Source organism: Arthrobacter sp. fls2-241-R2A-200, assembly GCF_030209745.1.
Classification (GTDB): Bacteria; Actinomycetota; Actinomycetes; order Actinomycetales; family Micrococcaceae; genus Arthrobacter.
In genome coordinates this window covers 56,857-172,199 of record NZ_JARVRJ010000011.1, presented here as the reverse complement: position 1 = coordinate 172,199, position 115,343 = coordinate 56,857, and the positions used below count along the sequence as shown (strand labels likewise).

At 61.1% G+C, this 115,343-nt stretch carries 99 protein-coding genes, 1 tRNA gene, 1 other RNA gene and 1 riboswitch (1 of these 102 running past the window's edge); of the genes, 69 read left to right on the top strand and 32 right to left on the bottom strand.

From position 1 onward, the window contains the following. Positions 1-11 precede the first annotated feature (11 nt). Positions 12-233 (bottom strand): helix-turn-helix domain-containing protein, encoded by a 222-nt coding sequence (locus tag QRN42_RS14005; RefSeq protein ID WP_284977147.1) that lies wholly within the window; start codon positions 231-233, stop codon positions 12-14. A gap of 153 nt (positions 234-386) precedes the next feature. Between QRN42_RS14005 and QRN42_RS14000 the strand changes: the two genes are divergently transcribed. The 4 genes from QRN42_RS14000 to QRN42_RS13985 are packed head-to-tail and all read left to right on the top strand — an operon-like array spanning position 387 to position 8,763. Further along, positions 387-1,031, top strand: a complete 645-nt coding sequence (locus QRN42_RS14000; protein WP_284979750.1) for an SAF domain-containing protein — start codon at positions 387-389, stop codon at positions 1,029-1,031. Continuing rightward, positions 1,028-2,347 (top strand): CpaE/TadZ family protein, encoded by a 1,320-nt coding sequence (locus QRN42_RS13995; RefSeq protein WP_284979749.1) that lies wholly within the window; start codon positions 1,028-1,030, stop codon positions 2,345-2,347. The genes QRN42_RS14000 and QRN42_RS13995 overlap by 4 nt, the downstream gene beginning before the upstream one ends. Before the next feature lie 57 nt (positions 2,348-2,404). Then, positions 2,405-7,261: an NAD-glutamate dehydrogenase gene (locus tag QRN42_RS13990; RefSeq protein WP_284979747.1), complete on the top strand. Its 4,857-nt coding sequence runs from the start codon at positions 2,405-2,407 to the stop codon at positions 7,259-7,261. Between the two features lie 32 nt (positions 7,262-7,293). Further along, positions 7,294-8,763, top strand: a complete 1,470-nt coding sequence (locus QRN42_RS13985; protein WP_284979746.1) for a sensor histidine kinase — start codon at positions 7,294-7,296, stop codon at positions 8,761-8,763. 133 nt (positions 8,764-8,896) lie between these two features. Here QRN42_RS13985 and QRN42_RS13980 read toward each other — a convergent pair whose 3' ends face one another. After that, on the bottom strand, positions 8,897-9,145 hold the full coding sequence (locus QRN42_RS13980) for a WhiB family transcriptional regulator (protein WP_003804966.1): 249 nt from the start codon (positions 9,143-9,145) through the stop codon (positions 8,897-8,899). Between the two features lie 238 nt (positions 9,146-9,383). Between QRN42_RS13980 and QRN42_RS13975 the strand changes: the two genes are divergently transcribed. Further along, positions 9,384-9,884, top strand: coding sequence for a hypothetical protein (locus tag QRN42_RS13975; RefSeq protein WP_284979745.1), 501 nt, complete (start codon positions 9,384-9,386; stop codon positions 9,882-9,884). A 22-nt stretch (positions 9,885-9,906) separates the two neighbouring features. Here QRN42_RS13975 and QRN42_RS13970 read toward each other — a convergent pair whose 3' ends face one another. Beyond that, positions 9,907-13,986: an FtsK/SpoIIIE domain-containing protein gene (locus tag QRN42_RS13970; protein ID WP_284979744.1), complete on the bottom strand. Its 4,080-nt coding sequence runs from the start codon at positions 13,984-13,986 to the stop codon at positions 9,907-9,909. A gap of 222 nt (positions 13,987-14,208) precedes the next feature. Between QRN42_RS13970 and QRN42_RS13965 the strand changes: the two genes are divergently transcribed. The 10 genes from QRN42_RS13965 to QRN42_RS13920 all read left to right on the top strand — a co-directional run bounded on the left by QRN42_RS13965 (position 14,209) and on the right by QRN42_RS13920 (position 25,505). Beyond that, on the top strand, positions 14,209-14,826 hold the full coding sequence (locus QRN42_RS13965; protein WP_410549288.1) for an acyltransferase: 618 nt from the start codon (positions 14,209-14,211) through the stop codon (positions 14,824-14,826). After that, positions 14,823-15,914 carry a DegT/DnrJ/EryC1/StrS family aminotransferase gene (locus QRN42_RS13960; protein WP_284979742.1) on the top strand — a complete coding sequence of 364 codons (1,092 nt, stop codon included), beginning with the start codon at positions 14,823-14,825 and terminating at the stop codon, positions 15,912-15,914. Before QRN42_RS13965 ends, QRN42_RS13960 begins: the two co-directional genes overlap by 4 nt. Next, positions 15,914-16,900 carry a Gfo/Idh/MocA family protein gene (locus tag QRN42_RS13955; RefSeq protein WP_284979741.1) on the top strand — a complete coding sequence of 329 codons (987 nt, stop codon included), beginning with the start codon at positions 15,914-15,916 and terminating at the stop codon, positions 16,898-16,900. Before QRN42_RS13960 ends, QRN42_RS13955 begins: the two co-directional genes overlap by 1 nt. A gap of 187 nt (positions 16,901-17,087) precedes the next feature. Then, positions 17,088-18,272, top strand: a complete 1,185-nt coding sequence (gene glf / locus QRN42_RS13950; protein ID WP_284979740.1) for a UDP-galactopyranose mutase — start codon at positions 17,088-17,090, stop codon at positions 18,270-18,272. Continuing rightward, complete coding sequence (locus QRN42_RS13945; protein ID WP_284979739.1) at positions 18,269-20,278, top strand: glycosyltransferase; 2,010 nt, start codon at positions 18,269-18,271, stop codon at positions 20,276-20,278. Before glf ends, QRN42_RS13945 begins: the two co-directional genes overlap by 4 nt. A gap of 2 nt (positions 20,279-20,280) precedes the next feature. After that, a complete protein-coding gene (locus QRN42_RS13940) occupies positions 20,281-21,138 on the top strand; it encodes an ABC transporter permease (RefSeq protein WP_284979738.1) in 858 nt (285 codons plus the stop codon). After that, on the top strand, positions 21,139-21,870 hold the full coding sequence (locus tag QRN42_RS13935) for an ABC transporter ATP-binding protein (RefSeq protein WP_284979737.1): 732 nt from the start codon (positions 21,139-21,141) through the stop codon (positions 21,868-21,870). A 72-nt stretch (positions 21,871-21,942) separates the two neighbouring features. After that, positions 21,943-24,057 (top strand): DUF6541 family protein, encoded by a 2,115-nt coding sequence (locus QRN42_RS13930; protein ID WP_284979736.1) that lies wholly within the window; start codon positions 21,943-21,945, stop codon positions 24,055-24,057. A gap of 2 nt (positions 24,058-24,059) precedes the next feature. Further along, positions 24,060-24,545 carry a GtrA family protein gene (locus QRN42_RS13925; protein ID WP_284979735.1) on the top strand — a complete coding sequence of 162 codons (486 nt, stop codon included), beginning with the start codon at positions 24,060-24,062 and terminating at the stop codon, positions 24,543-24,545. 3 nt (positions 24,546-24,548) lie between these two features. After that, a complete protein-coding gene (locus tag QRN42_RS13920) occupies positions 24,549-25,505 on the top strand; it encodes a glycosyltransferase family 2 protein (protein WP_284979734.1) in 957 nt (318 codons plus the stop codon). Between the two features lie 54 nt (positions 25,506-25,559). Here QRN42_RS13920 and QRN42_RS13915 read toward each other — a convergent pair whose 3' ends face one another. Next, positions 25,560-28,862 (bottom strand): chitobiase/beta-hexosaminidase C-terminal domain-containing protein, encoded by a 3,303-nt coding sequence (locus QRN42_RS13915; RefSeq protein ID WP_284979733.1) that lies wholly within the window; start codon positions 28,860-28,862, stop codon positions 25,560-25,562. A 224-nt stretch (positions 28,863-29,086) separates the two neighbouring features. Next, positions 29,087-29,332 carry a hypothetical protein gene (locus tag QRN42_RS13910; protein WP_284979732.1) on the bottom strand — a complete coding sequence of 82 codons (246 nt, stop codon included), beginning with the start codon at positions 29,330-29,332 and terminating at the stop codon, positions 29,087-29,089. Here QRN42_RS13910 and QRN42_RS18090 point away from each other — a divergent pair. Together QRN42_RS18090 and QRN42_RS13905 are read left to right on the top strand one after the other, a co-directional pair. After that, on the top strand, positions 29,223-30,062 hold the full coding sequence (locus QRN42_RS18090) for an Rv1352/Rv1906c domain-containing protein (RefSeq protein WP_502869507.1): 840 nt from the start codon (positions 29,223-29,225) through the stop codon (positions 30,060-30,062). The two genes, QRN42_RS13910 and QRN42_RS18090, sit on opposite strands and share 110 nt — an antisense overlap. 188 nt (positions 30,063-30,250) lie before the next feature. After that, entirely contained in the window at positions 30,251-30,682 is a 432-nt protein-coding gene (locus tag QRN42_RS13905) for a hypothetical protein (protein ID WP_284979793.1), read from the top strand. A 103-nt stretch (positions 30,683-30,785) separates the two neighbouring features. On the opposite strand, the gene QRN42_RS13900 is transcribed toward QRN42_RS13905, so the two are convergent. Both QRN42_RS13900 and QRN42_RS13895 read right to left on the bottom strand, forming a co-directional pair. Then, complete coding sequence (locus QRN42_RS13900; protein ID WP_284977165.1) at positions 30,786-32,132, bottom strand: neutral/alkaline non-lysosomal ceramidase N-terminal domain-containing protein; 1,347 nt, start codon at positions 32,130-32,132, stop codon at positions 30,786-30,788. 262 nt (positions 32,133-32,394) lie between these two features. Beyond that, positions 32,395-35,112, bottom strand: a complete 2,718-nt coding sequence (locus tag QRN42_RS13895) for a GH25 family lysozyme (RefSeq protein ID WP_284979731.1) — start codon at positions 35,110-35,112, stop codon at positions 32,395-32,397. Between the two features lie 300 nt (positions 35,113-35,412). Between QRN42_RS13895 and QRN42_RS13890 the strand changes: the two genes are divergently transcribed. The 14 genes from QRN42_RS13890 (at position 35,413) to QRN42_RS13825 (ending at position 47,154) form a co-directional block, all read left to right on the top strand. Next, positions 35,413-36,636 (top strand): TadA family conjugal transfer-associated ATPase, encoded by a 1,224-nt coding sequence (locus tag QRN42_RS13890; protein ID WP_284979792.1) that lies wholly within the window; start codon positions 35,413-35,415, stop codon positions 36,634-36,636. Next, the gene (locus QRN42_RS13885; RefSeq protein WP_284979730.1) at positions 36,636-37,490 is read left to right on the top strand and encodes a type II secretion system F family protein; all 855 of its coding nucleotides are present in this window, start codon (positions 36,636-36,638) and stop codon (positions 37,488-37,490) included. Before QRN42_RS13890 ends, QRN42_RS13885 begins: the two co-directional genes overlap by 1 nt. Further along, positions 37,487-38,428: a type II secretion system F family protein gene (locus QRN42_RS13880; protein WP_284979729.1), complete on the top strand. Its 942-nt coding sequence runs from the start codon at positions 37,487-37,489 to the stop codon at positions 38,426-38,428. The genes QRN42_RS13885 and QRN42_RS13880 overlap by 4 nt, the downstream gene beginning before the upstream one ends. Positions 38,429-38,593: 165 nt before the next feature. After that, positions 38,594-38,776: a hypothetical protein gene (locus tag QRN42_RS13875; protein ID WP_410549405.1), complete on the top strand. Its 183-nt coding sequence runs from the start codon at positions 38,594-38,596 to the stop codon at positions 38,774-38,776. Positions 38,777-38,826: 50 nt separating this feature from the next. Next, positions 38,827-39,204, top strand: coding sequence for a TadE/TadG family type IV pilus assembly protein (locus QRN42_RS13870; protein WP_410549294.1), 378 nt, complete (start codon positions 38,827-38,829; stop codon positions 39,202-39,204). Positions 39,205-39,217: 13 nt separating this feature from the next. Next, positions 39,218-39,733 carry a hypothetical protein gene (locus QRN42_RS13865; RefSeq protein WP_284979727.1) on the top strand — a complete coding sequence of 172 codons (516 nt, stop codon included), beginning with the start codon at positions 39,218-39,220 and terminating at the stop codon, positions 39,731-39,733. A 74-nt stretch (positions 39,734-39,807) separates the two neighbouring features. Next, positions 39,808-40,218 (top strand): pilus assembly protein TadG-related protein, encoded by a 411-nt coding sequence (locus QRN42_RS13860; RefSeq protein ID WP_284979726.1) that lies wholly within the window; start codon positions 39,808-39,810, stop codon positions 40,216-40,218. A 31-nt stretch (positions 40,219-40,249) separates the two neighbouring features. Continuing rightward, positions 40,250-41,374, top strand: coding sequence for a peptide chain release factor 2 (gene prfB / locus QRN42_RS13855; RefSeq protein ID WP_284979725.1), 1,125 nt, complete (start codon positions 40,250-40,252; stop codon positions 41,372-41,374). A gap of 178 nt (positions 41,375-41,552) precedes the next feature. Continuing rightward, positions 41,553-42,317 carry a cell division ATP-binding protein FtsE gene (gene ftsE, locus QRN42_RS13850; RefSeq protein ID WP_284979724.1) on the top strand — a complete coding sequence of 255 codons (765 nt, stop codon included), beginning with the start codon at positions 41,553-41,555 and terminating at the stop codon, positions 42,315-42,317. Further along, complete coding sequence (gene ftsX, locus QRN42_RS13845) at positions 42,314-43,228, top strand: permease-like cell division protein FtsX (RefSeq protein WP_284977171.1); 915 nt, start codon at positions 42,314-42,316, stop codon at positions 43,226-43,228. The genes ftsE and ftsX overlap by 4 nt, the downstream gene beginning before the upstream one ends. Before the next feature lie 55 nt (positions 43,229-43,283). Then, complete coding sequence (locus QRN42_RS13840; RefSeq protein ID WP_284979723.1) at positions 43,284-44,696, top strand: M23 family metallopeptidase; 1,413 nt, start codon at positions 43,284-43,286, stop codon at positions 44,694-44,696. Between the two features lie 78 nt (positions 44,697-44,774). Beyond that, positions 44,775-45,245 (top strand): SsrA-binding protein SmpB, encoded by a 471-nt coding sequence (gene smpB / locus QRN42_RS13835; protein WP_284979722.1) that lies wholly within the window; start codon positions 44,775-44,777, stop codon positions 45,243-45,245. 170 nt (positions 45,246-45,415) lie between these two features. Beyond that, positions 45,416-45,784, top strand: a transfer-messenger RNA (tmRNA) gene (gene ssrA / locus QRN42_RS13830). 242 nt (positions 45,785-46,026) lie between these two features. Then, positions 46,027-47,154 carry a tyrosine-type recombinase/integrase gene (locus QRN42_RS13825; RefSeq protein ID WP_284979721.1) on the top strand — a complete coding sequence of 376 codons (1,128 nt, stop codon included), beginning with the start codon at positions 46,027-46,029 and terminating at the stop codon, positions 47,152-47,154. Positions 47,155-47,509: 355 nt separating this feature from the next. On the opposite strand, the gene QRN42_RS13820 is transcribed toward QRN42_RS13825, so the two are convergent. After that, positions 47,510-48,271 carry a DUF6270 domain-containing protein gene (locus QRN42_RS13820; protein ID WP_284979720.1) on the bottom strand — a complete coding sequence of 254 codons (762 nt, stop codon included), beginning with the start codon at positions 48,269-48,271 and terminating at the stop codon, positions 47,510-47,512. A 98-nt stretch (positions 48,272-48,369) separates the two neighbouring features. On the opposite strand from QRN42_RS13820, the gene QRN42_RS13815 reads away from it, so the two are divergent. Next, positions 48,370-49,359, top strand: a complete 990-nt coding sequence (locus QRN42_RS13815; protein WP_284979719.1) for a hypothetical protein — start codon at positions 48,370-48,372, stop codon at positions 49,357-49,359. Positions 49,360-49,410: 51 nt separating this feature from the next. On the opposite strand, the gene QRN42_RS13810 is transcribed toward QRN42_RS13815, so the two are convergent. Then, the gene (locus QRN42_RS13810; protein WP_350224883.1) at positions 49,411-50,517 is read right to left on the bottom strand and encodes a polysaccharide deacetylase family protein; all 1,107 of its coding nucleotides are present in this window, start codon (positions 50,515-50,517) and stop codon (positions 49,411-49,413) included. Positions 50,518-51,141: 624 nt separating this feature from the next. Between QRN42_RS13810 and QRN42_RS13805 the strand changes: the two genes are divergently transcribed. Then, positions 51,142-52,125 carry a S1C family serine protease gene (locus tag QRN42_RS13805; protein WP_284979718.1) on the top strand — a complete coding sequence of 328 codons (984 nt, stop codon included), beginning with the start codon at positions 51,142-51,144 and terminating at the stop codon, positions 52,123-52,125. On the opposite strand, the gene QRN42_RS13800 is transcribed toward QRN42_RS13805, so the two are convergent. Beyond that, positions 52,122-52,496, bottom strand: coding sequence for a hypothetical protein (locus QRN42_RS13800; RefSeq protein WP_284979717.1), 375 nt, complete (start codon positions 52,494-52,496; stop codon positions 52,122-52,124). The two genes, QRN42_RS13805 and QRN42_RS13800, sit on opposite strands and share 4 nt — an antisense overlap. 31 nt (positions 52,497-52,527) lie before the next feature. Between QRN42_RS13800 and QRN42_RS13795 the strand changes: the two genes are divergently transcribed. Then, positions 52,528-53,949 (top strand): MFS transporter, encoded by a 1,422-nt coding sequence (locus tag QRN42_RS13795; RefSeq protein WP_284979716.1) that lies wholly within the window; start codon positions 52,528-52,530, stop codon positions 53,947-53,949. A gap of 27 nt (positions 53,950-53,976) precedes the next feature. Here the strand turns inward: QRN42_RS13795 and QRN42_RS13790 are convergent, their stop codons facing one another. The 7 genes from QRN42_RS13790 to QRN42_RS13760 form a co-directional block, all read right to left on the bottom strand. Then, positions 53,977-54,690 (bottom strand): metal-dependent transcriptional regulator, encoded by a 714-nt coding sequence (locus QRN42_RS13790; RefSeq protein WP_284979715.1) that lies wholly within the window; start codon positions 54,688-54,690, stop codon positions 53,977-53,979. Between the two features lie 9 nt (positions 54,691-54,699). Next, complete coding sequence (locus QRN42_RS13785) at positions 54,700-55,431, bottom strand: class I SAM-dependent methyltransferase (RefSeq protein WP_284979789.1); 732 nt, start codon at positions 55,429-55,431, stop codon at positions 54,700-54,702. A 198-nt stretch (positions 55,432-55,629) separates the two neighbouring features. Then, a complete protein-coding gene (locus QRN42_RS13780) occupies positions 55,630-57,027 on the bottom strand; it encodes an aminotransferase class V-fold PLP-dependent enzyme (RefSeq protein WP_284979714.1) in 1,398 nt (465 codons plus the stop codon). Positions 57,028-57,056: 29 nt separating this feature from the next. Next, a riboswitch (SAM riboswitch) is annotated at positions 57,057-57,170 on the bottom strand. A 198-nt stretch (positions 57,171-57,368) separates the two neighbouring features. Further along, a complete protein-coding gene (gene hisN, locus QRN42_RS13775) occupies positions 57,369-58,181 on the bottom strand; it encodes a histidinol-phosphatase (RefSeq protein WP_284975314.1) in 813 nt (270 codons plus the stop codon). A 61-nt stretch (positions 58,182-58,242) separates the two neighbouring features. After that, entirely contained in the window at positions 58,243-59,358 is a 1,116-nt protein-coding gene (gene rsgA / locus QRN42_RS13770; protein ID WP_284979713.1) for a ribosome small subunit-dependent GTPase A, read from the bottom strand. 2 nt (positions 59,359-59,360) lie between these two features. Then, on the bottom strand, positions 59,361-60,776 hold the full coding sequence (gene aroA / locus QRN42_RS13765; protein ID WP_284979712.1) for a 3-phosphoshikimate 1-carboxyvinyltransferase: 1,416 nt from the start codon (positions 60,774-60,776) through the stop codon (positions 59,361-59,363). A 6-nt stretch (positions 60,777-60,782) separates the two neighbouring features. Further along, entirely contained in the window at positions 60,783-61,298 is a 516-nt protein-coding gene (locus QRN42_RS13760; RefSeq protein WP_284975317.1) for a DoxX family membrane protein, read from the bottom strand. 180 nt (positions 61,299-61,478) lie between these two features. On the opposite strand from QRN42_RS13760, the gene QRN42_RS13755 reads away from it, so the two are divergent. Continuing rightward, positions 61,479-62,300 (top strand): sigma-70 family RNA polymerase sigma factor, encoded by an 822-nt coding sequence (locus QRN42_RS13755; RefSeq protein WP_284979711.1) that lies wholly within the window; start codon positions 61,479-61,481, stop codon positions 62,298-62,300. Continuing rightward, on the top strand, positions 62,297-62,557 hold the full coding sequence (gene rsrA / locus QRN42_RS13750; RefSeq protein WP_284975319.1) for a mycothiol system anti-sigma-R factor: 261 nt from the start codon (positions 62,297-62,299) through the stop codon (positions 62,555-62,557). Before QRN42_RS13755 ends, rsrA begins: the two co-directional genes overlap by 4 nt. An 88-nt stretch (positions 62,558-62,645) precedes the next feature. Here rsrA and QRN42_RS18085 read toward each other — a convergent pair whose 3' ends face one another. The 3 genes from QRN42_RS18085 to QRN42_RS13740 form a co-directional block, all read right to left on the bottom strand. After that, entirely contained in the window at positions 62,646-62,720 is a 75-nt protein-coding gene (locus QRN42_RS18085; RefSeq protein WP_369299106.1) for a 50S ribosomal protein bL37, read from the bottom strand. Between the two features lie 135 nt (positions 62,721-62,855). Beyond that, entirely contained in the window at positions 62,856-63,455 is a 600-nt protein-coding gene (locus tag QRN42_RS13745; RefSeq protein ID WP_284975409.1) for a GDSL-type esterase/lipase family protein, read from the bottom strand. Between the two features lie 139 nt (positions 63,456-63,594). Continuing rightward, positions 63,595-67,422, bottom strand: a complete 3,828-nt coding sequence (locus QRN42_RS13740; protein WP_284979710.1) for a multifunctional oxoglutarate decarboxylase/oxoglutarate dehydrogenase thiamine pyrophosphate-binding subunit/dihydrolipoyllysine-residue succinyltransferase subunit — start codon at positions 67,420-67,422, stop codon at positions 63,595-63,597. Positions 67,423-67,855: 433 nt separating this feature from the next. Here QRN42_RS13740 and QRN42_RS13735 point away from each other — a divergent pair, with 433 nt between their 5' ends. The 5 genes from QRN42_RS13735 (at position 67,856) to QRN42_RS13715 (ending at position 73,052) form a co-directional block, all read left to right on the top strand. After that, complete coding sequence (locus QRN42_RS13735; protein WP_284979709.1) at positions 67,856-69,208, top strand: hemolysin family protein; 1,353 nt, start codon at positions 67,856-67,858, stop codon at positions 69,206-69,208. Continuing rightward, the gene (locus QRN42_RS13730) at positions 69,205-70,272 is read left to right on the top strand and encodes a hemolysin family protein (RefSeq protein WP_284979708.1); all 1,068 of its coding nucleotides are present in this window, start codon (positions 69,205-69,207) and stop codon (positions 70,270-70,272) included. The genes QRN42_RS13735 and QRN42_RS13730 overlap by 4 nt, the downstream gene beginning before the upstream one ends. Positions 70,273-70,369: 97 nt before the next feature. Then, complete coding sequence (locus QRN42_RS13725; RefSeq protein WP_284979707.1) at positions 70,370-71,329, top strand: metal ABC transporter solute-binding protein, Zn/Mn family; 960 nt, start codon at positions 70,370-70,372, stop codon at positions 71,327-71,329. 7 nt (positions 71,330-71,336) lie between these two features. After that, positions 71,337-72,161: a metal ABC transporter ATP-binding protein gene (locus QRN42_RS13720; protein WP_284979706.1), complete on the top strand. Its 825-nt coding sequence runs from the start codon at positions 71,337-71,339 to the stop codon at positions 72,159-72,161. Then, positions 72,162-73,052 (top strand): metal ABC transporter permease, encoded by an 891-nt coding sequence (locus QRN42_RS13715; RefSeq protein WP_284979705.1) that lies wholly within the window; start codon positions 72,162-72,164, stop codon positions 73,050-73,052. Here the strand turns inward: QRN42_RS13715 and QRN42_RS13710 are convergent. Next, positions 73,049-73,516 (bottom strand): Fur family transcriptional regulator, encoded by a 468-nt coding sequence (locus tag QRN42_RS13710; protein ID WP_284975326.1) that lies wholly within the window; start codon positions 73,514-73,516, stop codon positions 73,049-73,051. The two genes, QRN42_RS13715 and QRN42_RS13710, sit on opposite strands and share 4 nt — an antisense overlap. A 122-nt stretch (positions 73,517-73,638) precedes the next feature. Between QRN42_RS13710 and QRN42_RS13705 the strand changes: the two genes are divergently transcribed. Then, entirely contained in the window at positions 73,639-74,304 is a 666-nt protein-coding gene (locus QRN42_RS13705; RefSeq protein WP_284979704.1) for an MBL fold metallo-hydrolase, read from the top strand. Here QRN42_RS13705 and QRN42_RS13700 read toward each other — a convergent pair. Continuing rightward, positions 74,301-75,383 carry a PLP-dependent cysteine synthase family protein gene (locus tag QRN42_RS13700; protein WP_284979703.1) on the bottom strand — a complete coding sequence of 361 codons (1,083 nt, stop codon included), beginning with the start codon at positions 75,381-75,383 and terminating at the stop codon, positions 74,301-74,303. The two genes, QRN42_RS13705 and QRN42_RS13700, sit on opposite strands and share 4 nt — an antisense overlap. A gap of 88 nt (positions 75,384-75,471) precedes the next feature. Between QRN42_RS13700 and QRN42_RS13695 the strand changes: the two genes are divergently transcribed. From QRN42_RS13695 to QRN42_RS13685, 3 genes are read left to right on the top strand one after another with little or no spacing between them, the layout of a single operon-like run. Beyond that, positions 75,472-76,395: a sulfurtransferase gene (locus QRN42_RS13695; RefSeq protein ID WP_284979702.1), complete on the top strand. Its 924-nt coding sequence runs from the start codon at positions 75,472-75,474 to the stop codon at positions 76,393-76,395. Further along, positions 76,392-77,546: an NAD(P)-dependent alcohol dehydrogenase gene (locus QRN42_RS13690; protein WP_284979701.1), complete on the top strand. Its 1,155-nt coding sequence runs from the start codon at positions 76,392-76,394 to the stop codon at positions 77,544-77,546. The genes QRN42_RS13695 and QRN42_RS13690 overlap by 4 nt, the downstream gene beginning before the upstream one ends. Then, positions 77,543-77,971: an HIT family protein gene (locus tag QRN42_RS13685; RefSeq protein WP_284979700.1), complete on the top strand. Its 429-nt coding sequence runs from the start codon at positions 77,543-77,545 to the stop codon at positions 77,969-77,971. The genes QRN42_RS13690 and QRN42_RS13685 overlap by 4 nt, the downstream gene beginning before the upstream one ends. A gap of 130 nt (positions 77,972-78,101) precedes the next feature. Here the strand turns inward: QRN42_RS13685 and hrpA are convergent, their stop codons facing one another. The 7 genes from hrpA to QRN42_RS13650 form a co-directional block, all read right to left on the bottom strand. Next, the gene (gene hrpA / locus QRN42_RS13680) at positions 78,102-82,115 is read right to left on the bottom strand and encodes an ATP-dependent RNA helicase HrpA (RefSeq protein WP_284979698.1); all 4,014 of its coding nucleotides are present in this window, start codon (positions 82,113-82,115) and stop codon (positions 78,102-78,104) included. Positions 82,116-82,231: 116 nt separating this feature from the next. Further along, complete coding sequence (locus tag QRN42_RS13675; protein ID WP_284979697.1) at positions 82,232-82,543, bottom strand: protealysin inhibitor emfourin; 312 nt, start codon at positions 82,541-82,543, stop codon at positions 82,232-82,234. 75 nt (positions 82,544-82,618) lie between these two features. Beyond that, on the bottom strand, positions 82,619-83,659 hold the full coding sequence (locus QRN42_RS13670) for a M4 family metallopeptidase (protein ID WP_284979788.1): 1,041 nt from the start codon (positions 83,657-83,659) through the stop codon (positions 82,619-82,621). A 154-nt stretch (positions 83,660-83,813) separates the two neighbouring features. Then, positions 83,814-83,886, bottom strand: a tRNA-Arg gene (locus QRN42_RS13665). 122 nt (positions 83,887-84,008) lie between these two features. Beyond that, positions 84,009-85,511 (bottom strand): oxidoreductase, encoded by a 1,503-nt coding sequence (locus tag QRN42_RS13660; protein ID WP_284979696.1) that lies wholly within the window; start codon positions 85,509-85,511, stop codon positions 84,009-84,011. After that, positions 85,508-86,380 carry an FAD:protein FMN transferase gene (locus tag QRN42_RS13655; RefSeq protein WP_284979695.1) on the bottom strand — a complete coding sequence of 291 codons (873 nt, stop codon included), beginning with the start codon at positions 86,378-86,380 and terminating at the stop codon, positions 85,508-85,510. Before QRN42_RS13655 ends, QRN42_RS13660 begins: the two co-directional genes overlap by 4 nt. Positions 86,381-86,385: 5 nt before the next feature. After that, positions 86,386-86,850 (bottom strand): FMN-binding protein, encoded by a 465-nt coding sequence (locus QRN42_RS13650; RefSeq protein ID WP_284979694.1) that lies wholly within the window; start codon positions 86,848-86,850, stop codon positions 86,386-86,388. Between the two features lie 186 nt (positions 86,851-87,036). On the opposite strand from QRN42_RS13650, the gene argS reads away from it, so the two are divergent. From argS to QRN42_RS13530, 24 genes are all read left to right on the top strand, one after another. Beyond that, positions 87,037-88,701 (top strand): arginine--tRNA ligase, encoded by a 1,665-nt coding sequence (argS, locus tag QRN42_RS13645; RefSeq protein WP_284979693.1) that lies wholly within the window; start codon positions 87,037-87,039, stop codon positions 88,699-88,701. Between the two features lie 3 nt (positions 88,702-88,704). Then, positions 88,705-90,177, top strand: coding sequence for a diaminopimelate decarboxylase (lysA, locus tag QRN42_RS13640; RefSeq protein WP_284979692.1), 1,473 nt, complete (start codon positions 88,705-88,707; stop codon positions 90,175-90,177). Next, on the top strand, positions 90,170-91,486 hold the full coding sequence (locus QRN42_RS13635) for a homoserine dehydrogenase (RefSeq protein ID WP_284979691.1): 1,317 nt from the start codon (positions 90,170-90,172) through the stop codon (positions 91,484-91,486). The genes lysA and QRN42_RS13635 overlap by 8 nt, the downstream gene beginning before the upstream one ends. Then, positions 91,487-92,590, top strand: coding sequence for a threonine synthase (thrC, locus tag QRN42_RS13630; RefSeq protein ID WP_284979690.1), 1,104 nt, complete (start codon positions 91,487-91,489; stop codon positions 92,588-92,590). It abuts the gene before it with no gap. Between the two features lie 2 nt (positions 92,591-92,592). Beyond that, entirely contained in the window at positions 92,593-93,567 is a 975-nt protein-coding gene (thrB, locus tag QRN42_RS13625) for a homoserine kinase (RefSeq protein WP_284979689.1), read from the top strand. A 305-nt stretch (positions 93,568-93,872) separates the two neighbouring features. After that, complete coding sequence (gene rho / locus QRN42_RS13620) at positions 93,873-96,077, top strand: transcription termination factor Rho (RefSeq protein WP_284979688.1); 2,205 nt, start codon at positions 93,873-93,875, stop codon at positions 96,075-96,077. 196 nt (positions 96,078-96,273) lie between these two features. Then, entirely contained in the window at positions 96,274-97,347 is a 1,074-nt protein-coding gene (prfA, locus tag QRN42_RS13615) for a peptide chain release factor 1 (RefSeq protein WP_284979687.1), read from the top strand. 1 nt (position 97,348) lies between these two features. Beyond that, positions 97,349-98,221, top strand: coding sequence for a peptide chain release factor N(5)-glutamine methyltransferase (prmC, locus tag QRN42_RS13610; protein ID WP_284979686.1), 873 nt, complete (start codon positions 97,349-97,351; stop codon positions 98,219-98,221). Positions 98,222-98,233: 12 nt separating this feature from the next. Then, on the top strand, positions 98,234-99,052 hold the full coding sequence (locus tag QRN42_RS13605) for an L-threonylcarbamoyladenylate synthase (protein WP_284979685.1): 819 nt from the start codon (positions 98,234-98,236) through the stop codon (positions 99,050-99,052). Next, on the top strand, positions 99,042-99,821 hold the full coding sequence (locus tag QRN42_RS13600; RefSeq protein ID WP_284979684.1) for a WecB/TagA/CpsF family glycosyltransferase: 780 nt from the start codon (positions 99,042-99,044) through the stop codon (positions 99,819-99,821). Before QRN42_RS13605 ends, QRN42_RS13600 begins: the two co-directional genes overlap by 11 nt. Further along, complete coding sequence (locus QRN42_RS13595; RefSeq protein ID WP_284979683.1) at positions 99,822-100,778, top strand: glycosyltransferase; 957 nt, start codon at positions 99,822-99,824, stop codon at positions 100,776-100,778. 303 nt (positions 100,779-101,081) lie between these two features. Beyond that, positions 101,082-102,197: an MraY family glycosyltransferase gene (locus tag QRN42_RS13590; protein ID WP_284979682.1), complete on the top strand. Its 1,116-nt coding sequence runs from the start codon at positions 101,082-101,084 to the stop codon at positions 102,195-102,197. A 123-nt stretch (positions 102,198-102,320) separates the two neighbouring features. Further along, complete coding sequence (locus tag QRN42_RS13585; RefSeq protein WP_284979681.1) at positions 102,321-102,812, top strand: Cg1360 family ATP-synthase-associated protein; 492 nt, start codon at positions 102,321-102,323, stop codon at positions 102,810-102,812. After that, positions 102,799-103,134, top strand: a complete 336-nt coding sequence (locus tag QRN42_RS13580) for a hypothetical protein (protein ID WP_284979680.1) — start codon at positions 102,799-102,801, stop codon at positions 103,132-103,134. The genes QRN42_RS13585 and QRN42_RS13580 overlap by 14 nt, the downstream gene beginning before the upstream one ends. A gap of 81 nt (positions 103,135-103,215) precedes the next feature. After that, entirely contained in the window at positions 103,216-104,016 is an 801-nt protein-coding gene (atpB, locus tag QRN42_RS13575; protein WP_284979679.1) for a F0F1 ATP synthase subunit A, read from the top strand. Positions 104,017-104,095: 79 nt separating this feature from the next. Continuing rightward, complete coding sequence (gene atpE / locus QRN42_RS13570; RefSeq protein WP_003804776.1) at positions 104,096-104,314, top strand: ATP synthase F0 subunit C; 219 nt, start codon at positions 104,096-104,098, stop codon at positions 104,312-104,314. 50 nt (positions 104,315-104,364) lie between these two features. Next, on the top strand, positions 104,365-104,922 hold the full coding sequence (locus tag QRN42_RS13565; protein ID WP_284975352.1) for a F0F1 ATP synthase subunit B: 558 nt from the start codon (positions 104,365-104,367) through the stop codon (positions 104,920-104,922). Further along, complete coding sequence (locus QRN42_RS13560) at positions 104,922-105,749, top strand: F0F1 ATP synthase subunit delta (protein WP_284979678.1); 828 nt, start codon at positions 104,922-104,924, stop codon at positions 105,747-105,749. The genes QRN42_RS13565 and QRN42_RS13560 overlap by 1 nt, the downstream gene beginning before the upstream one ends. A gap of 84 nt (positions 105,750-105,833) precedes the next feature. Further along, entirely contained in the window at positions 105,834-107,471 is a 1,638-nt protein-coding gene (gene atpA / locus QRN42_RS13555; RefSeq protein ID WP_284975411.1) for a F0F1 ATP synthase subunit alpha, read from the top strand. Positions 107,472-107,547: 76 nt separating this feature from the next. Beyond that, entirely contained in the window at positions 107,548-108,438 is an 891-nt protein-coding gene (locus QRN42_RS13550; protein WP_284975354.1) for a F0F1 ATP synthase subunit gamma, read from the top strand. Between the two features lie 84 nt (positions 108,439-108,522). Then, complete coding sequence (gene atpD, locus QRN42_RS13545; protein WP_284975355.1) at positions 108,523-109,974, top strand: F0F1 ATP synthase subunit beta; 1,452 nt, start codon at positions 108,523-108,525, stop codon at positions 109,972-109,974. A 1-nt stretch (position 109,975) separates the two neighbouring features. Continuing rightward, positions 109,976-110,260, top strand: coding sequence for a F0F1 ATP synthase subunit epsilon (locus tag QRN42_RS13540; protein ID WP_284979677.1), 285 nt, complete (start codon positions 109,976-109,978; stop codon positions 110,258-110,260). A 10-nt stretch (positions 110,261-110,270) separates the two neighbouring features. Then, a complete protein-coding gene (locus QRN42_RS13535) occupies positions 110,271-110,702 on the top strand; it encodes a DUF2550 domain-containing protein (RefSeq protein ID WP_284975357.1) in 432 nt (143 codons plus the stop codon). 191 nt (positions 110,703-110,893) lie between these two features. Next, the gene (locus tag QRN42_RS13530; RefSeq protein WP_284979676.1) at positions 110,894-113,347 is read left to right on the top strand and encodes a bifunctional lysylphosphatidylglycerol flippase/synthetase MprF; all 2,454 of its coding nucleotides are present in this window, start codon (positions 110,894-110,896) and stop codon (positions 113,345-113,347) included. Between the two features lie 153 nt (positions 113,348-113,500). On the opposite strand, the gene QRN42_RS13525 is transcribed toward QRN42_RS13530, so the two are convergent. From QRN42_RS13525 to nucS, 3 genes are all read right to left on the bottom strand, one after another. Continuing rightward, positions 113,501-113,704, bottom strand: a complete 204-nt coding sequence (locus QRN42_RS13525; RefSeq protein WP_017199737.1) for a cold-shock protein — start codon at positions 113,702-113,704, stop codon at positions 113,501-113,503. Between the two features lie 294 nt (positions 113,705-113,998). Next, on the bottom strand, positions 113,999-115,246 hold the full coding sequence (nagA, locus tag QRN42_RS13520; protein ID WP_284979675.1) for an N-acetylglucosamine-6-phosphate deacetylase: 1,248 nt from the start codon (positions 115,244-115,246) through the stop codon (positions 113,999-114,001). 43 nt (positions 115,247-115,289) lie between these two features. Continuing rightward, positions 115,290-115,343, bottom strand: the end of a protein-coding gene (gene nucS, locus QRN42_RS13515) for an endonuclease NucS (RefSeq protein ID WP_284979674.1). It continues 642 nt past the right edge of the window; only the last 54 of its 696 coding nucleotides appear in the window; its start codon lies beyond the right edge, outside the window; it ends in the stop codon at positions 115,290-115,292.

Below are 115,343 nucleotides of genomic sequence, written 5' to 3'. Positions count from 1 at the left end.
CCGATCGCGGCTTAGCCCTTGGCGGTCTTGGTCTTGGCCTCCTGAATTGCGCGGTTGGCTTCTGCATACCGGTCTTCGATGTACTGCTCGAGCATCTTTTCCTCAATGCGCCATTGGCCGCGCCCTCCTACCTGAATGGCTTTCAGTTCGCCGCTTCGAACGAGGGCGTATGCCTGGGGTGAGTTAATTTGGAGTTGTTCGGCGACGTCCGCCAGAGTCAAAAATCGGGGCATGGCTCTATTTTGCCACCCAAAAAGGCCGTTTGATGCACTTATCCACAGTTTTACCGCTTTTGTAGTCGTTCGGTTTGAAGAGACCGGGACCCTCAATGAAACTGATGGGGCAGGTCCACTGGACGAGTCGTCATTCTTTGGGGGAAGAAATAAATGGTTTCAAACTCACCCGTCGTAGCCAGCAGGCTGAAGAGGCCATCGTGGAAGGACCCACGCCTTCTGATGGGCATCCTTCTTGTCCTATTGGCCTTGGCTGGTGTGATTGCCCTAGTGGGGGCCGCTGACCAAACCGCGCAGGTGTACATCGCGCGGGAAGACATTTCCGTCGGCCAAGTCATCACCGAGGCTGACCTGAGCGTAGCCAAGGTTCGCCTCAACGATGTCGCATCCAGCTACGTCAGCGTTGAGGATGGGTTGGCTTCCGGGAAGGTCGCCCTGCAAAGGATCGCCAAGAATCAGCTTCTCCCCAGGGCGAGCCTTGGGCAACCCGACGCATTGGACCGTAAGCCAGTCGCTATCACCATAGAGGAAACGCTTCCTTCACAGGCAGTGCCCGGGGCTCGGGTGGACGTCTGGGTCGCGATGCCGGGTGTGAAGAGCGCGTTCGACGAGCCTGAATTGTTGCTTCCGGGGGCTGAGATAGCGCAGGTGACCTCCGCTTCTGCCTCCCTTGGTGGGTCGAAGTCGACGGTGGTCCTGGTCCTGGTGACTGACGAACAGATGCCAAAGCTCCTCGGGGCGCAGGCGAACAAGGCCAAGGTGTCGGTGGTCTGGAATCCGTCAGGTTCCGTCCGATGAGTATTCCGGTCATAACGGTGGGCCCGCCCCACATCGATGTTGTCGGGGCACTTGAACGGTTACATGGCCCGGTGACCGTGGTTCGTCGCTGCTCAGAGCTTGCCGAGCTCATGGCTGCATGCCAAAGCGGACTCGCGTTGGCGGCGGTCGTAGCGGAGGGGTCGGAGGAGCTGACCGTCACGCTTGTTGACAGGCTAGGCGCTGTAGGTGTTTGCGTGGTTGCCCTCACAGACGATCCCCAGGAGGCCGGCCGCCTCCAGTCGATTGGCGCCGTGCCGGCTACCCCGGGTATCGAGCCCGAGGCGTTGGCGGAAAAGATCGCCGACGCCGTAGATCGGGTCGACGGGTCGGGGCGAGGGGCGGCGCATCGGGACGTCGGATTCGCGGACCCTGCTGCGGCCTTGCCGTTGCGGTCCGCCATCGAATCTACAGGTGCTGCCGAGGACCGGCCGGACGAATCAGGCCGAATCATTGCCGTGTGGGGACCGGCAGGCGCACCGGGAAGGACTACGGTCGCGGTTAATATTGCAGCGGAATTGGCGGCGGAGGGTAAGTCGGTAGTCCTCATTGACGCTGACAGCTACAGTGCCAGTGTGTCGTCAGTACTGGGGCTATTGGATGAATCTGCCGGCATCGCCCAGGCCTGCCGGCTGGCAGACCAGGGCCTCCTTGACGTAGATGCCCTGAAGGCCACCGCATCGGAGGTCCATATGCGCGCCGGCAATCTCAGGGTACTAACAGGGACCACGCGCGCTGACCGGTGGACTGAACTGCGGGCCGGGGCCCTCTCGGTCGTCCTACAGCGAGCTCGTCAGTTGGCGGAGATCGTCGTAGTGGATACGGGGTTTTGCTTGGAATCCGACGAAGAACTGAGCTTCGACACCATGGCGCCACGGCGGAACGCCGCAACTCTTCGAAGCCTGGAGCTTGCCGACGTCGTTTTCGCCGTGGGTGCAGCCGATTCCATTGGCATTCCCAGACTCGTCAGAGGGCTCGCCGAGCTCCGGACAGCCGTTCCGCAGGCCTCCCCGAGAGTCGTCCTGAATAAAACCAGCGCGCACTCCGTCGGGCGTGCGCCCAAGGAGCAGTTGCGGGATGCCTGGTCGCGGTACGGCCCCGATGTCGCAATAGATGCGTTCCTTCCCTTTGACATCGCAGTTTGCCAGGAAGCTCTGCTCCGAGGTTCTGTGCTTCTGGAGACGGCGCCGGACTCAGCCCTGCGTCACAGCATCGCTCAACTCGTATGTGCGTCCGACCAGCGAAAAGCCAAATCCTTTGGCCGGTACACCAGAGCTCGGAGGTCCCTAAAGCGCTAGGCTCGGATTGTGGGCTGCAGAGTCGCAGCAATCAACTTGTGATGGAGGCGTTTGTCGATGTCGTCAGGATCCAGCGTGGAGGATCGGTCCGATGCAGCAGTTGTCCGTGAAGGGTTCTTCGGTGACTATTATGAGCATCTCGCAGAGGAGGACTCCCGCGGATACTCGCCCGAGCAGCTGATATCACGGGCGACACATCACCGGCAGGTTGCGCAGTCCCGCCGTCCCGGTCACGCGCTTGTGCAGATCGACAGCGAAGCGGACCGTAGCGTGGTGTACATCGTCACCGACGACATGCCGTTCTTGGTGGATTCCGTCAACGCCGAGCTAGTCCGTCAAGGCTGTGCCATCCGATTAGTGATGCACCCCTTGTTCGTAGTCAGCCGGGACCAGGCTTCCGGGGAACTCGGCACTATCTCCAGGGTCCCGTCAAACGTGGGAATTTCCAGTGGTGATACTGCGGCACTTCCCAGCATCGCGCATCTTCTCGGCGACTCGACGAACGCTCCGCACATGGAGTCATGGATTTCGGTCGAGATTGATCGGGTGAGCGATGAGGCCCGTGCGGAATTGATCGACGGTCTCCAGCGCGTCCTGGGCGATGTGCGTACCGCCGTCGAGGATTGGCCCAAGATGCGCAGCAAGGCGCTTGAGCTCGCTGAAGCACTGGACAAGGTATCCCACCCAGAGCAGATTGCCGAGCTCCGCCAGGCGCAGGATCTTCTGCGCTGGCTGGACAAAGGCAACTTCACCTTTCTGGGATACCGGGAATACGACCTCGTTGATGTCGACGGCGAGGACGTCTTGGAGCTCCGTGAGGACAGCGGCCTTGGGTTGCTTCGAACCGGCGACGACACCCGCCAGATCCAGCACCTCACGGACGCGGGTCGCAAACGTGCTCGTGAAAAGCGCGCTTTGGTCATCACAAAAGCGAACTCTCGATCCACCGTTCACCGGCCGGCCTATTTGGACTACATAGGTGTCAAGAGCTTCGACGCCTTGGGCAACGTGAACGGGGAACGCCGTTTCATTGGCTTGTTCGCCACGAGCGCCTATACCGGTTCAGTCCGAAGCATACCGATCGTCCGGGACAAAGTAGATGCTGTCCTCCGCAACGCCGGATTCCCTATCGATTCGCATTCAGGAAAGGACCTGCTCGGCATTCTGGAGACGTATCCGCGCGACGAGCTGTTCCAAATCGAGATTCCGGATCTGGCAGCAACCGCGACTGGAATTCAGCGCTTGCAGGAGCGTCGCCGCACCAAACTGTTCCTCCGGCCGGATATCTACGGACGCTTTATGTCCGCCGTCGTCTACCTGCCGCGTGACCGCTACACCACAAGCGTCCGCCTCCGGATTGAACAGGAGCTCCGCGAAACGTTCCAGGCGGAGAGCATCGACTATGAAGCTCGTATAACCGAGTCAGCATTGGCCCGCGTGTTCTTCCGAATCAGGTTGCCCCGTGCAGCGGAACTGGCAGAAGTGAACGTGCAGGAGCTTGAACATCGGTTGATGCGTGCTTCGCGGTCCTGGAGCGAAGGCATCGCGGAGGTTTTGCGGGAAAACCTTCCGAGTGAAACGGCGGAGGCTTTGTCCGGTCTTTGGGCCGAAGCGTTCCCCGCCGGGTATCGGGTTGACTACGAAGTTGAAGATGCCCTGCAAGATATAGAACGCTTTGAAAAGTATGGTGCGCAGGCAGTCCAGGAAGGTGTGAACCCGAGGGAACTGAAACCCGGTGTTCACGTCTACCTGCCCTCGGGTGCCGGTGAGGCGCTGGAAGAAGACGCCCGCGTCAAGCTGTACCTGATGGAACCTAAAAGCCTCAGCCAAATCCTGCCCTACTTCCACAATCTCGGTTTGGAAGTGTTGGATGAGCGACCCTTCGAAATTGAAACCGCAGACCATCGGGACTTCTTCCTGTACGACCTGGGCCTGAAGTACCCGGCCGACGTCGACCCGCTCACCACAGGCGACCTGCTGGCCGATTCCTTTGGTGCTGCCGTTACGGGGATGGTGGAGTCGGATAAGTTTGATCAGCTGGTGCTTCGGGAAGCTATGCACTGGCGTCAGGTAGTGGTGCTCAGGGCGTACGCCAAATACATGCGCCAGATGGGCAACACGAACTCCTTTGGGTTCATCGCAGATACCCTTCTGGCTAACCCGGACGTTGCGCGCGGGCTCAACGCCCTCTTCGCTGCGCGCTTTGATCCCTCAATCGCGGAGGACCAGCGCCAAGAGAAGCAGGCGTCGGCACGGGCAGGGCTCTCGGAGTCAATCGAGCAAGTGGCCACCCTCGACGCGGACCGTGTCCTCAGGACCTTCGTCAACCTCATTGAATCGACGCTTCGCACCAACTACTACCAGGGCAAGGACTACGTCAGCTTCAAACTTGACCCGACCTCCATTGACGGGTTGCCCTTCCCGAGGCCGATGTACGAGATCTGGGTCTACTCCCCACGGGTCGAAGGCGTCCATCTCCGTTTCGGCAAGGTGGCTCGGGGCGGTCTCCGCTGGTCGGACCGGCGTGAAGATTTCCGGACCGAAATCCTCGGCTTGGTCAAAGCGCAGACTGTAAAGAACGCCGTCATTGTTCCCACGGGTGCCAAGGGTGGATTCTTTGCCAAGAAGTTGCCCAACCCGTCGGTCGACAGGGCGGCATGGATGGCTGAAGGTATCGAGAGTTACAAGACCTTCATCCGTGGTCTTCTGGATATAACGGATAACTTGGTTGCGTCGCCGGACGGCGAACGGCTCGTACCGCCGTCGAACGTGGTCCGCCACGACGGCGATGATTCCTACCTCGTGGTGGCAGCAGACAAGGGCACCGCTACGTTCTCAGACACAGCTAACGGGCTGGCGGCAGAATATGGGTTCTGGCTAGGCGATGCTTTTGCTTCGGGTGGATCGGTCGGATACGACCACAAGGCCATGGGAATCACGGCTCGTGGTGCCTGGGAATCGGTCAAGCGCCACTTCAGTGAATTGGACCTCGATACCCAGACTGAAGAGTTCACGGTTGTAGGCGTCGGCGACATGTCAGGCGACGTCTTTGGCAATGGCATGCTCCTTTCCAAGCACATCCGGCTTTTGGCAGCTTTCGACCACCGCCATATCTTCCTGGATCCGGCTCCGGATGCGGCGACGTCCTTCACTGAAAGGCAGAGGCTCTTTGAGCTGCCGCGATCCTCATGGGACGACTATGACCGATCGCTTATCAGCGAAGGGGGCGGGGTCTACCCTCGTCAGGCGAAAGCCATTCCAGTCTCGGACCAAGTACGGAAAGCGCTCGGACTGCCGGACGGGACCACCCAGCTCAGCCCTCCGGAGCTGCTCCGGGCGATCCTGCTTGCCCCCGCAGATTTGCTCTACAACGGCGGTATTGGCACTTACGTGAAGGCCAGTACCGAAACGCATGCGGTTGTCGGCGACAAAGCGAACGATGCGATCCGTGTCGATGGTCGCGACCTTCGCGTGAAAGTGGTTGGCGAAGGTGGCAACCTTGGACTCACCCAGCGCGGACGCATTGAGGCGGCATTGCAGGGGGTCATCCTCAACACCGACGCTATTGACAACTCGGCCGGTGTGGATTGCTCGGACCACGAGGTCAATATCAAGATCTTCATTGACCGCATGGTGGCTGCGGGCAAGCTTGAGCCGTCGGAGCGGGCTTCCTTCCTGGCCGATATGACCGACGAGGTTGGACGCCTTGTCCTGCAGGACAACATCGATCAAAACATCCTGCTTCTCAACGATCGCACGCGTGTTGCGGAATGGAGCCCGAGCTACGAACGGCTCATGGACTGGCTCGAAAAATCGGCTGACCTCAAACGTGAGCTTGAAGCGCTGCCCACTACTGCGACGCTTCGCGCGCGGCTGGAACAGGGGCAGGGCCTGACCTCCCCGGAGCTTTCGGTGCTTGCCGCTTACGCCAAGATCGAACTGGGATCTGCCCTCCGTGACAGCAATCTCGCCGACGATCCGTGGTTTGCGGAAACTATCCGGAACTACTTCCCGAAGCAACTGCGGGAACGGTTCGACGCCGAGCTGGACACCCACCCCTTGAGGCGGGAAATCATCGCCACCGTGGTAGCCAACGACATCATCAACCTCGGCGGAATCACGTTCGCGTTCAGGGCCATCGAAGAAACCTCAGCCAATGAAGTAGCTGTGGCCAAGGCGTTCATAGCACTGCGGGAAATCTACGAGCTCGACTCCATGGTGGCTGAGCTGAATGCACTACCGGCGTCGTTCCCAACCGAACACTGGAGCGAAATCCACCTTGATATCAGGCGGCTTCTAGACCGGGCCGTCCGCTGGGTGCTGGGCCAAGGCGTCACCTCCCAGCCGATTGCCGAGGTGGTAAACGCCTTCAAACCCATGATGACGCCCCTCCGGGCAAAGCTTCTCGAGTACCTGCGGGGCGAGGACAAGGTCAGGATCAGCGCGTGGCTGGAGCAGGCACGCAGTTGGGAACTGCCCGAACACCTGGCGCACAGGTGGGCGGAACTCTTCGAGAGCTACGCACTCCTGGACATTGCGCGGATTGCCCAAGGCGGGACCGGTGGCGTGGAAGACATCGCACACGTGTACTACACGGTCTTCAACCGTTTCCACGCAGACTCCTTACTGGAGCGGATCAGCTCCTTGCCGCGCGATGATCGGTGGCAGGCACTGGCCCGTGCTGCACTCCGGGACGACCTCTACTCAACGGTCGCAGACATGACGACGTCGGTGCTGGAGTCGACAGAGCCGGGGAGTAACGCAGAGGACCGGCTGACGGCCTGGGAGGCACAGAACGCGGAGCAGCTCGGCCGCGCCAAGACAATGTTTGACGAGGTGAATGCCCTCGAGGCCGATGATATGGCATCACTGTCGGTAGCATTAAGGCTCTTGAGGTCAATCGTTCGACGCTAGGGACACTTCCCGGCGCCGCAAATGGAGGTGCAGTGGCAATCTTTACAGACCCCATCAGGGAACACGCTGATTTCGGGCCTGGCGATGCCGAATGGCTGCACCTCCTTGTGGGCGATTGGCAGATGGTGTCCGATCTGGCTTTTGCGGACCTGGCGCTATGGTTTCCCCATCCGGAGCTGGGCTACATTGCCCTCGCCCACGTTCGTCCGTCGACCTCTCATACGGTCTTCCATGCGGACTTCGTGGGCGAGGGCATTCGTTCCGATCTGCGGCCGCTCGTGGAAAAAGCGTGGAACAGCCGCTCCATCGAGCGTTCCAGCGAAACCAACTGGAGCAGCGAGATGGCGCTCCGGGTGGAGGCGGTGCCCATGGTCCGCAACGGACGGACCCTGGCAGTCGTCACATCCCATATGGATCTGTCCAGTTCCCGCATGCCCTCCCGGCTCGAACTGACGTACCGCCAGTGCGCCTATGATCTGTTGCGCATGGGGACCTTGGGGCTGTGGCCGGACTTTGCCTCCCCGACGGGGTCGCGCCGGGGAGCGCCCCGTGTTGGTGATGGCCTGATCAGGCTCGATGCTGAGGGCGTCGTGCAGTATGCGAGCCCGAACGGCGTTTCAGCGTTCCGCCGGCTGGGCGAAGTCGAGTCGCTGGAAGGGCGCTCGCTCGCGGAAGTTACGGCGGGCCTACTCAAAGACCGGCGAATGGTGGACGAGACCCTGCCCTTGGTGGTGACTGGTCGAATGCCTTGGCGAAGTGAGATTGAGTCCAGGGGCGTCAGCCTTTCGCTGCGAGCCATTCCATTGCGGGACGAGCAGCATCGTTTCGGCGCCCTCGTCCTGTGCCGGGATGTCTCGGAACTACGGCGCAGGGAAATGGAGCTGGTTACCAAGGACGCCACCATCAGGGAGATCCATCACCGCGTTAAGAACAATCTCCAAACCGTGGCTGCACTCTTGCGGATGCAGTCACGCAGGATGGTCAGCGACGAAGCCAAGCAAGGACTGGAGCAGGCAATGCGCCGGGTGGCTACCATAGCGCTCGTCCATGAAACCTTGTCCCAAGGACTGACCCAAAGCGTCGATTTCGATGAGTTGATCGGGCGGCAGTTCCGCTTGTCGGCCGAAGTCGCCTCGCCCTCCCAGCATGTGCGAACAGAACGAGCAGGCAAATTCGGTGAGTTGCCCAGCGACTTCGCCACACCCCTTGCCCTCGTGATCAACGAACTGGTGACCAACGCCGTCGAGCATGGGTTGGAGGGGCGGACGGGAACAGTCTGGTTGCTGGCCGACCGCAGCGACGGTGAGGGCAATGACGAGTTGCTGACAGTGACCATCGCTGACGACGGCGTGGGACTTCCTGACGGGCCGTACAACGAGGGCTTGGGGTTGCAAATCGTCCGCACCCTTGTGACAAGTGAGCTCGGTGGGTCCATTAAATGGTCGCACCGCGAGGGAGGCGGAACGGCCGTGGAGATCGTCCTCAACCTGGCGCGGCCGTAGCGCCGCGAGCGAGGTATGGAGCCCCGGCGAAGGCTCGACCGCATGGGCAAATATAAGGGCCGCGAACCGAATCGGTCCGCGGCCCTTATATTTGATATTTTGCTGAGCGTTTATGCCGAGGTGTGAGCTGGCCTCAAGAGGCCCGACGTGCTCGGGCGGCGCGACGCTTCAGGGCGCGGCGTTCGTCTTCGCTCATACCACCCCAGACGCCGGCGTCTTGTCCGGATTCCAGCGCCCATTGCAGGCACGTGTCAACTACGGGGCAGCGACGGCATACGCTTTTCGCTTCCTCGATCTGAAGAAGTGCTGGTCCGGTATTGCCGACTGGGAAGAAGAGCTCCGGGTCCTTGTCGAGGCAGGCTGCGCGATTACGCCAATCCATGCTGATCAGTCACTCCATTCGTGAGAACTAGGAAAGCCTTTTGTGAAAAACTTCACGAGAGGCTACAAAGGAAAGGGGCCCGCATGGGCCCCCTTGGTCGTCTGAGTCAAGCGTTTCATGTTAACGCCTTGTAAACAAGGGGTGTTGGTGGTTGAAATGCCCGAAATCCGTGAGCGATGCATCACATCAGTTGCCCAGGCCCTCACTGCTAGACGACTATGTCCGGTAGTGTGCCAGTGTGTCAAGACCTCCTGCAAACCCCGACCAACCGTCGTCGGATCCCGATAAAAGCGATTCGACCGGCTCCCGCGTGCCCGCCGCCGCTCGTCCTGCGGACCGAAGCCGTCGACCCCCTGGCGTGGTTTTTGCCGCCGTCGTGGTCGCCCTTGAAGCTACAGCGCTTCTTGCAGCTGCTGTTTGGTACGCGTTCGAATTGTTCAGTGGAGCGCCTGTACTGACATTTTGGGGAGCGGTTTTTACTTTAGCGTTGCTGCTGGCGTTCTCCGCCTGGTTGTTTGCCGTGGGCCACTTCCTGTTCCGAGGCTACCGTTGGACGCGCGCTGCCGCACTTGTGGCACAGCTATTCGTGCTCATCATCGGAGTGCCGACAATGACCGGCGGCCTGGTGCTGCAAGGCGCGGCTATGGCCATTCCCGCGTTGGCAGTTGTCGTGATTCTTTTCAGGAGGGACGTCATAGCTTATGCCTCTCAGACTGCCGGAGCGTCGGCCGCACTCTAGCCGGTGACAACGGATTACCGGATCAACGGGAAAGCCGGGAACCGTCCGGGGAACTGGCCGCGAGTGCAGCTTGAAATGGCGTGGCTGCAGCCGCCTCGATCAAGAAACCGCGGCCACGCGGCGCTGGATCGTCAACGATCAGCCTGACCCCTAACGGGTCTCCATCAAAGGCTGACTTCGGTGTCAGGACAATACCGGTGCCGCTGCCTTGCACCTCTCTTGCCAAGGGAAGCTGTCGCAACACTGTGGGTCCTGAGCTTGCCGCCATGACGATACCGCGGACATTCCCTGCCAGGGCAGTGATGGCACGTTGTCCACCAAGGTCCAAGAGGTCGGCGTCGTCTACAAGCAGCACGCCTTGTGGGTCTAAGAGCCCAGCCTCAGAAGCCTCCGCTGCCTGTATCCAAAATGCACTCAAGGGTGTTCCATGACCCGGGAACACCCATGTTTGGCGGGGATTAAGAACACGGAGCGTCTCCAGGATCGAAGTCTTTCCTGAACCCCGGGGCCCAAGTATGACACTCACTCCGGACTCGGGGAGGGGGAGCGCAACGGGCAAGCACTCATCTCCACCGACTCCAATCCACAAGGGCGGAATTGCTCCCTCCTGCTGGGTAGTTTCTTTGAAGCGCTCCCTAAAGTCCTCCACGGTGAGGAACTCGGGGATCGGTCTGACACGAAAAGGCGGATTCGTCGAGGTGGTTGAACCGTACGGCCACGGTCCTTCCTCGGGAGACGCACGGAACTGAGCGACCGCCCCTTGCTCGGGCGCAAGGCCGCCAAAGACGACGGCGCGTCCCGGTATGGACTCAACGCTTGGCAGCCGCGGCCAGTGGTACCTCGACTCCTCGCTCGAACCCAACGGAAAGTACGCACGGTTGCTGATCAGGCCCATGAATCTCGCGCTGACCAGTTCACGTTCACCCGAAATCAGAACCGTAATACCCAAGGAGATGCCGTCCCGGATGATGTCGTGCACAGTGCTCTCCGCCGACGCAAAGGGTCCGCCACGCAGTGCCGATACCCATGAGCACCATCCGGCAATGATCAGTACGAGCGGGGCCGTGTTTTGCGACGCGTGGGCCACCGTGCGTCGGCGGTCCATCTCCGCCGAGAGGAGCGTCAGAATACGCGCAGCCAACGGCATTTGGTGCAGACCTGCGACGGATCTGTTCGCCGGGAGGTCAGAACCGGCAGCCATACCCGTCGCGTCCAAGATATAGAGGTGTGGTTTTGGTTCCTGGGTAGCAACCATTGCCGCGGCTGCCATGAAGCAGGCCTGCATCCCGCTGGAAGCGCCTCCGATCATTGCGAGGTGACCGTGTCCACGTGGGGACCATAGCAGAGGCTCAACTCGCTGCCGCTTAGGCAAATCGAGCAGACCTAGCGGTCCGACGACCCAGCTGCCATTTGGTTCTACTACATTACCGAGCCGGCGCGGTTGGCCGTCCAAAACGCCGCCCCATTCCACGGTGTCGTCCCATTTCACCGTCTCGTGCCATTCCACGGATGCGGGCAGCGGGGGCGGAACGGGTCGTCTCGCGTCAGCACGACCGAGTCGGCCCCAAGCCTCCTTGATAGCCGAAACGGCCGCATAGGTGCCGGAATCCGGCAGCATCTCTTCTTCGGCAGGCCCTCTCGACTGCTGCCGAGGTTGTTCCAGTGACTCGACGGCACTCTTGACTGCAGGTTCGCCCGATGTCAGCGGATTCAGCGGTGTTTCGTCTCCGATTTGAGCGGCCAACGACGCTGTTTGAAATTCCACGGGGCTGCTTGACGCTCTGGCCAGATAGGCCCGACCGGGGGTTTCTACACTAATGAATGCGGCCGACTTGGCATTGATAATGTCTACTGATTCCATTTCTGTTTGTACGCGAAGAGCGATGCTTGATGTCACGTTTGCTCGGATATCGGCAGTCAAGGCACCTTGCGGTCTTTGGGTGGCCATCACTAAATGGATGCCGAGCGACCGGCCAACGGTTGCGACTCGCATGAGCTCGCGGAGAGCGCCGGGGGCCTCGTCCACAAGCATGCGAAATTCGTCAATGACAACAAAGAGGTGGGGGATTGATTCGTTGGAAGGGACCCTTGCCTGCTGATAGGCAGACAGATCGGATGCGCCGACCGCTTGGAACCTCTCCTCCCGATACCGGATCTCGGCCCGGAGGGAAACCAGCGCCCGATCCAGTTGATGTTCAGACAGATCGGTGAGCAAGCCAAGGCAATGGGGCAGCCCGGTCAGCGGACGCAAACCTGACCCGCCCTTAAAATCGAAAAACAAGAACGTAACGTGTTCTGGTGGATGGTTCAGAGCCAGCGATACCACCAAGGATCGAAGTAGCTCGGATTTTCCCGACCCCGTGGTCCCTGCTACCAAGAGATGAGGACCGTCCAAGCCGAAATCGAAATCCATGTGCCCTTCGATGCCCCATCCCAGAACTGCTTGGAGCCTTTTCTGCAGGCCCACGGCATCCCATCGTCGAAGAATGCTCCGCTGCCCATAGGAACGAAGCTCTACCAACGAACAGCGTCGGGGGATGCCGTCTTCGGCGGGGGACGGTACTTGGCTAGTTAAGCCCGATATCCGGCAGAATCCATCGAACACTTCGCCGGGGAGCAGATCCGGAATGAAAGCTTGGTGATGGCCACCGGCATCCAACGTGGCCGAGATACCTGACGTTGAGATTTCTATGACGGCCGGTCCTTCGGCGGATTGGACGTCGGAACTGCTTGGACTGCCGCCACGAATGACCCTCCACTTTGCTAAGTGTGCGCTGTCCAGAAGCGTTGCAAGCCCCTGGTTGTCCTCCAGGGAGGCGTCATCGAAAAGGATAAGATGCCCGCTTTCCCCGTTGCGCAGTCGGTGGAGGGTGGCCAGCGCCGCCGACGGGGAGGCGGCAAGGTACGTGCCGGGCAGGAATCGGGCGGGCAGCGGTAGCCGGTCCACGGGCCCAAGGAGAATGATCGGTGACAAGGCAGATGCCTGAAAACTAACAAGCTGCATCACGATGAACCGAATCATGGCGTCAACATGTTCCGAACGCCCTCGAAGGATGACTAACGGAAGCCGCGGGTCAAGGGTAAGTGCTGCGGATCCGATAGTTGGAGCTTGGAAGTGCCGAACACCCGGGACCAAGCAGACATTGGCCTGCGCATGCCGCACACCCAGCCGTACCCACACCGCGGATTCCTGAGCCACGCTTCCACGCAGAGCGCGACTCTGGTTGGCCGTTGTTCCCCTTCCACGCTGCGCGGGCATCGCACTCCCGGCTTTCCAACGGCCCCGCTCGGAGTGCAGTGCGACCAATATGTCCGCTGCAGATGGCGCCGTCCGCCGTCGTCGCTGGGTGTCATCCTTTACTCCCTCAGCCAACGCTGCCTTGAACTCCCGTCGGCTCTTTAGACCGGAGAACATAGGGATCAAAAGACTGGCAGCGGACATGGCAGAGAGCCCTAAGTACAGCCACATCCCCGACACGACTGCCAGCCCAATGCCCATGACCAGCGGCATTCCCGCAGCCAAGGTCACGGCGAGCACGTTGCGTGATGCCGGGGCATGGGCAACCTCGATTGGCGTTTCTACCGACTGGCCGGCCTCCTTGGGAAGTCCGGGGGTTGGCCCGTTGTCCGTGATGACACTAAAAAGGGTGCTACCGCACTGGAACGTAGTCTCAGGGGTAAGCCGTGCTTGCCCGGCAGGCTGTCCATTTACCAGCAACGGCGTCGACTTGTCGCGTCGAGTGATGGTTACCGAGGTGCTGGAGACGTCAATGACGGCATGCTCACGGGACATTCTTGGATCAGGTACGGTGATGTTGCCAATGCCCCTGCCCACCCGATACCTGCCCCGGTAAAGAGGAAAGACCATGCCGGCAGCGGGACCTGAGTGAACCAATAAAAGCAGGGGAGAAGACTTCGGGCTGTTCTCGTGCCCTGGCACAAATCCGTCCACCAGTACGGCACCTGCCACCAAGGGGGGACGCCCGACCGTGAGCAGGGAGATGTCTTCACCTGCAACGTAGATCCGCCCGCTACCTCGGGCTTCTTTCAACAGCGACTGGACGTCAGTTCCGGGCGTTCCGTCGGGGACGGATATAGACAATTCCTCAGGCTCATGAGCAGCTGAAGCTCCTGGTCCAACTACCAGCGTGCATTCCAAAGTCATCTGCCATTCCCTCCGTGCCCGTCGGCGTCCTGTCCTGACGCTATTGGTGCGATGAACGGATTTGTTTACCGTGCACGCTCTATGTGGACAACTTTCGTGATCACGCTTCCGTCGCCCCGGGGTGACTGGTCTCAGCTAAGATGAATCTCGTTGTCGCGTGTGCTCAATGAGGAAGGACCTTCACCGGTGATAGTGGTTGCAGAGAGTGCCGATGTTTCAGACCAGGCTGTAATTGGCGATGGGTCGAAGATTTGGCACCTGGCCCAGGTGCGCGAGCAGGCCGAATTGGGCGTCAACTGCATCGTGGGACGAGGCGCTTACGTTGGTACCGGGGTCAAGATGGGGGATAACTGCAAAGTTCAGAACTATGCCCTTGTCTATGAGCCAGCGGAACTGGAGGCTGGAGTCTTCATAGGCCCGGCTGTTGTCCTGACGAACGATACTTATCCCAGGGCCGTCGCTCCGGACGGCACCTTGAAAAGCGCGCACGATTGGGAACCCGTGGGGGTCACCATTCGGGAGGGTGCCTCGATAGGTGCCCGGGCCGTTTGCGTTGCACCCGTGACGATTGGACGGTGGGCCACAGTGGCCGCCGGAGCCGTCGTCGCGAAGGACGTTCCCGATTTTGCCCTGATGGTCGGCGTCCCGGCCAAACGTGTCGGTTGGGTCGGCAGGGCCGGTTTTCCTCTGAAGCGAGACGGCGACAACTGGGTCTGCCCCGAAACAGGCGCTACATATGTTGAACAGAACGAGACTCTCCGAGAGGTACAGGCATGAGCCCAGAATTCATACCCCCCGCTAAGCCCATTATCGGCGAGGAGGAACGCCAAGCCGTCGACGCCGTTTTGGCATCAGGCCAGCTCGCCCAAGGCACGGAAGTAGCATCCTTCGAACAGGAATTCTCGCAGGTTCTCCTTGACGGCCGCGGTGCCGTGGCCGTCAACTCCGGCACTTCGGGACTGCACCTTGGCCTGCTGGCAGCCGGGATCGGCCCCGGAGATGAAGTTATTGTTCCCTCGTTCACGTTTGCCGCGACAGCCAACTCCGTCGCACTGACCGGGGCGACCCCGGTATTCGCCGACGTCGATGCCGACTACTACACTCTCGATCCGGCTTCGGTCGAGTCGAAAATCACTGACCGTACCGCGGCAATCATGCCCGTTCACCTCTACGGCCATCCGTTCGACGTCGATGCCATTGGGGCGGTCGCTGCCAAGCACAACGTCAAGGTTTTTGAGGACGCTGCGCAGGCGCACGGTGCTGCCGTCAACGGCCGCAAGGTGGGTACGTTCGGTGACTTTGCCATGTTCAGCCTCTACCCCACGAAGAACATGACTTCGGGCGAGGGCGGCATGGTCAGCACTGGCTTGGCCGACGTCGAGCGTCGCTTGCGCCTGCTCCGCAACCAAGGCATGGAGCGCCAGTATGAAAACGAACTTGTTGGATTCAACTGCCGCATGACCAACATCCATGCAGCTATCGGTCGGGTGCAGTTGACCAAGGTCGAGGCGTGGACGAAGACCCGCCAGGAGAACGCGGCCTTTTTCGACGCCAACCTTGAAGGTGTCATCACTCCGAAGGTCGCCGAGGGCTACGAGCACGTCTACCACCAGTACACCATTCGCATTGGTGACGATCGCGACGGGTTCGCCAAGGCCCTGCGCGAGGAGTACATGGTCGGCTGCGGCGTTTATTACCCGATCCCCAATCACCGCCTCGCCCCATTCCAAACCTCGGACGATCTGCCCGTCACGGAGGACGCCGCCGCCAGTGTCCTCTCGATTCCAGTCCATCCGTCACTGAGCCAAGATGATCTAGAACGAATCGTTTCAGCGGTCAACGCAGTCGCGAAGGCAGGCAGCTAGTGGCGAATTTGCGTGCCGGACTCATCGGTCTGGGCATGATGGGCCGCCACCATGCCCGCGTTATCCGGGAGCTTGATGGGGTCGACCTGGTTGCCGTGGCGGATTCCTTCGGCGATCCACACAACGTCGCTGACGGGCTGGAGGTTTGCAGTTCCGTCGAACAGTTGATCGCGCAGGGCATCGACATGGCCGTGGCAGCCGTGCCGACGATCCTTCACGAAGAGGTTGCTTTGCAGTTGGCCGAAGCGGGCATCCATTGCCTCGTGGAAAAGCCGATCGCCAACGACTCGGAATCCGGTCGTCGTATCGCCGAAGCCTTCGACTCACGAGGCCTGATTGGAGCGGTGGGGCACATTGAGCGGTTCAACCCGTCTCTGCAGAGCCTCCGCGAACGGCTTGGTAATGGCGATCTGGGAGAGGTCTACCAAATCTCGACCCGTCGTCAAGGCCCTTTCCCCGCCCGGATCGCCGACGTCGGGGTCGTTAAGGATTTGGCGACGCACGACATTGATCTCACAGCGTGGTTGGCACAGAGCAACTTCGTCAACGTCGTTGCGCATACCACATGCAGGAGCGGCCGCGAACATGAGGACATGGTCACCGCTATCGGCCATCTCCGCAGTGGCGTGGTGACCAACCACATCGTGAACTGGTTGTCGCCTATGAAAGAGCGGACCACCGTGGTGCTTGGCGAGCGTGGGGCGTACATCGCGGACACCATTTCAGCGGATTTGACGTTCGTCGAGAACGGAACGTTCCAGACTGACTGGGACTCTGTCGCAGCGTTCAGGGGTGTGTCCGAAGGTTCTTCGACGAGGTTCGCGCTGGCCAAACGCGAACCCCTGAAGATGGAACACGAAGCCTTCCGGGACGCAGTCCTCGGAAAGTCCATGAACATCGTCACAATGGCAGAGGGCTTGGAGACACTTCGCGTCGCCGAGGCTGTTCTTCAGTCGGCGAGCACTGGGGCTGTCGTCACGCTCTAGTTGCAAAGTTTTGCACAAAACCGGGAGCGGGAGGCTTGGCCACGGGCCAGGCCTCCCGTTCCCTTTTCGGTTCCAAGTCACGCCGAGTCCGGGCCCCTCGAATCGGGGAACCGCTGGAACGTCGGGTAGCCTTGAGCAGTAGACGTGGGCATTTTGTGTGCCCGCACGCCAATACACAGGAGAGTTTGTGAACGCTGATCTCGTCGTCGTCGGCTCGGGTTTCTTCGGCCTGACCATCGCAGAACGCGCCGCTACCGAGTTGGGGCTGAAGGTCGCGGTGCTTGACCGCCGCCACCACATTGGAGGAAACGCCTACAGCGAAAACGAAGAGAAGACGGGAATTGAGGTCCACCGCTATGGTGCGCACCTCTTCCACACCTCGAACGAACGGGTTTGGGAATACGTCAACCGATTTACCCAGTTCACGAGCTACCAGCACAAGGTTTACACCAGCCACAAGGGCGAGGTGTACCCGATGCCCATCAACCTGGGCACCATCAACCAGTTCTTCCGCTCTGCCATGAGCCCGACCGAAGCCAAGGCCCTGATTGCCGAGCAGGCAGGCGAACTGGCGGGGACGGATCCCCAGAACCTGAATGACAAGGGGATTCAACTGATCGGCCGCCCCTTGTATGAGGCGTTTATCAAGCACTACACGGGGAAGCAGTGGCAAACGGATCCCAAGGATCTGCCGGCCGAGATCATCTCTCGCCTTCCGGTCCGCTACAACTACGACAACCGGTATTTCAACGACACGCACGAGGGACTGCCTGTTGACGGCTATACCGCGTGGATCGAACGCATGGCGGATCACCCAAACATCGAGGTGATCCTGAACACTGACTTCTTCGACGACGGCGAATATGGCCGGTCCTCGGTCCTCGGCCAGGTCCCCGTGATCTACACCGGCCCTGTGGACCGCTACTTTGACTATGCTGAGGGCGACCTTTCCTGGCGGACCATCGACCTCGAAGAGGAAGTTGTTCCCATCGAGGACTTCCAGGGGTGTGCGGTGATGAACTACCCCGACGCCGATGCGGCTTACACACGGATCCACGAGTTCCGGCACTTCCATCCGGAACGCGACTACACCAAAGACGCTACGGTCATCATGCGGGAGTTTTCCCGCTTCGCCGAAAAGGGCGACGAGCCGTATTACCCGGTGAATACCAGCGACGACCGGCAAAAGCTGCTCGCCTACCGGGATTTGGCTCGGGGGGAGAAGTCGGTCCTCTTTGGTGGTCGACTCGGAACTTACAAATACCTTGACATGCACATGGCCATCGGGTCTGCGCTGTCCATGTTCGACAACAAGATCAAGCCGCACTTCACGGGCGGCGCCAAGCTTGAGAGCGGTGGAGTGGACGCGTGACCACGACAAAAAATGAAGGCCAGGAGACTGCTGTGACGGCTGAAACCTCCCAGGATGTCTCAGTACTGACCGAAGAGAGCCTGCGGATCGTTCAGCGGGTCGTCTTTCCGGCTAACCGCGACTTGGACACGCTGCCGCTGTATGTCGACCCTGATACCAGCAAGGTACGCAAAGAAGGTGACAGCGGCGCCGTCGTTCAGGCTGTCGGCATTGAGCGCAAATTGCACCCCGAAGACATCCTGGGCCGCGGTTCGGTCCAGGTCAGGCGCGGTGAGCGGCTCTCCTTCGGTTCCTATTTCAACGCTTTCCCGGCCAGCTACTGGCGCAAATGGACCATCGCAACCAAGACGGTGCTTCACCTGGAAACAGAGGGTGAAGGAACGGTTATCGTTTACCGTTCGAATGCCCGCGGTGCTGCCCAGCGTGTTGACTCCGTGTTGGTTGATGGCTCAGCCGTCAATGACTTCGAGCTGACGCTCGCTCCGTTCGGCGACGGCGGCTGGTACTGGTTTGACCTGATCGCCGGGGGCGACGGGATGACCCTGAAGAGCGCACACTGGGCTGTTCCCGACGAAGGCCGCGCACAAGGTCGGGTAACGCTCGGAGTCACAACGTTCAACCGCGCTGACTACTGCCTCGAAACAATCAAGGCCATTGATGGCGATGCCGGCCTCCGTGAGATCCTGGCTGAGCTGATCATCGTGGACCAAGGCAACAAGAAGGTCGCCGCCGAGGACGGATTCGACGACGTCGCGGCGTCCATGGGGGATCAGCTTCGAGTGATCAACCAGGGCAACCTCGGTGGATCCGGTGGCTTCGCGCGCAACATGTACGAGATGGTCGTGTCGGACAAAAGCGACTACGTCATGCTGCTGGACGACGACATCGAGCTTGAGACCGAAGGTGTCCTGCGCGCAGTAGCTTTCGCAGACCTCTGCCGCAAGCCCACAATCGTGGGCGGACATATGTTTGACATGTACAACAAGTCTGTACTTCACGCATATTCTGAACTTGTTAATTTCTATCGCTTCCTGTGGGGACCGGTCGAAGGCCTCGGTAACCACGACTTCTCCGCTGCGGGCCTCCGCTCCACTCCCCAGCTGCACCGCCGGTGGGACGCCGATTACAACGGCTGGTGGATGTGCCTGATCCCCAAGGCAGTCGTCGAGACCATCGGACTCTCGCTCCCTGTCTTCATTAAGTGGGACGATGCCGAGTATTCGTTGCGTGCACGCGCCGCTGGCTTCCCCACGGTCACTCTTCCGGGTGCTGCAGTATGGCACGTCTCGTGGGCCGACAAGGACGATTCGGTGGACTGGCAGGCGTATTACCATGAGCGCAACCGCTTGATCGCCACCCTTCTGCATTCGCCGTTCCCCAAGGGCGGCCGGATTCTGCGGGAAAGCGTTAATACCGACGTGAAGCACTTGGTATCGATGCAGTATTACCCTGAGCAGGCTCGGATCATGGCCCTTCGCGACGTCCTCGCCGGACCAGGGAAGCTGCACGAGCAACTGCCGACGACGATGCCCAAGCTCCGTGCCATGCGAGACGAGTTCCCTGACTCGCAGGTCAAGACGGACCCCGCGGCTTTCCCCGAGGTGTTCCGCAAGCGCCCGCCGAAGAAGCCACAGTCTTACAAGCAACCCGGCGCACTTGGACTGCTCCCTTGGGCAGTGAAGACCGTACTGAAGCAGTCGCTCGCCCCTGTGCGGGATTCCGCAAAGGTACACCCGGAGGCCCAGGTTGCCCACCAGGACGGTAAATGGTGGAGCCTGGCGCACTTGGACAGCGCAATTGTTTCCAATGCTGACGGCACCGGGGCGTCCTGGCATTTGCGCGACCCCAAAGTGGCACGTCAACTGTTGGTTGAGTCCGCCAAGCTTCATGCTCAGCTCTTCTCCAATTGGGAGACGCTCCGGGCACAGTACCGCGAGGCTCTTCCGGAGATCACGTCCATGGAGTCATGGCGCAAGACCTTTGACGCCTCGGAGCCCGCTAAGTAACGATGTCGAATTCCACAGATACTTATGCTGTTCCCGGGGTCGGCGCCGGGCTGCTTGACGTTTATCGCCGCCGTTATTTGCTCAAGCTGATTGTTCGTAAAGAGCTCCGGGTGCGCTACCGCGGTTCAGTGCTGGGCTTGGCGTGGTCTTATGTGAAGCCGCTGGTTCAGTATGTGGTCCTGTTCTTCGCGTTGGGCATAGTCCTGCGGGTAGGGGACCAGATTCCCAACTACGCGTTGTACATGTTCTCCGGTGTTATCGTCATCAACTTCTTCACCGAGGCATTCTCGAACGCCACGCGGTCGATCGTCTGGAACGCGGCGCTGGTCAAGAAGATCTATCTACCCCGGGAGCTTTTCCCGGTTGCCTCGGTGTGGGTGGCAGCGGTTCACTTCCTCCCGCAATTGGTGGTCCTGATGGCAGCGGCCTTACTCACTGGCTGGCACCCGGACGTGATGCAACTCTTCGGAGCGGTCTTGGGCTTTATCATCGTGGCGGTGACGGCCACGGGGCTCGGTCTGTTGGCCGGGGCCATCAACGTGTTCTTCCGTGATGCGGAGAACATCGTGGACATGCTAATGATGATCGTCACATGGACCTCCCCGGTCCTGTACGACTGGACGATGATTCGCCGTCTTGCAGCCCCTTGGGTGCTGACGGTCTACCAACTCAACCCCATCACGGTGGCGGTGGAACTTTTCCACTGGGCATTCTGGTACCCCACCGTGACCAGGCCGGTGGAATTGCCGCCGCATCTTCTCCTGACAGGCTTTGCGGGACTGGGAATGGCGGCAGTATTCCTTATCATCGGTCAGCTCGTGTTCCGACGGCTCGAGGGCCACTTTGCGCAGGAGGTCTAGATGGGCGCCGCAGTGATAGTCAAAGGTTTGAAGAAGACCTTCAACCTCCGACACTCCCATTCCATGAAAGAGACGCTTGTTTGGCTCGCGAAAGGCCGAAAAGGAGATCTCACCAAGAGGTTTGACGCCCTCCATGACGTGAGCTTCGAGATTCAGCCGGGCGAAACCGTGGCCTTGTTGGGCTTCAACGGCTCGGGGAAGTCCACACTCCTGAAGCTCATCTCCGGAGTCATCCTGCCGGATAAGGGAACAGTGCGAACCAAAGGTCGCGTAGCGGGCTTGATCGAGGTCGGAGCCGGCTTCCACCCCGACCTGTCGGGTAGGGAGAACGTCTATCTCAACGCCGCGATCCTTGGGATGTCCGAACAGGAGATCAACGAGAAATTTGACGACATCGTTGCTTTCTCCGAGATCGAGCAGTTCATCGATACGGAGGTGAAGTTCTATTCCTCTGGAATGTTCCTTCGTTTGGCCTTCGCAGTCGCGGTCCATACGCAACCCGATATCTTTCTCGTCGACGAGATCCTTGCTGTTGGCGACGAACCCTTCCAGAAGAAGTGTTTGGCCAAGATCAAGCAGCTCTCTGATGAGGGACGGACGTTGGTGGTGGTTAGCCACGACCTGGATATGATCTCGCGGATCTGCGACAGGGGAGTGGTTCTTTCCTCCGGCACTGTCCAGTTCGAAGGTCCCGCAGACCAGGCTGTGGCCTGGCTTCGGGAACGCAACTAACCGGTATTCAAATGCAAGAGTCGTCTGTCAACGGATGGCTGGTGTAAGCATCTAAGAAAGGCGATCGTGGGAATGGGTATCGGCCCCCTGCTGTTGTGTGTACTGCTGATCGTCCTGTTGTGGTGGGGTCCCGGTTGGCTCCTCGGGGAGGCGCTTGGTGTCCGGCGCATCCTCTTGCCCGTGGTGGCACCCTTGCTTGGCATGGGAGTCTTGTCAGTTATTGGAGTGCTGGGGCACTCGGTAGGAATGAGCTGGCAGTTGCTCCCGGTGGTGGCGGTCCTGCTTGTTTTGTGCGCTGTTCTCTTCGCCGGACGCATGCTGTTGCGTCGATACTTCCCCGATAAGTTCGGTCGGCCCGGAGCGGCTCGAGCGAGCATTTTCGGGAAGCAGCGTATGGCTGGATCTTGGTGGATACTGCTGGCGGGCCTCGTCGCCGGAGGCGTGGTGGCAGGCGTTTCCTGGACAGTCGGGACAGAGGGCCTCCTGGGGATTAACCAGGACTGGGATATTCCTTGGCACGCAAACATGATCCGGTTGATATCGGTAAACCATGAGTGGGACCCGAGTGTTGCCGGCAATTTCGCTTATTACGACACCTCCATCGCTGATGCTCCCATTCGGAGTTACCCTATAGCTTTCCACGCTGTTCTGAGCCTGTTTTGGCCGCTGAGCAACGTAAGTATCCCGGTCTTCCTCAACGTGTTCGTCATGGTGATGATGGCCGTGCAGTTGCCACTGAGCACCATGGCCCTGACGATGGTGGTAACCCGCAGGCCCTTTGCCGTCGCGGCGGCGGCAGCTGTATCCGGCTGGTTCACCGTGTACCCGTACGACTTGCTGTGGCGCGGCCCCCTTATTCCCTTTTTCGCCGGCATGGTATTGGTTGGACCGTTCGTGCTCCTCGCGGTGAAGGGCGCGTTGGAACGTCAGAAGTTTTGGGTGCCTGGCATCGCATTCGGAGCTGTGGGCCTGATCGCCGTGCATCCCTCGCTCGCGTTCGTTGTCCTTCCCGTGCTGTTCTTCTGGTTGCTGGCCGCCCTGGTGCGCCGACGGGGCAGGATTCTGGGCATTGTCGTCTACCTGGCCGTCTCCGGTGTGCTCGCGGCCATCATCGGGTGGCCGATCATCGCGGAGATGCTGGGGGAATCCGCCCGTGTCTCCAAGCAGGTGTGGGCGGCGGACACTGATCGCAACGGTGCCATTCAGAACATCATTTTCCTGAACCACGGTTCCATGGCCATGCCGATTCTCACGGCATTTGTAGCTATCGGTTGCCTCGCCGCGATAGTCCGGATCCGCATGTGGTGGTATTTCGGTCCCGTTCTCGCATTCGCATTCCTGTCCGTCTACACGATGGGTAGCAACAACCCCCGTTTCTTGACCTTGACGGCTCCTTTCTACGATGACCAATGGCGCGTTTTCGGGATCCTGGTCATGCTGTTGGTACCGCTGGCCGGGCTGGGCATTGCCCAAGTGGCGGAAGCCGTTGAGTGGATTGTCTGGAGGATTCGAAGCCGTCGCCGCTCGACTCCCGAAGCTGGTGAAGGTTCACGACGGCGGCCGAGTCACGCCGTCGTCGCTGGCGCGGCCGCAGCGGTGCTGTTGGTGACCGGCATTGCCGCCGTCCCGTACTTCAAACAGAACGCGGAACGCATCAACATCAACACCAAGGTCAGCGGCGCTACGTTGAGTTCTTCGGAAGTGGATCTGCTGACCAGGATCGGCCAGTATGTGCCGCAAGACGCCACCGTCCTGAATGATTCCTGTGATGGGTCGGTCTGGATGTACGCGCTGGGTAACCGTATGCCAATGATCCGGCACTTCGAGATCCTGCCCACCAACCGTCAACTCTTGGTCCTCCAAAAGCTTCCGGAACTGGCCACGGATCCCCAAGCCCGCGCAGCGGCGTCCGAACTTGGAATCGAATGGGTCTATATTGCCGATGGTCGGATTCGGGCATGGGACGAACCCAAAGCAGGGTTGACCCACCCGCAATCCATCCCCTATCTGAATCTCGTGGTGCGCGAGGGCAACGCTGCGTTATACAAGATCGACTGGTCCAAGCTGCCAGGCGGCAAGACTGCATTCGACGCCGATGCAAAGGATCGCGTGCAGATGGATGGAGTTGCCGGGATCCTGGAGAACAAGAACCCCGATGGCATTGCTCCACTCGGAAGGATTTGCTAGGCATGAAGACTTTCATTACCAACTTTCTTTCCTCGAGTCTCTTCAGGTTCCTGGTGATCGGCGGCTTGAGTTTCCTCTTGGACCTTGGGCTCTTGACGCTCTGCTTCCAAGTGTTCGGGTGGCCCCTTTGGTTGGCCACCGGAGCTGGCTTCTGGGGGAGCTTCTTCTTCAATTACTTCCTCCAGCGATACTTTGCCTTCGGTGGCGGTGGAACTGCACTCGGTGGAGTCCTCCGGTACTCGGGTCTCCTGGCTTTCAATACCGTAGCCGTCATGGGCATCGTTCAACTGTTCCAGTTCATGGGCCTCGGATTCGTTGCCGGTAAAGTGGTGGCGACGATCGTGACCATGGGATGGAACTACTTCATCTATAAGCACTGGATATTTCCGCAAAAGAAGCAGCCGAAGAGCGCCCACGAACAGTCAGACGGCGCGTCGGGCACGGGCTCGCCGGCATCCAAACTCACCCCTAACAGCAGCGAAGGATAATCGATGTATCGAGGCGTTCGAATTGCCGCGGTAGTACCGGCCTACAAAGAAGAAAACCACATCGCGCAAGTCATCGAAACGATGCCTGATTTCGTCGATGACATTGTCATTGTTGATGATTGCAGCCCAGATGATACGTCCGGAGCCGCGATGCGCGCAGACGACGGAAGGGTGACCCTGATCCGGCATGAAGTCAATCAGGGTGTCGGTGGCGCGGTTCTGACCGCACACAAAGCGGCAATGGAACTGGGCTCGGACATCAACGTGGTCATGGCCGGCGATGCGCAGATGGACCCTGAGTACCTTCCCCAGCTTCTGGATCCGGTGGTGGAAGGGTACGGCTTCGCTAAGGCAAACCGCTTCTTCTCCGGTGAGTCCTTTGCAGGCATGCCGGGCTACCGGATCTTCGGAAACATCGTGTTGTCATTCATGACCAAGCTGGCATCCGGTTACTGGCACATCTTCGATCCCCAGAATGGCTACACCGCAATTCGGACCGAAGTTCTGCGCCGTTTGCCGATGAACAAAGTAGCAGCGCGTTACTCTTTCGAGAACGACTTGCTGATTCACCTGAACATCCTCGATGTCCCGATTGTCGATGTCCCGATTCCTGCTGTTTACGGCAATGAGGTCTCGAGCATCAAGCTCCGTAAGGTTATTCCCGAGCTGCTCGCGATGCTTTTCGGTGGTTTCTGGCGCCGGGTGTGGTGGAAGTACATGGTCTGGTCCTTCTCGGCCGTGGCCCTTTTGCTGATTGCCGGGCTCGTTCTCATCGTCATGGGCCTCGTTGTTGGCGCATGGGTTCTCGCTGCGAGCGTTGGATCTCCGACGGCAGGGTCGGTGATGTTGGCTGTGGTGCCCTTTGTGCTGGGCGTCCAAATGCTTTTGGTATCCCTGCAGTTGGATATCCAAGCGAGTCCCAATACGCCAAGCATGCATCCCTTGCGTGAACGAGCCTAGCGGGGAAGGGTCCGAGCGCCACGGCGCTCGGACCCTTCCCTTTTTGCTGCGTACCTAGGGGAGCGAGGTGAACCCTCCCCAGCCCCATCCCACTTGGCTTCGCGGCAACCAGCCTGATGTTCCGTTGCCTGGGTAGAGGAACAGGTTTCCACTGGCGTCACGGGCCAAGACATCGTTCTTGCCGTCGCCGTTGAAGTCGCCGGGCCCGACGATTGCGGTCATTGCGCTCCAGCCGCTTCCAACCTGGACTCTTGCGAGCCATCCACCCTTTCCGTTACCTGGATAGAGCCACAGGATTCCCGCTGTATCCCGGGCGAGGACGTCCGTCTTGCCGTCGCCGTTGAAGTCCCCTGTGCTGAGGATCGCCGTCATCGAGTTCCAACCGGTTCCTGCTTGGGTCACGGAAGAGAAGCCGCCCGCACCGTTCCCGGCGTACAGCCAGAGGACTCCGGAGGAATCCCTTGCCAGAAGGTCGCTCTTGCCGTCGCCGTTGAAGTCACCCGGTGCCACAACCATGGTCATTGCGGACCAGCCGGTTCCTGCCTGCACCCGTGTCTGCAGCCCTCCTGCTCCGTTTCCGGGGTACAACCACAAGACGCCGCTGGTATCACGTGCCAGGATGTCGCTGCGCCCGTCACCGTTGAAGTCCTTGGTGGGAACAATGAGGTTCAGCGTATTCCAGCCGGTGCCCATCGATCGCTGCGTCAGCCACCCGCCCGTCCCACTGCCGGGGTAGAGCCAGAGGGTCCCGCTGTTATCGCGGGCAACGACGTCGTTCTTTGCGTCCCCGGTGAAGTCCTTCCACGTGGCGACCTGGGGCGCTTGCACCGTGTACGCCTGTGTGAGGACGGCCGAACTGTTGTTCGACGCGTCGACGGCAAAGTACTTCAAGGTCATCGCCGCTGTCAGGACGATGGGCGTCGAGTACTTGTTCGCCGCGGTGGCGGTGGGGGTAGTGCCGTTGGTCGTGAAATAGATACTGGATCCGGCCTCGTTGGAGGTAAGCGTGATCTGTTGGTTGGCAGGGTACGCACCCGCCGGCGGCGTCACGGTGACGACCGGTGGGGTGGTATCGAGGACGGTATACGCGTTGGTGGTGATGGCAGAGGCGTTTCCGTAGTTGTCGATTGCCAGTGCCTTGACGGTGGTGTTGCCGGTTAAGGCGAACGGAGCCGTGTAGGCCTTGGTACTTCCGCCGGCGGCTGTGCCTGGGGTTGTGCCGTCGGTTGTGTAGAGGATACGCCCCGCCTCCGTGGAGGACATGGTGACCAACTGCCCGGATGCGTATGCGCCGGGAGCTGGAGCAACCGTCAAGGTGGGAGCCGTGTTGTCGAGGACGTAGGTTTGGCTGGCTACCGCTGACGTATTCCCGGCCGTGTCTTGGCCAAGATACTGCAGGGTCATGGACGCCATCGGAATCGGCCCCGAGTAGACCGGGCTCGACGTCGTCGGCGTCGTGCCGTCCGTTGTGAAGTGGATCGTCGCCGGTTCATTGGCGTTGAGGACGATGGACTGGTTGCCGCCGTATGTTCCGCCAGCTGGTACAGCGGTGATGAGTGGTGGGACGGTGTCTTGTACCGCCACGGTCACATTCCGGGTGGCAGTGGAGGTGTTTCCGGCTGTGTCCGCAGCTTCGACGGTGAACGTGGCCGGCCCGTTGGGCACGTTGTCGTACGACTTAGGCGAGGTACAGGCCGTGAAAGCGTTGGAACCAAGCTTGCATCGATAACCCGCTACGTCCGTGGACGTCGAGGAGAAAGCGAACGACGGCGTTGCACCGACGGTCGCGCCTTCGGCGGGTGAATCTATTGATACCGCAGGCGGAGTAAGGTCAGCGGTTACTGTCACGGACGCCACGGTGCTGACGTTCCCCGCCATGTCGGTGGCCCGGACCCTAATGACGTGCTGGCCCGCAGTAGTCAGGTTCAACGTTTGGCCATCGCTGCAAGCCGTGAAGCTCGTGGTCGAGTCCACCGAGCAGGACAGGACAGAGCCAGGATCAGTGGTGACTCTCAGTACTGGAGAGCCGTTCACCGTCGCTCCAGCAGCAGGCGAGGTGATGACCGGTGCATTGGGTGCGGTGAGGTCCACCGTGAATGCCCGGGAGACCGGAGTCCCTGACGGCGCAGCGCGGACAGAGAAGGTGTACGCCCCGTTTGCCAGTGCCGCAGCAGGAGTGAAGGTGCCATTCGTGCAGCTCTGCCACACAGGCGCTGCGGTGCTGAGCTGCAGGCTGCAATCCAGGGCGCCCCCTGGCGGTGTGGACGCCACGGTGAAAGTCGGCGTCGAGTCGTTGGTGAAGGCCGGGTTGGGGGCAGCGGCACCGCTAGCGGCTGTAGGTCCGCTGACGATGGAGGGAACCACCCCGCCCAACGAAAAGAGCCTGCCTTGTTGCGTCGGTTTGGCTGGATCGAGCTGGCCCGGGTCATCTGTAACCAGTAAGTTGCCGTCCCGCATTGACAGCCCACCGATCATGCTGAAGCCCAGCGCCCATTGGTTGTTGACCTGGTCATTACTCAGGTCGATGCGCGAGATCGTGTCCTTGCCTGCATCGGCTGTACTGGTCCCGTTGCTGGTTCCGGTGTAGAGGACCAGGGGCGATTGCCAGTCGTAGTAGATGGCGGTCGGCTTGCCCACGTTGTAGAGCGGCGCCGGAATAACGTTTGCCAGAACACCGTCATCCGGCGCCGTGAAGACCGTGAGGCCTGAGGTTTCGGCGATATACACCACAACGTTGCCCGCGCTGTTGCGGTGTGTGGCTGCCAGGCCGAGAGAGCTTGACTGGACTGAAGCGATCGACTCGATGCTCGGGTTTTCCGATGTGGGATCCACAACCTTCACGATCGAGCGGGCATTAGCAAATGACAGGTAAATGTTGCCATCCGGACCGTCGCTGGCAGCGTTTGGTCGGAGGTCGCCATCGAAGATGGTCAGGGCGCCGTTGTAGTCGAAAACGCCGCTGGCAGGATTCCACCCAGCACGCACGACGTCGGAACTTCCGACGGCGGCATCCGGAATGAACGCGATCTCATCGCCACTGTTGGGGCTCCCGGGCGAAGGATCAATCATGGCGGGCGCCCCTGCTCGGGCGGGTCCATCTTTATGTCCTGCCAAGGTTCCGCCCAGGCAGGTGGCGGCTTCTAAACCGCCGGCAGTGCTTCCGGAGGCCTCGGTCACACGGCAGAATCCTGCACGGGTATCGGAAACCCAAATCCGACCCTTCGGATCCACGATCGTCCCGGCAGCTTTCGTTAGCCCCACCGCCACCGTTTGGCGGGCTTGGTCAGCCAAGGCAGCCGGTGCCGTGAGCACTCCCGTGAGCGCTGCCGTCGCAAGACTGGCGGTAGCTACGAACACCGTGACTTTGTTCTGCCTGCGTCGGCTTGGTGTCCCCGCAACGGCAGAGGACTCAGAGTTGTGTTGAGAGGTTCTTGAGCGACCGGCGACGGCAAAAAACGCCAAACCATGCTGAAGAACACTGCGATTGCGCGTGTCCACCGAGGAATCCCCACTTCATTCGGATGCTCCCCAGCTCCGCATGCATTGGTTATTCGCCCCAAGCCGTCTCCGGCTGCGTCTACCTACATCTTCCACCAAATCTGGAATTTGTCACTAGCAATCTTTTTATCGCTCCATGAAGATCCAGGTTTTCCACACTCGGCCAAGGAGCCTTGACCGGAGAACCCGCCGCTTGCACGATTGGAGTGGAGGTACCAAATGCGCAGATTTTTTCCACTGTTTGTGGCGATCGCATTTTCTTTGGTTGCCTGCACCCCCTCCACGGCCCAGCCGTCCGACGGGAAGAGCAATCCGCCGTCGAGCGTCATTGCCACACCGTCTCATGTGGCAGGAACTCCGTCGGGTGCCCCCAGCGTAACAACTGAACCCAGCCAGCCGCCGTCGTCCGCTGTTGAGAGCAGCGATCCCGCTCAGAGTGGAGAGCAGACCGGAGACGGTGATGAACCTGGCCGCTACGCGTATGACTGCACCAGCTTGGACAATTCACCTGAAGTGCAGTTGTCGAGCCTCGCAGAGGTGTGGGCAGCGCCGAACTACACCAGAATGGCGTCGTGCGATGTCGCCTATCAAGGCACCAAACCGTTTCAGCCGACGCCACGGGAGTCGGATTCGATCTCATTGGCTGCACCCCAAGGTGCGGGCGAAGACAATGGCCTTGCTGTGATGCTCGGTGTTCTTCGGCTTTGTACCAGGATCAGCGATGAGACAGGTCCGGGTGGATTCAAGGATGCGAGTCAGGGCATGTTGCAAGGTGCGGCGTCCTTCTGCCCGGACGCTCCGCAGGGAAAGATTATCGCTGGGTGGGCGAATCGGAGCAGAGTGGGGGACGGAAGCTACATCGTCGGTGACACCATCCAAGCGGGGTCCTACCAGTTGGTCCGGCCGGCACCTTCAGCCAGTCAGTGTTCGTGGTCAATCTCAGATGCAGGAGGGGTTCTTGTCTTCAAAGGAGGGCTGCCAGCGGCAGGCGATACGGTGGATTTGACCACCGGCCACAAGTTTACTAGTGACAAATGCGGAATTTGGGGGAAGATGTAACCAGACGCAGCCGGAAACGGCTTGGGGCGAATAACCAAAGCATGCGGAGCTGGGGAGCATCCGAATGAAGTGGGGATTCCTCGGTGGACTTGCGCAGGCGCAGTGTTCTTCAGCTCGGCGTGGCATCAATTGCCTTGGCCGTTTGCTCAGGAGCCAAAATTAGTACTTCCCAACCATCCGCCGTGGATATGGCGCCCGCCGCGTCTGGCGACGGCGAAATCCCGAAGGAGCGCCCGGAGCCTTCGACCAGATACCAGTTCACCTGCACGGGCAGGGACGGCAGCCTCATTGGCAAGTTTTCGAGCTTGGAGGAACTCTGGGCGGCGCCACGGTACCTGCAGGCGACAGACTGCCAGGTTGCCTACGTTGGCAGCGGTCCACTCGTGCTCACTCCGGAGGAGGCCGCTGCGGTCAATGCCGCCATTGCCGCGGGGGCCAGCCGAGGACAGGACGCCGCCCTGTGCCTGCAGATCGTCAAGGCATGTACGAGGACCGACCCAAGGAATCTCCCGGCCGCCCTTGCATCGTACGGGATTCCCGTGGTCAAGGGTGCCCTCACCCTCGCTCCTATGGCACCGCAGGCGGCTGTCTTTACGAGGTGGCTCAAGACCGCGATCTAGGGACGCGAGTGGGCAATCAATATCAGCCGTGCTACCAAAAAGTTGGTAATAGCATAAAAGGGTGCGGACCGCATTGGTCCGCACCCTTTCTGCTGCCACCGGATTAAGCGAGCATGGCGTTCATTGCATTGATAAGCGTTGTTTCCACTCCATTTGCGCCGGCTTTGAAGTGACCTAAATGGCCATAAACAGTCATGGCGCCACCGGCAATTCCAGGGTAATCGGGCTCCCAACCGCCTTCGTAGCTTCCGAGAGGCATGTTCGGAGGAAAGAATTCATTGCTGGGTATGTAACAGCAGGACTCGTTGGCGTAACCGCCGATAATGATTCCGTTGCTCCCACCGTTCTGGTTGCGGAAGTAGGCACCATAGCCACTGACCAGCTCCCCGCCGACCAGGGCAATTTTCAGTTGCGGGCTCCCATTGAATTTCCAGACTTGGAACGGGGACGGCACGGATGTGCTGTAGCTGTTGCTGTCGATCCGAGCGATCATGACCTGGGCGTGGCGCTGGTACCACTGCGGCTGGCCGTCCGGATTAGGCAGTCGCGCTACGTAGTCCGCGCGCACTGCGGCGAGGTTGGCCGGCGTGGCCGTAATGTCCAAAGGCAGCTGGACTTCCTTGTACTGTGTGCTGATAGGGCCCGTGAGTGCTCGTCCTGCGGTCTGCATGTTTGTACTGACGGTTGCACCTAACGCATCGGCGTGTTGGTCACGGAGCGCCCAGCTGCGGACGCCGCCGGGATCTTGGTCTCCGGCCGGTCCTTGGAGGAACATGGCAAAGCAATTTGGGTTGTTGTTCTCGATATAGTTGCAGGCCCCAGCCGCGAAGTCGCCGTCGAACAAAGTGCGCAGCCCGGCGCTGATCGGGTGGCAGCCGTAGCTGAAGATCACAGCTACAGGCTTTCCGTTGGTGCCTCTGGCAACGAGAATCGGAACCGCGGTCTCCGTGTACGGAAGGCCGGCTCTGTTGGCGGCGATGTTCTGGCTGGACACCTTGTAGTCGAAAGTCACCGCCACTTCGTTGGCATTGAGCGCATCCTGCGCAAGATTGACGATGGTGTCTTCGAGGTCTGCACTGTAGGAGCGGATAAGACCGAGATCCGAAATACCGTAAGCCATGTATGGCTGCAGGGTGTCAATCAGCGCGGGCCCGTTGTGCGTGTGGGTTGCTTGGAGGATGATATCGCTGCTCGCCCAATCCGCCAGGTCAACAATGCGGCTCCGGATCCGCTGGTGCATGGCCCTCGGTATTGCCAAGACATCAACGCTGATGATGATTTGCGGGCTGGTGTCTTCCCATATGAGGATTGCGCGGGCGTAAAGCGGCTCATACGGTGAACTGCTGGTTGCCACGCGGCCGCCGTCGGTGGTTCCATATCCGGCCATATAGGGATTGGTGCTTAGCGACGGCGTTATGTCAGCGCTTGCGGTTCCAACTCTAAACGCCATAAAAGATCACTCCTTGATTGCGTGCAGTGGATGACCTTCGCTTACCCCTAAACAAAGTCCGATTCCCGGATGCACTGAACAGCCAATACGTGAGACCAACTTCATTAGACCATGTGGGGCGGCCATTTAGGGCCGGTAACCCGCGAAAAAAATAGTCACGGTGTTCGGAAATCTGCTGCGAAAAGACCGAAGGCCTGCCCTCCCGGGAAGTCCAGGGGAACAAGCCTTCGATCGATGAAAGCGGCGCCGAGCGCCACAGTAGTTACTTCGCCGCTGGTGCCAGTATTTTCAAGCCGTTCCATCCGGTGCCGATCGGCATCGGTGTACCCCACGCCTTGTTCTGCCCAACCGGGTAGTAGCGCAGCTCACCGGTGGTGGTCCGGGCTACCAAGCCAGTCGAACCAGGGTTCGAGAAGTCACGGATGGCTCCGAAGCTTGAAATGATGTTCCACCCCGTTCCAACCACCTCGGGCGTTTCCGGGATGAAATTACCCGCACCGTTCGAGCGGTAGAGCTTCAGGTCACCTGTTCTGGTCTTGGCGAGAAGGTCAGGCTTCGAATCCTTGTCGAAGTCCATCTGGACTATGTCCAAACCTGTCCAGCCGACACCGATGGCGATACCAGCGCTGACTGTTCCACCGCTGAGGTTATTGAAGTAGAACAAACGGCCGGTGGAGTCGTACCCGACTATCCCGGGGTGGCCGTCCGTTGTCTTCCAGGTCCCGACCGTCAGTGTCCATCCGGCCCAGTTTGTACCCAAGCTGATCGGAGCTCCGAAGCCTCGGCCGTTCCTGCCCGGGTAGACGCTCAAGCGGCCGTCAGACCATTGGGCCACCACATCGAGGGTGCCGTCGCCGTTCCAGTCGGTCACGAATCCTGCTTTGAGGCCAGCCCAACCGGTGCCGACCAACTCTTGGGGTAGGAGGCTGGTGGAACCGGAACCGGGGTAACGGTAAAGGTTCGCATCGGGCCTGATGGCCAGGACGTCCGGCGCGCCGACGCCGAGTGTTGACTCGACGTCGACCGGCGCCCCACTGATCAGGGTGACATCGTTCCATCCCAATCCGATCAGACTCTGGCTACCCCATGATCCGGAAACGGCGGGGTAGTAGTCCAGGTCGCCATTGGCCGCCCGCGCCACAAGCCCTTGGGATGCGGCGCCGCTGAAGTTGGTTGAGGAACTGACGGCGGTCATGCCGTCCCACCCGGATCCGATGACGCGAGCAGGCTCGTTGAGGAAGTTGCCCAAACCGTCCGACCGGTAGAGCCGGAGCGTGCCGTCCGTCGTTCGAGTGACGAGGTCCTGACTGCCGTCTCCATCAAAGTCAATCTGGTTGATCTGGTGGCCGGTGAAACCTGAACCGATCTTGACTCCTGCCCCCAGCACACCGCCCCCTGCGTTTGGGTATCGGTAGATATCGCCGAAGGCGTCCTGGCCCAGGACTCCTGGATATCCGTCGCCGGAGTTCCACCACCCCACGGTCAGCGACATCTCCTGCCAGCCCTTCCCGACCTGAATGGGAGCATAGAAACCGCCACCGGGTGCGCCTGGGAAGACCTTGAGGGATCCGTCCGGCCATTGCGACAGGATGTCTTGGACGCCGTCCTGGTTCCAGTCCACGACGTAGATGGATTTGGCACCTGCCCAACCGGAACCGATTGTTACCGGCCCGGTGATATTGCCTTGGCCGTCGGCAGGAAAGTTGTCCAATCGTCCGGAGGCGTTAGTAACGAGGATGTCGGCCTCGGACTTGATGGACGGATTGGAGGGATAGCCGACTCCGCGGGCATACGTCCTCAGTTGGTCGTAGCTGCCGTTGAAGATATTGGAATCCCCCTCAAAGGGTCCCGTGCTGCTGTACTGCCACATCGTGTAGCCGTTCCAGCTGGTAGGCAAGGATCCGGGGGAGTTCGTCGGGTTGTTCCAATAGGAAGCGATCCAGAGGGGATAGCTCCCAAAGGTGGAGTTGCCGACGCAGGTGTTCCACCAGTCTGTGGTGCTGTAAATGACCGGGAAGCGCCCAGTGAGTGCTTTGACGGTATTTCCGAAATCTGCTGCCCACTGGCCAAGTTGCGCCTGGGACATGTCGTAGCACGTGTTGCCGAAGTAAAAGCCGTTGATGGTCCGTCCGGCGTACGGGTTGTACTCAATGTCCAGAACGGGAGGCAATGTGTAGCCGTCGGCTGTCCATCCTCCGCCATTTGCCACGAAGTAACGAGCCTGGTCTGCACCGGATGACCAGTTCGGGATGGCGAAATGGTAGGCGCCCCGGATCATGCCGGCATCGCGGGAACCGTTGTACTGCTGGGTGTAGTTCTCGTTGACGTAGTAGTTGCCTTCTGAGGCTTTTACGTAAGCCCAACGCACCCCTTGGCTCCACTGGCCCTGCCAGTCCACGTTGCCTTGGTGCGCGCTGACATCCTGACCCTCCACCCCCACGCTTGGCCGCCAATGCGAGGTGTCCGCCGTCATCGGAACGGTGGCGTTAACCGCTCCGCCAACCGCCCGGCCACTCGCGGGCGCCGCAGTGCCGTCCTGCTTAGTGGCGAGGACCCGCGAGGAGCGCTGTCCCATTTCGGCGCCGCCAGCGGGAATCGATGACCGCATTGCGGCTTTCTTCGTCTCCGCATCGGGGGCATTTCCCGGCATGGGTGCGGTGCCGGAACCTTGAATCGAGGCATCGGGCGCGGGGCCGGCTGCCGCTGCCGCGGGGGTCGGCGCGACGGCGGGGGCCAGCTCGTGCTGCTGGTTGGGCAACTCGTTGGTTTGCGGTTTGGTCTTGGCCGCAGGCCTGGGTCCCTGCCCGGGCGTCGGGAGCGGCGCTGACGGCGCCACTGCAAGGCTATGTTGGGGGGCCGAAGGTACTGCCATGGCAGGCATACCAACAAAGCTCCCCGAAATAAGGGCGATGGAAACCGCGATTCCTGCCCGAGCCAAGGACCTCAGGCGGGTACGTTCAGTTGGACTCTTACTTGTCATCTTCACATCCGGCCCTGTGCCGCGGGTCAGCGGCACATGGTGTGGCTTGCGGACAAGCTCCGGGGCGGGCGCCTGCGCATGGGACCAAAGGCCAGCTCCTAACGGCCTTTACCCTAACATTCTGTGACTGGAGTGACTAGTGGGAAGCGAGATGCAGAAGCAACACGTGGTACGCACTGCTCCAAGGCGGTTATCCACATACGTCTTCGAAGGACTTTGTTCCCCACTCAGGCTCGCCTAGCGTAAATCCAGCGGGAGGTTCCTCCCGCTATGAGCTGGAAACCACTCTTTGGGGGAACCGTGGACGCTGTAAAGATCGTGGAAGGAGAAGTCCGCGAGCTGATCAGGCGGCGCGGATTGGATCCGTTGGAGCAATCCGTGGACGTGCGGAGCCTCGTTGATGCTGCTATCAGCGATTACGATGAACGGGCCCTTCTGGCGCCGCTTCCTCCGCTGGGCCATCTCGACACTGCCCGCCGCCACATCTTTGACGCCATTGCCGGATTCGGACCCCTTCAACCACTTCTGGATGATCCCTCGATAGAAGAAGTGTGGATTAATACACCCCAGGAAGTTTATGTGGCTCGAAACGGAGAATCGGAGCTCACGGGCATAGTACTGAGCGACCAACAGGTTCGGGACTTGGTCGAAAAGATGTTGAAAAGTTCCGGCCGCAGGCTGGACCTATCCTCCCCATTCGTCGATGCTGCATTGCCCGACGGTTCCAGATTGCACGTGGTCATCCCTGATATCACCCGGAAACACTGGGCCGTCAATATCCGAAAGTTTGTCGCGCGAGCTAGCCGGTTGGAGCATCTGGTGGACCTCGGCAGCCTGACGCCCCAAGCGGCCAGGTTCTTGGGAGCGGCCGTCGCCAGCGGACTCAATATCCTCGTCTCTGGAGCGACGCAAGCCGGAAAGACCACGTTGCTGAACTGTCTCGCCGCGAGCATTGGTTCGCGTGAACGTGTTGTCACCGTAGAGGAAATCTTTGAACTGCAGCTTCCACTACGTGATGTCGTGGGACTCCAGTGCCGTCAGCCAAATCTTGAAGGGGGCGGGGAAATCCCCTTGCGCCGTTTGGTGAAGGAAGCACTTCGAATGCGACCGGATCGCCTTGTGGTGGGGGAAGTCCGTGAGGCCGAAAGCTTGGACATGCTGATTGCTTTGAACTCAGGCCTTCCTGGTATGTGCACCGTACACGCCAACTCTGCGCACGATGCCGTAACGAAGATATGCACCCTTCCTCTCTTGGCGGGGGCGAATATATCAAGCGCCTTTGTGGTGCCCACCGTGGCGTCGTGTATTGACCTCGTGGTCCACTGTGGCCGCCATCCCAACGGCAAGCGGCAAGTCACGGAAGTGCTGTCCTTGGGTAGAAGGGTTGAGAACGGGATCATTGAATCGTCCGGCGTTTTCGGGCTGATGGATGGCCGGTTGCAACCACGGGCAAACTCCATGCCTGCGGCCGAAAAGTTTGCGCGGGCAGGATTTGATGTTTCGGCGCTCCTGGAGCTCAACTGATGGCGCCGTTTCTCGGTCTGCTGCTGGGCGTTGGTGGATTCCTCGTATGGTGGTCTGCCTGGGACGAGCCGCCCAAACAACCGAAAGAACCTAAAGTCGGCCGCCTGGAACTTGTGCTGCAGGCTGCAGGAATCGAGAGGGTGTCCGCCGCGGGACTCGTGCTCTCCTGTGCATGCTTCGGAGTAGTTACAGCCCTTGTCTTTCTCCTTCTGACACATTCGGTGCCAGTTGCCGCATGCTTCGGGCTTTTCGGCTCCTGGCTGCCCTTCGGAGCTGTTCGCTGGCGGGCGAGGAAACGGCGGGCTACATTGCGTCAGCTATGGCCCGACGTGGTGGACCACTTGCGCTCTGCCATACGGGCTGGACTGGCCTTGCCGGAGGCGTTGATTCAACTAGGGCACAACGGACCTGAGGAACTGCGCGAATTATTTCTGGAGTTTGGTGCCGACTATAGGTCCGGCGGTCACTTCGAAGCCGCCTTGAACAAGCTCAAAGCCCGGTTGGCGGATCCGGTAGCGGATCGCATCATCGAGGCACTCCGCATGACACGTGAAGTTGGTGGTTCGGACCTCGGCAAGATGTTGGGTACCCTCGCTGAATTCCTACGGGAGAGCGCGAGAACGCGAAGCGAACTTGAGGCGCGACAATCGTGGACGGTCAATGCGGCCCGTCTTGCCGTAGCGGCGCCGTGGATTGTCGTGGTGGTCATGGCCGGTCGTCCCGAAGCGATGCTTGCGTACAACTCGGGGCTCGGAGCCGTAGTGCTTCTAGGCGGCCTAGTAGTGTCCGTTCTCTGTTACACCGTGATGCTCCGGATCGGTGCCCTGCCCGAGGATGAGCGGGTGCTCCGATGAATACTTTGATGGTTGCAGCCGTTCTTTGCGGCCTGGTGCTTGGAGCTGGTTTTTGGCTAGTGCTGGCCCGCTTGCCTTTCATGCGAGGAACCACCTTCGCCGATCGGATCGCTCCCCAGCTCAGATCACATAACTTGGAATCACGCCTCTTGCGTTCCCCGGTCCATAACTTGACACCGTTTGGGCCTCTGGAACAGATCGTGCGTCCGATCATCGGTGACGCTGTATCCCATTTGTCGCGATACAACCTGGGCGCGGCCTTGCTGGCAAAGCGTCTCTCTCGTGCTGGCTCATCAACGTCGACCACGGACTTTCGGGCTGAACAACTGTTGTGGGGGGCCGGGGGTTTTCTGCTGTCCCTCATTGCAGTGTCGCTGGGCGCCGCGTCGGGCCGGTTCAACATTCCCTTTGCACTCGTCTCGGTGGTGGGCGCTACACTGTGTGGCTTTCTGCTTCGGGATTTCCTCTTGAGCCAACGGATAAAGCGCCGTGAATCCCGGATGCTCTCGGAGTTTCCCAGCCTTGCCGAACTGATGGCGCTCGCGGTGGCTGCTGGCGAAAGCGCGATGGGAGCCATGGACAGGGTATGTCGAACCTCACGGGGAGAGCTGGCGGCAGAGTTTGCCACAGTTCTCGCGGACACAAGGTCGGGCAGACCGTTGACGGAGGCTCTCGGTGCGTTTTCCGGAAGGACCGAGTTGCCGCCGCTCGTCCGGTTTGTTGACGGTCTCGTGGTCGCCGTGGAACGGGGGACTCCACTCGCGGATGTCCTTCGGGCCCAGGCTTCTGATGTCCGGGATGCTGCCAAGCGCGAGCTTATGGAGTCTGCGGGACGGAAGGAAATCGCGATGATGGTGCCGTTGGTTTTTGGGGTTCTCCCGCTGACTGTCGTCTTCGCGGCCTTTCCCGCTATTGCAGCGCTGGAGATGTCCTTCTAGACCGTCGCACGCCGGACCACGGCTACAGCCATAAAAGCTCGTGAAATACGAAGTGTATGTAATTCAAGTAAGCGAAACATTGGGGGAAAAATGAAAACAATCGCTCGCCTCGGGGGTCGCCTGCCCGCTCTGCTGCAGCAGTCGTGTCTGGGCCTTAACCTCTTAGTGGTAATCCGGTTAGCGGTACTCCGGGCGCTCCCTACCGAAGAAAGGAGGGAGCGTGGTGACGTGCCCGGCTGGGTCATGATCACCTTGATGTCGGCGATATTGGTTGCAGGTCTTCTGGCGATTGCATCGCCCGCCTTGGCGGACTTGTTCAACCAAGCAATGGCGAAGGTGGGCAAGTAGGCCATGGGGGCGGCCCGGATCTTCATATGTAGCGCCATTGTGACTCTGCCGTGAAAGACATCGACGAGCAAGGATCAGCAGTCGTTGACTTCGTTTTGGTGGGCGCGTTATTGACCATGTTTTTTGTGTCCATTGTTCAGCTAACACTGATTCTTCACGTCCGGAATACCCTCATCGATGCTGCTGCGTCCGGCGCCAGGTATGGCGCTTTGGCTGATCGAACATCCGCTGATGCCAGTGCCAGGGCGGGGACTCTCATTGCCGCTGCATTGAATCCGGACTATGCCCAGGACATCGAGTCCAGCGAGGTGACGGTGGGGGGTGTACGCACCATCGAGGTCACTGTGCGGGCACCCCTCCCTGTCATTGGCTTGCTTGGCCCAAGCGGGACGCTGGAGGTGAAGGGGCATGCCGCGCTTTTGGTTTAGGGAGCTGAGTCGCGTGTTGCGGAGGCTCGGGAGCCACCTGAGCAGACGACTCGGCGAGGCGGCGTGCCTGCCCAGCGGCACGTCATCGAAGGCGGCTTTAACAACGGACGCCGATAACCCGGAGGGCGGCAGCGCCGTCGTCGAATTTACGTTTTTGGCATTACTGCTCATGGTTCCGGTGGTCTATTTTGTGGTGTCCGTCGCCCAAATCCAAGGCGGCGCCTTCGCCGTCGTGGGTGCCGCCGATCAAGCGGCTAAAGTCCTTGTCCTTCAAGATGATTCGGGCAGGGGACGGACTGCGGCCGAGCAGGCCGTACTCGTTGCGCTGGAAGACTATGGTTTCGAGGCTGACCAGGCACGCGTGGACATCAGCTGCGACGGAAACGACTGCGCCGTGCCCGGAACGAAAGTGACTGTCAGCGTGCGCCTCGCCGTTCCGCTGCCGATGGTGCCGTTCGGGGATGGGCTTCAACTGAACGCAGCCCGGGTGAGTGCGTCCGCTACTCAAGTGGTGGGACGGTTCCGATGACTGGATTGTTGACGCCAGTCTCCTGTCGGCGGAGTGATGGACCGGGTGTGGTGCGAGCCGGCGAACGAGGCCAAGTGACGGTGCTGATTGTTGGTTTTGTCCTGCTGTCGCTGCTACTGGCGACCGTGGTGATGGCAGCCTCAGCGGTCTACCTTGAGCAAAAGAGGCTCCTGTCCTTGGCCGATGGCGCGGCCCTCGCCGCTGCTGACTCTTTCATCGTGGGGGACATAAGTGGTGAAAGTGCTCCCGCAACGACGCTGGTGGACGAGCGCGTGGCCAGCTCTGCGAATTCGTACCTCGCATCCGTCGATGCGTTCGCAGCTCATGACCAGCTGAAAATCGGCCCGGGCACCGGCAGTGAGCCCGGCGGGACGGCCGTTGTGGTGCTCACGGCTGTCGCCCACCCGCCGGTAGTGAGTTTCCTCGTCCCCGATGGCGTTGTCGTAGAGGCAAAGTCGACAGCTCGATCCCGGCTGACACAGTAGCGACCGGCCAATAGCGTACGCTGGAACAACCATGGCTGAAATAGATTTTCCCGCAGAAATCCGCGCGCTTCGCGGCACTTACATGTCCATCGAGAACGTCACGGATGTTGATGCTTTGAAGGCGGAGATTGCCGAACTAAGCGAGCAGGCAGGCGCTCCGGATCTCTGGGATGACCCTGCTTCCGCTCAAATAGTTACTTCACGTTTGTCCCATCGGCAATCAGAAGTAGAGCGGCTTTCCAAGCTTGCTGCGCGGATCGATGACCTTGAGGTACTCGTGGAGTTGGGCGAGGATGAAGGCGACGAGGCGTCAATGGCCGAAGCCGCGAAAGAACTCACGTCGATTCGAAAAGCGCTGGCCGAGCTTGAAGTTGTGACGCTGCTCTCGGGTGAATATGACGAACGAGAAGCGGTAGTTACTATCCGTGCTGGAGCCGGTGGAGTCGATGCTGCCGATTTCGCCGAGATGTTGATGCGCATGTACCTGCGGTGGGCCGAGCGCCATGGTTATCCGACCACTGTTATGGATACCTCCTACGCCGAAGAAGCGGGCCTGAAATCGGCTACTTTCGAAGTCAAAGCGCCCTACGCTTTCGGAACGCTAAGTGTGGAAGCAGGGACGCACAGGCTGGTTCGGATCAGTCCTTTTGACAACCAAGGACGGCGCCAGACCTCGTTCGCGGCTGTGGAGGTCATCCCCCTGATCGAACAAACGGACTCGATCGAGATCCCCGATAACGAAATTCGGGTGGACGTCTTCCGTTCCTCGGGACCAGGTGGCCAGTCGGTGAACACCACCGACTCCGCCGTACGTTTGACGCACATTCCCACCGGCATTGTGGTGTCGATGCAGAACGAAAAATCCCAACTGCAAAACAGGGCGGCGGCCATGCGTGTGCTTCAGTCCCGATTGCTGCTCGTCAAGAAAGAGCAACAGGACGCAGAAAAGAAAGCCTTGGCTGGCGACGTCAAGGCATCTTGGGGCGACCAAATGCGTTCCTACGTGCTCAACCCGTACCAAATGGTCAAGGACCTGCGGACGGAGCACGAAGTGGGGAACACGTCAGCCGTGCTGGACGGTGACATCGACGATTTCATCGATGCGGGCATCCGCTGGCGCACCGGCAACCGCAACGCTGCAGCCAACCAAGACTGACTCGCCGGCGGCGTTGCGTACGGACCCGATTACGCGACACGCTGCCGAAAGCACCCAAAACCCGGATCACCCGTGCGTATAGTCGAGAAGCCGGTGCCCTCACTTCCCCCAACGAAAGCCCGCGCTCCGGCTGTTGGACTGGGCACTCATGTCATGTCCGGCGGGGTTCCTAAGGGCCATGATCAGATTTGAGAATGTCACCAAGGTCTACGAGCAGAATGCCCGTCCGGCACTCGACTCCGTCAGCCTTGAGATCAACCGCGGCGAATTCACCTTCCTGGTGGGTGCATCGGGCTCAGGCAAGTCGACCTTCCTCCGCCTGATCCTGAAAGAGGATAAAGCCTCGTCCGGCTCCGTGTACGTCGCGGGCCAGAACGTCGCCAACATCTCGAGCTGGCGTGTCCCGAAACTTCGCCGCGGAATCGGCGTCGTCTTCCAGGACTTCAGGCTGCTGCCGCAGAAGAATGTGTTCGCAAATGTCGCCTTCGCGATGCAGGTCATCGGCAAAAGCCGGTCGATCATCCGCGAGACAGTCCCTGAAGTGTTGAAGACCGTGGGCCTGGAGGGCAAGGAACGCCGTATGCCGCACGAACTCTCCGGTGGTGAGCAGCAGCGCGTGGCGATCGCGCGCGCCGTCGTCAATCGGCCGGGCATTCTTCTTGCTGATGAACCAACCGGAAACCTCGATCCCATTACGTCGATGGGCATCATGGGGGTCTTGGACAAGATCAACCAGAACGGGACGACTGTGGTCATGGCAACACACGATGATGACATCGTCAACGAAATGCGACGCCGTGTGGTGGAGCTCAAAAATGGCAAGGTCATCCGCGATGAAGCCAAGGCTCTCTACACGTCCATGATCCCGGTAGTGGGGGAGTCTCGGCGGTTGAAGGATGCCAGTGGCGAGGAACTTAACCGCGCGCAAGGGGTCCAGCTGTGAGGTTCTTGTTTATCCTCGGCGAAATCGGCAGCGGCCTTCGGCGCAATCTGTCGATGGTGATTTCGGTGGTCCTGGTGACCTTCATTTCTTTGACGTTCGTAGGCGCCGCCGGAATGCTGCAAATGCAGATCAACCAGATGAAGGGCTATTGGTACGACAAAGTCCAGGTGGCGGTCTTCTTGTGCAATGACGGTTCGACGGCGGCTGGTTGCGCCTCGGGCCCGGTGACAAAGGAACAGCAGGCCAACATTCGGGCCTTGCTGGACTCGCCTGCGGTCAAGCAGTACATCAACGACTACCAGTTCGAATCCCAGGCTGAGGCGTACACGCACTTCAAGGAGCAGTTCTCCAACTCTCCGATTGTGGATTCCGTGTCCCAGGACCAGTTGCCGGCGTCGTTCCGCATCAACATGAAGGACCCCCAGAAGTACCAGATCATCAGTGAAACATTCTCAAGCCAGCCCGGGGTCGAGACGGTCAGCGACCAGCGGCAAGTGCTGGAGCGGATCTTCTCGTGGATGAACGGCGCCTCGGTGGCTGCTGTGGGCGTTGCTGCGGTGATGATTTTCTGCGCGGTGCTGCTGATTACGACCACCATTAGGCTTTCGGCCTTCAGTCGACGGCGCGAAACCGGCATTATGCGCCTGGTTGGAGCCTCCAAGATGGTCATTCAACTGCCGTTTATCCTCGAAGGCGTCATTGCCGCCGTCGTCGGTGCTTTGCTTGCCTCGGTCACGCTATGGCTGATGGCCCATTTCTGGCTCAACGGAGACCTGTCCAAACAGTTCCTCAATACTCCGTTCATTTCTTCGACCCAGGTCTTGGTGATCGCGCCTGTGCTGATTGCACTGGGTGGCGGCTTGGCCGGGATATCATCCTTACTGACCCTCAGGCGTTACTTGAAGGTTTAGATGCGAACGCTTGGATTGTGCACGTAAAGATGCCGATATGCGAAAAGGACTCCTGATGACCACAATGGAACCGGCACTGGCGCGTCGACGCGCTGCCCTGGGGCCAGCCCGGATGGTCGGTGTCGTGGCTCTCGGTCTCGCCATCAGTCTCCTTACGGGCGCACCGGACGCGCGAGCCGATAACCTTGACGACCAACAGGCGGCACTTCAAGCTGAGTCCGACCGCGTGCAGGCGTCCCTCGAGTTTGTCGACTCCGGTATTGCGAAAGCCGCCGGTGATTTGGTGATTTACCAGGGACGCCTTCCCGGCGCGCAACAGGCCCTCCTCGAAGCGCAGGGCAAGGTTGCCAGCGCCGTAAAGGACGTCGATGCTTTGGCCGCCAGGGTTGAGTTGGCCCAGCAGAGCAAGGCAACGATCACCAGCCAGTTGGAGAGCGACAAGCAGAAGATCACGGACACCAAAAAGCTGATTGGCCAGATCGCTTCGCAGGCCTATAAATCAGGCGGCGTTCCGACAAATGTGGCTTTGTTGTTCGGGTCCAATGAAACCGGAAGCCTGACCGAGTCAATGGATTTGGCAGACCAAGCAATGCGCAGCCAAAACGCTGCGATGACCAAATTGACGCAGCAAAACGCGACCAACGTCAATTCGCAGGCCCGGCTCGCTGCCGTGGAGCAGGAAATTCAGGACCTTAAGGCCAAGGCGGACGCTGCCCTTGAGCGGGAAAAGGCCGCTCGGGACGATGCCGCCAGCAAGAAGGCCGACGTCGATAAGCTCATCGATGACACGACCCGCCTGAACGGGCAGCTCCAGGCTGCCAAGCCCGGGGTTGAAGCCAACCTCGCGAAGGTGAAGGCTGCACAGGATTCCGTTGCTGCCGAGATTCAAGACCGCGACCGAAAGCTGCGGGAAGCATGGGAAGCCGAGCAGCGCCGCCTCGCGGAACAAGCTGCTGCCGCAGCCCAGGCCGCAGCGGCTGCGCAGGGGAGACCGGCGCCTCCGCAAGCCCCGTACGTCGCACCTCCGGCGGGGTCGCCGTCGGCGTTTGGGCTGATTCATCCGTTCGCCGGCCAGGTTCCCATCACGTCCGGGTTTGGATGGCGGGCTACGCCTCCGGGCACCATCGATTTCTATGGGACGGGTGGCTACCTGCACACGGGTATTGACTTCGGCGTGGCATGTGGAACGCCTGTCTACGCCGCAGCGGCCGGCACGGTTTTCAACTCGGGTTGGAATTCTGCCGACGGCGGCGGGTGGAGGGTTAAGTTGTCCCACGGCGTCAACCAGGGCAATTCGCTGACAACCATCTATTACCACAACAGCAGCATCGTGGTGGCCAACGGACAGCAGGTTGCCCAAGGCCAACTCATCGCGTACTCCGGAAGCACAGGCAACTCGACCGGCTGCCATGCTCACTTCGAGACGTGGCTCAACGGCGTCGCTGTAGACCCGATGACCCTCCTCTAGGGCGGGAAGCGGCTCCGGGATTGACGTAGACTAGTTCGAATCCGTATCCAACATTCGCATCTAATGAGGAGTTCTACCGTGCCTAAGGAAAGTGGCCGTAAGATAGTGGCCACCAATCGCAAGGCCCGGCATAACTATCTCGTATTGGATACCTATGAGGCGGGCATTGCTTTGATGGGTACCGAGGTCAAGTCGCTGCGCGAGGGTCACGCCTCGATGGTTGATGGGTTCTGCACCTTTTACAACGACGAGTTGTGGATGGAGGGGATCCATATACCTGAGTATCACCAAGGCAGTTGGACTAACCACGCCGCCCGCCGTCGTCGTAAGCTCTTGCTGCACCGGGACGAACTCGACAAGATCTCGCAGAAAATCCGCGAGTCGGGCTTCACCGTGGTACCGCTCCAGTTGTATTTCCTTGACGGCAGGGCCAAAGTGGAAATCGCGATTGCCCGCGGTAAGAAGGATTACGACAAGCGCCAAACGCTGCGGGAACAACAGGACAAACGCGAATCCTTGCGCGAGTTGCGCGAGCGGAACCGCCGCTAAAGGCGACCAGCCACTGCGCCGGATGGCGGCCGGCAGGCACGCGTCCGACGTCGTGGATCGCCCAGGTGGGTTGGGGAATGCATGCCCGTCCCCATGCGTTATGATTAATAGTCCGGTGGCCATCGACCGCATGATTGGGTAGGTAGCCATCGGGTTTGATAACAAAATACGGGGATGATCGGTTTCGACGATGTTAGTCGCGACAGGTGAAGCGGGCCGAGGATGCAGAATTATCTCGTAAACGCTGTCTGCAAACCAATAAGTGCCGAATCTAAGCGCACTGACTTCGCTCTCGCTGCCTAAGCAGTAAGACAGTCCGTCAGCCCGGGGTTGCTATCGCCCCGGTTCCTGGCGTCATTTAGATAGCCACTGCTGTTTGCCTTCGTCACCGAGGTAAACGGGACTCTTAGATGACTGGGCCCGGATCAGCTACCTGTTTGCAGGATAGCTGGGGCCGAGAAAATCCGACGCAAACTGCGCCCGGAGAAGCCCTGACAACACGACATCGGACGGGGGTTCAATTCCCCCCATCTCCACTATAGTTAGCCCCTAGATCCTTGTGATCTAGGGGTTTTCTTTTTGCCTGTTGGCTAGAACCCCAAATTTGTTGGCGAGAAACGGCATAGACAGGGGAGCGAGTTGGCTCAGCACGAGGACAGAACGGAACAGAGGGAACGAGCGGGGGAGTGGGCGGCGCCAGAGGATCGAGAGCTACCCAGCGGCTACCCTGCTTACCCTGCTGATGGATGGCAGGACTCGGACTCAGCAGAATATTCGTCCTGTGGCTAGCATCCGTACCCGCGAGCTCAAGAAGGGAACGTCGTACACCGTCAACTGGCGGGACCCTGAGCAAGGCCTAAAGTCGCGCACCTTCGATGACAAAGACAAAGCGCAGGAGCTCAAAGACTTCCTTGACGCCAACGGGAACAGCTTCAAGCTGGCCGCGAAGGCGAAGGTTCGCAAGGACTCTACAGCGCCACTGGTGTCCGAGGTGGTGCAGCGGCACCTTGACATGCTCCGGAAGCCGCAGCCTGGCACCATCGCTAAGTACCGGCGCATGGCAGCCGGCCACATCGACCCAAGCGACCTCGGGAAGACGCCCGTGGACAAGGTCACTAAGGCCGCTGTCATCGACTGGCTCGACCAGCTGAAGGTCCTGAAAGGCGCTAACCAGAAAGTAGGGGAGCCGCTATCACGGAAGTCCAAGCAGAACGTCCACGCGCTGCTGTCCGCCGCATTCGTCACTGCCATGGACCTCGAGCTGATGCAGCGTAACCCCGCCAAGGGTGTAGCCGAAGCCGACCTCAACGAAGCACGGGAAGCTGTATACCTCTCTCCTGAAGATCTTGTGATGCTGGCTGAGCGCATCAACCCGCACTACTCACTGTTCATCCGGTTCCTCGCCGGTACTGGTCTCCGCTACTCCGAAGCCACCGCGCTCCGGAAAAGGGACATCAGCATCCGCCAAGGCCGTGCAGCCGTACGCGTTGAGCGCGCGTGGAAGTCAGTGGGCAAAGGCGAAGAGATCGGGCCGCCGAAGACCAAAAAGGCCAGGCGTACGGTCACCTGCAATGCAGCCCTATCCGAAGACCTAGTTGAGCATATGAAGCCGCTGGGCATGGATGAATTCGTGTTCCAGCAACCCGATGGCCAGTACATCCGCAACTCACGCTTCCACAAAGAAGTGTGGCAGCCGCTCATGGTCGAACTGTTAGCCGACGGAAGTCTCGACCGAAAGCCATGGATTCACGAGATTCGGCACGCCCACACAACGCACCTGCTGGACGCCAACGTCCCCGTGCACGTCGTACAGGCTCGACTAGGGCACGAAGACCCACAGACCACACTCCGCGTCTACGCGAGGCTGTCCAAGGCATCAGACGCCGCGGCCGCAGACGCGCTCGGCTGAGGTAGACTCGTTGGCGAAGAAGGCCCAGGACCTGTTCAGATCAGGTACGGGGCCTTCTCTTGCGTCTTCTGCGAAGGCATTTTATGCGGTCACGGTTGATGGAGCTGCCAGTCGCTCCAACCCCAGCCTTTGACGCTCTCGCCGGCGATGAGGCGCGATACCACTTCGGGAGAATATACGTGGTGTACGGGCCAGTGTCACATGGGACCACCCCAACAATCAATCATGGCGTCGATGAGCCTGTCGGCGGCATCAGGCACGATGTAAGGCTCGCCACCGCGGGACTCCCGCGGTGCGTTCCTGAACGTCAGAGGACTTGACTGTTCGGTTTTGTGGATCGTGGCCATACTCAATGCTAGCTAACTTTTGCGGCGGCGGCCTTGATGGCGTCTCGCATCTTTTCGTAGACGGCGGGCACGTGGTGGAAGGGGGCGAGGCCCCATTGGTGCTTCGCGGCAGCCACGGCGACGTCCTGGCCCACGGTGAAGACGTTCACTCCGCGCTCACGCAGCGAGTCCAGGTATCGCTGGTATGTCCGGTTCCAATATCCGGAGGACATGCCGCGGTATTGAAGCCCAGTCTGTCCGCTGTCGGCCGTCTCGGCCCATTCGGGGGCAAGCACAAGCAGTGGCTTCCGTGTGTCCGCGATCCTTTTCAGGACGATGTCAGACGCCTTCTTCCAGAGTTCGAAGTGCTCGTCCGTGCCGAACTTGATGAGCCGAGGCTGGGTTTCCTGCTGCTGTAAGAGCTTGCTCTCTTCGAGTTCCCATGTCTGGGTGATGTACGTGCCCGGCGCCAGCTCATAAACCCCAAGGCGCTCGTCTACGAGGTCAAGGACGAACACATCCGCCTTCGATCCCGCTTCCTCGATCAGGGTGAGCAGCGAGGATCGGATGTCATTTCGGACGCATTCATTCTGGAACTTCGACTTCAGCGCGCTCTCGCCCCTGAGAACGCCGCGGGGTGAAGCGGCACTGATCATGCTCTGCCTGGCCACGTACTCGACAATGGTCCAGTCCTCGCCAAGGAACGGCTTGGTGTCGCGCGAGACGCAGCTGCCATAGATGAAAATACCCGGCAAAACAGAACCCCCAAGAAGTGACAGTGAAGAAATCACCCAAGCCTAACAAAGCCCGAAGGCGTCCATAGTCACGATGCGTTCCGGACGCAAGTCACGTTTCGTCTAGCGTATGGAGATTCGGGTATCTTTTTCTGATGGGGCAAATTGAAAACCTTGAGGACAAGCGGGCCTACGCGCAGGACATGGGCTTCGGCTTCTGCGAACTGTGCGCGGAAGTGTTCATCTACACTGGCAGCAATGACGCGCAGGATCACCCCTGCCCGTCACGGCCACGGGTGATCGATCCAACGAAACACAACATCACGAAATATGCGGGCGTTGACCTGTTCCTGAAAAAGGAAACCATCCCGCCCGGCTATCAGATCATCGTCGAGAATGGCTTGCCGATTGACGTCATCGCACAGAATCGCGGGTCTGACACCACAGTCGTATTCTTCCAAGGCGCCATCGATAAGACGTGGACACTTCCAGCTTTCGGCGGGATGGGTGTATCCAAGGACGTCCCCGTGAACAGGGTGTTCATTTCGGATCCGAGCCTAGTTCTTACTGACAGGCTGAATCTGGGATGGTTCGTTGGGAACTCCCGGATGAACACACAGCAGCATCTGCTTGCCATCATTCGACACATCGCGGACGTGTGGGGAGATCAGCGATTGGTGTTCTTCGGCGCATCAGGCGGAGGCTTCGCGTCGCTGTTCTTTTCAGCGCATTTCCCCGGCTCCCTGGCCATTGTCTCTAACCCTCAGACCGACATCGCCAAGTATGAGCTCCCGGCCGTCGAACGCTTCGCCGAGGTTTGCTACGGTGTGACCGGCGAAGACCCCATGAGCCAGCTACCCGACGGCGCCACGACGAACCTAGTCGATCTGTACCGGACTCCTCGGGGCAACACTGTGGCCTACATGCAGAACAGCGCCGACTTCGACCACGTCGAAGATCACCTGAACCCGTTCCTCGCAGCATCGCATCCGGAAAACAAGATCTACGTCCTGATGGGCGAATGGGGCGAGGGCCACGTTGCGCCCCCGAAGGATGTGCATGTGCAGGCGCTCAGCGTCGCGGCGAGCCAAGACTGGGCGGACGGGTTCTCGAAGATGGGATTTGTACCCGCGGCATCTAACTGACAAACGACAAAAGACCCCCACCCGGTGGAGGGTGGGGGTCTTCTGTTGCGGTTAGACGGCGAGCAGGCCAGGGTTGCGAACATCAATAGCGCCACCAGACACACGCCCGAACTCGAATCGCAGGGTTGTGCTTCCCGTCGTGGGGATGGACAGTGGTTGCCTGACGGTCACCCAGTTCGTTGAGGCCGGCAGGGTCACGTCCTTGGTTACCTCATAGGTCGCTGACGATGTGGTGTCTACGAGGTGGACCCTTACAACGGCTCCGGCTGGTGCGCGGAACTCTGCGTAAGCTTCACGGGTTGACCCCTTAGCGTAGGCGTGTGTGTCGAACGCGATGCTTTGGCTGAGGACACCGCCCGTTGTTGTGGAGGCGATGTTACCGGCGACTGTGTAACCTGTTGTTCCGGCGTACCGGGCAAGTCCGTTGATGAATGCGGGGTCCCGGATGAGGTTGTGGCGGGTAGTGCGCGACGGGTCGGCGTGGAGCATCCCCGTCACGGTGAGGATCATTGCCCGCCCAGCGTCACGCTCAGCGACCATGTAATCCAGGATCTCACCCAACACGCTTGTCGTGATGTTGGACGAGCCGAAGTCCACGGTGTTGGGGTGCAGCATGAGCACGGCCCCGGTGCCGGTGTCCTGCGCTTGGGATAGGACGCTGATAGCTGACGCCGATGTGGTGAGGTTGTCCAGAAGGTACGACTGCCAGCCGAGTGTCTGCCCGGATGCGAGGGGGTTGATCACACCGCCGCCGCCGTTCGCAGCGGCGTAGTTGTACATCACCAGCCGCCCGGCTTCAGTATTATGCCAGACGCTCGGATCTGCGAGGTTGTTCGTGAAACCACCCCAGAACGCGCCCGTCGTGCCCGGAACCATCATGCCCTTCAGCCGTACTTTGGGCATCTGGGTTTCCATCTCGGTGCGGGAGTCGAGCGTTTCGTGTTCCAACGCCCGTGCGCCGACTGCTTCTTGATGGGACCAGGAGTGGCCGTGTGCCTCGATTCCGTTATTGAGTACGAGGTTTTGCACGTCAGCCCAGCCGTAACCTGTGGACGTGTCGCCCGTGTATCCGGGCTGGGGGTTGAACTGGTTCACGAAGTGGGCCATGGACGCGGGGATGCCGCGTGCTTGAAGCATGGGCAGCACTTTAGTCATCATGCCGACCATGTTGTGATCGAACCGCAACGCTGGGTAAGAGGCTCCGAGACGACGCCCCAATGACCATCAATGACCTGGAATCTGTTTGCGCCGCGCTTGGAGAGGATGTCCAAGCATTCTTCATGGCCGCTCTGGAAGCTGCGAAGCAAGCAGAAGAAGGCCGCTGAAACCACAAATCAGGCCCCGCCCTCGAAGACCGGGGGTGGGGCCATTTTCTTGCCAAGATTATGTTGGCGCTGGCCAACAAGTACTGAACGGGTTAGGGGAGGATAGCTAAGGAAACCCCTAGATCATGCGGAGTACAGCTCAAACTGATGTTCCGAAATATAGCTGTACGGGTTTTCAATTCCCCCCATCTCCACTATGTGTGATGAGTCGAGACATGCTTCACGGATGAGTCGAGTCATCGGTTACACCCCGGTCTTCGGACCGGGGTGTTTTTCTTTGCCCGGATTCTCTAGGTTGGTAGTTTTTGGCACCAGGACCCTAGCCATCCGGAGCCTTTACGCGTTCACCCACGGCGTACCGAAATCCGGACTAGCTGCTCCCACGTGATCGTTGTACTGGGTAGGCGCAGGCCGACAAAGACCCGGCGGCTTGGCCAACGGTGGCAGGAGAAATGTGATGAGCGTGGAGCCGGAGTTCACAGAGCCGGAGCTGGACGACGATCTTGCTTTGGACGCGTATTCCCGCATAGTCATTCGTGTGGCAGAGACTGTAACCCCCCACGTCGCGGCGATCGAGATGACCAGGGTTGGCCGCCGCGGGGAGATGCGCGTAGGAAGCGGCTCCGGTGTCGTCTTTACGAACGATGGGTTCCTGTTGACCAATGCACACGTGGTCGCCGGCACCCAATCCGGCAGGGCCGTGTTCGCCGACGGGAAGCACACAGATGTGGAGCTGGTGGGAGCGGACCCTTTGTCCGACCTTGCAGTGCTCCGTGGCCACAAATCCACTCCACCGCCGGCATTCCTGGGAAACGCCGATACTTTGCGGGTCGGCCAGCTGGTAATCGCTGTGGGCAACCCTCTCGGGCTCGCCGGATCGGTGACAGCCGGAGTAGTGAGCGGCTTGGGTCGATCGATCCCGGTGCGGGCAGGAGAGCACAGGCGGGTCATTGAGGACGTCATCCAAACTGACGCCGCCTTGAACCCGGGAAACTCAGGCGGAGCATTGGCCGACACGCGGGGCCGCATCGTCGGGATCAATACCGCCGTCGCTGGCCTCGGGCTGGGACTGGCGGTGCCGATCAATTCAACAACACAACGGATTATTGCCTCGTTGCTGAAGGATGGCCGGGTGCGCCGCGCATACCTTGGTCTGGTGAGCACCCCTATACCGCTGGATGCCAGCGCGGTGGTTCGGACCGGCCAGAAGGAGGGCTTGCGGGTGGTTGAGGTGATTCCCAATTCTCCGGCGGAACTCTCCGGACTCCAGCCGGGCGATCTCGTACTCCGCGCCCAAGGCCGGGCGGTGTCAAGCGCAGAGAGCCTTCAGAAGCTTCTGTTTGAAGACGCAATCGGCGAGCCGTTCCCGCTAACTGTGCTGCGGGACGGCAGGAACCTGCAACTTGTAGCTGTTCCGTCAGAGATGGGCCCGATCGGCTAGGCCCGGCTTTCAGGAACGTCCACGACGCCGACGAAACGGCTACCGATGCCCTCATATTCACTGCGCACTTCGCCGCGGAACAGCTCGGGCAGTTCACTGTTGCGGTGATGGCCGCAGAACACAAAGGAAAATTCAGGCCACCACTTTTTAGGGCGTGCGGCCTCTGAGTAGCCACACACGGCACAGGTTAACTGGACCCAGACCGGCCGCTTGCCGGTACGGTTGGCACGTGACTGCACCAACCAAGCCGGGGGATTGTCCTGAAGATCCCGCAGCTCAGCCTCGGTAAGCTTGGAGGGGATGCCGTGGCGCTGGGCCATTTCCATGGGTATGTCGAGGGCCAAAGCGGCGTCACGTCTGCTAATCACCATCCAACGATACGGGACTGCGGCGGCGTAGGCTGTGCACATGACAGACGCAGCGGCCGTGCTGCCGAGGACCCCGCTCCAAAAGCGCGTACTCGTCGTGGCAATTGTGGCCTCATTCATAGCCATCCTGGACGGTTTTGTGGTCAACCTCGCTTTACCCGCGATTGGCCGGGAGCTGGGGGGCGGCTTAGCCATTCAGCAATGGGTTGTGGACGCTTACCTGCTGTCCTTGGGGTCGCTGATCCTCGTGGCCGGTTCCCTCTCTGACCATTTCGGGAGGGCGCGAATTCTTGAATGGGGTTTGGGGGGCTTCGCCCTGACATCCATGATGTGCGGCTTTGCATGGAACGGTGAAGTCCTTGTGATTTCCCGGGCACTGCAAGGAATCGCCGGCGCCCTTCTGGTTCCCAGTTCGCTGGCCATGATCATCACCTCCTTTGCCGGGCCCGCTCAATCGAAAGCAATTGGTCAATGGTCGGGGTGGACCAGCGCGGCAGCCATCGTGGCACCCCTGATCGGCGGGGTCTCCGTGGACTTGGTGTCTTGGCGGGTCATTTTCTTCATCAACGTCATTCCTGCGGCTGCCATCTGGCCCGTGCTCGTTCGACTCCGGGCATCGGATACCGCACGGGACAAACACACGGGAATCGACTACACGGGCGCAGTCTTGGCGATGATCGGACTGGGCGGCCCTGTGTATGCGTTCATTGAACAGGGCCGTTTGGGATGGGGGAGCTGGCAGGTGTGGGGGCCGCTCCTGGTGGGAGCCATAGCATTGGCGTTCTTCCTGGTCCATGAAGGGAGAACAACCGACCCGATGCTGCCCCTGAGGCTCTTCGCTATCCGGAACTTCGGCTGGGGAAACCTCGCCACCTTGGCTATTTATGGCGCCATTTCCCTCGGTTTCTTCGTGCTGGGCATCTACCTCCAGCAGGTGGGCGGCCTGAAGGCCACAGTGGCCGGCATCGCTCTGCTCCCGGGCACGGTCATCCTGATGCTCACTGCATCCTATTTCGGCGGGCTGGCCGGAAAATATGGCCCGCGGTGGTTCATGACCGCCGGCCCCGTGTTGTGCGGTATCGGCTTCCTCTTGTGTTTGTCGGTTCAGGAACCACTCAATTACTGGACCCAGGTCCTCCCGGGACAGATAGTCTTCGGCGTCGGTTTGGCAACCCTTGTGGCTCCGCTGACGGCGGCGATCCTCGGCGCTGTGCCTTCGGAAGAGGCAGGAATAAGCTCGGCCGTGAACAACGCGGTGGCCCGCATTGCAGGATTGATCTGTATCGCTTTCGCCGGACTCATTGTGGGGCCGGTCTTCACGCGGCAGGGCCTCCTCAACGCGTTGGTTGTGACTGCCGTGCTGTTCTTCGTGGGAGCTGCGGCTTCCGCCGTCGGGATACGAAACCCAACTCCCGGTCCGGTGACTGCCGACGGCGGTGACGCCGCTGCCGCCTGAGCGCCGGACGTCCGACGTCGGCAACGCTCAGCGAGCGGGAAGAACGCATCCTTCGTGTGGCTCAAGGCTTTGGACCCAGAGGGCCGAGGTGACCTCATCTGCCAAATCGAACTCGGACCGCTGCGCGCCGTCACCGATGCGCACCACCATAGCGCCACCGAAGGGTTTTCTTCCCACCACTTCGACGCGTGCGTCCAAGGTGATCCCCTCGGCTGCCAGGTAACGCAGTAGATCGGGGTTCTCATCGCTGATCCTGGTGATACGGCCCGTATGCCCATGGTCTAGTTCGATCATTCGCATGGCAGAGGGGAGTTCAACGGAGCCGTCCGGCCCCGGAATCGGGTCACCGTGCGGATCCCGCGAAGGGTGGCCCAGCTTGGCGGACATGCGCTCAATAAAGGTATCCGACACCGCGTGCTCCAGCAGTTCGGCTTCGTCGTGCACTTCGTCCCAGCTGTAGCCGAGCTCCTCCACCAGGTATGTCTCAATGAGCCGATGCCGGCGAACCATTGATAAGGCCAAGCGCGTGCCTTGCGGCGTTAGAGTGATCGCACTGTAAGGCTGGTGGTCCACCAGGCCTTGGTCTTTGAGCTTCCGGACCATTTCCGAGACTGAGGAGTTGGCCACGCCCAGACGCAGCGCGAGCTGCGAGGAAGTGATGGGGGTGTCCTGCCACTCCGTGTAGGAATAGACCACCTTGACATAGTCCTCGATCGAGGAGGAGGGCGCACTGGTCTTCACGCATCCAGCCTACAGCGGCCGCGTGCTGTCCAGCTTGTGCGCCCGCCACGAGTGGGTGAGGTACGGCAACGGTAACGTCTCTTCCCGCCGGTGGCCCAGGTGCTCGTAGAGGTACCACTCAAGGTTGGCCATCACCTTTGCGCGGGTCGCTGCGCCAGCGCGAAGGTAATAGCTGCGTGACTTGGTCAACTCCATGATGTCTGCCGGCGTCACCCTGTCCTCCCACATGGTCAGATGGCTTTCGAGACCATCAAACTGCGGCCCGATGACGGGCCGAAATCCGGGTTTGTGAACGTCTCCGGCGTGCATGATCCGGGAAAGCCGGTGGACCCAAGGAACAGAGGTGTCCAACTGGTTCCAGACCAGCCCCAAGACTCCCTGCGGCCGCAAAATCCTGGCAATCTCCGCACTGGCCGCAATAGGGTCACACCAGTGCCAGGCTTGGGCAACGCTGACGACGTCGAATGTTGAGTCCGCCAGCCCTGTCGCCTCGGCGGTTCCTTCCACTGCTGTGACCGAGGGATGCGATTTCCGGAGTTGGTGGAGCATGTCAGCCGAGGGATCCACCGCGACGACGTCCAGCCTGCGTTCCAAGAGGAGCGCAGTGAACTTCCCCGTACCGGCGCCGATATCTGCCGCCGTTCCTGCCCCTTCGGGAAGCAACCACTGGAGCGCGTCCTGCGGATAGCCGGGACGAACACGATCATAATGTTCGCCGCCGTCCTGGAAGCTCAAGCCCATCTCCTGCCGGCGGGCGGCGGCGAGCTTCGGGCCGCCCGGCCCGGCAGGACCAACTGAGCCGCCGGTAGCGCCGGTGTGAAGCACGGCCACGCCTATCTCCTTCACAGGATGCAAAAGTACCCTACGAATTTACCCTAGGACGGTCCGTGCCCCGGAACCGGCTCAGTCAACGGAACCGGCTCAGTCAACGGAACCGGCTCAGTCAACGCTGCAGGGTGCAGCGCCCGCGGTTCCCGGAGTGTTGGGTGCCCACTCGGGGTAGGTCCGGTGGTCGTTCGCGGGAATCCACCGGCCTTCGTCAACCACGTAGTCCCAGCCAAGGCCGTTGCGCTTGAGTTCCCTGATCCCGGCAAGGAGCCGCGCGGCATCCTCGAGCCGGGAGCCGACGCCGAAGCTTGCGCGAAGGGACCCGGAGGGCAGGCCGAGGCGCTTGAGCAGCGGGTGCGCGCAGAACCTGCCGTCGCGTAGGCCGACGCCGTGCTCGGCGGCCAGGAATGCTGCCACAAGTCCGGCGTCGAACCCTTCCACGGAGAAATTGACGACGCCGATGGTGTCCTCGGAATCAGTGAAGATCCGATGCACGGTTACGCCATCGATGCCTTCCAACCCCTCTATGAGGTAGGAGCGGATTGCTGCCTCATGGGCGTGCCATGCGTCTTGGTCCAGGCCGGCCAGAACCTGCGTTGCACGAGCGAGGGTGGCAGCGCCCAAGACGTTGGGGGAGCCGCCTTCGTGCCGTGCAGGACCGGTGGCCCAACTGACCGAATCCAACCGGGCTTCGCGTACCGCCCCGCCACCTGCGAGGTGGGGTGTTCCGGCGTCGAGCCAATCAGGGCGGCCCACCACAACGCCTGCCCCAAAAGGCGCATAAAGCTTGTGACCGGAGAACACAAGGTAATCCACATCCGCTTGGGTGATGTTTATGCGCCGGTGCGGAGCCAGTTGGGCAGCATCAACCACAATCCTGGCGCCGTGTTCATGGGCAAGATCCGCAAGTTCCGCGACGGGAAGGATCTCGCCGGTCACGTTCGATGCGCCCGTCACGGCAAGCAGCGATACCCCTCCCTGGCTGAGCTCGTTCCGGAGCTTGTCCACGGTGGCCGCAAGCGTTGCCTCGGCAACGACACTGCGGTGCGGAACACCTTGCCATGGGAGCAAATTGGCGTGGTGTTCTATGTCGAGGTAGAGGACTTCCCCAACGAATTCACCATCCACTTGTGGAAGGCAGCCTGCCAGCAGGTTTAAGGAATCTGTGGTGTTGCGCGTGAAGATGACGGAATCGTCCGGGCGTCCGCCAACGAATTCTCGGACGACGTTCCGGGAGTTCTCGTAGACCGAAGTGCTGATCTGGGAGGCGTAGCCGGCGCCCCGGTGGACGCTGGCATAGTACGGCAGAATCTCATTGAGATAGGCCGAGACAACCGTCAAGGCCGGCGCAGAGGCGCCGTAGTCCAGGTTTGCATACCGTGCGTGGCCGCCCTGAATCAGCGGCGCCTGCAATTCTGCCCCTGTGACTGCGGCGAGGGGGCGGGCTGCGAGGACGTTGCCAGCTGGGGTGTTGGATGGGGCTGCGGGATTTAACGTGACAGTACTCATGGGACCTCACTCAAGAGGGACCCCGGTTGGGGTCGCGCTTGCCGAATCCGTTCCGGACCGGCCAGGTCGTCACCCGGGGCACCCCACCGCGAATGGAGGGTTGCCGGCCAGCAAACCGGGGTTTTGCGCTGGCACTCGTGACCTCTCTCTAGGCTAGGGCACCCCGCGCAGGGCTGACAAAGCCACCGCAATTGTTAAGCGCTTTGTTACGTTTAGGACGAAAAATGGGACGAACGGCGAATATTACGACGGCGGACGCCCGCTAAGTGGGGCGCCCGCCGTCGAATATTTGGTCAAAGCCGTGTGCTACCGCCGGAACGTACTCCGGTAATGAGCGCTCGCTAGAGGAGATCGTCCAGAGCCGGGTTCAGCGTTTTGAGGACCTCCGAATGCAGGATCGAGTTGGTGGCTAACGCGTTGCCGCCAAAGGGCCCGTCCTCACCTTCCAAGGAGGTGAAGCGACCTCCGGCCTCGGTAACGATCGGAACGAGCGCTGCCATATCGTAAAGGTTCAATTCCGGTTCGCAGGCGATATCAACGGCGCCCTCCGCTACCAGACAATAGGACCAAAAGTCGCCGTAAGCGCGGGTGCGCCAAACCTCCTCGGTCAACCCAAGGAACTCATCAAGGTTGCCTCGCTCTTTCCATCCGGACAGACTCGAGTACGACATGGAGGCGTCGGCCAGTCGTGAAACGTTGGAAACCTTCAGGCGCGTGGCAGCTGCCAGGGAGCGCCCCATGTAAGCACCCATATCTTTTGCGGCCCACCAACGCTTGCCGAGTGCCGGTGCGCTGACGACGCCAACTACCGGTTCCCCCTCATCCACCAGGGCGATCAACGTTGCCCAGACCGGCACGCCGCGGACAAAATTCTTGGTCCCGTCGATGGGATCGATGATCCAACGGCGCGATCCATGGCCGCTGCTGCCGAATTCTTCGCCCAAAACCGCATCACGCGGGCGGGAGCGCGACAGTTGGCCGCGGATAGCTTCCTCAGCGGCCTTATCGGCGTCCGTGACGGGCGTGAGATCGGGCTTGGTTTCGACTTTCAGGTCCAGGGCCTTGAAGCGGGACATTGTCTGGGAGTCGACGGAATCCGCGAGGACGTGCGCAAGGCGCAGGTCGTCGTTGTAGGTGGAGACGGGTTGGGTCATGCCACCAAACTATCCTGAAACGGGTCCTCTCGCCGGGATGCCGTGACGGACTCGGGCGGGATTAGTTGACGGTACCGAGTTCCTTGGCTTCTTTCGCTTCCAACCGGGGGTCTGCGCCCAACAGGCGGCGAAGGGAGGACAAACGGGCCGGACCCGAAGGTCCGGCATTGCCTTCGCTAACCCATGGGTCGAGGCCGCAGTTGATGGCTGTCGCATCATGCTTGCAGCCCCGCTCACAGGCCTCAGTACCCGGTTCCAGGTCCGGGAAGGAGTGCAGTATCCGGTTCGGGTCCACGTGGGCCAGCCCGAAAGAGCGGATGCCGGGGGTGTCGATGATCCAACTGCCGGAAGGAGCGTCGCTGAGCCGCAGCGCCAGGGCTGACGACGACGTGTGCCTGCCCCGGCCCGTGACTGCATTCACCCCGCCGGTGGCACGCTCAGCGCCCGTCAACGCGTTGACCATGGTGGATTTGCCTACGCCCGAGTGACCCAGCATCACCGTCACCTTGCCGTGGAGGTGGGTCCTCAGCTCGGACACGGCGTTCCTGTCCAAGCGGGCAGACAATCCGTCGTCAGACCGTGCGTCGATGCCTCCGGCAGCCGAGTCCGCCGTCTTGCTGATGATGACCGGAAAGCCAAGGCTCACGTAGTTGGCCAGAAGTTCAGTCGGGTCCTTGACGTCTGCCTTGGTGATCAGCAGCAGCGGCTCGATCCCGGCGTCGTACGCAGCTACCAGGGCGCGGTCGATAAACCCGGTACGGGGCTCTGGGTTGGCCGCGGCGACCACCACCACCAACTGGTCGGCGTTGGCCACCACTACCCGTTCGATGGGGTCGGTGTCGTCGGCGCTGCGGCGCAGGAGGGTTTTGCGCTCCTCGACGCGAACCAGCCTGGCCAATGTGTCCGGCAGCCCGGACACATCGCCCACCAAGGCGACAAAATCCCCTGGCACTACCGGGTTGCGGCGGAGCTCCCGCGCGCGGGCGGCGATGACGATGCGTTCCTCAGGGGTGTCTTCACCAACGATCGAGGTATACCGTCCCCGGTCCACCGTGATGATCCTGCCGATGACCGCGTCATCGTGGCTGGGACGGTCTTTCGTCCGGGGCCTTGAACCTTTTTTGTTGGGACGGATCCGGACATCGGACTCGTCCCAGGAGCGTGCATCGCGGCCCATAGTCAGTTGCTGGCCCCGTTCGAACCAGCAGACTCAAGCATCGCGGCCCACATCGTGGGGAATTCGGGCATCGTCTTGGATGTTGTGGCGATGTCCTCCACCTGGATGTCCTCGACGGCGAGCCCGAGGATGGCACCGGCGGTGGCCATACGGTGGTCCGCGTAGCTGTGGACAATTCCGCCGTGCAAAGGGGCGGGCCGGATGATGAGCCCGTCCGGTGTTTCCTCTGCGTCACCGCCCAGGCGGTTGATTTCAGCCACAAGGGCCGCCAACCGATCTGTTTCGTGCCCACGGAGGTGCGCGATACCCGTCAAGCGGGAGGGGGTGCTTGCAAGGGCGCAGAGCGCGGCCACCGTGGGGGCGAGCTCGCTGGTTTCGTGCAGGTCCACGCCGAGGATCCGGGTGCCGCCGGTGACGGTCAGAGTTCCGTCCTGGAGGGATACGGTGGCACCCATGGACGCGAGGATGGAACGCCATTGGTCCCCGACTTGGGTGGTACCCGCGGGCCAATTGGGAACCCGGACTGTTCCACCTGTGGCCAACGCCGCTGCCAGGAAGGGGCCGGCATTGGAGAGGTCTTGTTCGATCCGCCGGTCAAACGCCTGGATGCTGCCCGGCGAGACGCGCCAGTGGTTGGGCACGGAATCATCCACGGTCACTCCCACACTCCGCAGGACCTCGACGGTCATCGCGATGTGGTCAAGGCTGGGCACGGGCTTTCCGACGTGCTCGAGGTGCAGGCCCTCCGTGAATCGCGCACCTACCAACAGCAATGCCGAGACGAATTGTGATGAGGCGCTGGCATCGATGACCAAGTGACCGCCGCGGACCTCACCAGTGCCTTCCACCGTAAACGGCAGTGCCGACGGCGTCCGGCCCTCCACAGGGGCTACCTGCACGCCAAGGGCAGCAAGTGCTTCGATGATGGTTTCCATGGGCCGCTTGCGGGCATGGGGATCGCCGTCGAATACGGTCTGGCCCGCGCGAAGTGCGGCCAGCGGTGGCACAAACCGCATCACGGTTCCGGCCAAACCGCAGTCGACGGCGCGTGGGGCGGCAGCCGTTGCGGGATCCATCGGCGTGACCTCGAGGTCAGGGCCGTAGCCGCCGTCGCCCGGTACTTCGGTGACTACGGCACCCAACTGCCGGAGGGCCTGGATCATGAGGGCGGAGTCCCGGGAATGCAGGGGAGAGCGTAACCTCGACGGACCATCCGCCAATGCCGCCAACACCAAGAACCGGTTGGTGAGGGACTTCGAACCCGGCACGGTCACCGTCGCATCCACAGGCCGTTTTGCAAAAGGAGCCGGCCAGAGCGGAAGTTCTGCGGAAGCTTTCGAGGTTCCGGCGTCAGCCACGCCGACGCCGGTTGCGTCCGGGTTCGTTGTATCGGATTTAGCGGATGTGGTGCCGGTCATGCTTCCTTATGCTCCAACTGCGTTGTCAACGACTCGACGGACAGCCTTGTCTGTGCGCTTGAACTGCTTGCCGGTGGCTTTCCGGGCATCGGCTGCCGCGTGCCCTGCACGCCAAGCCAAGCCTGGACGTCCCGCTGTGTCTACGGACGCCAGGAGGGCCCCGCCGGTCAAGGACACGTTGCGCAAAAGCTGTGACTTGCGGGCGCTGCGTCCTTCTTTGGTGCTGATGTCCGCCGAACGCCATTCGACGTAGGAGTTAAGCGCCGACGTCACAGCTAAAAGGGTCGCGGCAAAGCGGGAGACCTTGCCAAGTCCCAGCAGCGCTCCGGCGCCGAGCTGGGCGCCCCCGAGAACCCGTGCGAGGGTCTTCTCGTTGGCTTTGAAGGGCAGGGACTCTGATGCCCGGCGAAGAATGGGCGAGAGTTGCTTGGCGGTGTCGTCCGCGTTCTTGAGCTTGTCCAGGCCGGCGATGACGAAGCTGGACGCGAGCATAGGCCGAGCGAGAAAACGGATAACAGACATATCTTGCCTCCTGGGTGGCGTGCCACACGGTTCGATGAGTGGTGTGTTCATGGGGTGCAGTCCGCTCTAGTCTTGCACCTTTGAGGAATATTTACCCAGCCCACGCGGTTGTGATCATCAGGTGCGGTGAAGACCGGACTGCGGCGTGGTGTTGCCGCCTTGGTGAATGGAGTTGGTTTTTTGACTTTGGTTAAGGACCGCGTGGTGCTTCCGGAGCAGGTGTACATGCGTCAGCCGGTTTCTCCGCAGCTGACAGTAGACTTGGCATCGATGAGCACCATTGAACCGGCCGCAGCGGCCACCTATGAAGCAGCCGACTCGTCGTCGGAAGACAACTCTGCAGTCGAGCCTTCCCAAGAGGGCTCCGCGGCGGTCGACGTCGCCATGGAAAGCCCCGAACAACGCCGGGCGCGCTTCGAACGTGACGCCATGCAGTACGTGGATCAGTTGTATTCGGCAGCGATGAGGATGGCCCGCAACCCGTCGGACGCCGAGGACCTGGTCCAGGAGGCTTACACCAAGGCATTTTCCGCTTTCCACCAGTACAAGCCAGGCACCAACCTCAAGGCCTGGTTGTACCGCATCCTCACCAACACCTATATCAATCTTTACAGGAAGCGGCAGCGCGAGCCGCTGCAGTCCAATTCGGACACGATCGAAGATTGGCAACTGGCCAAGGCTGAATCGCACACCTCGGCAGGCTTGCGGTCCGCCGAAGTCGAAGCCTTGGATCATTTGCCGGATTCAGACGTGAAAAACGCCCTTCAGTCGATTCCGGAGGAATTCCGCCTCGCCGTGTATTTCGCCGACGTCGAAGGATATGCGTACAAGCAGATTTCAGAGATCATGAATACCCCGATCGGCACGGTGATGTCGCGCTTGCACCGCGGCAGGAAGATGCTGCGGGACATGCTGGCGGACTACGCCGCCGAACGGGGCTTCAGGGCCCAAACCGAAGATCAGGCCGCGGCCGGAAGCAACAATCAGGAGAAAGAGCAATGAGCGACTGCCAGGGATTGGGCGATTGCGATGATACCCGCATGCAGCGGATCTACGAGTACCTCGACGGTGCATTGACCCGCGAGGATCTGGGGGAGATCAAGCAGCATCTGGACACATGCGCCGAGTGCGCCGAGCAGTACGACCTCGAGTGCCTCATTCGCACCATGGTCAAGCGTTCGTGCACGGAGTCGGCGCCGGAGAACTTGAAAAACTCCATTCTGGATAGGATTCACTCCATCAAGTCAGTGGATGCTTAGGCCGGGCTTCCCGCTTAAACGTCAAGAGCCCCGGAAACCGTATGGTTCCGGGGCTCTTGCTTTAAGCCTGAGACGCTAAGCCGTTGGCTTAGGTGTTGGGACGCTTGCCGTGGTTCGCGCCGCCGCGCTTACGGTCACGACGCTTACGTGCACGCTTGCTCATAGCTGGCCTCCTTCAAGGATTGATACTCAATAAAGCTGCCCTCCAGTTTCGCACACCCGGGTGCTGCGCCGCGAACCGGCGGTGGTTGGCCTGCCGCGCTTAGGCACTTACCGCAGGTCGAAAGACGCCAGCGTGCTATTCCGGTTGGGCGATATTGAGCCACTGGAACCAGCCTCGGTGCAGTACGAGCCAGGCAATCAAGCCATAGCCGGCCTGGCCTGGCGTTCCGCCGTTGGCAGCCAGATCCGTCCGCCATTGCTCATGGTTGAGTAATGGCGAGAACGTATCCACGTAATGGTGGTTGCGCCTGGTGGTGACATCGGCGAAGGCGGTGTTGAGTTCCGCGAGCCGCTTGTTCCGTGCAGGATCCAACGTGGGCGGGGGACCCACCACGAAGACTTCCACACTGCTGTGCGACGCGCCGTCGAGGATGTTTGCCAAGTTCAACCGGCTCCGGGCAGTGGACAAACCGAACTCGACATCGCGGCCGGAGAGGCCGATCACCAATCGGTTCTCGTGTCTGTCGCTGAACCGCCGTCCGGCTTCATCCTGCCATCGCGCGGCGAGGCCTTCGGTTCCTTCCATGGGGCAGGGGAGGGAAAAGCTCTCCACGACAACAGAATCCTGGGGTGTACGGGCAAGTACTCGCCCGAGCCAACCCAAGGCACGGGGATCGCCCAAGCCCGCCAGCAGTTCATCTCCTACAGCTGCGATGCGCAGCTTCCTGTCTTCCACGGTTACCTCTTCACCCTCGTTACGGTCCTTGCGCGATCCCGGGATCACCACCCAAGCCTGAGCCGGGTACCAGTCCCATTAAACAGAACTGCCCGGCCTGAGGCGCGCTCATCGCTCCTCCGGCCGGGCAGTTTCGTTTTTACTTGTGGTCGAATGCCTGCTTGATCAGTGCATCCTGTTCAGCGGCGTGCCGCTTCATGGACCCGGCAGCAGTGGACGCCGACGCCGGACGCGACACCAAGCGAAGCTTGCGATCGAGCTCGGGAGCCAAGTTCAAGCCCATGAACGGCCAAGGGCCCTGGTTGGCAGGCTCGTCCTGTGCCCACACGATGTCAGCGTTCGGGTACTTGGCCAGCTCGGCGTCGATCTCGGCCTTTGGCAGCGGGTACAGCTGCTCCACCCGGATGATCGCGGTGGACGTGTCGCCGGACTTCTGTCGGTTGGACAAGAGGTCGTAGTACAGACGGCCCGATACCAGGATGACCCGCTCCACGTTCGCGGGCTGCACGTCGGGATCGGCAATGACCGGCCTGAAGCCACCGTTGGTGAAATCTTCGACGGCGGATGCGGCGCCTTTGAGGCGGAGCAGCTGCTTTGGCGTGAAGATGATCAACGGCTTGCGCGGGCGGCTGTAAGCCTGGCGGCGCAACAGGTGGAAATGCGAAGCCGCGGTGGTGGGGTTGGCCACGATCATGTTGTCTTCGGCGCACATCTGCAGGAAGCGCTCAATGCGTGCCGAGGAGTGGTCCGGACCCTGTCCTTCGTAGCCGTGGGGCAGCATGAGCACCAGTGAGGAACGCTGGCCCCACTTCTGTTCAGCCGAAGAGATGAACTCATCGATGATGGTCTGGGCACCGTTGACGAAGTCACCGAACTGCGCTTCCCACAGGACCAATGCATCCGGACGCTCTACCGAGTAGCCGTATTCGAAGCCCATGGCAGCGTATTCGGACAGCAGGGAGTCGTAGATCCACAGTTTGGCTTGGTCATCTGAGAGGTTGCCCAGGGGCAGCCATTCATTGCCGTTGGCACGGTCATGGAACACGGCATGGCGCTGGACGAAGGTGCCACGACGGGAGTCCTGCCCGGCAAGTCGTACCGGGACGCCTTCCATGATGAGGGAGCCAAAGGCAGCAATTTCGCCGAAGCCCCAGTCGATGCCACCCTCACGGGACATCTGCTCACGCTTCTCCAGGAGCTGCTTGAGCTTGGAGTGCACGGTGAAACCTTCCGGAATCTCCAAGTGGGCTTTGCCGATGCGCGCGAGCGTCTCGGCGGAAATGGCCGTGGAAGAAGGCGAGTTAGTGCCAAAATCGGCCTGCTGGGCGATGGGGCGCTCGATATCCGAAACAGCCGCGGAGTCTCCCGTGATGATCGGAATGGGCGAGGTCTGGGCCGCGTGTGTCTCGGCGAAGACGCGCTCCAAGCGTTCCTGGTAATCGCGGAGCAGCTGCTCGGCTTCTTCTTCGGTGATGTCTCCACGGCCGATGAGTGACTCTGTGTACAGCTTGCGGACCGAACGCTTGGCTTCGATCAGGTTGTACATCAGCGGCTGGGTCATCGAGGGGTCGTCGCCCTCGTTGTGGCCACGACGACGGTAGCAAACCATGTCGATAACGACGTCCTTGTGGAAACGCTGACGGAACTCGTAGGCGAGCTGTGCAACGCGGACTACCGCCTCGGGGTCATCGCCATTCACGTGGAAGACCGGTGCCTGGATCATCTTGGCGACGTCCGTGGAGTAGGTGGATGAACGGGAGGACGACGGCGCCGTGGTGAAGCCAACCTGGTTGTTGACGATGACGTGGATGGTGCCGCCGGTGCGGTAGCCACGAAGCTGTGAGAGGTTCAGGGTCTCAGCGACAACGCCCTGACCGGCGAACGCAGCGTCTCCGTGAACCATGATGGGAAGCACCGGGAAGGACTCGCCCTGGTCCAGGCGGTCCTGCTTGGCACGGACGATGCCTTCAAGGACGGAGTCCACTGCTTCAAGGTGGGAGGGGTTCGCGGCCAGGTAGACCTTGGTCTGGTTTCCGTTGTCCGAGGTGAAGGTACCCTCGGTGCCCAAGTGGTACTTGACGTCGCCGGAGCCCTGAACCGAACGCGGGTCCTGGGTGCCTTCGAATTCACGGAACACCTGTGCATACGTCTTGCCGGCGATGTTGGTCAGCACGTTAAGGCGGCCACGGTGTGCCATGCCGATGGCAACTTCATCCAGCCCGTCGTCCGCGGCGTCAGAGATGACGGCGTCGAGCAGCGGGATCAGGGATTCGCCGCCCTCGAGCGAGAAGCGCTTCTGGCCCACGAACTTGGTCTGCAGGAAGGTCTCGAAGGCCTCCGCTGCGTTGAGCTTGGAGACGATGCGGAGTTGCTCTTCGCGGCTTGGCTTGGAGTACGGGTGTTCGAGCTGGTCCTGGAACCACTTGCGTTCTGCAGGCTCCTGGATGTGCATGTACTCAATGCCCGTGGTCCTGCAGTAGGCATCACGCAGTACGCCGAGGATGTCACGGAACTTCAGCATCGGCTTGCCGCCGAAGCCACCGGTGGGCCATTCGCGGTCGAGGTCCCACAGGGTCAGGCCGTAGGTCAGGACGTCGAGGTCGGGGTGCTTGCGCTGGACGTACTCCAAGGGGTCGGTGTCAGCCATCAAGTGGCCGCGTACCCGGTAGGAGTGGATCAGCTGCTGGATCCGGGCTACCTTGTTGATCTCGTCAGCGGGGTCCACCTGCAGATCGGGGCTCCAGCGGACGGGCTCGTAAGGAATGCGGAGGGCTTCGAAGATCTCGTCGTAGAAGTTCTGCGCACCCAGCAACAACTGGTGGACGAGCTTGAGGAACTCGCCACTGCCTGCCCCCTGAATCACGCGGTGATCATAAGTGGAGGTCAGTGTGAGGATCTTGCTGATGGCGTTCTGGGCGATGATTTTCTCACTGGCACCCTGGAACTCTGCCGGGTAGTCAAGGGCGCCGACGCCGATGATGGCCGCCTGCCCCTTGGACAGGCGGGGCACTGAGTGAACCGTGCCGATCCCGCCGGGGTTGGTCAGGGAGACGGTAGTGCCGGCGTGGTCGTCCGCGGTCAGCTTGCCATTGCGGGCGCGCTTGATGAGGTCCTCATACGTGTGCCAGAACTCGGCGAAGTCCATGGTCTCGGCCTTCTTGATGTTCGGAACCATCAGGAGGCGGGTGCCATCGGGCTTCGGCATGTCAATGGCGATACCGAAGTTGACGTGAGCCGGCTGGACAGCACTGGGCTTGCCGTCGATTTCGTCGTAATAGACATTCATCGAGGGGAACTGGGAGAGCGCGCGAATGACGGCGTAGCCGATCAGGTGCGTGAAGGAAACCTTGCCGCCGCGGGCGCGGGCGAGGTTTGAGTTGATGACCACGCGGTTATCAATGAGCAGCTTCGCCGGAATTGCCCGGACGCTTGTGGCGGTGGGAACCTCGAGGCTGGTCACCATGTTGGTGGCGATGGCTTTCGCAGGACCCCGGAGGACGGAAACAACATCTTCCTCGGGCGCGGTGGGCGCTTTGGTGTTTTTGGGAAGCTGCGCCGGGATCGGGGCCGGAGCCGGGGCGTTGGCGCTTGCGGGTTGGCGTGCTCCGTCCTTGGCGGCGGTGGCGGGTGCCTTCTTCTCCGACGCCGGCGCGGCGGCTGGTTGGCTGGGAGCGGCCGGTGTGGCAGCGGCAGCCGACGGTGCTGCGGCCGGTTGGCTGGGAGCGGCCGGGGGAGCTGCAGCCGGAGTTACCACGGGAAGCACTTGGGTGGTCGGGTTGGCAGCTGCTGGAGCTGCGGAGGTTCCGTTGGAGGAAGGGCCGTCTGCGGCAGCGAAGGATTCGAAGAGCGGCCACCATTTGCTATCGACCGATTTCTTGTCCTGCTGGTACCGCTCGTACAGTTCGTCAACGAGCCACTCGTTTCCGCCAAATTCCTCGGGTAGACGGTGGCTTGGCTGCTCTGGCACTTGAAATACGCCTCTTCCATGAGTGTTATTTTCCCGCTGGCCAAAATTGCTCTTCCACAACCGTGCGCCAGGGTCCGGGTCCCGCGAACTCAGACCCATGACAGTCTAGTTACGATCTTTGGTTATCTGCCAATAGTGGTGATCTAAATCATGCGTCTATCCAAATTTGGGGCTCGTATTGGTAGCGAGCCACCGGATGCTGGCCTACTTCGTGGGTGCCGGAGCGCCCGGACTGTAGACTGAAATCCTTATGGACAGTAAATCTAGGTGCCGGCCTGGGTACTGTCGGGGGAGCCTTCGGGGCACCTCCGCGCAGCGTGCCCCCCGTGCCGGCAACACCCGTTCACATGCCCATCACAACGCGCCGCCCTTCGCCGCGGCGCAGACGATATCCCTGCCGATGACCTCCCAAGAATCCGGTGGGGTGCGCTAAGTGGAGTGGTTCCTCCTTCTGGCCGGCTTTGCCTTGATTATTGGCACCGGATTCTTTGTGGCCGTCGAATTCTCTCTGGTCGCACTTGACCAAGCGAGCGTACAGCGTGCGGTAGACAACGGTGACGAGGCTGCGGCTCCCCTGCTCAGGTGCCTTAAATCCCTCTCCACCCAGCTTTCCAGCTGCCAGCTCGGCATTACCTTGACCACCCTGTTGACCGGTTTCGTCATGGAGCCTTCCGTGGGCCAACTGCTGACGGGCCCCCTTGCGCTGCTGGGCCTCACTCCCGAGGCGGCACGTTCCATTGCCCTCGTGGTCGCCATGGCCATTGCCACACTGCTGTCCATGCTCTTGGGTGAGTTGGTCCCCAAGAACATGGCGATTGCCCTTGCGTTCCCTTTGGGCAAGCGCTTGGCGCGTCCGCAGCTCGTGTTCACTGCCGTCTTCAAGCCTGCCATCGTGGTCCTGAACGGATTCTCGAACAGGGTTTTGAACCTCTTCGGCCTGGAGGCCAAGGAAGAGATTTCGGGTGCACGGACGCCTGCGGAGCTTGCCTCACTCGTGCGGCGTTCGGCAGAAATGGGAACGCTCGACGCCGGGACGGCAACGTTCGTCGCCCGCACCCTTAACTTCTCCGGGCGTTCAGCTGCTGACGTCATGACGCCCCGCATCCGGATGGAAACGATCGACGCCGACGAGCCGGTTGCGGAGATCCTGAACGCCGCACGACGTACCGGCTATTCCCGTTTCCCGGTCATCGGCGATTCCGCGGATGACATCCGTGGCGTGGTCCACATCAAAAAGGCCGTCGCAGTTCCGGCCGAACGTCGAGGAAAGCTCGAAGCCGGGGCCATCATGACCGAGGTACTCCGGGTTCCGGAGACGATTCACCTCGATGCGCTGTTGTCTGAACTTCGCGAAGGTAACTTGCAACTCGCCGTCGTGCTTGATGAATACGGCGGAACCGCAGGTATCGCCACGTTGGAGGACTTGGTGGAGGAGATCGTCGGCGAGGTGGCAGACGAGCACGACAAGGTCCGCCCGGGTGTGCTCCAGAGCGCGTCGGGGGACTGGTATTTTCCCGGGCTTCTGCGGCCGGATGAGGTGTCCGAACAGATACCCAATCTCACCGTTCCGGACGACTCCGCTTATGAGACCGTTGGCGGTTACGTCATGAGCCGGCTGGGGCGTATCGCCAAGGTCGGGGACGTCGTGGAGGTCGACGGCGGCACACTCGCGGTCACGCGGATGGATGGCCGGCGTATCGACCGTATTTGCTTCCACCACATCGAGCAGGAAGATCCGCCGCCTTCAGAAGGCCGCGACGCCGATCCACAAGAAGGTGCGGCATGAACGACTGGGCCGGAATTTTTTGGCTGGTAGTCCTGTTGCTCGGCAACGCCTTCTTCGTGAGTGCTGAATTTGCGGTGATGTCGGCACGCCGGAGCCAGATTGAGCCGTTGGCCTTGGCTGGTTCCAAGAGGGCGCAAATCACTCTTGTGGCCATGGAAAACGTTTCCTTGATGCTGGCCTGTGCCCAGTTGGGCATCACGGTTTGTTCCCTGCTCATCCTTCAAGTGGCTGAACCTGCTATCCACCATCTGCTGGCGGCACCGTTGGAGCTTGTGGGCGTCCCTGTCGAGCTGGCCGACGTCATTGCTTTTGCGATCGCGCTGCTCTTTGTCACGTTCATGCACGTGACGTTCGGCGAGATGGTGCCCAAGAATATCTCAGTGTCCTTGGCGGACAAGGCCGCGTTGATGTTGGCGCCCCCTCTGATGTGGATCGGCCGCTTCGTCAAACCCGTCATTTGGTCGTTGAACTGGCTGGCAAACCACATCCTGCGGTTGATGAAAATCGAACCCAAGGATGAGGTTGCGTCCTCGTTCACCCTGGAAGAAGTGCAGTCCATCGTCCAGGAGTCCACGCGCCACGGCTTGGTGGATGACGACGCAGGGCTGCTTAGCGGCGCCTTGGAGTTCTCCGAACACACGGCGGCCCACATCATGGTGCCGCTGCAGGACCTGGTGGTCCTGAGGACGGCCTCGACTCCCATCGATGTGGAGAAGGCCGTCAGCCGGACCGGCTTCTCGCGTTTCCCCATGGTGGACGACGACGGCGAACTCGCCGGTTACCTGCACGTCAAGGACATCCTGTCCATCCCTGAGGAGGGCAGGAGGCACCCCATTGCCGAGGGCCGCATCCGGTCTCTGGCCAATCTTTCTCCGGAGGATGAAATCGAGCGGGCGATGTCAGTCATGCAACGCACCGGCTCCCACCTGGCCCGCGTTGTGGGCCCGGGCGGGGCAACGCAAGGAGTGCTGTTCCTCGAAGATGTCATCGAGCAACTCGTCGGAGAGATCCGGGATGCCACCCAGGCGACCGGGATCAGGCGCTACGGCGTTCCCGAGGCTTAGCCCGTCTGGCCCTAAATAGGAATCATTCCCATTTAGGGCTAGACTCGGATCGTCAGTAAACGTGTTTGATTCTCATTGTGAGTAGATCCGAGGTTCTGTGCGACGCCCAGCCGCCCACCTGTCCATCGTTGCCGCTGCCGGCCTGGCAGCCCTCATGCTCAGTTCCTGTTCGGGGAATGCCAGTGGAGCGGCCCAGTCCAGCCCGGGAATGGTGGACGTCGTGACCTCCACCAACGTCTACGGCGACATCGTCCAGGCGATCGGAGGCGACAAGGTCAACGTGAAGGCCCTCATCACCAAGACCAGCCAGGATCCGCACTCTTATGAGGCCAGCGCGCAGGATAAGCTGGCCCTCTCCAAGGCTGGCCTCGTGGTGGAGAACGGCGGCGGATACGACGACTTCGTCCAGAAGATTGCCGACGAGACCAAGATCAGTTCCGATCACGTGGTCAAGGCCGTCGACGTCTCCGGCCTGGAGACGACGACGCCGTCCGCGGCCGCATCTGCAGACGATGGCCACGGGCACACCAACGGATTCAATGAGCACGTTTGGTACAACATCGGTTCCATGGGCAAGCTCGCCGATGCGGTAGCTGCCAAGCTGGGGAAGCTTGACCCAGCATCGGCATCGGCATTTACAGCCAACTCGGCTGCGTTCAAAGCCAAACTGGCAGGACTCTCGGGAAAACTCTCGGTCCTGGAAAAGCGCTACAACCACGCGCCCGTGGCGATCACCGAACCGGTTCCGCTGTATCTCTTGGAAGCCGCAGGTTTGGAGAACAAAACCCCCGCAGCATTCAGTGCCGCGGTGGAAGAGGGCACGGACGTCCCGGCCTCCGTGATGAAGGAAACCACCGGCCTCATGGCGAACAAAGGTGTCCGGTTGTTGGCCTACAACGACCAGACCGAGGGCCCGCAAACCCAGGTGGTCAAGCAGGCTGCGGAGGCTGCCGGGATACCTGTTGTGAACTTTTCCGAAACGCTTCCCGACGGCAAGGGCTATGTTCAGTGGATGACTGAGAACGTGGAATCCCTGACGGCCGCACTTGGAAAGTAGCCCTGCCATGACCGGACAACTTTCGACGCCGGCCGTGAGCCTGCGCGGAGCCTGCCTGCAGTTCGGACAGAGGACCTTATGGCGGGACCTTGACCTTGACATCAACCCCGGCGAGTTCCTGGCAGTTCTCGGCCCTAATGGGAGCGGCAAGACGAGCTTCCTGAAAGTCCTGCTGGGCCTACAGGAACTCCATGCGGGCACTGTTTCACTAGCTGGCCATCCGGTGGAGCGGGGAAGCAGGAGCATCGGCTACATCCCGCAGCAGAAATCCTTCGCCCCAGACACTCCGCTGCGGGCCCGGGACTTGGTGGGCCTCGGCATCGACGGACACCGCTGGGGCCTGCGGGTGGCGCCGGGGAAGACCAATCGCCGCATCGATGAACTGCTTGAGCTCGTGGGAGCGAGCGACTACGCCAAGGTGCCGGTAGGGCAGCTCTCAGGTGGGGAGCAGCAAAGGCTGAGGGTGGCCCAGGCACTGGCGTCCGAGCCGCAAGTGCTGCTCTGTGACGAACCGCTCCTGTCTTTGGACTTGCACCACCAACAAGCTGTCAGTTCCTTGATCAACAGGGAATGCCACGAACGCAACAGTGCAGTAGTTTTCGTGACGCACGAGATCAACCCGATCATGGATTATGTGGACAGGGTCCTCTATTTGGCAGGCGGCCGGTTCAGGGTGGGGCCGCCCCATGAAGTCATGACCACCGAGGTTTTGTCCGATCTCTACGGCAGCCACGTGGAGGTCATCCACGCCAACGGAAGGATCGTCGTCGTCGGGCTTCCGGACGCCACCACGCACTTCCATGACGACGCGCACGCGGCGGAAGGGCTCTAGATGGATTTCAACAGCATCCTGCACACGGTGTTCAACTTCGAGGACTACGGGGAGCTGCTGGGCCTGGTCCAGAACTCCCTATGGGCCGGAGCGGTCCTGGGGCTTCTTGGGGGCCTGATGGGGACCTTCGTGATGAAACGCGACCTGGCTTTCGCCGTCCACGGCATTTCGGAACTTTCCTTCGCCGGTGCCGCCTTCGCCCTGTTGATCGGTGCTGACATCATCCTGGGTTCCCTGATCGGCTCCGTGGCCGCAGCAGTCCTCCTCGGATTCATGGGCGTGCGCGCGAGGGACAAAAACTCGATCATCGGCGTCATCATGCCCTTTGGGCTGGGCTTGGGCATCCTGTTCCTGGCCTTGTACGAGGGGCGGGCAGCTAACAAATTCGGCCTGCTGACCGGGCAGATCGTGTCCGTTGACACCGTTCAACTGCAAGCGCTCGTGGTCACCGCTCTGATCGTGATGATCGCGCTCACGGCCATTTGGCGGCCGTTGAACTTTGCCAGCGTGGACCCGGAGATGGCGGAGGCCCGGGGTGTCCCTGTGCGGGCCCTCGCCATCGGATTCATGGTCCTGCTGGGGATCAGCGTTGCGTTGTCCATCCAGATTGTGGGAGCCCTGCTGGTGTTGGCCTTGCTGATCACCCCGGCCGCAGCGGCACTGAGGGTGACCACCTCACCGAAACTGGTGGTACTGCTCAGCGTGGTCTTCGCCACGACGGCGACCGTGGGCGGCATCTTGCTGGCACTGGGCAGCAGGATACCCATCAGTCCTTACGTGACAACGTTGTCGTTCCTTACCTACGTGGTGTGCCGGGTGATCGGGAAGGCGCGGGCGACCCGGGGACTTAACGGCCGGGTTTCCCGGGACTTGCCCACAGCAGCGGCCTAAAGTTCCCCAGCCGCCTTTTTCGCCGAGCACTCCGGGCAGAGCCCAAAGATCTCAACCGTGTGCGCAACTTCAGTGAAGCCATGTTCGGCCGCCGTCCGGGCCGCCCACGTTTCGACGGCGGGCGCTTCTACTTCCACGGCCTTCCCACAGTTGCGACAGAGCAGGTGATGGTGGTGGCCGGTGACCGCGCAGCGCCGGTATACGGCTTCGCCTTCGCTGTTCCTGAGAACGTCGATGAGACCGTCGTCGGCCAATGATTGAAGGATGCGGTAGGACGTAGCCAGCGACACCGAAATGCCTTTGTTCTGCAGCAACCTGTAGAGCTCCTGGGTGCTGACGAAGTCATCCAGCTCGTCCAATGCGGCGCTGACGGCCAGGCGTTGCTTGGTGACGCGCTGCTCCTTGGCAGCTGCGGCCACCGGCACTGTGGGCCCGCCCGTGGCGGAATGGGTGCCGTGTGGCATTGGAGGACTCACTTCCCGAAAACCGGCAAACGCCGAACTGGCAAACGCCGAATACTGTGAACCCCGATTTTACCAGCAGGAGCGGTCTGGAAACTGTCAGGAAGCGTCCCTAGGCTGTGCACATGAAGCTCACCAAATACACCCACGCCTGTGTCCGCCTGCAGAAGGAAGGACATGTCCTGGTCATTGACCCAGGGACATTTTCCGAGTCGAAGGAGGCCCTGGCAGGGGCACACGCGGTACTGGTTACGCACGAGCACAACGACCATATAGACCGCCCCGCAGTGATTGCCGCCTTGCGCGAGAACACAACGCTGGAGGTCCATGCTCCCGCTGGCGTAGCGGCTTCATTGCGCGAAGACGCTGGTTCGGATGAGGCTGTCGCTGCCCGTGTCCACACCGCAGAGCCCGGTACGGAGTTTGATGCCGGCGGCTTCAACGTGCGCACCTACGGGGGCCAGCATGCCCTGATCCATGCCCAGATTCCTGTGGTGGCCAACGTTGGATACCTCGTGGACAGCAACGTGTTCCACCCCGGCGATTCTTTCGTGGTGCCCGATGGAATCCAGGTCAAGACGCTGCTGGTACCCATTCACGCGCCATGGTCCAAAGTGTCCGAGGTAGTGGACTTTGTGGTCTCCGTCAGGGCACCTCGAGCCTTCCCCGTCCATGATAGGCTGCTCAACGAGTTGGGTAGGGGAGCCGTCGAGGCACACGTGGCGCGCATCGGCTCCCGCTATGGCACGAGCTACGAGTCGATTGCTCCCGGCGGAAGCGTGGACGTCTAAACAGGCCACACACCGGTGTCGTGGAACTGGTCCAGGACTGCCTCGTAGGGCAGGGGGTCCAGTCCATGCGCGGCGAGCCAACCGGCGTCGTTATAGCTTCCTGCGTAACGGACGCCGGCGTCGCAAATGAGCGAAACGATGCTGCCCCTCCGCCCCTCGGCCACCATTTGGGCCACCAGTTGCCAGACGCCCCAGAGGTTGGTGCCGGTGGAGGGGCCGGCGTGGATGCCGGTGAATTTCCGCAGGTGGCGCATTGCAGCTATCGACGCCGCGTCCGGTACCTGGATCATGTGGTCGATGACCGCCGGCACGAAGCTTGGTTCGGACCGCGGCCGTCCGATGCCTTCAATACGCGACGGTAAGCCGCTGACTGCGGCAGCATTGCCGTCACGCCATGCCGGGTAGAAGGCTGAGTTTTCCGGATCCACAACAGCGAGCCTGGTGCTATGGCGGTTGTACCGCAGGTACCGGCCAATGGTCGCGCTGGTACCGCCGGTGCCGGCGCCCACGACGATCCACTCCGGGACAGGGTGTTCTTCCATGGCGAGTTGTTCGAAGATTGATTCGGCGATGTTGTTGTTCCCGCGCCAGTCCGTGGCGCGTTCGGCGTAGGTGAACTGGTCCATGTAGTGCCCGCCAGCCGTCCGGGCTGTTTCCTCAGCAACTGCGTACACCTCTGAGGCGTGGTCCACGAACAAGCAGGAACCGCCGAAGTCCTCGATCAGCGCGATCTTCTCCGGGCTGGTGGTCTTGGTCATGACGGCGATATACGGCAGACCAAGGAGCCGGGCAAAGTATGCCTCGGAGACCGCGGTACTTCCGCTGGAGGCCTCCACGATGGTGGTCCCTTCCGTGATCCAGCCGTTGACGATGCCGTACAGGAACAACGAACGCGCCAAGCGATGCTTGAGGCTACCGGAGCGGTGCGTCGACTCGTCCTTCAGGTACAGTTGCACGCCCCAATGCTCGGGCAACGGGACGGCGTAGAGGTGTGTGTCCGCAGAGCGGTTGTTTTCGGCTTCGATCTTGCCGATCGCCTTGTTGGCCCACGCTCTGTCCTGAATACACGATTTGCTCACCGGATAAGCCTAGGCTGGAAATCGGCGGCCCGAACACAGTTTCCTGACCGGGGACGCTGACCATTAACCGCCGAAGTGGAGGAGACCCATGACTACCCTGATGGACGCCGCTGAAGTCCACCGCCGCCTCGCAGCAGGGGAGCGGACCGTACTCTTGGACGTCCGCTGGGTCTTGGGCCGCGCCGACGGCCATGACGAATACCTCGCAGGCCACCTTCCGGGGGCCGTTTACGTTGACCTGCCCACCGAGCTGGCCGATCCCGCGCAGCCTGGCCTCGGACGGCACCCCTTGCCGTCGCAAGAACGCTTCCAAGCGTCCGCGCGCCGCTGGGGCATCAACGACGGCGACACCGTGGTGGCGTACGACAACAGCGACAGCATGGCTGCTGCCCGTGCTTGGTGGATGTTGCGCGATGCGGGTATGGAGTCGGTCTACCTGCTCGACGGCGGCCTCGCCGCCTGGCGCGCAGCGGGATTCCGTGTGGAAACCGGTGACGAGCACGTGGTGCCAGGGAGCGTCAACCTCGCAGAGGCCGGAATGCCGGTCATCACCGAGGAACAGGCATCGCGGTGGCACAGCAAAGGTGTGCTGCTCGATGCCCGTGCCGGTGAGCGCTACCGGGGCGAAGTGGAACCTATAGATCCCAAGGCCGGCCACATCCCCGGGGCAGTAAGCGCCCCCACCACCCTCAATCTCGACGCGGATGGCCGGTTCCTCCCTGCACCGGCGTTGCGGACGGCCTTCGCGGATTTGGGGATCGATGGTTCCTGCGACGTTGCCGTCTATTGCGGTTCCGGAGTAACGGCCGCCCACCAGATTGCCGCCCTTGAAATCGCCGGATTCCAAGCAGCGCTCTTTCCGGGGTCCTTCTCGCAGTGGTCGAATCATGCTGCGAACCCTGTGGTTGTTGGAAGCCGGCCCTTTGGCGCACCCGGCGTAGTGGACGAGGTTCCGCTGAGCAGCGGTTCAACTGGCACTGGTGCATCAACCGGGAGTAGCGTCGAAGCATGACCCCCGGACGCCCTGTACCCCCGCCCCTTGCCAAACCCATCACTGTTGACACCAGCGAGTCTGCCCCCGGCACACAAACGCTCGCTGCGGCCTATGGAGGAACGTCTCCAGATAGTGGACTCGTTCCGCTGACGGTGGCCCGGCGCGCCCCGAAAGAAGACGACGTCGAGATCGCCATCGAATTCTGCGGACTTTGCCACTCCGACGTGCACGCGGTCCGCGCCGAATGGCGTATGCCTACGTACCCCCTTGTTCCGGGGCACGAGATTGTCGGACGTGTGACGCGTGTCGGTGCCGCCGTCGAGGACTTCGCTCCCGGAGACCGCGTGGGCGTCGGTTGCATGGTGGACTCCTGCCGCGAATGTGAGAGCTGCCTGGACGGACTGGAACAGTATTGTGAACGCGGCAACACCGGTACGTACGGTGCTGCCGACCCCCGGAACGGAGGCGCCGTCACCCAAGGCGGCTATTCGACGTCGGTAGTAGTGGACCGTCGCTTTGTGCTTCGCATCCCCGAAGCGCTCGACCCCGCTGCCGCAGCGCCACTGCTGTGCGCCGGAATTACCACCTTTTCGCCGTTGCGGTATTTCGAAGTGGAAGAGGGTGACTCGGTAGGCGTTGTTGGGCTCGGCGGGTTGGGCCACATGGCCGTTAAGATCGCCAAGGCCATGGGCGCAGAGGTCACTGTCTTCACCACCTCTGAGTCAAAATTCGAGGCTGCCCGTGAGCTGGGAGCTGATCGGGTGGTCCTGTCCAAGGATGCCGACGCCATGGCTGCAGCGAACCGCAGCATCGACGTCATCATCGACACTGTGGCCGCGCCCCACGACCTCAATCCCTACTTCCTCACGCTTCGCTTGGACGGCGCGCTCTTCCAGCTCGGGCTGCCCGCCGGGGACATGCCCCCAGTAAGCCCGGGCCTGCTCATCAGGCGCAGGCTCGCCTATGCAGGTTCCCTCATAGGTGGCATCGCCGAAACCCAGGAGATGTTGGATTTCTGTGCCGATCACGGGGTGGCAAGCGAGATTGAAATCGTTGCTGCCGACCAACTGAACGAGGCGTATGACCGGATGGTGGCTGGCGACGTTAAGTACCGTTTCGTGCTGGACGCCTCAACCCTGCACGAACCCTCGGACAAGGCGGACGTATGAGCACGCTGTTCACCAAGATCATCAATGGGGAGATCCCTGGCCGCTTTGTTTGGAAGGACAAGGACGTAGTGGCCTTCCTGACCATCGCCCCGCTCACCCAAGGCCACACCCTGGTGGTGCCCCGGGAAGAAGTCGACTCCTGGACCCACGCGAGCCCAGAGCTTCTGGGGAAGGTCATGGATGTGGCCCAGAGCATAGGAAAAGTCCAGGAAGAGTTGTTTTCCGCAAAGCGTGTAGGCGTGCTCATGGAGGGCTTCGAGGTGGACCACCTGCATGTGCATGTTTGGCCCGCCTATTCCACAGCGGACTTCGAGGTACATAACGCGGACCACAATCCGGACCCGGCAGTCATGGACGCCACGGCCGTCAAACTGCGGGCTGCCCTGCGCGCGGCAGGCCACCGCGAGGCTGTCCCGGCAGACTGAGCCGTGCATATGAAATATTCCGGATGAGATATCCCGGCGGTGCTGATCCAGCACCGCCGGGATTTTTTCGTTGTCCCCTCAGATGCGGTTCCCCTCAGACTCCGTTGTCCCTCAGGGGGGTGGTGTCCCGTCAGGCGGGGGCCAGCGCTTGGTTCAGTGCGGTCCTGATGCGCTTCTCGGAGACGGAGTACGCCGTGCCGAGCTCCACTGCGAAAAGGCTCACACGGAGCTCTTCGATCATCCAGCGCACCCGGGTTAACTCGGGGTCTGTCCGGCGCCCGGGCAGCAGGGCCGAGACCGCGTCGTCGTAATCGTCCTCCAACGCTTGGATGACGGCCATGTTGAGGCTGTCACGTTGGACGTTCCCCGGCAGCTTCTCCAGCCGCTTCTCGATGGCCTGGAGGTATCGCGGCAGCTGGCTCAACTGGGCGTAGCCCGTCTGTGCCACAAAACCAGGGAAGACCAATTGCTCCAGCTGGCTCTTCATGTCATTGAGGGCGCTGATGAGCGGCAGGCTTGAACTGGCCTTAAGCTGCTTCTGGATTCTTCGCGTACTGGCCAAAACACGCTCGACGACGGCGGTTACCGTGAACACGGTATCGATCAGTTCCGCACGGACAGCTTCGTACAGGTCATCGAACGCCTGTTTGTCCCAAGGGAGCGCCTGTGGGGTGAGCTTGTCGATGGCGGCCAGTGCGCAGTCAGCGATCAACGCACTCACGGAGCCGTGCGGGTTCTGGCTGAAGGTGAGCTTTTCCATATTGCTCAGGTGCTCCAGCACGTACCGGTCCGGTGAAGGAATACGAAGGGCCAGGAGACGGATCACGCCACCACGCATCGCAGCCTCCTGTTCCTGCCTGGTCTGGAAAACCCGGAGGGCCACGGACTTGCCTTCATCCACGATCGCGGGGAAACCGGTGACGTCGTGTCCTTTCACTGTCCGGGTGACCTGGCGGTCCACTGTGCCGAAGTCCCATGCGGTGATACCTGTGCGCTCGGAGACCACACCGTCAGTGCTGGGCCCGGTGCTGGCGGTGCCCGTCGTCGGGGGTTGGGAGTTCGAAGCGCCATTTCCGGTGCTGGCCTTGGCCCGCTTCGTCGTCGCGGGGGTGGCGCCGAGGGATTCAGCAATGGCACGGCGCGTGGCCGGGGCCAGCCTTTCCTGCAGGGCTGACAGGTCTTTGCCCTCGTCCAGAACCTTGCCCTTGCTGTCCACCACCTTAAAGCTCACGCGCAGGTGTGGGGGCACGGCCTCCCAGTTCCAGGAGCCGGGTGGAATAACGTGGCCGCGGAGCCGCCGCAGGACAAGCTCCAAGGATGGTTCCAGCTCGTCTGTGGCCGGGTCGAAATCCGTCTCCAAGGCCGCCGTCGCCTGCCGTGCAACGTCCGGGGCCGGCACGAAGTTCTTACGGATCTGCTTGGGCAACGATTTGATGAGCGCCGTCACCAGTTCTGTTCGCTGCCCGGGGATCTGCCAGCGGAACGGCGCGTCGTCGAGTTGGTTCAAGAAAAGCACCGGAACTTCCGCCGTGACGCCGTCGGACGGATTGGGCGCCGAGCCCGGTGCCACGGGTCGGAATTCGTAACTGAGGGGGAGTTCAAAGCCCTTGTGCAACCAGGTCTTGGGATACGACGACTCGTCCAAGGACTCGGCGTCTTCGCTCATCAGGAACGATTGGTCGAAGTCCAACAACGCGGGATCTGCTTGGCGGGCGTCCTTCCACCATTTGTCGAAGTGCCTTTCTGACACAACGTCCTTGCCAACCCTGGCATCGTAGAACTCGAAGAGCGTTTGGTCGTCAACGAGGATATCGCGGCGCCGCATCCGGGTTTCGAGTTCCTCGATCTCCTGCAGCAGGGCCCTGTTCCGGTGGAAGAACTTGTGGTGGGTCTTCCACTCGCCCTCCACCAACGCATGGCGGATAAACAGTTCCCGGGAGAGCTCCGGGTCGATCCGCCCGTAGTTGATCCTGCGGCTGGGAATGACCGGAACGCCATACAAGGTGACTTTTTCGTGGGCCATGACCGCGCCCTGGCGGGAGGACCAGTGGGGCTCACTATACGAACGCTTCACCAAATCCGGAGCCACCTGCTCAACCCACAGCGGATCGAACTTCGCGGCAACCCTCGCCCACAGCCGGCTGGTTTCCACCAGTTCGGCGGCCATGACGAATGCGGGGGACTTCTTGAACAAGGCCGAGCCTGGGAAGATCGCGAACCGGGTGCCCCGTGCACCGGCATATTCGCGCTTTCGTTCATCCAAGAGACCGATGTGGCTCAGCAGCCCCGACAACAGGCTGATGTGGATGCTTTCGTGATGGCCCACTGGATCGGCTTCGCGCTTGGGGTCGAGCGTAATGCCCAACGGCTTGGCCAGTTGCCGAAGCTGGGTGAAGAGGTCCTGCCACTCACGGACACGCAAGTAATTGATGAACTCGTTGCGGCACAGTTTCCGGAATTGGGTGGAGGACAACTCACGTTGCTTCTCCTGGACGTAGTTCCACAGGTTAAGGAACCCCGTAAAGTCCGAGTTTTCGTCCCGGAAACGGGCGTGTTTCTCGGCGGCGAGCTGCTGCTTGTCCGTCGGCCTCTCACGCGGGTCCTGGATGGTGAGCGCGGCGGCGAGGATCATAACCTCGCGGACACAGCCCCGTTTGCCAGCCTCAACAATCATGCGGCCCAACCGCGGGTCCACTGGAAGCTGCGCGAGTTGATGTCCGACGGCGGTCAGGCCGCTGCCGCTGCCTGGCCGACCGTTAGGGCCTCGGCCGCTCTTGCCGTCCTCGGGTCGATCCAGGCTTGTGGGGGTGACGCCGGTGGTTTTCGGCGTGGTCAGTGCGCCCAATTCGCGCAGGAGCGTCACGCCGTCGTTGATGGCGCGGGAGTCCGGTGGCTCGACGAACGGGAAGTTCTCCACATCCTTCGGGCCTCGTGCTACGCCCATGGCGGTCATCTGGAGGATAACGGCGGCCAGGTTGGTCCGCAGGATTTCGGGGTCGGTGAATTGGGGGCGGGATTCGTAGTCCTCCTCCGAGTAGAGGCGGATGGCGATGCCCTCGGACACCCGCCCACAGCGGCCGGAACGCTGGTTTGCGGAGGCCTGGGACACGCGCTCGATGGGCAGGCGCTGGACTTTGGTCCGGTGCGAGTACCTGGAGATCCGGGCGGTGCCTGTGTCGATCACGTATTTGATCCCGGGCACGGTCAGTGACGTCTCGGCTACGTTCGTGGCAAGGATGATGCGGCGCTTGCCGTTGGGGTTGAAGACCCGGTGCTGTTCTTGGAGGCTGAGCCGGGCGAAGAGGGGGAGGACCTCGGTCCCCGCCAGCCGCCTGTTGCTTTGGATGCGGCCATTGATTGCTTCAGCCGCGTCCCTGATTTCGCGTTCGCCCGAGAAGAAAATAAGGATGTCCCCGGGGGCTTCCTTGGCGAGCTCGTCCACGGCGTCGCACACGGCATCCAGCGGGTCCCGGTCCTCTTCCAGCTCATCGTCCGAGCCGGCGTCGTCCGCTCCGGCTTCGTCCGTGCGTGCGGGCTGGGACAGCGGACGGTAGCGGATTTCCACCGGGTAGGTGCGGCCGGAGACCTCGATGATCGGAGCGGGCTGATCGTCGCTGCCGAAATGTTTGGCAAATCGTTCCGGGTCGATCGTGGCCGAAGTGATGATGACCTTGAGGTCGGGCCGCTGGGGCAGGACGCGCTTGAGGTAGCCCAGGATGAAGTCGATGTTAAGGCTGCGTTCGTGGGCCTCATCGATGATGATGGTGCTGTACTTGCGCAGTAGCTTGTCGCGCTGGATCTCGGCGAGGAGGATGCCATCGGTCATCAACTTGATCTTGGTTGCCGCGCTGACCTCGCCAGTGAACCGGACCTGGAATCCGACCTCCTGGCCCATTTCGACGCCGAGCTCCGAGGCTATGCGTTCGGCAACGGTGCGTGCCGCGAGCCGGCGGGGTTGGGTGTGCCCAATGAGGCCCTTCTCTCCCAGCCCAAGTTCCAAGCACATTTTAGGTATCTGCGTGGTCTTACCTGAACCGGTCTCCCCGGCGATGATAGTTACTTGGTTGGCGGCGATGGCCGCCATCAGATCCTCGCGGCGCTCTGATACGGGCAGCTCGGCAGGGTAGGAAATTTGAAGTGTCATGGCTGCTGTCAGTCTACTGCTGCGGCCGCATGGGTGCCCCACTCGGGGTCGCTACCCGGTGTCGCTACGTCAGCGCCTTCGCCAACGCCCTCGCCGGAATCACCCTGTACCCCAGCCTAAAGCCGGCCACCGATCTGGCCGCGCGACTCTGAGCCCTCGGCCTGGGCGCATTCAATGAGCTGCTGCCATGGCCCCGTGACTTCGTGCTCGGGAAGGGTGGCCCGGCGTTGCCCTGCCCGGATGGAGTAGGTGAAACGGTCCGGTTGTCCGGGTTCTCCCCGTGGTTGCCGCTGGCTCACAACTTCATCCCAAGGACACGCTTCGACAATCGGCATCCAGCGCTGCTTGTCGTCAGGTGAAACGGCCTCCACACTCCAGAGAAGCGTCATGGCGGCGAAGCCCCCACTGCGTTGAACGGTGATCTTCATGACCCGACTACTTCTTGTTGATTGCCTGGCGCCAGTTGGGCCGCGGGGTAGTGAAGCCTCGCAGCGCAGCGACGACTAAACCTTGACCTTCACAGTCTCCCACGCCTTCATGACGGCGTCATGCTCCTTGGAACCCTCGCCAAAGACTTCCGTAGCCGTCGCAGCAGTGACCTTGGCAAACTTGCCGAACGTGCTCGTTGCAGGCAAGGATCCGCCGGTCAGGGACTGGTACCAGATCTGCCCGGGCGACTCCCAGGCGTTTCCGCCCAATTCCGAGGCCACCAGGTAAAAAGCCCTGTTGGGAATGCCCGAGTTAATGTGCACGCCGCCGTTATCGGCACTGGTTTTCACATACGCATCCATGGAGTCCGGCTGCGGATCCTTCCCGAGCACGTCGTCGTCGTAGGCAGTTCCTGGGGCTTTCATGGACCGCAAGGCTGCTCCTTGGACCTGATCGGTGAACAAACCCTCACCGATCAGCCAGCTTGCCTCTTGGGTTGATTGCTTTTTTGCGTACTGCTCCACGAGGACGCCAAAGACGTCGGACATGGACTCGTTGAGCGCCCCCGCTTGGTTACGGTAGGCGAGGTTTGCCGAGTATTGGGTAACGCCGTGGGTGAGCTCATGGCCGATAACGCTCACGGATTTGGTGAAGCGTTGGAAGATCTCTCCGTCACCATCGCCAAACACCATTTGGCTTCCATCCCAAAAGGCGTTGTCGTAAAGCCTTCCGTAATGGACGGAAGCATCCAACGCAAGGCCGGCATCGTCGATGGAGTCCCTGCCGTAGATGTCCGCGTAAAGGCGGTGGGTGTCACCGAGGGCGTCGTAAGCTTCGTCCGCAGCGACATCGGCGACCGCCGGCTCACCCTCCTTCCGCAGGAGGCGCCCCGGCAGGGTCTGCCCGGATTCGGCGTCGTAAATGGTCCGATTCGGTGGCCCGGGCTTCGATTGCCGTGCGCTCGGAGGCGCTGGGGGGAGAGGCGCCGAGCGGACTGCTTGCAGGTTCTTCAGGTGCAGCAGTGATTCCTTTGCAGCCTGCGCCACCGCCTGCAGCCGCGGCTCGTTTTGCACAGCAAGCTTGCGCAGCATGTATGGCGGGACAATTGAACACATCACGGCGGACCCCTATGGCTATCGAAAACGACCAAGTGCCAACAGCCTAGGAGCGGTCACCGACAATTTGCCGCTCTTGACCCGGCAAGCCCGGAATTCGTTGCGGCGCAGAAACGCAAATACCCCGCCAGCAGGACTGGCGGGGTATTTTCGGTGCCCTCGATAGGATTCGAACCTACGGCCTTCTGCTCCGGAGGCAGACGCTCTATCCCCTGAGCTACGAGGGCATTCAGGGTTTCCCTCCGTTGCCGGTGGGACGTCCTAGAGCTTAGCAGCCGCCGCGCCGCACAGGAAATTCCACGGCATGGGAGCCGGGCTCCAAGGCACCGGCGGATCGCTCTCTGTGTGGTCAGTATCCTGCGAAGGAGTCAACGTGGACCTGTGCGGCGCCGGCCGTTCGGGCTGTTGCCCGCAAGGCGACAACATTAGCCGGAGATCCCGAGACGTATACCGCCCGGTCCCGGATGTCCGGTACCAGCTCAGCCAGGCGCGTGGAGTCTATCCGTGCGGTCCCGGCGTCGAGCATGAACTCCGGCGGGGTGGAGCCGTCCGCCAAGCGGGCAATGACTTTCGCTCCGGACGCCCGCAATTGCTCAACGCCGGCCAGTTCCTCCCGGCCGGGAGCCAAGTACAGGAGCACGATGTCACGGCCGGAGTGGTTGGAGGCCAGGTGCGAGAGGAAAGGCGTAATGCCGATTCCCGCAGCGATCAGCAGTACCGGCTTGGCGGCGTCACGTGGCAGGAGGAAATCTCCGCCCACTGCGGTAGCCGAGATGGAGTCACCAGGACGAAGGGCAGACAAAGCCCGCTTCGCCGGTGAAAGAGGCTCGGTGGTTCCCACACCAAACGTTATTTCGGGGGCACCAGGGGCACTGCTGATGCTGAAGACACGTCGCCGTCCTTTCCCGTCGAATCCGGAATGAGGCAAGTTCAGCTCCATGAATTGTCCGGGCGAGAACCGCACAGGACGGGCCGGCTCGAACGTGAACTCCGTGGTGGCCGGCGTTAAGGCGCGCGAGCCCCTGAAAATCAGTTGCACACGCCCACGCTGCCCCATCAGGAAAGCAAGAAGGTTACCGAACAGCAGCGCCAGTTCGGGGGAGTTCGCCACGACTCCCAGGTTGTAGGGGACAGCAAAAACGATTCCGACGACGGCGGCAAGCCCCAGTTGTTGCCACCGGCGCGGAGGCAGTGTGAGGGGTTCCACGAGCATGAACCCGGCGAAAAACAGCAGTGGACGCTGTGCCAAAGGCTGCCATAGCCCTTGGCCAAGAGTCATGCCCCTGCTCACAAGTTCCGTGGAGATGATGCTGGTGGCGACGACAAGGAAGACAAGCGCCATCAGCTTTTTGCGGGTCCGATGAAGGACCAGGGCCACCCCGGGAAGCAGGAGCCACAGCATGGCTGGAGTCGCAGCCCACCATGTTGCGATATTGAGCCCAGTGAGCCCCGTGATGAAAGCTCCGGCTGCTGCGGGATTGAAAATGTGCTGCCCCCGGAACGCCAGCGCGTATTTGGAGACGCTGGCCATCACACAGGCGAGCGCCACACCCGCCATATCCGTAGTGGCAAGGCTGGGCCAGAACAGGAAGTAGAGGAGCAACCCGGTGATGAGCGAGGACTCCGAGTGGGGACGTAGACCGAAAACCAGCCCCAGCAGGCGGTTGGATACATAGGTCACGCCGAGGCAGAGGAGTAGATGGACCGCCATTTCAGGAAGGCCGAACGTCAACCATCCCAACGCGTTCAGCACCATACTGTAGACCACCAAAACCAAGAGGACCCAGAAAATGAGCCGGTACATGGTGAAGCGGCCTAACCAGGTATCCAGCCGTGACGTCAAGGCATTCATGTGAACAGTCTCCCCTCAAATGCGCTGGAAAAGGTGGCAGCTCCGCCGGAAGATACCCGCAGCCAGGAGAACGCGAAATGTTCTTCCAGGACGGTCGGTTCAACCATGAAGAGCGCTGTGGCCAAGGCATCGGCTTCCATGGTGCTCGCCGCCATGGTCCACGTTGCCACGGTGGTCTGGATGGGCTGGCCGGTGGTTCCATCCAGGACGTGATGGAGTCCGTCTCCCCACGCACGCCGATTATTTGCTGACGCGCAGAGTGCGGAGTTGTCCAGTACCACGGTCCCGATCGCCTGCTTCGGGTTGTATGGGTGTTCCAACGCGATGGTCACAGGATGGCGCCCGGAGTGGAGCATGTCCCCGCTGGCATCGACGAGGAAGTCGGAGAAGCCCGCCGAGACCAGGAGGCCGCCCAGCAGGTCCACCAGCTGCCCTTTTCCGGCAGCTCCGATGTCGAAGACAAGGGGTTCCTTGGCTGTGAGGGACGTGCCATCCCAGGCCAGGACGTCTTCCCATGGAGGCGGCGGCAGGGGACCGCCTGAAGGCCGCAGGCTGTATTCGGGATCGTAGCCGAGCCGCTCCAAACTCGCGCCAATGAGGGGAGTCATGGCTCCGCCGGTGAGCCAATAGAGCCTCGAGTAGAGGTTCCGGAGGCCCACGGCGTGCTCCGGCAGTGTGATGGTTCCCGGGCGTTGCGAAAGGGAAGCAACCAAGGAATCAGCCCGGAATCGGGAGTACGTCTTGTCGTACTTGTCTACCTCACCACGGAGCTGTTGCCTGATGTCAGCACCCAGGACCTGCGGGGTGGAAATTTCCCAGTGTGTTCCAATTCCTTCGAAACTGAAAGCACTCCAGCCCGGGTGCGGCATGGTGGCTACTTGGCCTCGGACTTGATCTTTTGGACCGCGTCATTGAAACCGCCTGAGGTCAACGAGGAACCGGCGACTTTCGAGACGTTGAGCGAATCGATGTCCTTGCCCACCACCTGCGCGGCGATGCCGCTGGCGAACTCACCTTGGAACTTCTTGGTGTTGGGATTGGTCGGGTGGGTGGTGATGTTCACCGCGGAGACCTTGCCGCCTGTGAGGGTGAGCTGGACCCCTACCGTCTCCTGGCCGTTGGGCGATGTGTAGTTTCCGTCCGCACTGTAGGTGCCGTCTTTATATGTGGACCCCGATGTTGACCCCGAGCCGGAATGTGACGTGGCTGCCGAGCCGGCCGGTGTCGGCTGGGTCGGCTGGGAGGGTGCTGCCGACGACGGCGCGCACCCTGCCGCCGACCCCACGATGGACAGGCCGGCAATACCGACGTAAAAACTCTTGCGGAGTGGCGTAGTCATGGATCTGCTCGTTTCAGCTGGACAAGAATCGGTAACTTGTAGGGTTCGGAACTGGATGGCGCTCGCAGCCAACTCTTACGTCATTCATAACGTCGAATCATGTGTAATGGTTCAGCCCCTGATCAATTTTTCCACATAAACGAGCATCAATTCCGCGTCTCTGTGGGCCCCCGGTAGGCTAGATGCGTGACTCCCGAAGAACTCTCTGCTGCCATATCCGCCTGCCTAAAGGACGCCATCGCCGCCGGCGACATCGCCTTGACGGAAACTGCCGTGCCGGATGCCGTGCGCGTGGAGCGACCCAAGAACAGGGAGCACGGGGACTGGGCCACCAACATCGCGTTGCAACTGGCCAAGCAGGCCGGAATGAGTCCCCGGGAGTTCGCAGGCATCCTCAGCAACCACCTGCAAGCCATTCCCGGTGTCACACGCGTTGACATCGCAGGTCCGGGATTCCTGAACATCACCGTTGACGCGGCCGCCGCGGGCGCCCTCGCCAAGGCCATTGTGGAAGCTGGAGCGAGCTACGGCACCAACCAGGCGCTCGCAGGCCGCGTGGTCAACATGGAGTTCGTTTCGGCCAACCCCACCGGTCCGCTGCACATTGGACACACGCGCTGGGCTGCCTTGGGCGATGCTATTGCCCGTGTCCTGCGGGCGTCGGGGGCGGACGTCACTGCCGAGTACTACATCAACGACGCCGGCTCGCAAATGAACGTATTCGCCAACTCGGTGCTGTCCCGCCTTCACGGGCGTGGGGTTCCGGAAGGCGGCTATCCCGGCGAATACATTCGCGAACTCGGAGACGAGGTCCTCAAGGCCCACCCCGGTATTCGGGAGTTGACGGACGAGGCCGCGTTGCCGGTTATCCGCGCCGCGGCCTACGAGGCACAGATGGCGGACATCAAGACCACGCTTGCGGAGTTTGGCGTTGAGTTCGACGTCTTCTTTTCGGAAAAAGAACTGCACGACGCCGGTGCGATCGAATCGGCCGTCGCGCGCCTTCGCGAACAAGGCCATGTGTTCGATGACGGTGGGGCCGTATGGCTGCGGACCACCGACTTTGGCGACGACAAGGATCGCGTCATGATCCGGGCCAACGGAGAGCCCACGTACTTCGCTGCGGACGCTGCGTATTACCTGTCCAAAAAGGACCGTGGCTTCACCGAGAAGATCTATCTGCTCGGAGCAGACCACCATGGGTACATTAACCGCCTCAAGGCCATCGCGGCCTGTGCAGGGGATGACCCCGAGGTCAACATCGAGGTCCTGATCGGCCAGTTGGTATCCGTCAATGGCGCCAAGCTCTCCAAGCGCGCGGGCAACATCATCGAACTCAAGGACCTCATTTCCTGGCTTGGCAAGGATGCGGTGCGCTACTCGTTGGCGCGCTTCCCGGCCGATTCGCCGTTGACGCTTGACCCGGAACTGTTGAAAAAGAACAGCAACGAGAACCCGGTGTTTTACGTCCAGTACGCCCACGCCCGTTCACGGGGCACAGCGCGGAATGCAGCCGAGGCGGGTGTGCACCGGACAGTTGACGGAATCGATGTCTTCGATGCTTCCTTGCTGGACCACCCCACGGAGAATGAGTTGCTGTCCTATCTCGGTAGCTACCCCTCCATCATCGCCAAGGCGGCCGAGTTGCGGGAACCCCATCGAGTGGCCCGGCACCTGGAAGTCATCGCCGGTGCGTATCACCGCTGGTACGATGCCTGCCGGGTTTCACCACTGGGGGACGAGCCGGTCCAGGACGTCAACCGTACGCGTTTGTGGTTGAACGATGCCACCAGCCAAGTGCTTGCCAACGGACTCGAACTGCTGGGCGTTTCGGCGCCGGAACGGATGTAGGCCATGAACACAGACGCTGCGCAGCCTTCGCCGCTCGCGCCCGAATGGCTTGCCGTCCCCGAAGATCTCAATGCACTTCAGTCGCCCCTGTGGGCTGAGGGCGTGGGCAGGAACGACGACGGTGAACTAACGGTCCACGGGATCGCGGTGAAGGATCTCAAGGAACAATTCGGCACCCCGCTCTTCGTCATGAGCGAAACGGATTTCCGGTCCCGCGCCAAGGCGTTCAAGGAAGCCTTTGATGCCGCCTTTGCGGACATCTGCGGGGGAGTGGACGTCTATTACGCCGGTAAATCCTTCCTCTGTACGGCAGTTGCCAGCTGGGTGCGGGAGGAAGGGCTTCGCCTGGACACCTGCTCCGGCGGGGAACTGGCCGTTGCTGCGCGCGCGGGGATCGACGGGCCCAACCTCGGCCTGCACGGCAACAACAAGTCCGACGCTGAGATCAACCGCGCTTTGGACATGAAGCTTGGCCGGATCGTTGTGGACAGCCTCGACGAACTCGAACGCGTGGCCAAAATCGCTTCCGGCCGCGGAGAAACGGCCAAGGTCATGTTGCGCCTGACACCGGGCGTCCATGCGCACACCCATGAGTTCATCGCCACGGCCCATGAGGACCAGAAGTTTGGCCTTTCCATGGCAGGGGACTCCACGGATCAAGCAGGCTTGTCGGCAGCCGAGGAAGCTGTAGCTGCCGCCACCTCCTATGCGAGCGTGGAGCTCTTGGGACTGCATTGCCACATTGGTTCACAGATCTTCGAGCCTGATGGCTTCGCCCTTGCAGCGGAAAAGCTCTTAGGTTTCCTTGCCGCCATGCAGGCGAAGTATTCCATCACGCTTCCCGAGCTCGATCTCGGCGGGGGATACGGCATTGCCTATACACCCGTGGACACACCCCGGCCTGCCGCCGAGATCGCTGAGGCGATGGCCGCCGTCGTCCGTTCGACGTGTGCCGGACTTGGCATCACGGCGCCCCGTATTTCCATCGAACCGGGCCGGGCAATCGTTGGCAGCTCCACCTTCACGCTGTACGAAGTGGGGACGCTCAAAACGGTCCGCGTGGATGCTCCCGGGTCGGGCGCCGGTCCGGAGAACGTTACGTATCCCCGCCGCTATGTGTCGGTGGACGGCGGCATGAGCGATAACGCCCGTCCGGTGCTTTACGACGCGGATTATTCGGCCATTCTGGCTTCACGCACCTCGACTGCAGCTCCCCACTTGTCCCGAGTAGTGGGCAAACATTGCGAGAGCGGCGACATAGTTGTTAGAGATGTATATCTGCCCGCGGATGTGGCAGCCGGTGATTTGCTCGCAGTACCGGGTACCGGCGCCTACTGCTGGGCCCTCTCCAGCAATTACAACTACCTGGCCCGGCCTGGCGTTGTCGCTGTACGCGACGGAGCCGCCCGGTTGATTGTCCGCGGGGAAACCGAAGAAGATCTCTTGAACCGCGACATGGGAGTGGCGAATGTCTGAAGTGCGAACCTTGAAGGTGGCCCTGCTGGGCTGTGGCAACGTTGGGGCCCAGGTCGCACGGATTCTGATTGACGACGCCGAGGCCCTGGCTGCCCGTAGCGGCGCGCGCCTGGAACTGACCGGCATCGCCGTCCGCACTGTGGATGCGCCGCGGGATGTCGAACTGCCGCGTGAACTGTTCACCACCGACGCCGACACCTTGGTCAAGGACGCAGATCTGGTCATCGAGTTGATGGGCGGCATTGAGCCCGCGCGTTCGCTGATCCTGACGGCCATCCAAAACGGCGCATGCGTGGTCACCGGCAACAAGGCCCTCCTTGCCCAAGACGGGCCCACCCTCTACGAAGAGGCGGACAAAGCAGGGGTCCAGCTGTCCTACGAAGCCGCGGTCGCCGGGGCCATTCCGATCCTGCGCCCGATCCGCGACAGCCTCTCCGGGGACCGCATCACCCGCGTCTTGGGCATCGTCAACGGCACCACCAACTTCATCCTTGATCAGATGGACACCACTGGCGCCCAGTTCGCTGACGCCCTCGCCGAGGCGCAGCGCCTGGGTTACGCCGAAGCCGACCCCACCGCAGACATTGAGGGTCACGACGCCGCCGCAAAGGCCGCGATTCTGGCGGCACTTTCCTTCCACACCCGGTTCTCGCTGGATGACGTGTACTGCGAGGGCATCACCAAGGTCAGCGCCGAGGACATCGCCGCTGCCAAGGACGCAGGGTTCGTCATTAAGCTGCTGGCCATCGCCGAAAAGATCAGCAGTGCCGGAGACGCCAACGGGATCTCGGTGCGGGTGCACCCCACGCTGCTTCCACGCGAGCACCCGCTCGCCGCCGTCCGCGGTGCCTTCAATGCTGTCTTCATCGAAGCGGAAAACGCGGGCGAGTTGATGTTCTACGGCCAGGGCGCAGGAGGCACTCCCACTGCATCGGCAGTGCTGGGAGACCTCGTCTCCGCTGCGCGCCGCTTGGTTCTGGGTGGCCCGGGCCGCACGGAAACGACCACCGGCCATGTTCCGGCGCTCCCGATCGATGCTTCCACCACCAGCTACTACATCGGCCTGGACGTTGCTGACCAGGCAGGTGTGCTGGCACGGATCACCCAAATATTTGCGGAGCACGGTGTCTCCATCGAAATCATGCGCCAAACGATCCACCGCGACACCAACTCGAAAGTGGAGTCGGCTGAGCTGAAAATCGTCACGCACCGAGCATCCGAAGCTGCACTCGCAGCGACCGTTGAGGCCGTGAAGGGTCTGGACGTCATCAATTCTGTAACATCCGTACTGCGGGTAGAAGGAGTCTAAGTGGCTCACCAATGGCGCGGAGTCATCCGCGAATACGCCGATCGTTTGCCCGTGACCGAAGCTACGAAGGTCATCACCCTCGGGGAGGGCGGAACACCACTGGTGCACGCCCTGAAACTCTCCGAGCTGACCGGCTCCGAGGTCTACCTCAAGGTTGAAGGCATGAATCCCACGGGTTCCTTCAAGGACCGTGGGATGACCATGGCCATGACGGCTGCTGTCGAAGCCGGCGCAAAGGCAGTTGTCTGCGCGTCAACGGGCAACACCTCAGCGTCCGCAGCTGCCTATGCCACTGCGGCAGGCCTTAAGTGCGCCGTGCTGGTTCCGGAGGGCAAGATCTCCATGGGCAAGCTCAGCCAGGCGATCGCCCACGGTGCCACGCTGCTGCAGGTCGACGGCAACTTCGACAACTGCCTGGACATCGCCCGCAAGCTCGGTGAGGCCTATCCCGTATTCCTGGTTAACTCGGTTAACCCTGCTCGTATCCAGGGCCAGAAGACTGGCGCCTTCGAGGTTGTCGACACCTTGGGTGACGCACCGGACATCCATGTCTTGCCGGTCGGTAACGCAGGAAACATCAGCGCCTACTGGAAGGGTTACAAAGAGTACGCGGCTCCCTTCGAGACTCCCAACGGAACACTTCCCGCCGTCGCCACCAAGACTCCGATCATGTGGGGCTTCCAGGCTGCAGGTGCCGCTCCCTTCGTAGCGGGCCACCCCATCACGGATCCGGACACCATTGCCACAGCAATCCGGATCGGTAACCCTGCGTCGTGGGACACAGCCGTTGCCGCACGTGATGAGTCCGGTGGGTTGATCGAAGCCGTCACCGATGAGGAGATTCTTGACGCCCACAGGTGGCTGTCCGCCAAGGAGGGCGTGTTCGTGGAGCCCGGTTCCGCCGCGGGCGTGGCCGGATTGATTAAGAAGCACGCTGCCGGTGATGTTCCGTCCGGTAAAACCATCGTCATCACTGTCACGGGCCACGGACTTAAGGACCCCCAGTGGGCACTCCGGACCGAAGGCGGCAGTGACGTCCAGCCGGTCAAGGTACCCAACGACGTCGTCACCGTTGCAGCGGAACTGGGACTGGAAGAAAACTAAGAGTGGAATCAACGCAGCCCACCGCGACTGGTCGTGCACTCGTCGCGCCAGGCCAGCGGCTGACCGTCACGGTCCCCGGTACGAGTGCCAACCTGGGCCCCGGCTACGACAGCCTCGGCTTGGCCTTGTCCATTTACGACACCCTGACCGTGGAAACACTCAGCACCGGAGAACTCGAGTTCGAACTCTCCGGTGAGGGTGCCGATACGCTCCCACGCGACGCCAGCCATTTGGTGGTTCGTGCCATTGATCTCGCTCTCGATCGGCTGGGCTTTCGGCAGGACGGCCTCCGCATTACCGCCGACAACGTGACGCCCCACGGTCGCGGCCTGGGTTCCTCGGCGTCCGCTGTTGTAGCGGCGGTTACTGTGGCTAATGCTTTGGTACCCGTGGAGGCGCAGCGGGACCGGGACTGGATCTTGCAACTGACCAGCGAAATCGAGGGCCATCCGGACAACGTCGCACCGGCCATTTTCGGCGGACTGGCGCTGTCGTGGCAGGACAGCGAGCAGTACAGCAGCACACGGGCGGACGTCGTTTCCTCAATTGTGCCGGTGGTTGCAGTCCCTGACTACGAACTGTCTACCGAAACAGCCCGGGGACTCCTGCCGGCATCGGTCGGACACCATGCTGCCGCCATGAACTCAGGCAGGGCCGCGCTGTTGATCCATGCCTTGACCGCCAGGCCGGAGCTACTGCTGCCTGGTACGGAGGACTACTTGCACCAAAGCTACCGGGCGGAGGCGATGCGCCCCAGCGCCGAGCTCATCGGAGCCCTTCGTTCCGCCGGTTACGCTGCAGTGGTCTCCGGTGCAGGACCGACCGTTTTGGTCCTGGCTAATGGCGGGAACGAAGCATCCGGGGTGGTTGAGTTCATTGAAGCGTTCACGGCGGGCGACACTCCCGGAGTTACTTGGCGCGTGATGACGCTGGCAGTAGACATTGAAGGTGCTAGAGTGGGAGTGCACCGGCGGTAAAGCCGCGGGCAGTTCCCTGATTTTGGATCTCGGCGGATTCGCCGTACCTTTCGTCTACTGTGCCAACGTCTGGCGGTGCCGTCTCTTTCCGGCCTGTCTCAGGTGCCGCAGAAATCTCTCTGTTTCCTGAAGTTCAGTCGGCTGTCCGGGTCACCGGAGCCAGTGAAGGCGATCATTATCCGGCCCTGTTGGCCAAAATCCTTCAGGCACGGCCACATCACCGGTTGCAGATCTGAACTGCAGCCCAGAACAAATCATCGCGTCCGGCTCTCGTTCTGGACGCCGTCGAGGGGGAAGGATCCTTCGTGACAGAAACCACTGAGCTGGCTTCAGCTGTGGACACAACATCTTCTGTTGCTGAATCGTCTTCAGCAGCAGCCACCAAGAGCAGCGGGCTTGCGGGCCTTAAACTCGCCCAACTCCAGGCTCTCGCCAGCCAACTGGGCATCTCCGGGGGCTCGCGGATGCGCAAGGGAGACCTGGTGACGGCGATTTCGGCCCATCGCGCAGGTACCCCGAGCGCTAAGGCGCCAGCCAAGGCAGCCAAGGCCTCAAGCGTTGCCAAGGAAGCTCCCGCCGTGGAGGCTAAGAAGGCCGACGACACCATTGGCTCCGCGCAGGTTGCCACATCCGCGGATCTTGCCAAGGACGGCGCAACGGCGGAGGCACCTCGTGGACGTGGCCGTGGCCGCAGCCGTCGCGCTACAAGCGATGGCGTGGTAGCTGCCGCCGAAGCCGCTGCTGCAGTCGCACCTGCTGCTGCGGAGACTCCTGCTGTTGACGCCCCTGCTGTTGCAGAGGCAAGCGAGGCTGGTACGGAGCGTCGTCAGCCGCGAACCCGCAACCGCCGACGTGGCGAGGTCGCTACGGCTCCTGCTGAGAGTGCGGAAGCACCGGTCGCGGAGCAGCGCGCAGACCGAACCGAGCAACGCGCAGACCGAACCGAGCAGCGTGCGGACCGTACCGAGCAGCGTGAGCAGCGTGCGGACCGTAGTGAGCAGCGTGCGGACCGTAGCGAGCAGCGCGCAGACCGCACCGAGCAGCGCGAACAGCGTGCAGATCGTACCGAGCAGCGTGAGCAGACCGAATCCGGCGAGCAGCAGCGTGACCGCCGGGATAACTCCCGTGGACGCCGCGAAGACACTGCCGAGGTTGAAGAAACCGGCAACCGTCGCAACCGGAGGAATCGCCGGGACCGTAACGACCAGAATGACCGGAGCGACCGTCGTGGCGGTCAGGACAACCGTGACGGAAACACTCGAAGTGACCGTTTCCGCGACCGCAACGAGCGTCGTCGCGGCCGCGCACAGGGACCGGACGTCGACGACGTCGAGGTCACCGATGACGACGTCCTGCTCCCCGTAGCGGGCATTCTGGACGTCTTGGAAAACTACGCGTTTATCCGCACTTCCGGCTACCTCCCGGGCGCCAACGACGTCTACGTTTCCTTGGCTCAGGTCAAGAAGTACAACCTCCGCAAGGGTGACGCCGTCGTCGGAGCCATCCGTGCTCCGCGTGATGGTGAGGACCGCAGCCAGCAGTCCGCACGCCAGAAGTTCAACGCCCTCGTCCGGGTCACCTCGGTCAACGGCAAGACGCCGGAAGAGCTCAAGGATCGTGTTGAGTTCGCGAAGCTCGTCCCGCTGTACCCGTCCGAGCGCCTGCGCCTCGAAACGGACCCCAAGAAGATCGGCCCGCGTGTCATCGACCTCGTGGCACCGATCGGCAAGGGCCAGCGTGGCCTGATCGTCTCCCCGCCGAAGGCTGGCAAGACGCTCATCCTGCAGTCCATCGCGAACGCAATCACCACCAACAACCCTGAGGTCCACCTCATGATGGTGCTGGTTGACGAACGCCCCGAAGAAGTCACGGACATGCAGCGCACCGTCAAGGGTGAGGTCATTGCCTCCACCTTCGACCGCCCTGCTGACGACCACACCACGGTTGCCGAGCTTTCCATCGAACGCGCCAAGCGACTCGTGGAAATGGGCATGGATGTTGTTGTCCTCCTGGACTCCATGACCCGCTTGGGTCGTGCCTACAACCTGGCAGCACCGGCCTCGGGCCGCATCCTGTCAGGCGGTGTGGATTCCGCAGCGCTGTACCCGCCCAAGCGCTTCTTCGGTGCAGCCCGCAACATCGAAAACGGTGGCTCGCTCACCATCCTGGCAACTGCTCTCGTTGAGACCGGCTCCAAGATGGATGAGGTCATCTTCGAAGAGTTCAAGGGCACCGGCAACATGGAGCTTCGCCTGTCCCGCCAGCTGGCAGACAAGCGCATCTTCCCTGCCGTGGACGTCAACGCGTCGGGTACCCGGCGCGAAGAGAACCTGCTCTCGCCTGAAGAGGTCAAGATCATGTGGAAGCTTCGCCGCGTCCTTTCGGGCCTGGAGCAGCAGCAGAGCCTTGAGCTGCTGACCAACAAGATCCGGGAGACCCAGAGCAACGTCGAGTTCCTCATGCAGGTTCAGAAGACGACGCTCGGAGCGAAGTCGGACAACGACAAATAGCTGTGCTCTAACCGCTCAAAATATGCCGGACCCGCCCCCTACGGCGGGCCGGCATATTTTGAGCGGTCTTTGTTTAACGGAATCCTTGACCCGACACCACGTGAGGTCATACCGCGCACGTAGGCCCCGCCGGATGGGCTGCACGTGAGCCCACGATGCAGTTATTAGACTTGTAGAAGTCGAAAGAGGTTTGAAAATGTTTGAGTCCGTACAGGGATTGCTTGATGAGCACGCTGCCATTCAGGCGCAGTTGAGTGATCCTGCTGTTTATGCCGATCAGTCCGCGGCCCGTAAGTTGGGGCGTCGGTCTGCCCAGCTTCAGGGGATCGTGGAAGCGTATAACAAATGGCGCGGGCTCAATGACGATCTTGAAGCTGCAAGGGAAATGGCTGACGAGGATGCCGAGTTCGCCGCTGAGGTGGCGCAACTCGAGGAACTGATTCCCAAAGCCCAGGAGAAGCTCCGTCGCCTGCTGATTCCGCGTGACCCGGACGATGCCCGCAACGTGATCCTTGAAGTAAAGGGTGGCGAAGGTGGAGATGAGGCCGCTTTGTTCGCCGGCGATCTCCTCCGCATGTACATGCGCTACGCGGAATCGCGCGGCTGGAAGACCGAACTGATCTCGGCCACCGAGTCCGACCTTGGTGGCTACAAAGACGTCGCTGTTGCCATCAAGGGCAACTCGAACGATCCCGCCCAGGGCGTTTTCGCCCGGTTGAAATTTGAAGGCGGGGTACACCGCGTTCAGCGGGTGCCCGTCACAGAGTCCCAGGGCCGCATCCATACCTCCGCCGCCGGTGTGCTGGTACTTCCTGAAGTGGATGAACCCGAAGAACTTGAGATCAACCAGAACGACCTCAAAATTGACGTCTACCGTTCATCAGGGCCTGGCGGTCAGTCCGTGAACACCACTGACTCCGCCGTCCGCATCACCCACCTGCCCACGGGCATCGTGGTGGCCATGCAGAACGAAAAATCGCAGCTCCAGAACCGCGAAGCCGGCATGCGCGTCCTCCGCGCCCGTCTCCTTGCCCACCAGCAGGAGCAGATCGATGCCGCCAACTCTGAACAGCGCAAGTCGCAGATCCGCACCATGGACCGGTCGGAGCGGATCCGGACCTACAACTTCCCGGAAAACCGGATCGCGGACCACCGTACCGGCTACAAGGCGTACAACCTTGATGCGGTGATGAACGGCGACTTGGAACCAGTCATTCAGTCGGCCATCGAGGCTGATGAGCAGGCCCGCCTGGACGCCATCGGCGAATAGCATGGCGTTCCACCAAGGACAAAGCCTCGCGGATGCCGTTCGCGAGGCTACGGACATCTTGGCCGACGCCGGCGTTCCCAGCCCGCGGGTCGATGCCGAACTGTTGGCCGACCACCTGCTGGGCGTTGGCCTCGGGCGCCTCCGTGCGATGCTCCTTGGGGACTCACCCGCTCCCGAAGGATACGCGGAACTGGTTTCCGAGCGTGCCGAGCGGGTCCCCTTGCAGCACATCACCGGCGTCGCATATTTCCGTCATCTTGAGCTGCGCGTGGGTCCAGGTGTCTTCGTTCCCCGGCCCGAAACCGAATCGGTGGTCCAGTTGGTGATCGACCACGTTGCGGGGATGGCCCATCCTAAAGTGGTGGACCTGGGCACAGGATCCGGTGCCATAGCCGGTTCGATCGCGCAGGAGGTACCGGGCGCTGAGGTACACGCCGTCGAATACAGCCCGTTCGCACACGCGTGGGCCATGCGGAACCTGGAACCCCTCGGAGTAACCCTTATCCAGGGCGATCTCCGGGATGCCCTCCCTGAACACAACGGAACTTTCGACGTCGTCGTATCCAACCCGCCCTACATCCCGGCAGAAGCGATACCCACAGAACCCGAAGTTGCGCTGCACGATCCACCGGAGGCACTGTACGGTGGGGGAGCGGATGGCATGGAACTTCCGACGGCGGCCGCCGCTTCAGCGGCAAGGTTACTGAAATCCGGTGGTTACTTCGTCATGGAACACGCTGAAGTCCAAGCGGCGTGGATCGCCACGATGCTCAAACGCACCGGACGTTGGTCCAACGTCACCACGCACCTCGACCTGAACGGCAAGGAACGCGCAACCAGCGCGCTGCTGGCCGGGACTGTTCCGGATGAATGAAAGAATAGCGCTGTGACAATTACTTACAACTGCACTTCCGATGACCAGCGCGCTGAGGGGCTCCAACACGCCAAGCGCGCCATCAGTGAAAAGAAGTGCATCGTGATCCCTACGGACACCGTGTACGGCATTGCCGCTGACGCCTTCTCGCCGACGGCCGTGACATTGTTGCTGGCCTCCAAGGGCAGGAGCCGCCAAATGCCCCCTCCGGTGCTGATACCGCGCATCAACGCACTTGATGGCCTGGCCACCGAAGTGCCGGCCGATGCCAGGGCGCTTGCGCAGGCGTTGTGGCCCGGGGGCCTGACCCTGATCCTCCACGCACAGCCCTCGTTGGACTGGGATTTGGGCGAAACCAAGGGCACCGTCGCCCTGCGGATGCCTGATGACCCTATCGCCCTGGACCTTCTCGGGATGACCGGCCCCTTGGCCGTCTCCTCCGCCAATCGCACCGGCCAGGAACCGGCACAAACCGCCGCGGAGGCGCGCCTTCAACTCGCCGAGTCCGTGGAGGTTTATCTCGAGGGCGGCTTCCGGCCGATCGAAGGGACGGCCGCAGTGCCGTCGACCATCGTCGACGCTACGTCCACCCCTTTCAGGGTTGTCCGCCAGGGCGCCATCGAATTGGAACGGCTCCGCGAGATCGTCCCTTCGATTCTCGGTTTCGGTGAGGCAGTGGGCCAAGAGGCACCAGTCGGTGAGGCGCCAACCCAGGAACCGCCAGTCGAGGAACTACCCGGCCAGGACGTCGCGGGACCCGACGTCGAAGGTCCGGTTCATGGTTCGGATCCTGTGGCCGCCAATGGCGAAGTAAAGCCGGATGATTCCTGAGCGACAAAGCGTCCCCGTCCTCGACGTCGACGTCACTCCAGTGCGCGTCAATGAATTGATGGACGCATTGGGTGGCTTGATAGCCGGGGGGACCACAGCGACCGTGCTCGGCCACAATCTTCATAGCATTACGCTGTTCCACTCCCGGGATGACGTGCGCGCGCTGTACCGCGAAGCGTCGATCATCCTTCCGGATGGGGCGCCTGTGGCCATACTGTGGGGGCTTTCCCATCGCCCCCAACGGATCGGCGCCGAGGCCATGGCTTACAGGTTGGGCTCCATGGACTGGATTCCGGAGCTTGGAAGGGTACCGGGACTTCAACGTGTGGCAATAGTGGGCGCCGGTCGCCAAGCCAATACGACGGCAGTAGCCCGGTTGCGCTCGATCATCCCCGCAGCGGCGGTGGAGGGAATGCCCGGTGAAGGCTGGGATGCGTCCTTGGAGGAGGCTGTGGTCCAGTGGCTGATAGCTTTCCGACCACAGTTGGTCCTGCTGGGTCTGGGCATGCCGTTGCAGGAAAACGTCTTGCACCGAAGGCTTAACGACCTGCCCCCAAGCGTTTACTGCACGGTCGGCGGCGCCGTCGAGCAGGTAGCCGGGGTCCAGAAACTTGCCCCGCGATGGCTCGGACGCCTTGGCCTTGAATGGGCATGGCGGCTTGCGCTCCACCCGGGCCGAGTCGCCTATCGAGTTTTCGTTGAACCCTGGAAGTTGGCCGCCTTGCTCCTCCGCCGCCATCTCCGACCATCCCTGACTGAAGGCAAATAGATGACGTCCAAACCCGTGGTGGTTGCTGTTGTGGTGACCTATAACCGGCGAGAACTCCTCGAAACCACGCTGAACGGGATTGCCGCCGGAACCGCGGTGCCCGAGGTCGTCATCGTTGTCGACAACGCCTCAACGGACGGGACGGCGGACTTCCTCCGGACCTACCAGGGACCCCTCGTGATGGATGTGGTCACGTTGACCGCAAACGTGGGGGGTGCCGGAGGCTTTGTGGTGGGGATGGAACGGGCCGTCCTGGACCACGGGGCGGACCACGTGTGGATCATGGACGATGACACCGAGCCCCAACCCGCCGCGCTGAGTGAAGCCCTGGAAGTTTCGCTTGCCTACGAGCAGGAAACCGGCGAGGCTCCGGCCTTCATTGCCAGCCGCGTGGTCTGGACCGACGGCCGCGACCACCCCATGAACCGGATGCGGCCACGCATGGGCGCCCGCGAGGATGCCCGGAGCGCAGCCGCGCGGCTCGGGGCCACCCAAATCCGCAGCGCGTCGTTTGTGTCGGTGCTCATCCGGGCCGGGGAGATTCGGCGGCATGGGCTACCGATCGCCGATTACTTTATCTGGAATGACGATCTCGAGTACACGGCCAGGATTTCCCGGAGAGGATCCGCGCTGACCACCGCGGCGTCCATCGCCAACCATCACACCAAGGTTTTTGGCGACGCAGGAGCGGACCCGGGTTCCCGCTTCTACTATGAAGTCCGGAACAAGCTGTGGGTCTACACTCGCTCGCAAGCATTGGCACCCTGGGAAAAGGTACTTTTCACCGGCGCCTCCTTAAGGAACTGGGCAAGGACCATCGCCGCGTCGCCCAACAAAAAGCTGTTGCTGGACGGACTGTTCAAGGGCTTGCGACACAGCCTGAAGGCCCCCCGCAGCAATGCCCAGGTGTTGCAAGGAATTTACGCCTTGCGGGATGTCCAAGAGGCATCACGCTAGCTTCCTGCTGCAAACGACCCCCGGCAAGGTGGGTCCGAGGACAAGAAAACAGACTCCGCCACCCGGCTGCGTCACGGGTCGGTAACGGCGGTTGGCATTAGTATCGTGACTAGAGACCACAGTAATCCCGCAACATTCGGCACAGCCGGTGCAGGCATGGCGACGGAGTAGTTCCATTTATCGACAGACAGAATTCCCCACCTTGAGCTGCCCGCATCGAGAAGGCAACCACGCATCACGCCGATACCAACGGCACCTCCAGGTTTCTGGTTTGGTCAACGGGCAGTTCTTGGGAGCCGCCACATGATCATGTACCTGCTGATGGCCTTGACAGCTGCCTTGGTTGCCTATGCAGGGACGTGGGGGGCTCGCGTGCTGGGAAACAAACTCCGGCTTTACCGGCCTATCCGCAGCCGGGACATGCACTCGGTCCTTATCTCCAAGCTCGGCGGCCTCGGTATCTTCGCCGGCTTCTTCGTGGCCCTGGTGGTTGCCAGCAATTCGTTCTTCGTGAAAGACATCTTCCGTCACAATGGCGGCCCCTGGGGGATACTCATCGGGGCGCTCGTGATCGTTGCAGTGGGTGTGGCCGATGACATCCTGGACATCCGTTGGTGGATCAAGCTGATGGGCCAGGCCGCCGCAGCGCTGATTGTGGCTATCTGGGGCGTCCGGATGTCCGTAGTGCCGTTCATCCCGGAACCCATAGTCCTGAACTCCGACGTCGTGGAGATCGTCCTTACGGCCGGATTGATTGTTACCACCATGAACGCCGTGAACTTCATTGATGGCCTTGATGGGTTAGCGGCGGGGGTGGCCACCATCGGCGGAGGTGCCTTCTTCCTGACGGCCTACTGGGTGCACCGGAACAATCCATCCACGGACAATTCAGATCTGGCCACCCTCCTCATGGCCATTCTGGTGGGTAGCTGCCTCGGGTTCCTTCCCCACAATTGGTATCCGGCCAAAATCTTCATGGGGGACTCCGGGGCCATGCTGATCGGATTGCTCATGGCCTCAGCCGGCGTAGTGGCAACGGGCCAAATCGGCTCTGGACTTTACGATCGAGCCAACGGCATACCCACGGTTGTCCCCATTCTGCTGCCCTTCGCCGTTTTGTCACTTCCCCTGCTGGACTTGGGCATGGCGGTCATCCGAAGGACGGCGCGCGGACAATCTCCGTGGTCGGCGGACCGGGGGCACCTCCATCACAAGCTGGTTGACCTCGGCTACTCGCACCGCACCGCCGTCGTCATGCTTTATGTCTGGACCTGCATCCTGGCATTCGGTGGGGTCGCCTTCGCGGTCTTCCCTTGGCAAATCGTCATCACCATGGTCGCCGCGGCAACCTTGGTCATGGCCGCCGTCACCGCATGGCCGTACTTCACCCGGAATTCCAAATGGCCGGGAAGTAGTTAACGGTCCGTTTTCAGCACAGTTCTATCTCATGTAGAATTTGGGGAGCGGACAGTCACTCGCCCGTATCCCCTTTGAGAACTTGTCATATGCGCCTGCACATGTGTCACGACGATTGGTATCCCCATGACATCCAACGCCGGAACCGGACGCCCGTCCGGAAGACGTCGTCTTGGACCCGTTGGGGAGACGTCCTCGTTGTGGCTCCGTCTCTTGGTACTCAGCGCCGGAGCGGCCTTGGTGGCCACCGCCATCACCTGCGTGATCGCAGGGTTCATCAATGGCGGGCTGGGAGCCCTTTCGGTTGCTTTTGGTGCTGCCCTGGTCATGGCGTTCTTCGCCATCAGCCTGTTGATCGGGCACTTCGTCGGCCGAAGCAATCCTTCCGGTGCCGTCGGCTTATTTGTTGCAACCTACTTCGTGAAGGTCATCGGATTCGCCGTGGTCCTCTTCGCCATCGGAGCACCCTCTTGGCTGCATGGCCGATGGTTCCTCATCGGAGCCGTGGTTTCGGTGGTTTTCTGGCAAGCGGCGGAAATCTACGGTTTCAGCAAAGCCCGGCTGCAGATATTCAATGATCCTCCAAGCCCGAAGGGCGGTCGCGATGACACCGCGTAAGCCTGGTTCCGGCGCCTCTGGCGATTCCTCCGGCGGGATCAACCCGCACGAGGTCTTTGAGGACAGAAACGACGGCGGATACAACGCCGGCATCGCCGTCTTCAGCTACATCGTTGGCGGGATCATTGTCTGGAGTTTGATAGGCTGGGGTTTGGATAATCTGTGGGGGACCCGCTGGATTGTGCTCCTCGGCGCTCTGCTGGGAGCCGCAGGAGGGTTCTATCTTTCCCATATGCACGGCCTCACCAGTCATAGATCCCCAACTGGCGAGAGCAACGCAGACGGCGGTCCGCCTACGGACGGGGACAGTGATGCCAAATAATTTAACACGGAGTTTGGATGCGTTGAACGCGACCGGATTTCAACCAATGCCCAATGATGGACACAGCAGAGAGGAAACGCGTTGATCGCGCTTGCGCTCCCCGCCCAGGATTCGGGGTCATTCACCCCACCCGGAATCGACGAACTGCACCTGCCGGCAATCCTGCCTTGGGGTGCGCACGACGGTTTCTCCAAGCAGATGCTGCTGGTGATTCTTTCGGTCGTCATTATCGCTACATTCTTCATCCTCGCCGCTCGTAAGCGGCAGCTGGTTCCCGGCAAGCTGCAGTTCGCAGGCGAAATGGCTTATGGCTTCGTCCGCAACAGCATCGCCAAGGACATTATTGGCGGTAAGGACTTCATTAAGTACGTCCCGCTGCTGTTCAGCTTGTTCTTCTTCATCTTGGTGAACAACATCTACGGCGCAATCCCGGTGCTCCAGCTCCCCAGCTTCTCGCACGTTGGCGGCGCCTACGTCCTTGCCGGCATCGTCTTCATCACGTGGATCGCCATCGGTGTCAGGAAGAACGGCTTGAGGTACTTCAAGCTCGCAACGGTTCCCTCGGGTATCCCGTGGTACATCCTGCTGATCGTCGTACCGATCGAAATCATCTCCAACTTCCTGGTCCGCCCGGTCACCCACAGCCTTCGTCTGTTCGCCACCATGCTGGCCGGCCACCTTATCGTCATGCTCGCCGGATCCGGCATCGAATTCCTGGTGATGCAGGAGAACGTCCTTCTCAAGGGCGCCTCGGTCCTGGTCTTGGTGGGCGCAATTGCCATGTACATGCTCGAGGCGTTGATCATGGCCCTGCAGGCATACGTGTTCACGTTGTTGACCGCGATCTACATCGAAGGCGCCCTGCACGCCGATAGCCACTAGGCTCCGAAAACTTCCCCTTGCGGGGATGAAGCAACCCAAACAACCTGCCGCACGGGCGGCATCTTGAAAGGAAGAAAAAATGGAAGGCTCCATCAACGGCTCCCTCAACCTCATCGGCTACGGTCTCTCGGCCATCGGCGGTGGTATCGGTGTGGGTCTCGTGTTCGCCGCGTACATCAACGGTGTTGCACGTCAGCCGGAAGCCCAGCGCGTGCTCCAGCCGATCGCGTTCCTCGGCCTTGCACTGACTGAAGCCCTCGCCATCCTCGGCCTGGTCTTCGCTTTCGTTCTCAAGTAAACCGAAGAACCAAGCGAATTCCACACACGAGTAGATAGGACGGGTGAAATATGAAGCAGCAAATCATCTCAGCCGCCACCACCGACACCGCGGCGACTAACCCGCTCGTTCCCAACGTCTGGGAAATGGGCGTCGTCCTCGTCGGCTTTGCAGTCCTTCTGTACATCGTGGTCAAGTTTGTTGTCCCGATGTTCGAAAAGACCTACGCAGAGCGCGCCGAAGCGATCGAAGGTGGCATTGCCAAGGCTGAGCAGGCACAGGCCGAAGCATCGGCAGCTCTCGAAGAGTACAAGCAGCAGCTCACCGATGCCCGCGCCGAAGCCAACCGCATCCGCGAAGAAGCTCGCGCCGAAGGTGCGCAGATCCTCGCGGACCTGAAGGCGAAGGCCGCTGCAGAGTCTGCCCGCATCACGGAGCAGGCGCACGCCGCCATCGAATCGGAGCGCCAGGCAGCTGTTGTCTCGCTCCGCTCCGAAGTCGGCACGCTTGCCACCACGTTGGCTGGCAGGATCGTCGGTGAAGCACTTACCGATGACGAGCGGGCTGCACGGGTTGTTGACCGTTTCCTGGCAGATCTGGAGACCCAGAACGCAGGTGCAGCTAAGTAATGGCAGGTATATCGAGCGGATCGCTGACCACAGCCCTGGCGCAGTTGGAAGCGAAGCTTCCTTTTGCCTCGCTGCAGTTGGCTAAGGACCTCTTCGGCATCCTGGGTACGGTGGACAGCTCGGCTGGCTTGCGCCGCGCTTTGACTGACCCCTCCCGTAGCGGAGACGAGAAGTCGGCGCTGGTCAAGCAGCTCGTTGGCGGGAAAGTCTCCGCTGATGCTGCTGAAATTGCAGGCGGATTGGCCAGCTCACGCTGGGCATCGGCCCGTGATATCGGCGATGCACTCGAGACTCTTGCCGCCACGGTTGTCATCGCGGTAGCTGAAAACAAGTCGGCTGTTTCTGCCTCCGGTATCACGGGGCTGGAAGAGCTGGAAAACGATCTGTTTGCCTTCAACCAGATCGTCGCCTCCAGCCACGAAGTACAACGTGCTCTGTCTGAGCCGCAAGCATCGGCCGCAGCCAAGGTTGCGCTGGTGGAGAACCTCGTCCCCGGCATCAGCGAGGAAGCTAAGGTTCTCATCGAACAGGCCGTAACCCAGCCGCGAGGTGTCAAGCCGAGCAAGCTCGTCGAGTCTTTTGCCAAGCTTGCAGCCAAGCGTCAGCAGCGCTGGATCGCAACCGTCAGCGTCACCCGTCCGTTGACGGATGCGCAGGCCAGCCGCCTGCATGCCGGGCTGAACGCACTTTACGGCCGTGAGCTCAAGGTCAACGTCAATGTTGACCCTGCCCTGATTGGTGGGGTACGTGTCCAGGTGGGTGACGAAGTACTTGATGCTTCGGTTGTTGCCCGTCTGGGTGAACTCCGCCGTCAGCTCGCTGGCTAGTCAAGGCAAGCACAACTTAACTGATATAAAACCCGGTCATCGTGAGCAACGATGATCACGAAAACAGGAGAGCAGGGACTGCAGATGGCCGAATTGACCATCAACGCCGACGACGTCCGTAATGCGTTGAACGAGTTCGCGGCGTCCTACGAACCCGGAAACGCTGAGCGCGTAGAGGTTGGTCGTGTGACCGCCGCAAGTGATGGCATCGCCCGTGTTGAGGGACTTCCCTCGGTCATGGCGAACGAGCTCCTTCGCTTCGAAGATGGCACGCTGGGCCTCGCCCAGAACCTTGACGTCCGCGAGATCGGTGTCATTATCCTCGGTGACTTCACCGGGATTGAAGAAGGCCAGGAAGTTCACCGCACCGGTGAGATCCTGTCCGTGCCGGTAGGCGATGCCTTCCTCGGTCGTGTCGTTGACCCCTTGGGCCAGCCGATCGATGACCTTGGCGAGATCAAAGCCGAAGGCACGCGTGCCCTCGAACTACAGGCTCCCGGCGTCACTGAGCGCAAGTCTGTTCACGAGCCGATGCAGACCGGGCTGAAGGCCATCGACGCCATGATCCCGATCGGCCGCGGCCAGCGTCAGTTGATCATCGGTGACCGCCAGACGGGTAAGACCGCCATTGCCGTGGACACGATCATCAACCAGAAGGCCAACTGGGCTTCGGGAGATGTGACCAAGCAGGTTCGCTGCGTCTACGTTGGTGTTGGCCAGAAGGCTTCCACCATCGCGGCCGTCCGCCAGACCCTTGAGGACCACGGCGCGCTGGAATACACCACGATCGTGGCATCACCGGCATCTGACCCCGCGGGCTTCAAGTACTTGGCACCGTACGCAGGTTCGGCCATTGGCCAGCACTGGATGTACGGCGGCAAGCACGTTTTGGTGATCTTCGATGACCTGTCCAAGCAGGCCGAGGCTTACCGCGCCGTGTCGCTCTTGCTGCGCCGTCCGCCGGGACGCGAAGCCTACCCGGGTGACGTCTTCTACTTGCACTCCCGCCTTCTTGAGCGTTGTGCAAAGCTCTCCGACGAGCTTGGCGCAGGTTCGATGACCGGTCTTCCGATTGTCGAAACCAAGGCAAACGACGTTTCCGCCTACATTCCGACCAACGTGATCTCCATCACCGATGGCCAGATCTTCCTGCAGTCGGACCTCTTCAACGCCAACCAGCGCCCTGCTGTTGACGTTGGTGTCTCGGTATCCCGCGTTGGTGGCGCTGCACAGGTCAAGTCCATGAAGAAGGTCTCCGGTACCTTGAAGCTGGACCTGGCACAGTACCGCGACATGCAGGCATTCGCGATGTTCGCCTCGGACCTCGATGCTGCTTCCCGTCAGCAGCTCACCCGCGGTGCGCGTCTGATGGAACTGCTCAAGCAGGGGCAGTACTCGCCGTTCCCTGTCGAGAACCAGGTTGTTTCCATCTGGGCCGGCACGAACGGTTACTTGGATGACATTCCGGTTGAAGACATCAACCGCTTTGAGTCCGAGTTCCTCGAGCACCTGAAGCACCAGTCCTCCATCCTGACCACGCTGGCACAGACCAACGTCCTGGATGACGACACCGCTGCAGCTTTGAAGCAGGCAATTGTTGCCTTCAAGAAGGGCTTCTTCGGGCAGGGTGACGACCACTTGGTTGGCGCCGGCCATGAAGAGCACGCAGCGATCTCCGGCGGCGACGTCGACCAGGAAAAGATCGTCAAGCAGAAGCGCTAGTTTCGATTGGCTGCCCCGCCGGAGTCCGAGAGGGCTTCGGCGGGGCGGCATATCGGGAACTTAGGAAAGGAAAAGTATGGGAGCCCAGATTCGGGTCTACCGTCAGAAGATCAGCTCGACGACGTCGATGCGCAAGATCTTCAAGGCGATGGAACTGATCGCTACCTCGCGCATTGGTAAGGCCCGCGCCCGCGTAGCAGCTTCACTGCCCTACGCGAACGCGATTACCCGCGCCGTTTCTGCTGTCGCAACTCAGAGCGAAGTCGACCACCCCCTGACCACTGAGCCGGAGCAGATCCGCCGGGCCGCAGTCCTCATCATCACCTCGGACCGTGGCCTTGCAGGATCCTACTCGGCAAGTGTGCTCAAGCAGGCCGAAGGTTTGACGGAGCTACTTCACGCAGAGGGCAAGGAAGTCAAGGCATACCTGGTTGGCCGCAAGGCCCAGGCATATTTCGATTTCCGTGGCCGGTCCTACACACGTGTGTGGACCGGTGGCACGGATGCTCCGGAATTCGCTACAGCCAGGGAAGTCGGAGCCGCTCTTCTGGAAGACTTCTCCACTGACTTTGAAGAGGGTGGCGTGGACGAGATCCACGTCGTATACACCCGCTTCAAGTCCATGGTGACGCAGGAGCCGACGGTCATCCGTCTTCTTCCGCTTGAGGTCGTTGAAGAGGAAGCACCCTCGGAGACCGATTTGCTGCCGTTGTACGAATTTGAACCGGAAACGGAGCAGGTTCTCGATGCCCTGCTTCCGCGTTACATCGAATCCCGCATCTTCGCGGCAATGCTGCAGGCGGCGGCTTCCGAGCTCGCAGCCCGCCAGCGTGCCATGAAGTCCGCCGGTGACAACGCTACCGATTTGATCAAGAAGTACACGCGTCTTCGCAACACGGCCCGACAAGCCGAGATTACGCAGGAGCTTTCCGAAATCGTTGCCGGCGCCGACGCCCTAGCGTCCTAGCCAGCCGCGGATTCGGTTCGAAGCCGCACCTGCACCAAACAGATAAACTTAACCCCACGCCATCTACTGAGTGAAGTGAGAGAGATGACTGCCACTGCTACCGAACACGTAGCAACGGCCGGTGCCACCGGCCGCATTGCCCGTGTTATTGGTCCGGTTGTCGACGTCGAATTCCCGGCTGACGCAATCCCCTCGATTTATAACGCTCTGACCACCGAGATCACCCTCAACGGCCAGACCAAGACCATCACGTTCGAGACCTCCCAGCACCTGGGTGACAACCTTGTTCGCGCTATCTCCCTGCAGGCCACCGACGGACTCGTCCGCGGGACCACCGTGCAGGACACCGGTGCTCCGATCTCCGTGCCCGTTGGCGACGGCGTCAAGGGCCACATCTTCAACGTTCTCGGCAAGCCGCTGGACGTCGAAGAGTCCGAGATCAAGGCTGACGCCTACTGGCCGATCCACCGCAAGGCTCCGGCTTTTGCCTCCCTCGAGGGCTCCACGGAGATGCTCGAGACCGGCATCAAGGTCATCGACCTTCTCACCCCCTACATCAAGGGTGGCAAGATCGGTCTGTTCGGTGGCGCCGGCGTTGGCAAGACCGTTCTGATCCAGGAAATGATCACCCGTGTTGCCCGTAACTTCGGTGGTACTTCGGTATTCGCCGGTGTTGGCGAGCGTACCCGTGAAGGCAACGACCTCTGGGTTGAAATGGAAGAGGCAGGTGTTCTCAAGGACACCGCGCTTGTCTTCGGCCAGATGGATGAGCCGCCGGGAACGCGCCTGCGCGTTGCGCTTTCGGCGCTGACCATGGCGGAGTACTTCCGCGATGTGCAGAACCAGGACGTACTGCTCTTCATCGACAACATCTTCCGCTTCACGCAGGCCGGTTCGGAAGTTTCCACTCTGCTCGGCCGTATGCCGTCCGCAGTGGGCTACCAGCCGAACCTTGCGGATGAGATGGGTCTTCTCCAGGAGCGCATCACGTCTACCAAGGGCCACTCCATCACGTCAATGCAGGCCATTTACGTGCCCGCAGATGACTACACGGACCCGGCACCGGCCACGACCTTCGCACACCTGGACGCGACCACGGAACTTTCCCGTGAAATCGCTTCCCGTGGTTTGTACCCGGCCGTTGACCCGCTGACGTCCACCTCGCGTATCTTGGACCCCCAGTACATCGGTAAGGATCACTACAACACGGCCGTCCGTGTGAAGCAGATCCTGCAGAAGAACAAGGAACTCCAGGACATCATCGCCATCCTCGGTGTCGATGAACTGTCTGAAGAGGACAAGATCGTCGTATCCCGCGCTCGTCGCATCCAGCAGTTCCTGTCCCAGAACACCTACACCGCCAAGCAGTTCACCGGCGTCGAGGGCTCCACGGTATCCATCAAGGACACCGTCGAAGGCTTCACGGCAATCTGCGACGGCGAACTCGACCACATCGCAGAGCAGGCGTTCTTCAACGTCGGTGGCCTGGATGACGTTGAGCGTAACTGGGCCAAGATCCAGGAACAGACCAAGTAGTATGGCCGAGCTCGAGGTTGAGATTGTTGCAGCAGACCACTTCGTGTGGTCTGGCGCGGCCAAGATGGTAAAGGCCCGCACCAGCGATGGTGAAATCGGAATCCTGCCGGGCCACTCGCCGCTCTTGGCCATCATGGCCGCTGGCGAGCTGGCAATCCAGCCGGTTTCCGGTGACCGAATTGCGGTAGTCGTGGACGGTGGATTCTTCTCCGTTGACAACAACCGTGTGGTCATTGTCGCTGACAACGCCCAACTGGGCGAAGCGGCTACAGCGGGGATCCGATAGCAAGACCTTGATGGACGATTCCCTCATTCCGTTCATCGCCTTGGCGACGGCGTTTACGTTGCTGATTTTTACACTGTGCCTTTTCGGGGTGCGCCGCTTCAATTTGCGGCGTGCCCTGGGCACGGTCGATGCCTCCATTTGCACAGCTGGTAACAGTTGGCAGATGGGGGTTTGTCGTTATCAGGACAGTGAACTTGAGTGGTTTCGCCTGATGTCGCTGAGCGTGATTCCGAAGCACAGGTTCAAACGCAGTTCACTTGAACTCCTTGGCCGCCGTAAACCAACGGAAGACGAACTCGTCAAAGTCCAGCCCGACGTCGTGATCGTGGAGCTTCAGTACGAAGGCAACAAGTTCATGTTGGCCATGAATTTTGATGCTTACGCCGGACTGTCCTCGTGGTTGGAAGCCGGACCCGTCATCGGGGTTGGAACCTGGCGATAGCATTGTTTTCGAGCGGGGCTCCGGCCAGGGATTGGAAATACCATGTGCTTGGAGAAGAGAATCGCACCCTTTAGCATCCACCTTCCGCATGCTGTCCCGAGGTGGATTTCGTCGTCTCACGCTCCATCTGACGTGGGGTCGGGACGGTGAGCTTGGCTTTCAGGAGCCTCATCCGGCCGGCATGGTTCCGGATGGGCCGCCATCTGCGGAAATCGCCTTTCACCTTGCTCGTGCTGGTGGTGTTCGTATCAGTGTCCCTGGCAGCGGGCACCTTCTTTGCAGGTCCCCCTGAGTCATGGTTGCCGTTCGCCGGCGCAACGCTGGAGGGCCTGAAGGCCGGGCAGTGGTGGGCCATTTGGACGTCGTTGTTTTTCACGACGAATCCCTTGGCCTATGTCACGTCGATCTTGATGATCCTGTTCCTGCTAAGTCTCGCTGAACGCCGTTTCGGTGCGTTGAAGACCGCGGCCATCTTCTTAGGTAGCCAATTCGCCTGCGTATCCGCTTTCCTGATGATCACCCAGGTGGCGGTTTACGCCGATGATGGTTGGCTGTCGCGAATGGCCGACACAGCGCTTATCGGGCCTTATGGGGCTATCCTCGCGACCACTCTTGCTGCCAGTGGCCTCTTCTCGACCCTGTGGCAACGCCGCTTGCGTACCGCGGTCCTGGCCCTGTCCATTCTCTTGGTCCTCTATGTTGGCCATGCGGAGACGGTCATGGGTCTTATTGGCGCCCTTATAGGCCTAATTGCCGGGCTATGGACCCAGAGCAGCCGGGGGAGTCTTCAGTTGCGGCGTTCCACTGGCCGGGAGGTCCGGAATCTGCTCTCTCTCGTCACGGCGATTTTCGCCGTCGGTCCCTTGGTGGCTGCGGCGGCGAGCAGTCCATCCGGGCCGTTGGCCCTCCTGCGGGATGTGATTCTCAACCCGCTGCCCACCTTGAGCCAAGTGGAGGGCAATTGCGGCGGCACGATCGATGTAGCCTGCCTCGAAATAGCACGGCAAGGCCACCCCGGTCCTTTCGGCCTCGCCCTGGCAGTGGTACCGGTAGTACTGCTTCTTATCTGTGCTGACGGCATGCGTCGCGGCCGGCGGATGGCGCTGGGCATCGCGATCGGCGTGCAACTGTTGGTGGTGGCACTATCTGCGACGTACCTCGGTCTGTTTGCAGGCATAGCCCTGTCCCAAGGACGTCCTCGCGTGGGCGCGATGGACACCGCCATCGTGCACCTGATGCCGGTGGTTCTTGTTCCGTTGGTACTCGCCTCCTTGCTGTTTGCCTATCGTGGCCATTTCAGGGTGGAGTCTTCCTCCCGCTTACGACGCCGGGTCTTCTGGCTGGTTGGCATGACAGGCGGCATCCTCATCTTGGCTTATGCCGATGTTTGGCTTGCCTCCGGGGGAATGGCGCGCGACGGCGGTCTGTTGGGTTTAGCGGCTGAACTTGCCAGGCAGTACCTGCCGGTCCCGTTGCCGGCAGCGTATCGAAAGGTATTCGCAGACCGTGATGCCCTTGAAGTCTTCCTTTTCTCCTATTCGGGGACAGTTTTCTGGCTGGTGGCCTTGATAGGGGTCTGGGTGCTCCTGGTTCGGCGTCATCCCGCGGGAGCTATGGATCACCACGGCAGGGAGCGTGCGCGCGCCTTGGTCAAGGTTGGCGGCGATTCGCTCTCCTGGATGGCGCTTTGGGCTCCGAATAAATATTGGTTCAACCCCGAAGGTACCGGGGGAGTGGCGTATCAGCAGCACGGCCATGTGGCTCTTACCTTGGCTGGACCGTTTGGATCGCGTGAACAGCAGCAGGCTACCGTGGACGGATTCATGGAGGATTGCACGCGTCGGGCGCTGATACCGTGCCTGTACTCATGTACCGAGGAGCTATGGCCCGCGTTGGAGGCCAGGGGATTCCGCCGGGTGGCTGTGGCCCAGGAAACTCGGTTGCGTGTTCGGGAACTCGTCTTTCGAGGCAAAGAGTGGCAGAACGTGCGGACTGCCCTGAACCGCGCAGCCAAGATGGGGATCGAAGCTGTATGGGGCGCGTACGCAGACTTCCCGCACGGCATCAGGGCACAGGTGAGCGAGGTTTCGGAAGAGTGGGCCGCGACGAAGCGCATCCCTGAAATGGGCTTTACGCTGGGCGGCCTCGACGAGCTCGAAGACCCTGATGTTCTGTGTTGCGTCGCGGTGGACGCCTCTGGCCGTGTTTATGGGGTGACAAGTTGGTTGCCCGTCTTCGAAAACGGCAGGGTGGTCAGTTGGACCTTGGACTTCATGCGGCGTCGCAGTGGTGCCTTTCCAGGAGTCATGGAGTTCATGATCGCTTCGGCAGTGCTTCATCTGCGGGAAACGGTGGAAGTAATCTCGTTGTCAGGCTCGCCCCTGACGCCGGAGAAGAACGACATTGAACAGGCAGAGGGGTTGCCTGGAATATTGGAGGTGGTGGGACAAGCGTTGGAACCCGTTTATGGATTCAGGTCCCTTGCCTCGTTTAAATCACGGTTCCAACCGGAGTATCGGACCTTGTACATGTATTATCAGGACCCTTTGGATCTCCCGGCCGTGGGGCGGGCCCTCAGCCGGGCTTATCTTCCTGGATTGTCGGTCCGGCATTCAGCCCGGTTGCTGCGAACCTTGGTTGGTTGAAATCTCAACGTTTATTCGCGTTGCTTAATTCTAATTCGACACGCATGGCGGTTGCTATCCGATTCAGGTGGCGGGATTAAACGCATTGGCCCCGGAGTTTACCGGGGCCAATGAGTTACCAAAGTCTGCGGGTGCAGAAATCACCACATGGAACTAGACGACGGTGACACCTGTGGCCTGGGGACCCTTGGCGCCCTGACCGATCTCGAACTGAACCCGCTGGTTCTCGTCGAGGGTCTTGAAGCCGCCGGTCTGGATCTCGGAGTAGTGGACGAAGACGTCGCCATCTGCGTCATCAGGGGTAATGAAGCCGAAGCCCTTTTCAGCATTGAACCACTTGACGGTTCCCAGTGCCATGTATTTCTCCTCATTATGGAACATTAGTCCGGTACACCTCGTACCGGCCTTGTTGCTCCGCGAGAAGACCTGGATTCCATAAAGGCCGGGGCCCGCCGGGATTCGCAGAAGCTTCACGCTCGCAACACGTCTTGCGAGCATGAAAAACCACCTACACAAAGACTGCTATAACACTTTCATGTGCTCTGCCGGAGGTCAACGGTCTCTAGGGTAATTCAAGAAAATTTAGGGTAAAAAGAAGGTAACGGTGCACTGGCTATCCGAATCTGCATTGCTATGAGAACGCTTGGATTGCTAAGAGAGCCATTGGCCATTTCGCATGACGCCTGTGAGTTCAAGGTCTGCGTCGGTCACTATTATGTCCGCGCGGAGGCCCCGGCGCAGGCCACCTATCTCATCCGAGAGACCGAGGACAGCCGCTGGGACAGCAGTGGCTGAGCAGAGGGCATCTGTCAGTTCGACGCCGGCAGCAACAGTCTTGCGGACCACATCGAGGAGGGTGGCGGTTCCCCCGGCTATGGAGCCGGTGGCATCCAGCGTGGCGATGCCGTCGGTGACCGTGACGGAGGAAGGCCCCAGCACGTATTTTCCGTCCGACAGTCCCGCTGCTGCCATGGAATCGGTCACCAGGACGATATTGGCTGCTCCGACCAACTGGAATACCGTGGCAACGGTGCTCGGATCAAGGTGGACGCCGTCCGCGATCAGTTCCACCACCGCTTTTCCTTCTTGCGCGGCCCGAAGGCATGCAGCCACCGGGCCCGGCGCGCGGTGATGCATCGGAGGCATCCCATTGAAGAGGTGCGTGACGGTCGGCAGCGAGCTGACGCCGTCGAACCCTGCGGACTCCATTCCTTCGCGGGCGGCGGCCAGGGACGCCGCCGCGGTGGCGTCGTCGCAGTCCGTGTGGCCCAAGGAGGGCGTCACGCCGTGCGAGGTCATCAGGTCCACCAGCGCTGCGGCACCGGGCAGTTCCGGCGCGTAGGTCATGGTGGTCAGTTTCCCGCCCGCGGCGCCAGCGAGCTCCGCCATGAAGTCGAGATCCGGCTCGAGCAGGAAATCGGGGTTTTGCGCCCCGCATCTGGCATGGGAAAGGAACGGCCCTTCGAGGTGGATTCCTGCCACCAAGCCCTCATCGGCCAGCTGGACGTACAGCTCTATGCCGCGGAGGAGGTCCTCGCGCGGGGCCGTGACCATGCTGGCCAGGAAGGTGGTTGTTCCGGACCGGTGCAGGAAATCGACGGCCTGGCGGGCGGAACCCTCTTCTCCGCTGGGAAAGTCGCCGCCGTTACCGCCGTGACAATGAAGGTCTATGAGGCCCGGCAGAAGGTAACTTCCGCTCGGCACGCCCAGGCGGATCGCGCTCTGGAATCCGTCGAAAGCCTCAGGGTCGAAGCCGGCGGCTGGCCCCGCATACGCGATGCGGTCGCCGTCGATGGCGATCAAGCCGTCCTCCAGCACCTCACCGTCACTGACCAGCGTCCCCTTGACGATCTGATGGCTTGGCGCGGACGGAGAGGCAAAATGATCTGCGGCAGTCATGGTCTGAGTCTAGTAGCCTGCAGCCGCGGCCCTGGGAAAGGGCTTAGAACAGCCTTGACCCACTGTCATCCACACCACGCATGGCGTCATAATCCAG

What these genes read in the sequence shown, in the direction of transcription:
- QRN42_RS14005 (WP_284977147.1), bottom strand. Translation starts at nt 233, where the DNA reads ATGCCCCGATTTTTGACTCTGGCGGACGTCGCCGAACAACTCCAAATT.
- QRN42_RS14000 (WP_284979750.1), top strand. Translation starts at nt 387, where the DNA reads ATGGTTTCAAACTCACCCGTCGTAGCCAGCAGGCTGAAGAGGCCATCG.
- QRN42_RS13995 (WP_284979749.1), top strand. Translation starts at nt 1,028, where the DNA reads ATGAGTATTCCGGTCATAACGGTGGGCCCGCCCCACATCGATGTTGTC.
- QRN42_RS13990 (WP_284979747.1), top strand. Translation starts at nt 2,405, where the DNA reads ATGTCGTCAGGATCCAGCGTGGAGGATCGGTCCGATGCAGCAGTTGTC.
- QRN42_RS13980 (WP_003804966.1), bottom strand. Translation starts at nt 9,145, where the DNA reads ATGGATTGGCGTAATCGCGCAGCCTGCCTCGACAAGGACCCGGAGCTC.
- QRN42_RS13960 (WP_284979742.1), top strand. Translation starts at nt 14,823, where the DNA reads ATGAGCCCAGAATTCATACCCCCCGCTAAGCCCATTATCGGCGAGGAG.
- QRN42_RS13940 (WP_284979738.1), top strand. Translation starts at nt 20,281, where the DNA reads ATGTCGAATTCCACAGATACTTATGCTGTTCCCGGGGTCGGCGCCGGG.
- QRN42_RS13935 (WP_284979737.1), top strand. Translation starts at nt 21,139, where the DNA reads ATGGGCGCCGCAGTGATAGTCAAAGGTTTGAAGAAGACCTTCAACCTC.
- QRN42_RS13930 (WP_284979736.1), top strand. Translation starts at nt 21,943, where the DNA reads ATGGGTATCGGCCCCCTGCTGTTGTGTGTACTGCTGATCGTCCTGTTG.
- QRN42_RS13925 (WP_284979735.1), top strand. Translation starts at nt 24,060, where the DNA reads ATGAAGACTTTCATTACCAACTTTCTTTCCTCGAGTCTCTTCAGGTTC.
- QRN42_RS13920 (WP_284979734.1), top strand. Translation starts at nt 24,549, where the DNA reads ATGTATCGAGGCGTTCGAATTGCCGCGGTAGTACCGGCCTACAAAGAA.
- QRN42_RS18090 (WP_502869507.1), top strand. Translation starts at nt 29,223, where the DNA reads ATGCGCAGATTTTTTCCACTGTTTGTGGCGATCGCATTTTCTTTGGTT.
- QRN42_RS13910 (WP_284979732.1), bottom strand. Translation starts at nt 29,332, where the DNA reads ATGACGCTCGACGGCGGATTGCTCTTCCCGTCGGACGGCTGGGCCGTG.
- QRN42_RS13905 (WP_284979793.1), top strand. Translation starts at nt 30,251, where the DNA reads ATGGCGCCCGCCGCGTCTGGCGACGGCGAAATCCCGAAGGAGCGCCCG.
- QRN42_RS13900 (WP_284977165.1), bottom strand. Translation starts at nt 32,132, where the DNA reads ATGGCGTTTAGAGTTGGAACCGCAAGCGCTGACATAACGCCGTCGCTA.
- QRN42_RS13895 (WP_284979731.1), bottom strand. Translation starts at nt 35,112, where the DNA reads ATGACAAGTAAGAGTCCAACTGAACGTACCCGCCTGAGGTCCTTGGCT.
- QRN42_RS13885 (WP_284979730.1), top strand. Translation starts at nt 36,636, where the DNA reads ATGGCGCCGTTTCTCGGTCTGCTGCTGGGCGTTGGTGGATTCCTCGTA.
- QRN42_RS13880 (WP_284979729.1), top strand. Translation starts at nt 37,487, where the DNA reads ATGAATACTTTGATGGTTGCAGCCGTTCTTTGCGGCCTGGTGCTTGGA.
- prfB (WP_284979725.1), top strand. Translation starts at nt 40,250, where the DNA reads ATGGCTGAAATAGATTTTCCCGCAGAAATCCGCGCGCTTCGCGGCACT.
- ftsE (WP_284979724.1), top strand. Translation starts at nt 41,553, where the DNA reads ATGATCAGATTTGAGAATGTCACCAAGGTCTACGAGCAGAATGCCCGT.
- QRN42_RS13840 (WP_284979723.1), top strand. Translation starts at nt 43,284, where the DNA reads ATGACCACAATGGAACCGGCACTGGCGCGTCGACGCGCTGCCCTGGGG.
- QRN42_RS13815 (WP_284979719.1), top strand. Translation starts at nt 48,370, where the DNA reads ATGGGGCAAATTGAAAACCTTGAGGACAAGCGGGCCTACGCGCAGGAC.
- QRN42_RS13810 (WP_350224883.1), bottom strand. Translation starts at nt 50,517, where the DNA reads ATGATGACTAAAGTGCTGCCCATGCTTCAAGCACGCGGCATCCCCGCG.
- QRN42_RS13805 (WP_284979718.1), top strand. Translation starts at nt 51,142, where the DNA reads ATGAGCGTGGAGCCGGAGTTCACAGAGCCGGAGCTGGACGACGATCTT.
- QRN42_RS13800 (WP_284979717.1), bottom strand. Translation starts at nt 52,496, where the DNA reads ATGGTGATTAGCAGACGTGACGCCGCTTTGGCCCTCGACATACCCATG.
- QRN42_RS13785 (WP_284979789.1), bottom strand. Translation starts at nt 55,431, where the DNA reads ATGGGCTTGAGCTTCCAGGACGGCGGCGAACATTATGATCGTGTTCGT.
- QRN42_RS13780 (WP_284979714.1), bottom strand. Translation starts at nt 57,027, where the DNA reads ATGAGTACTGTCACGTTAAATCCCGCAGCCCCATCCAACACCCCAGCT.
- hisN (WP_284975314.1), bottom strand. Translation starts at nt 58,181, where the DNA reads ATGACCCAACCCGTCTCCACCTACAACGACGACCTGCGCCTTGCGCAC.
- rsgA (WP_284979713.1), bottom strand. Translation starts at nt 59,358, where the DNA reads ATGGGCCGCGATGCACGCTCCTGGGACGAGTCCGATGTCCGGATCCGT.
- aroA (WP_284979712.1), bottom strand. Translation starts at nt 60,776, where the DNA reads ATGACCGGCACCACATCCGCTAAATCCGATACAACGAACCCGGACGCA.
- QRN42_RS13760 (WP_284975317.1), bottom strand. Translation starts at nt 61,298, where the DNA reads ATGTCTGTTATCCGTTTTCTCGCTCGGCCTATGCTCGCGTCCAGCTTC.
- rsrA (WP_284975319.1), top strand. Translation starts at nt 62,297, where the DNA reads ATGAGCGACTGCCAGGGATTGGGCGATTGCGATGATACCCGCATGCAG.
- QRN42_RS13730 (WP_284979708.1), top strand. Translation starts at nt 69,205, where the DNA reads ATGAACGACTGGGCCGGAATTTTTTGGCTGGTAGTCCTGTTGCTCGGC.
- QRN42_RS13720 (WP_284979706.1), top strand. Translation starts at nt 71,337, where the DNA reads ATGACCGGACAACTTTCGACGCCGGCCGTGAGCCTGCGCGGAGCCTGC.
- QRN42_RS13715 (WP_284979705.1), top strand. Translation starts at nt 72,162, where the DNA reads ATGGATTTCAACAGCATCCTGCACACGGTGTTCAACTTCGAGGACTAC.
- QRN42_RS13710 (WP_284975326.1), bottom strand. Translation starts at nt 73,516, where the DNA reads ATGCCACACGGCACCCATTCCGCCACGGGCGGGCCCACAGTGCCGGTG.
- QRN42_RS13705 (WP_284979704.1), top strand. Translation starts at nt 73,639, where the DNA reads ATGAAGCTCACCAAATACACCCACGCCTGTGTCCGCCTGCAGAAGGAA.
- QRN42_RS13695 (WP_284979702.1), top strand. Translation starts at nt 75,472, where the DNA reads ATGACTACCCTGATGGACGCCGCTGAAGTCCACCGCCGCCTCGCAGCA.
- QRN42_RS13690 (WP_284979701.1), top strand. Translation starts at nt 76,392, where the DNA reads ATGACCCCCGGACGCCCTGTACCCCCGCCCCTTGCCAAACCCATCACT.
- QRN42_RS13685 (WP_284979700.1), top strand. Translation starts at nt 77,543, where the DNA reads ATGAGCACGCTGTTCACCAAGATCATCAATGGGGAGATCCCTGGCCGC.
- hrpA (WP_284979698.1), bottom strand. Translation starts at nt 82,115, where the DNA reads ATGACACTTCAAATTTCCTACCCTGCCGAGCTGCCCGTATCAGAGCGC.
- QRN42_RS13675 (WP_284979697.1), bottom strand. Translation starts at nt 82,543, where the DNA reads ATGAAGATCACCGTTCAACGCAGTGGGGGCTTCGCCGCCATGACGCTT.
- QRN42_RS13670 (WP_284979788.1), bottom strand. Translation starts at nt 83,659, where the DNA reads ATGTGTTCAATTGTCCCGCCATACATGCTGCGCAAGCTTGCTGTGCAA.
- QRN42_RS13660 (WP_284979696.1), bottom strand. Translation starts at nt 85,511, where the DNA reads ATGAATGCCTTGACGTCACGGCTGGATACCTGGTTAGGCCGCTTCACC.
- QRN42_RS13655 (WP_284979695.1), bottom strand. Translation starts at nt 86,380, where the DNA reads ATGCCGCACCCGGGCTGGAGTGCTTTCAGTTTCGAAGGAATTGGAACA.
- QRN42_RS13650 (WP_284979694.1), bottom strand. Translation starts at nt 86,850, where the DNA reads ATGACTACGCCACTCCGCAAGAGTTTTTACGTCGGTATTGCCGGCCTG.
- lysA (WP_284979692.1), top strand. Translation starts at nt 88,705, where the DNA reads ATGAACACAGACGCTGCGCAGCCTTCGCCGCTCGCGCCCGAATGGCTT.
- QRN42_RS13635 (WP_284979691.1), top strand. Translation starts at nt 90,170, where the DNA reads ATGTCTGAAGTGCGAACCTTGAAGGTGGCCCTGCTGGGCTGTGGCAAC.
- prfA (WP_284979687.1), top strand. Translation starts at nt 96,274, where the DNA reads ATGTTTGAGTCCGTACAGGGATTGCTTGATGAGCACGCTGCCATTCAG.
- prmC (WP_284979686.1), top strand. Translation starts at nt 97,349, where the DNA reads ATGGCGTTCCACCAAGGACAAAGCCTCGCGGATGCCGTTCGCGAGGCT.
- QRN42_RS13600 (WP_284979684.1), top strand. Translation starts at nt 99,042, where the DNA reads ATGATTCCTGAGCGACAAAGCGTCCCCGTCCTCGACGTCGACGTCACT.
- QRN42_RS13595 (WP_284979683.1), top strand. Translation starts at nt 99,822, where the DNA reads ATGACGTCCAAACCCGTGGTGGTTGCTGTTGTGGTGACCTATAACCGG.
- QRN42_RS13590 (WP_284979682.1), top strand. Translation starts at nt 101,082, where the DNA reads ATGATCATGTACCTGCTGATGGCCTTGACAGCTGCCTTGGTTGCCTAT.
- QRN42_RS13585 (WP_284979681.1), top strand. Translation starts at nt 102,321, where the DNA reads ATGACATCCAACGCCGGAACCGGACGCCCGTCCGGAAGACGTCGTCTT.
- QRN42_RS13580 (WP_284979680.1), top strand. Translation starts at nt 102,799, where the DNA reads ATGACACCGCGTAAGCCTGGTTCCGGCGCCTCTGGCGATTCCTCCGGC.
- atpE (WP_003804776.1), top strand. Translation starts at nt 104,096, where the DNA reads ATGGAAGGCTCCATCAACGGCTCCCTCAACCTCATCGGCTACGGTCTC.
- QRN42_RS13565 (WP_284975352.1), top strand. Translation starts at nt 104,365, where the DNA reads ATGAAGCAGCAAATCATCTCAGCCGCCACCACCGACACCGCGGCGACT.
- QRN42_RS13560 (WP_284979678.1), top strand. Translation starts at nt 104,922, where the DNA reads ATGGCAGGTATATCGAGCGGATCGCTGACCACAGCCCTGGCGCAGTTG.
- atpA (WP_284975411.1), top strand. Translation starts at nt 105,834, where the DNA reads ATGGCCGAATTGACCATCAACGCCGACGACGTCCGTAATGCGTTGAAC.
- QRN42_RS13550 (WP_284975354.1), top strand. Translation starts at nt 107,548, where the DNA reads ATGGGAGCCCAGATTCGGGTCTACCGTCAGAAGATCAGCTCGACGACG.
- atpD (WP_284975355.1), top strand. Translation starts at nt 108,523, where the DNA reads ATGACTGCCACTGCTACCGAACACGTAGCAACGGCCGGTGCCACCGGC.
- QRN42_RS13540 (WP_284979677.1), top strand. Translation starts at nt 109,976, where the DNA reads ATGGCCGAGCTCGAGGTTGAGATTGTTGCAGCAGACCACTTCGTGTGG.
- QRN42_RS13535 (WP_284975357.1), top strand. Translation starts at nt 110,271, where the DNA reads ATGGACGATTCCCTCATTCCGTTCATCGCCTTGGCGACGGCGTTTACG.
- QRN42_RS13530 (WP_284979676.1), top strand. Translation starts at nt 110,894, where the DNA reads ATGGGCCGCCATCTGCGGAAATCGCCTTTCACCTTGCTCGTGCTGGTG.
- QRN42_RS13525 (WP_017199737.1), bottom strand. Translation starts at nt 113,704, where the DNA reads ATGGCACTGGGAACCGTCAAGTGGTTCAATGCTGAAAAGGGCTTCGGC.
- nagA (WP_284979675.1), bottom strand. Translation starts at nt 115,246, where the DNA reads ATGACTGCCGCAGATCATTTTGCCTCTCCGTCCGCGCCAAGCCATCAG.